The 115,343-nt window shown below is 48.5% G+C and carries 93 protein-coding genes and 4 tRNA genes (1 of these 97 running past the window's edge); 76 read left to right on the plus strand and 21 right to left on the minus strand.

Annotation, left to right across the window (positions count from 1 at the left end):
- Positions 1-176: 176 nt before the first annotated feature.
- The 17 genes from ACO5JD_RS00005 to ACO5JD_RS00085 all read left to right on the plus strand — a co-directional run bounded on the left by ACO5JD_RS00005 (position 177) and on the right by ACO5JD_RS00085 (position 23,488).
- Positions 177-383 carry a FeoB-associated Cys-rich membrane protein gene (locus ACO5JD_RS00005; RefSeq protein ID WP_021625848.1) on the plus strand — a complete coding sequence of 69 codons (207 nt, stop codon included), beginning with the start codon at positions 177-179 and terminating at the stop codon, positions 381-383.
- A gap of 160 nt (positions 384-543) precedes the next feature.
- On the plus strand, positions 544-1,911 hold the full coding sequence (locus tag ACO5JD_RS00010) for a glutamine synthetase family protein (protein WP_021625847.1): 1,368 nt from the start codon (positions 544-546) through the stop codon (positions 1,909-1,911).
- 176 nt (positions 1,912-2,087) lie between these two features.
- Positions 2,088-2,762 carry a winged helix-turn-helix domain-containing protein gene (locus tag ACO5JD_RS00015; RefSeq protein ID WP_021625846.1) on the plus strand — a complete coding sequence of 225 codons (675 nt, stop codon included), beginning with the start codon at positions 2,088-2,090 and terminating at the stop codon, positions 2,760-2,762.
- A gap of 259 nt (positions 2,763-3,021) precedes the next feature.
- Positions 3,022-4,401, plus strand: a complete 1,380-nt coding sequence (locus ACO5JD_RS00020; RefSeq protein ID WP_484986807.1) for a S1C family serine protease — start codon at positions 3,022-3,024, stop codon at positions 4,399-4,401.
- 119 nt (positions 4,402-4,520) lie between these two features.
- On the plus strand, positions 4,521-5,894 hold the full coding sequence (locus tag ACO5JD_RS00025; protein ID WP_484986809.1) for a DUF2130 domain-containing protein: 1,374 nt from the start codon (positions 4,521-4,523) through the stop codon (positions 5,892-5,894).
- 95 nt (positions 5,895-5,989) lie between these two features.
- The gene (locus ACO5JD_RS00030; protein ID WP_484986811.1) at positions 5,990-6,286 is read left to right on the plus strand and encodes a metal-sensing transcriptional repressor; all 297 of its coding nucleotides are present in this window, start codon (positions 5,990-5,992) and stop codon (positions 6,284-6,286) included.
- 51 nt (positions 6,287-6,337) lie between these two features.
- Positions 6,338-8,902: a heavy metal translocating P-type ATPase gene (locus ACO5JD_RS00035; protein ID WP_484986813.1), complete on the plus strand. Its 2,565-nt coding sequence runs from the start codon at positions 6,338-6,340 to the stop codon at positions 8,900-8,902.
- 167 nt (positions 8,903-9,069) lie between these two features.
- On the plus strand, positions 9,070-10,089 hold the full coding sequence (locus ACO5JD_RS00040; RefSeq protein ID WP_484986815.1) for a LacI family DNA-binding transcriptional regulator: 1,020 nt from the start codon (positions 9,070-9,072) through the stop codon (positions 10,087-10,089).
- 103 nt (positions 10,090-10,192) lie between these two features.
- A complete protein-coding gene (locus ACO5JD_RS00045) occupies positions 10,193-11,521 on the plus strand; it encodes an ABC transporter substrate-binding protein (protein ID WP_484986817.1) in 1,329 nt (442 codons plus the stop codon).
- A gap of 124 nt (positions 11,522-11,645) precedes the next feature.
- The gene (locus ACO5JD_RS00050) at positions 11,646-12,548 is read left to right on the plus strand and encodes a carbohydrate ABC transporter permease (protein WP_021625839.1); all 903 of its coding nucleotides are present in this window, start codon (positions 11,646-11,648) and stop codon (positions 12,546-12,548) included.
- Positions 12,548-13,414: a carbohydrate ABC transporter permease gene (locus ACO5JD_RS00055; protein ID WP_021625838.1), complete on the plus strand. Its 867-nt coding sequence runs from the start codon at positions 12,548-12,550 to the stop codon at positions 13,412-13,414. Before ACO5JD_RS00050 ends, ACO5JD_RS00055 begins: the two co-directional genes overlap by 1 nt.
- Positions 13,415-13,416: 2 nt before the next feature.
- Positions 13,417-14,925 carry a 4-alpha-glucanotransferase gene (malQ, locus tag ACO5JD_RS00060; RefSeq protein ID WP_484986819.1) on the plus strand — a complete coding sequence of 503 codons (1,509 nt, stop codon included), beginning with the start codon at positions 13,417-13,419 and terminating at the stop codon, positions 14,923-14,925.
- The gene (locus ACO5JD_RS00065; RefSeq protein ID WP_021625836.1) at positions 14,913-16,118 is read left to right on the plus strand and encodes an ABC transporter ATP-binding protein; all 1,206 of its coding nucleotides are present in this window, start codon (positions 14,913-14,915) and stop codon (positions 16,116-16,118) included. Before malQ ends, ACO5JD_RS00065 begins: the two co-directional genes overlap by 13 nt.
- Positions 16,119-16,885: 767 nt before the next feature.
- Complete coding sequence (locus ACO5JD_RS00070; RefSeq protein ID WP_484986821.1) at positions 16,886-18,361, plus strand: glycogen synthase; 1,476 nt, start codon at positions 16,886-16,888, stop codon at positions 18,359-18,361.
- Positions 18,362-18,480: 119 nt separating this feature from the next.
- A complete protein-coding gene (gene htpG / locus ACO5JD_RS00075; protein ID WP_484986823.1) occupies positions 18,481-20,472 on the plus strand; it encodes a molecular chaperone HtpG in 1,992 nt (663 codons plus the stop codon).
- 157 nt (positions 20,473-20,629) lie between these two features.
- Complete coding sequence (ligA, locus tag ACO5JD_RS00080) at positions 20,630-22,813, plus strand: NAD-dependent DNA ligase LigA (protein ID WP_484986825.1); 2,184 nt, start codon at positions 20,630-20,632, stop codon at positions 22,811-22,813.
- Positions 22,814-22,903: 90 nt separating this feature from the next.
- The gene (locus ACO5JD_RS00085; protein WP_484986827.1) at positions 22,904-23,488 is read left to right on the plus strand and encodes a manganese efflux pump MntP; all 585 of its coding nucleotides are present in this window, start codon (positions 22,904-22,906) and stop codon (positions 23,486-23,488) included.
- 174 nt (positions 23,489-23,662) lie between these two features.
- Here ACO5JD_RS00085 and ACO5JD_RS00090 read toward each other — a convergent pair whose 3' ends face one another.
- The 3 genes from ACO5JD_RS00090 to ACO5JD_RS00100 all read right to left on the minus strand — a co-directional run bounded on the left by ACO5JD_RS00090 (position 23,663) and on the right by ACO5JD_RS00100 (position 29,073).
- Positions 23,663-24,598: a zinc dependent phospholipase C family protein gene (locus ACO5JD_RS00090; protein WP_484986829.1), complete on the minus strand. Its 936-nt coding sequence runs from the start codon at positions 24,596-24,598 to the stop codon at positions 23,663-23,665.
- 91 nt (positions 24,599-24,689) lie between these two features.
- Complete coding sequence (locus ACO5JD_RS00095) at positions 24,690-26,831, minus strand: LTA synthase family protein (RefSeq protein ID WP_484986831.1); 2,142 nt, start codon at positions 26,829-26,831, stop codon at positions 24,690-24,692.
- Between the two features lie 151 nt (positions 26,832-26,982).
- Entirely contained in the window at positions 26,983-29,073 is a 2,091-nt protein-coding gene (locus ACO5JD_RS00100; RefSeq protein ID WP_484986833.1) for a glutamine synthetase III family protein, read from the minus strand.
- 190 nt (positions 29,074-29,263) lie between these two features.
- Between ACO5JD_RS00100 and polA the strand changes: the two genes are divergently transcribed.
- The 9 genes from polA (at position 29,264) to ACO5JD_RS00145 (ending at position 40,153) form a co-directional block, all read left to right on the plus strand.
- Entirely contained in the window at positions 29,264-31,975 is a 2,712-nt protein-coding gene (gene polA, locus ACO5JD_RS00105) for a DNA polymerase I (RefSeq protein ID WP_484986835.1), read from the plus strand.
- Between the two features lie 49 nt (positions 31,976-32,024).
- Positions 32,025-34,340 carry a GAF domain-containing SpoIIE family protein phosphatase gene (locus tag ACO5JD_RS00110; protein WP_484986837.1) on the plus strand — a complete coding sequence of 772 codons (2,316 nt, stop codon included), beginning with the start codon at positions 32,025-32,027 and terminating at the stop codon, positions 34,338-34,340.
- 29 nt (positions 34,341-34,369) lie between these two features.
- Positions 34,370-35,149: an anti-sigma factor antagonist gene (locus ACO5JD_RS00115; RefSeq protein ID WP_484986839.1), complete on the plus strand. Its 780-nt coding sequence runs from the start codon at positions 34,370-34,372 to the stop codon at positions 35,147-35,149.
- A 105-nt stretch (positions 35,150-35,254) separates the two neighbouring features.
- Positions 35,255-35,330, plus strand: a tRNA-Gly gene (locus ACO5JD_RS00120).
- 61 nt (positions 35,331-35,391) lie between these two features.
- A tRNA-Cys gene (locus tag ACO5JD_RS00125) sits at positions 35,392-35,465 on the plus strand.
- 112 nt (positions 35,466-35,577) lie between these two features.
- Positions 35,578-36,822: a cysteine desulfurase family protein gene (locus tag ACO5JD_RS00130; RefSeq protein ID WP_484986841.1), complete on the plus strand. Its 1,245-nt coding sequence runs from the start codon at positions 35,578-35,580 to the stop codon at positions 36,820-36,822.
- Positions 36,819-37,904, plus strand: a complete 1,086-nt coding sequence (gene mnmA, locus ACO5JD_RS00135; protein ID WP_484986843.1) for a tRNA 2-thiouridine(34) synthase MnmA — start codon at positions 36,819-36,821, stop codon at positions 37,902-37,904. Before ACO5JD_RS00130 ends, mnmA begins: the two co-directional genes overlap by 4 nt.
- Positions 37,905-38,075: 171 nt before the next feature.
- Positions 38,076-38,927 (plus strand): hypothetical protein, encoded by an 852-nt coding sequence (locus ACO5JD_RS00140; RefSeq protein ID WP_035438463.1) that lies wholly within the window; start codon positions 38,076-38,078, stop codon positions 38,925-38,927.
- Between the two features lie 113 nt (positions 38,928-39,040).
- Positions 39,041-40,153, plus strand: a complete 1,113-nt coding sequence (locus ACO5JD_RS00145) for a Cna B-type domain-containing protein (protein WP_286127400.1) — start codon at positions 39,041-39,043, stop codon at positions 40,151-40,153.
- Between the two features lie 175 nt (positions 40,154-40,328).
- On the opposite strand, the gene mgtA is transcribed toward ACO5JD_RS00145, so the two are convergent.
- Positions 40,329-43,055: a magnesium-translocating P-type ATPase gene (gene mgtA, locus ACO5JD_RS00150; RefSeq protein ID WP_484986845.1), complete on the minus strand. Its 2,727-nt coding sequence runs from the start codon at positions 43,053-43,055 to the stop codon at positions 40,329-40,331.
- A 309-nt stretch (positions 43,056-43,364) separates the two neighbouring features.
- Positions 43,365-44,300 (minus strand): AraC family transcriptional regulator, encoded by a 936-nt coding sequence (locus tag ACO5JD_RS00155; RefSeq protein ID WP_484986847.1) that lies wholly within the window; start codon positions 44,298-44,300, stop codon positions 43,365-43,367.
- A 183-nt stretch (positions 44,301-44,483) separates the two neighbouring features.
- On the opposite strand from ACO5JD_RS00155, the gene ACO5JD_RS00160 reads away from it, so the two are divergent.
- Positions 44,484-46,739: a glycogen/starch/alpha-glucan phosphorylase gene (locus ACO5JD_RS00160; RefSeq protein ID WP_484986849.1), complete on the plus strand. Its 2,256-nt coding sequence runs from the start codon at positions 44,484-44,486 to the stop codon at positions 46,737-46,739.
- A gap of 84 nt (positions 46,740-46,823) precedes the next feature.
- Here the strand turns inward: ACO5JD_RS00160 and asnA are convergent, their stop codons facing one another.
- Positions 46,824-47,831, minus strand: coding sequence for an aspartate--ammonia ligase (asnA, locus tag ACO5JD_RS00165; RefSeq protein WP_484986851.1), 1,008 nt, complete (start codon positions 47,829-47,831; stop codon positions 46,824-46,826).
- Positions 47,832-48,167: 336 nt separating this feature from the next.
- Here asnA and ACO5JD_RS00170 point away from each other — a divergent pair, with 336 nt between their 5' ends.
- Together ACO5JD_RS00170 and ACO5JD_RS00175 are read left to right on the plus strand one after the other, a co-directional pair.
- Positions 48,168-49,484 (plus strand): ATP-binding protein, encoded by a 1,317-nt coding sequence (locus ACO5JD_RS00170; RefSeq protein ID WP_484986853.1) that lies wholly within the window; start codon positions 48,168-48,170, stop codon positions 49,482-49,484.
- Positions 49,485-50,196: 712 nt separating this feature from the next.
- On the plus strand, positions 50,197-50,757 hold the full coding sequence (locus ACO5JD_RS00175; RefSeq protein ID WP_484987354.1) for a GNAT family N-acetyltransferase: 561 nt from the start codon (positions 50,197-50,199) through the stop codon (positions 50,755-50,757).
- A gap of 23 nt (positions 50,758-50,780) precedes the next feature.
- Here the strand turns inward: ACO5JD_RS00175 and metK are convergent, their stop codons facing one another.
- Together metK and ACO5JD_RS00185 are read right to left on the minus strand one after the other, a co-directional pair.
- A complete protein-coding gene (metK, locus tag ACO5JD_RS00180; protein WP_484986855.1) occupies positions 50,781-52,037 on the minus strand; it encodes a methionine adenosyltransferase in 1,257 nt (418 codons plus the stop codon).
- 56 nt (positions 52,038-52,093) lie between these two features.
- Positions 52,094-53,623: a radical SAM protein gene (locus ACO5JD_RS00185; RefSeq protein WP_484986857.1), complete on the minus strand. Its 1,530-nt coding sequence runs from the start codon at positions 53,621-53,623 to the stop codon at positions 52,094-52,096.
- 254 nt (positions 53,624-53,877) lie between these two features.
- On the opposite strand from ACO5JD_RS00185, the gene ACO5JD_RS00190 reads away from it, so the two are divergent.
- A complete protein-coding gene (locus ACO5JD_RS00190; RefSeq protein WP_484986859.1) occupies positions 53,878-54,366 on the plus strand; it encodes a TetR/AcrR family transcriptional regulator in 489 nt (162 codons plus the stop codon).
- Between the two features lie 21 nt (positions 54,367-54,387).
- Here the strand turns inward: ACO5JD_RS00190 and ACO5JD_RS00195 are convergent, their stop codons facing one another.
- Positions 54,388-54,570 carry a helix-turn-helix domain-containing protein gene (locus tag ACO5JD_RS00195; RefSeq protein ID WP_484986861.1) on the minus strand — a complete coding sequence of 61 codons (183 nt, stop codon included), beginning with the start codon at positions 54,568-54,570 and terminating at the stop codon, positions 54,388-54,390.
- Positions 54,571-54,793: 223 nt separating this feature from the next.
- Between ACO5JD_RS00195 and ACO5JD_RS00200 the strand changes: the two genes are divergently transcribed.
- The 9 genes from ACO5JD_RS00200 to ACO5JD_RS00240 all read left to right on the plus strand — a co-directional run bounded on the left by ACO5JD_RS00200 (position 54,794) and on the right by ACO5JD_RS00240 (position 62,710).
- Positions 54,794-56,845: a BglG family transcription antiterminator gene (locus tag ACO5JD_RS00200; RefSeq protein WP_484986863.1), complete on the plus strand. Its 2,052-nt coding sequence runs from the start codon at positions 54,794-54,796 to the stop codon at positions 56,843-56,845.
- A 2-nt stretch (positions 56,846-56,847) separates the two neighbouring features.
- Positions 56,848-57,285 (plus strand): PTS sugar transporter subunit IIA, encoded by a 438-nt coding sequence (locus tag ACO5JD_RS00205; protein WP_021625938.1) that lies wholly within the window; start codon positions 56,848-56,850, stop codon positions 57,283-57,285.
- Entirely contained in the window at positions 57,282-57,557 is a 276-nt protein-coding gene (locus ACO5JD_RS00210; protein WP_035438466.1) for a PTS sugar transporter subunit IIB, read from the plus strand. Before ACO5JD_RS00205 ends, ACO5JD_RS00210 begins: the two co-directional genes overlap by 4 nt.
- Positions 57,558-57,569: 12 nt before the next feature.
- Positions 57,570-58,874 carry a PTS ascorbate transporter subunit IIC gene (gene ulaA, locus ACO5JD_RS00215; RefSeq protein WP_021625940.1) on the plus strand — a complete coding sequence of 435 codons (1,305 nt, stop codon included), beginning with the start codon at positions 57,570-57,572 and terminating at the stop codon, positions 58,872-58,874.
- Positions 58,875-58,914: 40 nt separating this feature from the next.
- Positions 58,915-59,907, plus strand: a complete 993-nt coding sequence (locus ACO5JD_RS00220) for a phosphotriesterase family protein (protein ID WP_484986865.1) — start codon at positions 58,915-58,917, stop codon at positions 59,905-59,907.
- A 9-nt stretch (positions 59,908-59,916) separates the two neighbouring features.
- On the plus strand, positions 59,917-60,654 hold the full coding sequence (locus tag ACO5JD_RS00225) for a creatininase family protein (RefSeq protein WP_021625942.1): 738 nt from the start codon (positions 59,917-59,919) through the stop codon (positions 60,652-60,654).
- Positions 60,579-61,394 carry an SIS domain-containing protein gene (locus ACO5JD_RS00230; protein WP_156894163.1) on the plus strand — a complete coding sequence of 272 codons (816 nt, stop codon included), beginning with the start codon at positions 60,579-60,581 and terminating at the stop codon, positions 61,392-61,394. The genes ACO5JD_RS00225 and ACO5JD_RS00230 overlap by 76 nt, the downstream gene beginning before the upstream one ends.
- 117 nt (positions 61,395-61,511) lie before the next feature.
- Entirely contained in the window at positions 61,512-62,180 is a 669-nt protein-coding gene (gene eda / locus ACO5JD_RS00235; protein WP_021625944.1) for a bifunctional 4-hydroxy-2-oxoglutarate aldolase/2-dehydro-3-deoxy-phosphogluconate aldolase, read from the plus strand.
- A gap of 98 nt (positions 62,181-62,278) precedes the next feature.
- Positions 62,279-62,710, plus strand: a complete 432-nt coding sequence (locus ACO5JD_RS00240) for a hypothetical protein (protein ID WP_484986867.1) — start codon at positions 62,279-62,281, stop codon at positions 62,708-62,710.
- Positions 62,711-62,841: 131 nt separating this feature from the next.
- On the opposite strand, the gene ACO5JD_RS00245 is transcribed toward ACO5JD_RS00240, so the two are convergent.
- The 4 genes from ACO5JD_RS00245 to ACO5JD_RS00260 all read right to left on the minus strand — a co-directional run bounded on the left by ACO5JD_RS00245 (position 62,842) and on the right by ACO5JD_RS00260 (position 66,303).
- The gene (locus ACO5JD_RS00245) at positions 62,842-63,141 is read right to left on the minus strand and encodes a PTS sugar transporter subunit IIB (protein WP_484986869.1); all 300 of its coding nucleotides are present in this window, start codon (positions 63,139-63,141) and stop codon (positions 62,842-62,844) included.
- Between the two features lie 92 nt (positions 63,142-63,233).
- Complete coding sequence (locus tag ACO5JD_RS00250; protein WP_484986871.1) at positions 63,234-64,547, minus strand: PTS sugar transporter subunit IIC; 1,314 nt, start codon at positions 64,545-64,547, stop codon at positions 63,234-63,236.
- A gap of 2 nt (positions 64,548-64,549) precedes the next feature.
- Positions 64,550-65,950, minus strand: a complete 1,401-nt coding sequence (locus tag ACO5JD_RS00255; RefSeq protein ID WP_484986873.1) for a glycoside hydrolase family 1 protein — start codon at positions 65,948-65,950, stop codon at positions 64,550-64,552.
- Positions 65,947-66,303, minus strand: a complete 357-nt coding sequence (locus tag ACO5JD_RS00260) for a PTS sugar transporter subunit IIA (protein ID WP_484986875.1) — start codon at positions 66,301-66,303, stop codon at positions 65,947-65,949. Before ACO5JD_RS00260 ends, ACO5JD_RS00255 begins: the two co-directional genes overlap by 4 nt.
- Before the next feature lie 261 nt (positions 66,304-66,564).
- On the opposite strand from ACO5JD_RS00260, the gene ACO5JD_RS00265 reads away from it, so the two are divergent.
- Complete coding sequence (locus ACO5JD_RS00265) at positions 66,565-68,463, plus strand: BglG family transcription antiterminator (protein WP_484986877.1); 1,899 nt, start codon at positions 66,565-66,567, stop codon at positions 68,461-68,463.
- Between the two features lie 131 nt (positions 68,464-68,594).
- Here ACO5JD_RS00265 and ACO5JD_RS00270 read toward each other — a convergent pair whose 3' ends face one another.
- From ACO5JD_RS00270 to ACO5JD_RS00285, 4 genes are all read right to left on the minus strand, one after another.
- A complete protein-coding gene (locus ACO5JD_RS00270) occupies positions 68,595-69,983 on the minus strand; it encodes an LTA synthase family protein (protein ID WP_484986879.1) in 1,389 nt (462 codons plus the stop codon).
- A 120-nt stretch (positions 69,984-70,103) separates the two neighbouring features.
- The gene (locus ACO5JD_RS00275) at positions 70,104-70,901 is read right to left on the minus strand and encodes a hypothetical protein (protein ID WP_484986881.1); all 798 of its coding nucleotides are present in this window, start codon (positions 70,899-70,901) and stop codon (positions 70,104-70,106) included.
- Between the two features lie 391 nt (positions 70,902-71,292).
- Complete coding sequence (locus ACO5JD_RS00280) at positions 71,293-72,543, minus strand: ATP-binding protein (protein WP_484986883.1); 1,251 nt, start codon at positions 72,541-72,543, stop codon at positions 71,293-71,295.
- 183 nt (positions 72,544-72,726) lie between these two features.
- Positions 72,727-72,801, minus strand: a tRNA-Val gene (locus tag ACO5JD_RS00285).
- Between the two features lie 160 nt (positions 72,802-72,961).
- On the opposite strand from ACO5JD_RS00285, the gene ACO5JD_RS00290 reads away from it, so the two are divergent.
- The 4 genes from ACO5JD_RS00290 to ACO5JD_RS00305 all read left to right on the plus strand — a co-directional run bounded on the left by ACO5JD_RS00290 (position 72,962) and on the right by ACO5JD_RS00305 (position 77,027).
- Positions 72,962-73,195 (plus strand): hypothetical protein, encoded by a 234-nt coding sequence (locus ACO5JD_RS00290; RefSeq protein WP_484986885.1) that lies wholly within the window; start codon positions 72,962-72,964, stop codon positions 73,193-73,195.
- Positions 73,196-73,207: 12 nt separating this feature from the next.
- Positions 73,208-73,537 carry a putative ABC transporter permease gene (locus tag ACO5JD_RS00295; RefSeq protein WP_484986887.1) on the plus strand — a complete coding sequence of 110 codons (330 nt, stop codon included), beginning with the start codon at positions 73,208-73,210 and terminating at the stop codon, positions 73,535-73,537.
- A gap of 465 nt (positions 73,538-74,002) precedes the next feature.
- Positions 74,003-75,637 (plus strand): ABC transporter ATP-binding protein, encoded by a 1,635-nt coding sequence (locus ACO5JD_RS00300; protein ID WP_484986889.1) that lies wholly within the window; start codon positions 74,003-74,005, stop codon positions 75,635-75,637.
- Positions 75,638-75,863: 226 nt separating this feature from the next.
- Positions 75,864-77,027 (plus strand): iron-containing alcohol dehydrogenase, encoded by a 1,164-nt coding sequence (locus ACO5JD_RS00305; RefSeq protein ID WP_484986891.1) that lies wholly within the window; start codon positions 75,864-75,866, stop codon positions 77,025-77,027.
- Between the two features lie 810 nt (positions 77,028-77,837).
- On the opposite strand, the gene ACO5JD_RS00310 is transcribed toward ACO5JD_RS00305, so the two are convergent.
- Positions 77,838-77,928, minus strand: a tRNA-Leu gene (locus tag ACO5JD_RS00310).
- A 191-nt stretch (positions 77,929-78,119) separates the two neighbouring features.
- On the opposite strand from ACO5JD_RS00310, the gene ACO5JD_RS00315 reads away from it, so the two are divergent.
- From ACO5JD_RS00315 to ACO5JD_RS00335, 5 genes are all read left to right on the plus strand, one after another.
- A complete protein-coding gene (locus ACO5JD_RS00315; RefSeq protein WP_484986893.1) occupies positions 78,120-79,664 on the plus strand; it encodes a flippase-like domain-containing protein in 1,545 nt (514 codons plus the stop codon).
- Positions 79,665-79,730: 66 nt separating this feature from the next.
- Positions 79,731-79,994: a hypothetical protein gene (locus ACO5JD_RS00320; protein WP_021625960.1), complete on the plus strand. Its 264-nt coding sequence runs from the start codon at positions 79,731-79,733 to the stop codon at positions 79,992-79,994.
- 19 nt (positions 79,995-80,013) lie between these two features.
- Positions 80,014-80,715, plus strand: a complete 702-nt coding sequence (locus tag ACO5JD_RS00325; RefSeq protein ID WP_484986895.1) for an ABC transporter ATP-binding protein — start codon at positions 80,014-80,016, stop codon at positions 80,713-80,715.
- A gap of 15 nt (positions 80,716-80,730) precedes the next feature.
- Entirely contained in the window at positions 80,731-84,270 is a 3,540-nt protein-coding gene (locus ACO5JD_RS00330; protein ID WP_484986897.1) for an ABC transporter permease, read from the plus strand.
- Positions 84,271-84,318: 48 nt separating this feature from the next.
- A complete protein-coding gene (locus ACO5JD_RS00335) occupies positions 84,319-85,161 on the plus strand; it encodes an HAD hydrolase family protein (protein WP_484986899.1) in 843 nt (280 codons plus the stop codon).
- Here ACO5JD_RS00335 and ACO5JD_RS00340 read toward each other — a convergent pair.
- The 3 genes from ACO5JD_RS00340 to ACO5JD_RS00350 all read right to left on the minus strand — a co-directional run bounded on the left by ACO5JD_RS00340 (position 85,148) and on the right by ACO5JD_RS00350 (position 89,514).
- Entirely contained in the window at positions 85,148-86,686 is a 1,539-nt protein-coding gene (locus tag ACO5JD_RS00340) for an ATP-binding protein (RefSeq protein ID WP_484986901.1), read from the minus strand. The two genes, ACO5JD_RS00335 and ACO5JD_RS00340, sit on opposite strands and share 14 nt — an antisense overlap.
- The gene (locus tag ACO5JD_RS00345; RefSeq protein WP_484986903.1) at positions 86,683-88,293 is read right to left on the minus strand and encodes a vWA domain-containing protein; all 1,611 of its coding nucleotides are present in this window, start codon (positions 88,291-88,293) and stop codon (positions 86,683-86,685) included. Before ACO5JD_RS00345 ends, ACO5JD_RS00340 begins: the two co-directional genes overlap by 4 nt.
- Positions 88,294-88,383: 90 nt before the next feature.
- On the minus strand, positions 88,384-89,514 hold the full coding sequence (locus ACO5JD_RS00350; RefSeq protein WP_484986905.1) for a hypothetical protein: 1,131 nt from the start codon (positions 89,512-89,514) through the stop codon (positions 88,384-88,386).
- Between the two features lie 185 nt (positions 89,515-89,699).
- Here ACO5JD_RS00350 and ACO5JD_RS00355 point away from each other — a divergent pair, with 185 nt between their 5' ends.
- The 27 genes from ACO5JD_RS00355 to ACO5JD_RS00485 form a co-directional block, all read left to right on the plus strand.
- Positions 89,700-90,716, plus strand: coding sequence for a hypothetical protein (locus tag ACO5JD_RS00355; protein ID WP_484986907.1), 1,017 nt, complete (start codon positions 89,700-89,702; stop codon positions 90,714-90,716).
- A gap of 3 nt (positions 90,717-90,719) precedes the next feature.
- On the plus strand, positions 90,720-92,492 hold the full coding sequence (locus ACO5JD_RS00360) for a 1-deoxy-D-xylulose-5-phosphate synthase (RefSeq protein WP_484986909.1): 1,773 nt from the start codon (positions 90,720-90,722) through the stop codon (positions 92,490-92,492).
- An 11-nt stretch (positions 92,493-92,503) separates the two neighbouring features.
- A complete protein-coding gene (locus ACO5JD_RS00365) occupies positions 92,504-93,325 on the plus strand; it encodes a metallophosphoesterase family protein (protein ID WP_484986911.1) in 822 nt (273 codons plus the stop codon).
- Complete coding sequence (locus ACO5JD_RS00370; protein ID WP_484986913.1) at positions 93,326-93,841, plus strand: DNA-deoxyinosine glycosylase; 516 nt, start codon at positions 93,326-93,328, stop codon at positions 93,839-93,841.
- Positions 93,841-95,037: an SGNH/GDSL hydrolase family protein gene (locus ACO5JD_RS00375; RefSeq protein WP_484986915.1), complete on the plus strand. Its 1,197-nt coding sequence runs from the start codon at positions 93,841-93,843 to the stop codon at positions 95,035-95,037. The genes ACO5JD_RS00370 and ACO5JD_RS00375 overlap by 1 nt, the downstream gene beginning before the upstream one ends.
- 138 nt (positions 95,038-95,175) lie before the next feature.
- The gene (locus ACO5JD_RS00380; protein ID WP_484987356.1) at positions 95,176-96,360 is read left to right on the plus strand and encodes a deoxyguanosinetriphosphate triphosphohydrolase family protein; all 1,185 of its coding nucleotides are present in this window, start codon (positions 95,176-95,178) and stop codon (positions 96,358-96,360) included.
- A 24-nt stretch (positions 96,361-96,384) separates the two neighbouring features.
- Positions 96,385-97,707, plus strand: a complete 1,323-nt coding sequence (locus tag ACO5JD_RS00385) for a replication-associated recombination protein A (RefSeq protein ID WP_484986917.1) — start codon at positions 96,385-96,387, stop codon at positions 97,705-97,707.
- 58 nt (positions 97,708-97,765) lie between these two features.
- Positions 97,766-98,365 (plus strand): DUF948 domain-containing protein, encoded by a 600-nt coding sequence (locus ACO5JD_RS00390; RefSeq protein WP_021625974.1) that lies wholly within the window; start codon positions 97,766-97,768, stop codon positions 98,363-98,365.
- The gene (locus tag ACO5JD_RS00395; protein WP_484986919.1) at positions 98,365-98,757 is read left to right on the plus strand and encodes an ATP-binding protein; all 393 of its coding nucleotides are present in this window, start codon (positions 98,365-98,367) and stop codon (positions 98,755-98,757) included. The genes ACO5JD_RS00390 and ACO5JD_RS00395 overlap by 1 nt, the downstream gene beginning before the upstream one ends.
- Positions 98,747-99,691 (plus strand): SigB/SigF/SigG family RNA polymerase sigma factor, encoded by a 945-nt coding sequence (locus tag ACO5JD_RS00400; protein WP_484986921.1) that lies wholly within the window; start codon positions 98,747-98,749, stop codon positions 99,689-99,691. Before ACO5JD_RS00395 ends, ACO5JD_RS00400 begins: the two co-directional genes overlap by 11 nt.
- Positions 99,692-99,807: 116 nt before the next feature.
- Positions 99,808-102,447, plus strand: a complete 2,640-nt coding sequence (gene alaS, locus ACO5JD_RS00405; protein WP_484986923.1) for an alanine--tRNA ligase — start codon at positions 99,808-99,810, stop codon at positions 102,445-102,447.
- 61 nt (positions 102,448-102,508) lie between these two features.
- Complete coding sequence (ruvX, locus tag ACO5JD_RS00410) at positions 102,509-102,922, plus strand: Holliday junction resolvase RuvX (RefSeq protein WP_484986925.1); 414 nt, start codon at positions 102,509-102,511, stop codon at positions 102,920-102,922.
- Between the two features lie 12 nt (positions 102,923-102,934).
- The gene (mltG, locus tag ACO5JD_RS00415; protein ID WP_484986927.1) at positions 102,935-104,248 is read left to right on the plus strand and encodes an endolytic transglycosylase MltG; all 1,314 of its coding nucleotides are present in this window, start codon (positions 102,935-102,937) and stop codon (positions 104,246-104,248) included.
- A 13-nt stretch (positions 104,249-104,261) separates the two neighbouring features.
- On the plus strand, positions 104,262-104,774 hold the full coding sequence (locus ACO5JD_RS00420; RefSeq protein WP_484986929.1) for a YqeG family HAD IIIA-type phosphatase: 513 nt from the start codon (positions 104,262-104,264) through the stop codon (positions 104,772-104,774).
- Positions 104,771-105,325 carry a shikimate kinase gene (locus tag ACO5JD_RS00425; RefSeq protein WP_484986931.1) on the plus strand — a complete coding sequence of 185 codons (555 nt, stop codon included), beginning with the start codon at positions 104,771-104,773 and terminating at the stop codon, positions 105,323-105,325. Before ACO5JD_RS00420 ends, ACO5JD_RS00425 begins: the two co-directional genes overlap by 4 nt.
- Positions 105,322-106,539 (plus strand): dehydroquinate synthase/iron-containing alcohol dehydrogenase family protein, encoded by a 1,218-nt coding sequence (locus ACO5JD_RS00430; protein ID WP_484986933.1) that lies wholly within the window; start codon positions 105,322-105,324, stop codon positions 106,537-106,539. Before ACO5JD_RS00425 ends, ACO5JD_RS00430 begins: the two co-directional genes overlap by 4 nt.
- A 2-nt stretch (positions 106,540-106,541) precedes the next feature.
- Entirely contained in the window at positions 106,542-107,660 is a 1,119-nt protein-coding gene (locus ACO5JD_RS00435; RefSeq protein WP_484986935.1) for a M24 family metallopeptidase, read from the plus strand.
- Between the two features lie 606 nt (positions 107,661-108,266).
- Positions 108,267-109,256 (plus strand): PTS sugar transporter subunit IIB, encoded by a 990-nt coding sequence (locus ACO5JD_RS00440; protein ID WP_484986937.1) that lies wholly within the window; start codon positions 108,267-108,269, stop codon positions 109,254-109,256.
- A gap of 12 nt (positions 109,257-109,268) precedes the next feature.
- A complete protein-coding gene (locus tag ACO5JD_RS00445; protein ID WP_484986939.1) occupies positions 109,269-110,078 on the plus strand; it encodes a PTS mannose/fructose/sorbose transporter subunit IIC in 810 nt (269 codons plus the stop codon).
- A gap of 20 nt (positions 110,079-110,098) precedes the next feature.
- The gene (locus tag ACO5JD_RS00450; protein ID WP_021625986.1) at positions 110,099-111,076 is read left to right on the plus strand and encodes a PTS system mannose/fructose/sorbose family transporter subunit IID; all 978 of its coding nucleotides are present in this window, start codon (positions 110,099-110,101) and stop codon (positions 111,074-111,076) included.
- Between the two features lie 178 nt (positions 111,077-111,254).
- On the plus strand, positions 111,255-111,680 hold the full coding sequence (locus ACO5JD_RS00455) for a DUF956 family protein (protein WP_484986941.1): 426 nt from the start codon (positions 111,255-111,257) through the stop codon (positions 111,678-111,680).
- Positions 111,681-111,682: 2 nt separating this feature from the next.
- Positions 111,683-112,549: a hypothetical protein gene (locus ACO5JD_RS00460; protein ID WP_021625988.1), complete on the plus strand. Its 867-nt coding sequence runs from the start codon at positions 111,683-111,685 to the stop codon at positions 112,547-112,549.
- A 701-nt stretch (positions 112,550-113,250) separates the two neighbouring features.
- Positions 113,251-113,823, plus strand: a complete 573-nt coding sequence (efp, locus tag ACO5JD_RS00465) for an elongation factor P (RefSeq protein WP_035438479.1) — start codon at positions 113,251-113,253, stop codon at positions 113,821-113,823.
- A gap of 127 nt (positions 113,824-113,950) precedes the next feature.
- A complete protein-coding gene (locus ACO5JD_RS00470; protein ID WP_021625990.1) occupies positions 113,951-114,319 on the plus strand; it encodes an Asp23/Gls24 family envelope stress response protein in 369 nt (122 codons plus the stop codon).
- Positions 114,320-114,325: 6 nt separating this feature from the next.
- Positions 114,326-114,934: a transcription antitermination factor NusB gene (gene nusB, locus ACO5JD_RS00475; RefSeq protein WP_484986943.1), complete on the plus strand. Its 609-nt coding sequence runs from the start codon at positions 114,326-114,328 to the stop codon at positions 114,932-114,934.
- Positions 114,934-115,218: an exodeoxyribonuclease VII small subunit gene (locus ACO5JD_RS00480; protein ID WP_484986945.1), complete on the plus strand. Its 285-nt coding sequence runs from the start codon at positions 114,934-114,936 to the stop codon at positions 115,216-115,218. Before nusB ends, ACO5JD_RS00480 begins: the two co-directional genes overlap by 1 nt.
- 5 nt (positions 115,219-115,223) lie before the next feature.
- A protein-coding gene (locus tag ACO5JD_RS00485; RefSeq protein ID WP_484986947.1) for a TlyA family RNA methyltransferase crosses the window boundary here: on the plus strand, positions 115,224-115,343 show its 5' portion. The gene runs 615 nt beyond the window's last position; 120 of the gene's 735 nt are visible here — the first part of the coding sequence; its start codon is at positions 115,224-115,226; its stop codon lies off the right edge, out of view.

A 115,343-nucleotide genomic window follows, 5' to 3' on the forward strand; every position in this document is an offset into this window, starting at 1 on the left:
GACCATCTACACAGGTAGATGACCCTATTTGCTAAAATTTGCTTCGGAATTCAGGTTCTTATTGTAAGCGAGAGCGGGGTCTGTGTGTTCCTCACGTAGCAATCAACGTATCACTGCCGCAGGGCAGAGTTTGTTGGGTATAGTTATACTTGTCTAACAAAGACGAGGGGGTTCCCATGGTTGATGTGATTGTCCTAGCGCTCATTGGGCTGGGTGTATTTTTGGCGTTTCGTTCTTTCAGAAAAGACGGAGGAGAGTGTGCTAGTTGTGGCAGCGCTGGCACCTGTGAGGCGCGAGCTACGGGTTCAGGTCACTGTTCCGCTGCAGCCGATATGCTCCAGCGCGCAAATTCTGCTCTTGAAAAGGACGTACAAGGTCGCTAGTCTACCTTCTGCGGAGTTCAGCCAAAACAGGTAACAGAGACGAAATTTATATATGGAATACTTCCATGTTCGACTATGGATATGCGCAGTTTTGCTGGACTGCTCAGTGCAATAGCTGTTCAGAGTTGGTCTGGCACGATATGCCTGAGGGAGGCATTGAATGAGCGACGACAGAAACATCGATTTCGTTCTGCGTACAGTGGAAAAACGCAACATTCGCTTTATACGACTGTGGTTTACCGATGTGCTTGGTACATTAAAATCTTTTGCCATTTCAGCCGAAGATTTGGAAGAAGCTTTTGAAGAGGGTATTGGCTTTGATGGTTCCTCCGTTGATGGTTTTGTACCGCTTGAGGAATCTGACATGCTGGCTTTCCCTGATGCCTCGACTTTTCAGATTTTGCCGGGCAATTCCTCCGAAGGTCCTTCTGCGCGCATTATTTGCAACATCGCTACACCTCGTCGTGAGCCTTTTGAGGGTGATCCTCGTACCTGCCTCAAAACATTCTTCGGAAATCTTGATGAAAAAGGCTATGTAGCAAACATTGGCCCTCGCATTGAGTATTTTTATTTTGCTTCAGATGGTTCTGCTCGCCCCAATCAGGCGCGTCCTTTGGACTATGCAGGCTACTTTGATTTGACTTCTTTTGATTCAAGTTCTGATTTGCGTCGCGATACCACCATGATGCTCGAGCGCATGTCTGTACCCGTGGAGTACAATTTCCACTCTAGTGCGCCCTCGCAAAATGCTGTTGAGCTACGTTTTACCGAGGCTCTCACTGCTGCCGATAACATCATTACTGCGCGTTATGTCATCCGCTCGATGGCCCAGGCAAACGGAGTGTTGGCATCCTTTATGCCCAAACCGATGAGTGCGTACACAGGCTCTGGAATGTTTTTGTATCAGTCGCTCTTTGACCTAGATGGCAATAACGTTTTTTGGGGTCCGCGCGATGGTGACTCCGATGCACCGCATGCACACTTCTCTGAGGTTGGTTGCCAGTACATGGCGGGTCTTCTCAAATATGCACCCGAATACACCCTAATTTGCAACCCAACAATTAATTCTTATAAGCGCCTGGTGCCTTCGGGAGATGCGCCTGCATATGCTACCTGGGGATTCAAGAATCGTAACGCTTTAGTGCGCGTGCCTATGCACAAACCAGGCAAGCACCAGTCTGCCCGCTGCGAACTACGTAGCCCCGATCCTTCTGCCAATCCTTACCTTGCTATCGCAGCTACTCTTGCTGCAGGTATTCGCGGTATTGAAGAAAAGCTTGTACTCCCCAGTGAAGTCAATGCCGAGACTTTGGCAAAAGGTCCTGCCGAGCTTGCACGTCTAGGTGTGGCTGCATTGCCGCGCACCTTGGGTGAGGCTTTAGACGTCTTTGAGAAGAGTGAGCTTATGCGCGAAGTGCTGGGTGACCACATTGTTTCTTATATGCTTGAGGCAAAGCATAAGGAGTGGGATGAGTACTGTAGCGCCGTTACTGACTGGGAACGTGACAGGTATTACGCAGGTATTTAAAACCTTAAGACTCCAGCTAGTTAAGATATGTTTGCAAGGAACGAGTCTCTGGTAACAACTAGAGACTCGATGTGGGTTTTCATATTCGCGTCTAATCTTATATCAATATGCTATTCTTTTTGAAATGTGCAGGGCCTTTGGCACTGTCTTAGCAAAAGAGTACGGGGAGCAAGCACATGCATCACAAGAATATCTTGCTCATTGCGAAGTCTGATCGCTATCATGCAAGAATGAGCGAGCTTACGCATAAGCTTGACGTTTCGGTTGCACTAGCCACGCCTGCTACGTTTTCGCAGGCAATTTCTTCGGGTCATGAGTTTTCTCTGGTAATTATTGATCCCGAAGATATGGAAAACGAAACGCTCACCAGCGTTGATAGCTACGTGGCCGACAACGGCCTCATTCCTCGTCTTTTTATTATGGACGAGCACAAGCTCAGCAAGTTCCATTTGCCCGTTCAGGGTCACAATGACTTTATTTGCTCTACTGCCAGTGATGCTGAGTTTGAGGTGCGTTGTTCTCTGCTGCTGTGGCCTGGTGAGGAAAACGCTCCAGATGACATCATTTCTGTTGACAATATGACGATTAACTTGGCTACGTATCAGGTCTATATTAATGAGAAGAGCGTTGACTTAACACTAATGGAGTACTCGCTGTTGTCCTTCTTGGCTACACACCCGTCACGTGCTTATTCGCGCGAAGCTCTGCTTCACCGCGTGTGGGGCTTTGAGTATTGCGGTGGCACTCGTACGGTTGATGTTCATATCCGACGCGTTCGTTCCAAGGTAGGTCCTCAGATTGCAGCTCATATTGTGACCGTACGTGGCGTCGGCTATCTTTTCAAGATTTAAGCTGTAGATCCAAAAATTTATACCTAAAGTCTTTGTAGCTAGGTTGATGCCTAGCTACAACTTTATGTGCGCCGAAAAAGCACGATGCGACATGTATTTAATAAAGTAGCAGAATTTAATTTGAGAATTATCGTGCCGCACTGTTTTTTTGGCTAAATGTACTCTTAGTGCTTATTGGGTATGAGAACTTTCATTAAGGGTAAATTTTTCTTATATTTAAGGCTTGGCATACAAGCAATGCCGAAGCAAAGGAGCGACGATGAGTGAATTTGATGAGCAGCCCATCTTTGATAAGCAGAATCCTACCCCTGAGCAGCCGACGGTAAGTAATCCTGCCTCTGAACAGCCGACGCGTGTAAACCCCGTGGCGCAGCCTACGGCAGTACAGCCACAGCCCACACAAAACTATGGTGGCGCAAATGGTCCTGTGGGTGATCAGCCTACGCCTGCGCCCACAGTGCAAAATGCCAATAAGAAAAAACACAATGGAGCTAAGCATTTTCTGCAGGGCGTACTTGGTGGTGTAGTAGGTGCTGGTGCATTAACGGCGATACTTCTTGGTACAGGAGTTCTTGGCTCAAAAGTTGTTACTACAACTGCTGGTTCAAGCAACAAAATAACTATCAATGCCAACAGTGAGAATGCTTCGATTGCGGAGGCAGTAGCTACCAAGTGTTTGCCTTCCGTTGTGTCCATCAGTGTCAAAACTACAGGTGGGGAAGCTCTGGGCTCTGGCGTTATTTTGGACAAAAAAGGCAATATCATCACCAATTATCATGTAGTTGAAAATGCTCAGTCGCTTACCGTTGATATTGAGGGCAAAACTTACAATGCCGAGGTTGTAGGCTCAGATAGTTCCTCTGACATTGCTGTGATCAAAGTTGATCTCAAGGGTGCTAGCGTCACTCCAATCGATATTGCCGACTCCGATAAGTTGGTTGTTGGCGACTGGGTTATGACTATTGGTAGTCCTTTTGGTCTCAATCAGTCTGTTTCGACGGGCATTGTCTCGGCTTTGTACCGTTCAACCTTATTGCCTTCTTCTTCGGGTACCGCGGTTTACGCCAACCTTATTCAGATTGATGCTGCCATCAATCAAGGAAATTCCGGTGGTGCTTTGGTTAATGATAAGGGGGAGCTTGTAGGTATCAATACACTGGTAGAGTCCTCAAGTGGTGACTTCTCGGGTATTGGTTTTTCGATTCCAGGAAACTATGCCGTAAATATTGCCAAGAAAATTATTGCTGGCGAAAAGGTCACTCATGCCTATATCGGCGTGTCGATGCTGACAGTTAACTCTCAAAATTCCAGTGGTCTTTCTGTTGATGAGGGTGCTTATGTGGCACAGGTTGACAAGGATGGCCCGGCCGCAAAGGCTGGTATCAAGAAGGGTGACATCATTACTGCAATTGATGATGACAAGATTAGCTCCGCTGATGGAGTGATTTTGAATATTCGTAGCCATGCTGAGGGCGATAAAGTCAAGGTTACTGTCAATCGTGATGGCACAGAAAAAAGCTTTACGGTGACACTGGGCAACGATGAGGAGCTACAGACCCAACAGCAGCTCATGAAAAACAACCAGCAGAACAATCAAAATTCTCAAGGTTACAATCCTTTTGAAGGCTTTGGCGAGTAGACCTATTCATTTTGTTTGTGTAAAGAAGTACCCAAAGGCTGTCACATGTTGGCAGTCTTTTTGCTGTCCGGTGCTTGTGAGAAGATAAGCGTTAAGCAAAGCTAGCGGAAGGAAAGCTCATGAGCGATATCGTTTGTCCCAACTGTGGCACGCATTTCACTGTTGATGAAAGTGGTTACGCTCAAATTGTGGCACAAGTGCGAGACAAGGAATTCAAACGCGAGCTTGAGGCACGCGAGGATTTGCTGCGATCTGATAGTCAAAAGTCTCAGCAGCTCGAGCTAGCAAAACTTCGTGATCAGCTCTTGGCTGATGCAGTCAAAGACAAGCAAATCGCTGCTCATGAGATTGCTCAGCGTGATTCCCAGCTAGTAGAACTCAAAGCTCAAATCAAAGCTGCTCAAGATACTCGCGATCAAGCAGTACGTCTTGCTGAGACCCAAACTATCCAGCAGGTACAAACTCAGCTAGCCGAGCGCGATGCTCGTATTGCTCAACTGACAGCTCAGCTTGCCTCCCAAAAAGATACGCTTCAGGCACAAAACGAACTCGCACTTGCCAAGATGCACGCTCAAGCCCAAAAAGAGCGAGATGAGCTGACCTCTCAACTTGCGCTGGCAAAAAGTGAAGCAGAACGTAGTGTTAATACCTTGCAGATGCAGATGTCTGAGCAGCTTGCTGGTCGCGATGCCCTCATCAAACTTCGCGAAGAAGAGATTTCACAGCTTAAAGATATGAAATCTAAGCTTTCGGTCAAGCTAGTAGGAGAGTCTTTAGAGCAGCATTGTCAAAACGAGTTCAACAAGATTCGTATGACAGCGTTTCCTCATGCATATTTCGAGAAAGATAACGATGCTTCCGAGGGTACAAAAGGGGATTTCATCTTTCGTGAAGAGGCTGATGATGGGGTTGAATTGCTCTCCATCATGTTTGAGATGAAAAATGAGTCTGCAAACTCGGAAACGCGCAATCAAAAGACTAACGAGCACTTTTTTGCCAAGTTAGATGCCGATCGGCATCGTAAGGGCTGTGAGTATGCTGTGCTTGTCAGTCTGCTTGAGCCTGAAAGTGAACTTTACAATCAGGGCATTGTAGATGTGTCCTATCGTTATCCCAAGATGTATGTCATCCGTCCACAGTTTTTTATTCCGTTAATTTCATTTTTGCGTAATGCTGCTTTATCGGCAGCTGATGCTCGCCGTGAATTGGCTGAGATTCGCCAGCAAAATGTCGATGTGACACACTTCGAAGAAAAGATGCAGAATTTCCAGGATGGTTTTTCCAAAAATTTTGCTGCAGCGTCAAAGCGTTTTGATGTGGCTATCGAGGAAATTGACAAGACAATCTCACATCTGCAAAAGGTTAAAGAAAATCTTTTAACCTCCGAAAATCAATTACGACTTGCTAATGACAAAGCGCAAGGTCTTACTATCCGCAAGCTCACTTGGGGTAATCCCACTATGCAGGAGAAATTCCGTCAACTTGAGGAGTAGAGGGTTTTTCTCCGCACTAAGCGGAGTTTCTGATTTAGATATACCCCCTATGGGTATACTGCCTTCAACTGCAACATATAGGAGGAGGGATTCGGATGGCAGAGCATTGTGCATATAAGCAGACGCCTCGCTCGGATGAACTCATAGTTGATGTTACTCGTCGTATCAATCGCGCGATTGGTCAGCTCAATGGTGTAAAAACCATGATTGATAACAATCGCTACTGCGGTGATGTGCTAACTCAGCTTGCTGCTGTGGAGAGTGCAGTCAAAGCAGTGAGTCGCATAGTACTCAAAGAGCATCTAGAAACCTGCGTAGTTGAGCAGGTCCAGGCAGGTAATACTGAAGTGCTTGATGAGGTTATGGCCCTACTCAAAAAATTTGGTGCTTAAAGACTGTTGATACGCCAGCCAAGGATGTGAGGCTGGATTTTGGGGAAAGACATGAAAGAAACTCTTGATATTGTTGGCATGACTTGCGCTGCTTGCTCTGCTCGTGTGGGCAAAGCTGCATCTGCTGTGCCAGGTGTTGCCGCCGCAGATGTTAACCTACTTAAAAATTCAATGACTTTAGATTACGATGGCTCGCCTGCAACAGTCCAGGCGGTTGTGGCAGCCGTAGAAAAAGCAGGTTATGGTGCTCTACGTAGGCAGCGCTCAGATATAAGTAAAAAGGATGCTGCTGTTTCCGCGCCTGGAGAGATTGCACGCAAGACTCAAGAACAAAAGCTTCGACAGCTCATTATCTCCGTAATATTTGAATTGCCGCTTTTCTATATTGCAATGGGTCCCATGTTTGGATGGCCTCAATTGTTATTTTTTGTGGGTCAACAAGGAATAATGGTAAGGGCGCTTGTTGAGCTGCTTTTGTTGGTGCCTATCCTTTTGGTTAATCGTAATTATTTTGTGGTTGGTTTCCGCACCTTAGGGCATCTATCGCCCAACATGGATAGTTTGATTGCTATTGGCTCTGCCTCGTCAGTAATTTACGCGCTTGCCGCGACTCTGCGTATGGCTTGGTCGCTTGGTGGTGGCGATTTTACCCAGGCAATGGTAGCTTCGCATGATTTGTATTTTGACTCTGCAGGTATGATTTTGACCTTGATTACCTTGGGTAAGTACTTTGAAGCCCGGGCAAAAGGTCACACTACTGATGCGATCACTTCGCTGATGAATCTTGCCCCCAAGACGGCAAATGTTATGCGTGACGGAGAAGAGCAGCAGGTTCCTGCCGAGGAAGTGCGCCTAGGTGAGCGAGTTATCGTGCGCGCTGGCGAGTCTTTGCCGGTAGATGGTGTGGTGCTTGAAGGTTCTGCTTTGGTAGATGAATCTGCAATCACGGGCGAGCCTATTCCTGCAGAAAAAACGGTGGGTTCAAAGGTGAGCGCTGCCACGACGAGTACCTCGGGTTGGATGACAGTTGAGGCTCGGGCAGTCGGAGATGATACGACACTTTCTGCCATTATTCGCTTGGTCGATGAAGCTACCAGCTCTAAAGCTCCTATTGAGCGCATGGCGGACAAGATTGCTGGTGTATTTGTACCTGTAGTTATTGGTATTGCTTTGATAGTACTGATTGTTTGGTTGCTTTTGGGTGCGGGGCTTTCAGTAGCGCTTACTCATGCGGTATCGGTACTGGTGATTTCTTGTCCCTGTGCTTTAGGTCTTGCCACTCCAACTGCTGTTATGGTGGGCACTGGTAGGGGAGCAGCACATGGCATCCTTATCAAGAGTGCTGAGGCCCTTGAGGGTGCTTGCAATGTAGATATGGTTGTGATGGACAAGACGGGTACTATCACGGCAGGAGCACCTGAGGTTACCGACGTTGTAGTGGCAGCTAACATCAGTGAAGATGAACTTGCAAAGCTTGCTCATGCGCTTGAACAAAAAAGCGAACATCCTTTGGCACGCGCTGTCATGAGCTGGGCAGAAGCCCATCATGTTCAAGACAGACAATCTGCTGTTGTGCAGAAATTTCAGCAAATTGATGGTGGCGGACTGACAGGAATTTTGGAAGGTCAGCAGGTGTTTGTGGGAAATCGTCGTCTGATGGAGGCAAAGGGCGTCGAGTTGGGAGCTCTACTTGGTCCTGCTGAGGCTGCTGCAGCTCAGGCTAAAACTCCGATCTTTTTTGCGGAGGGTATGCGAGTTTTTGGTATGCTTGCTGTTGCTGATCCCATCAAGCCCAGCAGCGCCGAGGCGATAAGTCGTCTGCATGGCATGGGTATCAAAACCTTGCTGCTTACTGGTGACCAGTTGACCACTGCAACAGCAGTAGCTGGGGCGGTTGGTGTTGATGAGGTTGTTGCAGGGGTGCTTCCGCAGGAAAAAGAGCAAAAAGTTCGTGAACTACAAAAAGCGGGTAGCACGGTTGCTATGGTAGGTGATGGTATTAACGATGCGCCTGCACTTGCTCGCGCAGATATTGGCATTGCTATTGGTGCTGGTACCGATGTTGCCATTGAGTCAGCAGACATTGTATTGATGCACTCCGATCCCAATGATGTGGCAACTTCTATCGAGTTGTCACAGGCAACGCTCAAAAAAATTAAGCTAGGACTCTTTTGGGCGCTCTTTTATAATGCACTTTGCATTCCTATTGCAGCGGGTGTGCTTGTACCTTGGGGTATCCAAATTAATCCGATGATTGGTGCTGCAGCCATGGGATTTTCCAGCGTTTTTGTGGTAAGCAATGCTTTGCTTTTGCGCCTGTGGAAGCCGAAGAGACCTAAATTTAGCAGTCATAATACCGTTGTTGTTCAAGAGAGTCAGTCTGTACTGGCAGAAAGCGAGGAAGAAATGTCTCACAAACAGCTTAAGGTTGAGGGTATGATGTGCCAGCATTGCGTTGCTCACGTTACTCAAGCACTTGAGGATGTTAAGAGTGTCAAAAACGTTACCGTTAATTTGGAGCAGGGTACTGCCGATCTTGATGCAGGCCTGCTTGTTCGTGATGACACACTTGTCAAGGCAGTTGAAGAGGCGGGATATAAAGCAAGCATTGTATAAGAAACGTTTGCCGACCAAAACTAACCGCTCGCCTAGAATCCGGGGTACTCTAGTGCCCCTTTTTTATGTCTACAAGATAGTATAAAGACAGATGTAAACGTTACCAGAAACGTTTCCAGAAACAAGACAAACCAAGTCTTGTACAGATGAGCCGAAAGGGGGAGACCTTGGCTACTATCAAAGACGTTGCAGCATTGAGTGGCGTTGCAGTGAGCACAGTCTCCCGGACAATCAACGGTCATCCCGATGTGAGTGCAGAAACTCGAGCCAAGGTTATGGATGCTGTGTGCGAGCTTCACTATGTACCCAATATCAGCGCTCGTGATCTTGTACAAACCCAAGCAAAACACCTCGGTCTAGTGATTCGTGGTGCAGAAAATACTTTTTATGCTCCCATCGTACGCACCATTGGGCAGTGTATTGATCGCGCTGGGTACACCATGGTCATTGATCAAATTGAGTTTGACTCTGATGAGGTTGCGGCAGCGGCAGCGCTTGCTCAGTCTAAGCGTCTGCGCGGTGTTATTTTGCTTGGCGGTCGTTTTGACTATAACCCCAAAGACATTGCTTCTATTGGTGTTCCAGTCATTTGTTGTACTCATGCCAATCAATTTGGCAGCCTTGATGAAAGTTGCTATTCCTCGGTTGCTATTGACGACGAAGCAACTGCTTTTCAGGCAACAAATAAACTTATTGAACTGGGTCACAAGCATATAGCAGTGCTTCTCTCGGCTACAGATGATCACTCCATTTCCGAGCTTCGCTATCGCGGATATTGTCGAGCTCTGCGCGAAGCAGGACTGACGATAGATGAAAATCTTGTTGTTTGTGCTTTGGATTTTTCTCTTGAGGCAGCCTATTCGGGAACTCGTACACTCATTCAAAATCATCCTGAAATAACAGCTCTTTTTGCGGTAGCCGATTCACTGGGAATTGCTGCGCTTAAAGGTCTTCATGATGAAGGCTTGATAGTCCCTCGGGATTTTTCGCTTATTGCAATCGACGGAATTGAGCTGTCGTACTTTGCAATTCCTACATTAACCACCTTGGTACAACCCCAGATAGAGCTGGGAGAGCTTGCAGTCGATACGCTGCTCTCGATGCTCAATAAGGAGGATTCTACGCGGCACATCCGCGTGGAGACACATCTGCGGAAGGGAGGCACCATCGCTCCAGTTGCTTCGTAGATGCAACAAAGTAGGTACGGCTCGTTATGTAGGGCACAAACTTATGTAGGGCACGAACGCATCGCAAGATGCGGGAAATATAAACAGAGGGAAAGGATTTGGTATGAGCAAGGGAATGACACGTAAGACTTTCTTGGGTACTGCAGGTCTTGTTGCAGCAACGACTCTCGCCGCTTGCGGCGGCAAGGGTGGCAAGGGTGGTGCTGGTTCCTCCGCAGACGAGGGTGGCGCTACCGTTTATTGGCTCAACTTCAAGCCCGAGATTGATGAGCTTCTCCAGAAACTCGCAAAGAAGTATAGCGATGAGAAGGGCGTATCTGTCAAAGTCAAGACTGCAGCAGCAGGCACCTATGAGCAGACCCTGACCGCTGATATGGACAAGGCAGAGAAGGCTCCCACCCTCTTTGTTATTGGCAACTCTGCGGGTGTTAAATCTTGGGGCGGCTATGCTATCGACCTCAAGGGCACCGACATCCAGAAAGAAGAGATCGACGATACCTACGATCTCTTTGACGCTGACGGCAAGATGGTCTCTCAGGGCTACTGCTACGAGTGCTATGGCATCATCGCCAACAAGGACCTCGTGGAGAAGGCTGGCCACAGCATGGACGAGATCACCAACTTTGAGGGTCTCAAGAAGGTCGTCGAGGACATTCACAAGCGCAAGGATGAGCTGGGATTTGACGCTTTCACTGCGTGCGATATGACCGATGACAGTTCTTGGCGCTTCACCGGCCATATGGCAAACCTCGAGTACTTTTACGAGGAGAAGAAGGCTGGCAAGAAGTGGGATGAGTGCCCCAAGACCATCACCGGTGAGTTCCTGCCCAACTACAAGATGCTCTTTGACCTGTGCATCAACAACTGCACCGTTGATCCCAAGACCCTGTCTACCGATACTTCTTACTCCAATGGTCAGGAGTTCATCGATGGCAAGGCGGCCTTCGATGTTCAGGGCAGCTGGCAGTATGCCACCTATGCAGAGGCTCAGAAGAACACCACGATGATTCCGTATTATTGCGGCGTTGAGGGCGAGGAGAAGGCTGGTCTCAACTGCGGCACCGAGAACCGCTGGGCAATCAACACCAACTCCTCCGAAGAGCAGCAGAAGGCAACCCAGGACTTCATGGTCTGGCTGGTTACCGATGCTGATGCTTCTGCTCAGCTCGTCGAGCAGCTCGGCATTATGCCGTTCCAGAACGCTGCAAAGTCTACCAACGGCTATCTCAACGCTGCTGCTGCTTACACCGAGAAGGGCAACTATGTCATGGACTGGGTTACCAGCTATCAGCCCAACGTTGATGACTACCGTAAAGCTCTTGTTTCGGCTATGAACGCTTACTGCGCCGATCAGACCGATGCAAACTGGGATGCAGTCAAGACTGCGTTTGTCGATGGCTGGGCAACCCAGTACGCAAAGGCAAATGCCTAAGCTTTAGCAACTCGTACTAGCGATTTAGTGTGGAGCCAGGATGGGATGAAATTACCCCGTCTCGGCTCTTTACCCAAATTCCAGTATTTATTGAATTCATTTCGAGAAGCAGAAAGGAGAGAGAATGGCTGCTAAGCTCAAGACTGGAAATTCAATTCGCAGGTCTACACGCCATTGGGCATGGCTTTTTATTTTGCCAGTGTTTGCTGCATTTTGCATCGGCTTCATTGGGCCCTTTATCCAAGGCATGTATTTGTCGCTGTGTAGCTTTAGGCTTGTTTCCAATGCTCAGTTTGTTGGCTTTTCAAACTTTGCAACGGCTTTGGCTGATGAAAGCTTCCAGCACTCTTTCTGGTACACAGCTCTTACCGCAGTGGTAAGTCTCGTGCTTATCAATGTGTTGGCCTTTACAGTTGCCTATGTACTCACCCAAAACATCAAGGGATCCAATCTTTTCCGTACGGTTTTCTTTATGCCCAACCTCATTGGTGGCATTGTTTTGGGTTATATCTGGTCGATGATTTTTGATGGCATATTGCGCGCCTACAACACATCAATCTTGCTTAATACTACCTACGGTTTTTGGGGTCTTATCATCTTGATGTGCTGGCAGCAGGTTGGCTATATGATGATTATTTATATTGCTGGCTTGCAGGCTGTGCCCGAGGATATGCTTGAGGCCGCCAAGATTGACGGCGCAACCAAGTTGCAGACTCTCTTTAAGGTGACAATTCCCAATGTCATGCCCTCGATTACCATCTGCATGTTCTTGTCGCTTACCAACGGCTTTAAGCTCTTTGACCAGAACCTTGCTCTTACGGGTGGTTTGCCCTACATCATCCAGCCTGATGGCAACACCATCAATACGACTGAGATGCTGGCACTTAACATCTTCAATACCTTCTATGGCTCTGCAACCGCTGCTCGCGGTGTTGCACAGGCCAAGGCTGTCATCTTCTTTGTGCTGGTTGCAGCACTTGGATTGGCTCAGCTTTATTACACCCGTAGAAGGGAGGTGCAGCAGTAATGGCAAAGACAAAAGAACAGACTCTCGCTGCCGAGCGTCGTACCAAGACTACCTTGTCGGTGACACTTGCAATCATCTGCATTGCTTGGGTACTGCCTATGGTTGCCGTGATTATCAACTCATTCAAGAAGAATACCTTCGTTAAGACCGAGACCTTTGCTTTGCCTACAGCAGAAAGCTTTGCTGGTTGGGATAACTTCATCAAAGGTATGACCTTTGGTAACTATCCCTTTGCAAGCTCTGCTCTCTATTCGGTCATCATTACCGTTTTGTCGGTAGCGCTTATTTTGGTGTTCTGCTCGATGGCCGCTTGGTATATTCAGCGCGTGAACTCGCTGTTTTGCAAGATCGTCTACTATCTGTGTGTCTTCTCGATGGTAGTGCCCTTCCAGATGGTGATGTTTACCCTGTCGCGTACTGCCTATGTGTTACACATGGACAATCCCTTTACTATTCCCATCATCTACCTGGGTTTTGGTGCAGGCCTTGCTATCTTTATGTTCTCGGGCTTTGTTAAAGCAATTCCTCTTGAGATTGAAGAAGCTGCTGCAATTGATGGTTGCGGACCTGTTCGTACCTTCTTCCTCGTAGTGTTGCCCATGCTCAAACCTACCCTTATTTCCGTAGGTATCCTTGAGATTATGTGGGTTTGGAATGACTACCTCCTGCCATATTTGGTACTTGATACCAATGAGTACCGCACGATTCCTATTCATATTCAGTATCTCAAGGGTAGTTATGGCACAGTTGATCTAGGTGCAACGATGGCTTTGATTTTGCTTGCCATTATTCCTGTTGTTGCCTTCTATCTTGCCTGCCAGAAGCACATCATCAAGGGCGTCGCAGCTGGCGCTGTGAAGGGTTAGTCATGGAGAGGTCGAGTGGCATCATAGCTCCACTGTTCTCACTGCCATCACCTTATGGCATTGGTAGCTTGGGCGCTGCTGCGCGCGAGTGGATTGATTTTCTTGCTGCAGCAAAGCAGAGCTGGTGGCAATTGCTGCCGGTAGGTCCTACGAGCTATGGAGATTCGCCTTACCAAAGTCCTTCGACTTTTGCAGGTAATCACTACTTGATCGACCTTGACTTGCTTGTCCAAGATGGACTTCTAGAGGCAAAAGAGCTTATGGCAGTCGAGTGGGGAAATGACCCCGCACGTGTTGACTACCAGGCGCTCTATGAGCATCGCCTATCGCTTTTAGCCTTGGCTTGCGAGCGTGGCTGGCAGCGTGATGCTGCAAAAATTGCTAGCTTTGCTCGGGAAAATGCTACTTGGCTTGATGATTATGCGCTGTTTATGGCTGTAAAACGCCACTTTGGTATGGTTGCTTGGACCGATTGGCCTGATGAGGCTATTCGTCTGCATGAAAGCAAAGCTTGCGAAGCATATCGCACAAAGCTTGCTAGTGATGTGCGCCTCTTTGTGTATACGCAGTATCTCTTCTTCCAGCAGTGGGAGGAATTGCGTCGTTACGCGCACAAACGGGGTGTGGGCATCATTGGCGATATGCCAATTTATGTGGCAATGGATTCTGCTGATGTCTGGGCTGAGCCTGCAAACTTCCAGTTGGATGAGCTTAATGTTCCCACGTTTGTTGCAGGTGTACCACCTGATAATTTTTCAGCAACAGGTCAGCTTTGGGGTAACCCTTTGTACGATTATGAAGCAATGGAAGCTGATGGTTTTGACTGGTGGCGTCGCCGTGCTGCTGGTGCTGCTCGTCTGTTTGACGTAATTCGCATCGATCACTTCCGCGGTATCGAGAGTTATTGGGCGGTACCCTATGGTGCGACGACCACCAAAGATGGTCACTGGGTCAAAGGGCCTGGTATCCGTCTTGTCAATGCCATTAAATCTGCCATTGGGGATTGTGGCTTGATTGCTGAGGATTTGGGCTACCTTACAGTTGAGGTACGTGAATTGCTTGTTCAATCTGCCCTTCCAGGGATGAAGATTATGCAATTTGCCTTTGACTCACGCGATCAGGATAGTGCAGGCATCATGCCGGCAGACTATCCCCAAAACTGTGTGTGCTATGTAGGTTCTCATGACAACGCGCCTATTGCTGCATGGGCACAAGAGGTGCAAGCGAGTGATTTGGCAGCGGCGTCTAAATATCTCAAGGTAAAGGATGAGTCCGATCTTCCTTGGGCTTTTGTACGCGCAGGTATGGCAAGCAAGGCACAGCTTTTTATGGCACAGATTCAGGATTATCTGGGTCTCGGTGCAGATTCTCGTATCAATTCGCCGGGAATTCTCGGCGGCAACTGGCAGTGGCGACTTGTGCCTGGCCAGCTGAGCAGTAGTCTGGCGGCACAAATTGCCGACCTTACCACCCAGTACGAAAGGAGTGTGAAGCACTCATGGCAACAGTAAGCCTACGTCATATCGAAAAGGTGTATCCCAACACCGAGGCAAAGAAGGGCTTGTTTGGCAAAAAGGCTCAAGCCCCCAAGAAGAAGCACAATCTCAAGGTAACCGATGAGGGTGTTTTGGCAGTAGAGGACTTCAACCTCGAAATTGCTGACCGCGAGTTTGTTGTTCTTGTTGGCCCTTCGGGCTGCGGCAAGTCTACTACCTTGCGTATGGTTGCAGGCCTAGAGGAGATTACCCGTGGCGAGCTGTTGATTGACGGCAAGCTTATGAATGATGTGGCGCCCAAGGATCGCGACATCGCAATGGTTTTCCAGAGCTATGCTCTTTATCCTCATATGACCGTTTATGACAATCTCGCTTTTCCCCTTAAACTTCGCAAGGTTGAGAAAAGCGAGATTGACCGCAAGGTTCGTGAAGCTGCAGAGATTTTAGGCATCACTGAGTACCTCGAGCGTAAACCCAAGGCGCTGTCTGGTGGCCAACGTCAGCGTGTTGCTATCGGTCGCGCTATTGTTCGTGAGCCCAAGGTTCTGCTTATGGACGAACCGCTCTCCAACCTTGATGCAAAGCTGCGCAACCAGATGCGCGCAGAGATTATCAAGTTGCGCCAGCGCATTGATACCACCTTTATCTATGTCACACACGATCAAACCGAAGCTATGACTTTGGGTGACAGCATTGTCATCATGAAAGATGGTGTGGTGCAGCAGGTTGGCACTCCTCAGGAAGTCTTTGATCATCCCGCAAATCTCTTTGTTGCAGGCTTCATTGGCGTGCCTCAGATGAACTACTTTGATGCCGAGCTCGTACGCAAGGGAGATAGCTACTCGGTGGTTATCGGTGATGTTGTAGTTGAGCCAAGCGCGGACAAGCAGGAGCGTCTGCTTGCCCACGATGTTCAGAGCCAGGCTATTACCTTGGGCGTGCGTCCCGAGCACTTGGTACTTGATACCAGCGAGCCTCCCGCAGCCAATACGCTCAATGGTAGCGTTGAGGTCTCCGAGATGATGGGCTCATCGATTCACCTGCATCTGAATGCCAAAGGTCAAGACGTTATCGTTATCGTTCAGACTACCGAGCTAGCAAAGTCAGGTTTAACGGCATTTGCTCCCGAGACAACGATTTCTTTCTCTTTCCCAGGCAATGCGGTGCATCTCTTCTCCAAGGAAGACGAGCACAACCTCGAGTTTTAAGCTCTAGGTTTTACGTGCCTTCCCTCTGTCGGCAGCTCGCTTTTGGCGGGCTGCCGTTTTTTGCGACGGGTCATCAATCTGGTGTCGTGTGTTGTGTCAAAAGCCACGAACTGTTTCATGCAGCATGGCCCTGCTTGCCAAACGCCACGTATTCTTTCCCCTAGTGAGGCTCTGCTTGCCAAAAGCCACGTTCTACTTCACTTTTTTAGCCAAAAGCCACACTTTGTTTCACGCGAAAAAAATCTACCTGCGCAAACGTGAAGGCCCTTGAAGAGATTTGTGGCTTTTGACATTTTTTCTGAAATAGAACGTGGCTTTTGGCAAGCAGAGCCGCGATTGCTGAAACAGAGTGTGGCGTTTGGCACTCGGCATGAAATGAAGTGTGGCTTTTGGCGTCTGGCATGAAGCAGAACGTGGCGTTTGGCACCCAGAGTGAAGCAGAACGTGGCTTTTGACAAGTCATGAGGAAATGTGCAGCGGATGATGCCTAGGATAAAGAGCTCTGTGGCATTTGCAGCCGTGGGAAGCAAAACGTGGCTTTCCGTGATTACAGGTCATCAATCCGTCCCGCGCAGATTAGTTGTGATTGGAGATTGCCAGGGACGCGAGGCCAAAAGCAGTTTGTACTTGCGTTCTGAGACACTACTTAGCGCCGCTCACGGGTTGAATGGCAGTGCTGCTGCGAGATTGAGTCAGTTTCGCTAAACTAAAAGAGTGACGACGACGCCCGGACGTAAGAGCCGGTGCGAACGGGAGGAAGGCAAGCTATGGCTGCACCTAAGGTTCTGTTCGTTGGCTCCGAGTGCTATCCCTTTATCAAAACGGGTGGACTCGCTGATGTTATGGGCGCGCTGCCCAAGGCTTTGGTAGCCGATGGCGTGGACGTGCGCGTAATTATTCCCAAATACAATGTCCTGCCTCAAGAGTATAAAGACCGCATGACGCATGTCTGCGACTTTTGGATGGATATGGGAGGTATTGGCAACCATTTTGTGGGCGTTGAGACCTTCGACCAAGATGGTGTTACCTACTACTTCCTTGATAACGAGGATTTCTTTGGTTGGGGCGCGCCCTATACCAATATGTATGATGACATCGAAAAGTTCATTTTCTTTGACAAAGCGGTACTAGCGGCATTGCCAGTTATTGGCTGGACTCCTGATATCATCCACTGCCACGATTGGCAAGCAGGACTTGTGCCAGTGTTTTTGCGTACGCTCTTTTATGACACCGATCTTTCGCGCAATACTAAGTGTGCAATCACCATTCACAACCTGCGCTTCCAAGGTATTTGTGAACGCGAGCGTATGCAGCGCGTCTCAGGTATTCCTGATGAGGCATTTGCACTGGACAAATGTGGTTATTCGAGTGCAGCCAATGCCTATCGCAATGATGCCAACATGCTCAAGGGTGGCATTGTCTACGCTGACCGTGTAACTACGGTATCCGAGACGTATGCAGGCGAGATTCAGACTAGTGAGTATGGTGAAGATCTTGATGGCATTATGCGCTACCATGCCTCCAAGATGGTGGGCATTGTTAACGGTATTGACTATGAGGTCAACAACCCCAAGACAGACAAGCATCTAACGTATAACTATTCCTCGCGCAATGTCATTAAAGGTAAAGCCGAAAACAAGCTGGCACTTCAGCGTGAGCTTGGCCTTGCTGAGGATCCAAGCAAGATGGTCATTGGCTTGATCTCGCGTCTTACCAACCAAAAGGGTCTCGACTTGGTGGGCACCATTGCTGAGGATATGGTTGTTGACGGTAATACGCAGTTTGTTTTGCTTGGCACAGGCGATAGTGATCTTGAAAATATGTTCCGCGATCTTGAGTGGCGTCACCACGGTACCGTCTCTAGTTCCATCATGTACTCAGGCGAACGTTCGTCCAAGATTTATGCAGCAGCCGATGCCATGCTGGTACCCAGTCGTTTTGAGCCCTGTGGTCTCACACAGCTTATTGCTATGCGTTATGGTGCACTACCTATCGTGCGTGAGACTGGTGGCCTGCGTGACACGGTTGAGCCGTACAACGAATATGAAGAGACAGGCGTGGGCTTCTCGTTTAACCGCTACGATTCATGGCTGTTGCTCAATGCAATTAACTACGCCAAGACGGTTTACTTTACGCGGAGGCACAGTTGGGATGTGATGGTACGTCGCGCAATGACTCGTGACTTTAGCTGGAACGTCTCTGCCAAACGCTACGAAGAGCTTTACTGCAGTATGCTGGGCTAGGCGGCTAGCAAGACGCAGAAAGAAAAAGTAGAAATCTTAGTGTGTAGCGCTTAGATTTCCTTCTTTTGGGTACCATATGCTTTGTTGACTCTGTATCCAATCGAAAGGGGCATTGCGCTATGCGCCAGTTCAAGACTGAGTCCAAAAAGCTCTTGGACCTCATGATTAACTCTATCTACACCAATCGCGAGATTTTCTTGCGTGAACTTGTCTCTAATGCGTCTGATGCGGTTGACAAGCTGCATTTTGCAAGTTTGACTGACCCTGCTTGTAAGCTGGGTGATGATGAGCTGCAGATTCGCCTGAGTGTGGATAAAGATGCGCATACGTTGACGATTTCTGACAATGGTATTGGCATGAGTGCAGAGGATCTTGACCGTAATCTGGGTACCATTGCACACTCTGGATCAGAGGAATTCAAGGCAGCCAATACACAGGCAACAGATGAGAAAAACGAAGAAAATTCCCAGAGTGCAGCCAAGATTATTGGTCAGTTTGGTGTGGGCTTTTATTCTGCCTTTATGGTGGCAAAGCGTGTGCGCGTGGTAAGCCGTGCCTTTGGCTCTGACGAGGCTCATGTGTGGGAGTCCAACGGTCTTGATGGCTACAGTGTTAAGCCTATCGATGCGGATGCCCTGCTCGAGGGTCGTAGCAACGGTACCGATGTTATTCTGACGTTGCGCGATGATACCGACGACGAAAAATACAGTGACTATTTGGAAGAGTGGCAGCTGCGCGATCTGATTAAACGCTATTCCAACTATGTACGTTATCCCGTGCGTATGTTGGTGACTAAGAGTCGCCAAAAGCCTGCTCCTGAGCCCAAGCCCGAGGATTATACGCCCGAGTGGGAAGAGTATACCGAGCTCGAGACGCTGAATTCCATGACACCTATCTGGCGTCGTCGTCCTTCTGAGGTGACTCAGGATGAATATGATGAGTTCTATGAGCAGAGCTTTCATGATTATTCGAAGCCCTTGCGCACCTTCTCCCTACATGCCGAAGGTACGATTGAATATAATGCGCTGTTCTTTGTGCCCAGCGAGCCGCCCTTTGACCTCTATAGTCGTGACTATGAGAAAGGCCTGCAACTCTATAGTCGTGGTGTGTTAATCCAGGATAAGTGCGCAGATTTGCTTCCTGACTATTACAACTTTGTTCATGGCGTGGTTGACAGTCCCGACATCGCACTCAATATCTCGCGTGAAACCCTGCAACAGACGCGTCAGCTTCAGGCAATTGCTCGGCGTGTAGAGCGCAAGATTTCCAGTGAACTGCAGACCATGCGTGACGATGCACGCGCAGATTATGAGAAGTTCTTTGAGCACTTTGGTCGTGGCCTAAAGTACGGTATTTATGCTAGTTATGGTGCCAAGAAAGATCCGCTGGCAGACTTGTTGCTGTATTGGTCAGCAAAGCAGGGGCGTCTGGTGACTTTGGCAGAGTATGTGGCTGCTATGCCTGAGGGACAGGATGTTATTTACTATGCTGCGGGTGAGGATCGCGAGCGTCTAGAAAAGATGCCCGTGGTGCATTCAGTGCTTGACCATGACTTTGACGTGCTGTTGATGACAGAGGATGTCGACGAGTTCTGCTTGCAAATGATGCGCGACTACAGCTGGACCCCTGAGGCCAAAGAAGGCGAGGAAGCCAAGGAGCGCAAGTGCGAATTCAAAAACATTAGCTCGGGCGACCTTGATCTGGCAACGGATGAGGAAAAGAAGCAGGCCGAGGAAACAGCGGATGAAAACAAGGAACTGCTTGAAGCTATGAAGTCAGCTTTAGGCGATGCAATCTCAAAGGTTGCCGTATCGCCGCTTGCTACAGATGCACCTGCAGTTATTGCTTCTGAGGGACCCATTTCTCTGGAGATGGAGCGTGTAATCTCCGAAGGCCCCGAAGGTATGCCCCAAATTGGTGCTCAGCGTGTGTTGCAGCTTAATGCAACACATCCTGTGTTTGAAAAATTGCGTGCTGCCCAGCAGGCAGGAGACACAGACAAGCTCAATCTGATGAGCTCGTTGCTGTTAGACCAAGCACTGCTTATGGCGGGACTTCCTGTGAAAGATCCTGTAAACTTTGCCCAAAATGTGTGCAAGTTGATGGCATAAACCCAGCTAGACAGCCTAACTAGCACAAATATTAACGAGACGGCTCTGCCTTAAGTGACAGAACCGTCTCGTGGTATCTAAGGAGTTGGATAGGCAGATATTTCGTGTCGTCTGCATGCGTTAGGATAGATAACTAAAGCAAATACAAGGGGGCAACGTGGCAGATCAAAACAATGATGGGGTATGGCAGACTTCGCTTTTTGGTGAAGACGAGCAGCTGGATACAGCTCCTCAATCTCCAGCGCAAACGCCTGCCGAACGAGTACTTGAACTTCGCGCCATCCTTGACCGCGCTGCATATCAATACTATGTACAAGATAACCCCGAGTTGACTGATGCACAGTTTGATCGCTATTTGCTTGAGCTGCAGAATATCGAAGCAGAGCATCCCGAGCTATTGACGCCCGATTCTTATACTCAGCGTATTGGTGGTTTTGTTGACCGTGCGTTTACGCCAGTGACGCATGCACGACGTATGTATTCCATCGATGATGCTATGGATCTTGACGAGCTGGATGAGTGGCTTGAGCGTACGGTAGAGTCGTTGGGTGCAGGAGATGTTGCCTTTACCTGTGAGCTAAAGATTGATGGCTTAGGAGTTGCTCTGACCTACCGCGATGGAAGATTAGTACGTGCAGCTACGCGTGGCGATGGCACGACGGGCGAGGATGTTACTGCAAACGTGCTGACGATTTCTGATGTGCCTCGTACTTTGGCACGAGCAGGACTTGCGCATGTGGTAGATGGTGGGTTAGGACAATCCATTGAGGTTCGTGGTGAAGTCTACATGCCCAAGCACAGCTTTGTACGCCTCAATGAGGATGCCGATGCTGCAGGTCTTCAGCCCTTTGCTAATCCGCGCAATGCTGCAGCAGGTAGTTTGCGCCAAAAGGACTCCAAGGTGACGGCTGTGCGTGACCTAGCAACCTTTATTTATGCGGTGGCTGACGAGGAACCACTCGCAGTTAACACGCAAGCTGAATTTTTGGATTGGTTGCGCGACTGTGGTTTTCATGTCAACCCGTATGCGCGTCGCTGTGCCTCTGCGGCTGAGGTACATGCCTACTGTGAGACTGCGCTTGCTCACAGAGAAGAGCTTGACTATGACATTGATGGCGTTGTTGTAAAAGTTGACTCGCTTGCAGGTCAAGCCACGCTTGGTGCTACCGCTCGTGCACCACGCTGGAGCATTGCTTTCAAATTTCCGCCTGAGGAGAAGACCACAGTTCTGCGTGAAATTCGTATCCAGGTAGGTCGTACAGGCGTATTGACTCCAGTGGCGGAATTTGATCCCGTGGTAGTTTCGGGTTCAACGATTGCGCGTGCTACCTTGCATAATCTTGATGAGATTCGTCGCAAAGATGTGCGTGTGGGCGATACCGTGATTGTTCATAAAGCAGGCGACGTTATTCCCGAGATAGTAGGACCTGTGCGCGAGTTACGTCCCTCTACTGCTGTTGAGTTTGAGATGCCTACGCATTGTCCCAGCTGTGGGTCTCTTGTTGTGCGCGAAGAAGGCGAGGTAGCTTTCCGGTGCGTATCTATTGACTGCCCTTCTCAGGCGACAGAACGTTTGCTGCATTGGGTAAGTCGCGGCGCGATGGATATAGATGGTCTAGGAGATCAAATCGTTGAGCGTATGGTTGCCCAAGGCCTGCTTAGCGATGTGGCAGACTTTTACTATCTAACAGCAACGCAGCTAGCCGCCGTTGAAACTGGTCGTAGTTATGAGACTACCAGCAAAGACCATGAGGCTGGACAGGCGATTCTTGTAGGAAAAACCATTGCTACAAAAGTGATGAGCGAGATTGAAGAGTCCAAGAGTCGTGGTTTGGCTCGTGTACTTTTTGGTCTGGGTATTCGCATGGTGGGCGCTAATGTTGCTCGCTTGCTCGCTCAGCATTTTGGCAGTCTTGAGGCTCTACAGCTTGCAAGCGAAGAAGATATTGCACAGGTTGAGGGCATTGGACCCAAGATTGCTGCATCTGTTGTGTCCTTCTTTAGGGTCGCCGATAACCTTGCGGTAATTGAGCGCTTGCGTCAGGCAGGAGTCATGCTCGAAGAAGAGCAACAGGATGACACTATTCCCCAGACTTTAACTGGTTTGACTTTTGTCCTAACGGGCACGCTTCCTCATCATGGGCGTAGCGAAGTTAAAAATGCTTTGCTTGTTCTAGGTGCCAAAGTATCTGGTTCGGTTTCAAAAAAGACGAGTTTTGTGATTGCAGGGGAGGCTGCAGGATCCAAGCTCACCAAGGCAGAGCAGTTAGGTGTGCCAATTTTGAATGAAGAAGCACTTGAACATATTTTGGCAACAGGCGAGAGGCCAATGTCAGAGTAAAATGCTCGCCACAGATAATTTGTATACAGACAAGCAGCCGAGGGAGAGGAAACGGCTGCTTGTTTGATTCTTGCAAGAAGGGGAGGGTCGATGACCCTAGTAGAGATTTTGCTGTTAGGACTTGCGCTCTCGGCAGATGCGTTCTCGGTGACAGTTTCCAATACCTTTATTTATAGCGAAGAACCTAAAAGGCGTCTGATGTTGATGCCGCTTTTCTTTGGTGCGTTCCAGGCTTTGATGCCGCTATTGGGCTATTTCTTGGGCAGTGTTGCTGCTTCGCTTATCGAAAGCTATGCAGGCTTGGTGACCCTAGTGATTTTGGGCATTATTGGAGGCAATATGATTCGCGAGGGCGGTGGCGCTCTGCTTGCCGCGCGCCGCGGTGAAAGCGCTGAGGGCGATGTTTGCGCCGTTCGCCGTCGTATGACCTTGACTACACTGCTTTTTCAGGCAGTGGCTACTGCTATTGATGCCTTTGCGGTGGGTGTTAGTCTGCGTGCCCAGTCGGTAAACCTTGCATTTTCGGTTACTACGATTGGCCTGACTACTGCACTTTGTTGCGTCATTGCGATTGTGTTGGGCAAAAAACTTGATACATTGCTGGGCGACCGAGCCGAAGTTGTTGGTGGCATCGTTCTTGTGGGAATTGGTCTCAAAGCCTTCTTTGGCATATAGATCCAGCACTCATGCAAACGGTTCAATAGCGTCGCGCGGAGGCTGTAAATCCCCAGGTAAAATTTTTGTCAAGGGCGCTTTTTGAACCGTCTGCGATTACGTGTTGCAATTGAGTGCTGCAGTGAACCGTCTGCGATTGAGTGTTGCAATTGAGCGCTCGTAAAGCTGCAGACACTAACCCATATCGGGCTTACCATCGAAGTTAAGACCATTGACGATTTGAGCAAAGCCTTCACGGTCACCCGAGGACAAGCAGTGCGATAGTAATTCCCAGCGCTCAAGACCCAAATGATAGAGGTCGGGGAAACTTTCATTTCTGGGTTTACCATCGGCAGGATTAATCCATCTGCGCTGCTCAAGGTTTGCTGCTGCACAGGTATCGCTATCACTGGCCACATGCGCCATTGCCAAAATTCGCGAATAGTGAGTTTGACGTATCAGACGCTCAAGCTTTGCTGCTAGACGCATTCGCGTAGCACCTGCAGGCTCAATAAAACGATAAACCAATTCGTAGTCGGTAACCGCTCCGCCATAGGCAGCGACACCTATTGGCAGACCGTAGACCTGTAGCCCAATTTGGGCCATCAGCGCACCTGCTACTTGTGAAATGCGTTCGGTACGTGCTAGATAAGAATAAGTTGGCACATCTGTGACATTTATGCCGCGTAGTTGGCGTAGCATCCAAACATCAATCTCGCTTTCGAGCAGAGCGTGGATTTCTCCGTCAGCACCTTCAAGACCATATTCCGCTGTTGCTAGTTCATCCTGTTGAGCATAAATCAGCGGATGAGCAGCGCTGTCGAGTGCATAGTGGCCTAAGTAGCCCAACGACCAAGCGAGGCCGATGCGTTCGTCTTCGCGGCGCAGATGACTTACTGCATCGCGTAGCACCCAAAATGCATCAACAATCTTGCGTTCGTGGAGCTCCCACCCTAGTTTGTGGCAGAGTTTGGCATGTTCAGGAAAGGTAGTTGCGCAGGCAAAGAGGGGGTCGGGACCCTGATTGCCCAACAAAAAGGCAAGCAGCTCCTCTTCGTCACTCACGATACCTTCAGGTAGGAGTTTTACGGCATCTTCACCAAAGAGGTGATGAGTAATAATAGCTGGCATTTATATTCTCCTTATAACAACAGCCGCACGAGGCGGCTGTTGGAAGTTACAAATACATCCTATCCCAAGGCGAGCTATTTTGTCTTGTGGTTTAGCCACCAATACGTCCCCAGACAGTTCCTTCGTGTCCAGCACCCGTGCGGAATTTGACACCGTCGCCAAAGAGCTGCTTATATTGCAGGGTTTGCAGATCAAGACGTAGTTGAGCAGCAGGTGTACCTGCAGCCTGAGCAGCTTTAGTGCTGATATCGTTCCACTTACCCGACTTATCTTGGTAGCCCAAGAGATTGAGAACAGGCATGTCGCTATGGCGCATAACCAACTCAGCTTTGTTGAGGTCGGTGAGCGGACCACCAATTAGCTGCAGCATATCGGCTGCTAAGAAATTGGTACTGGTATCGATCTGCTGATTTTTCTTTGCACCAGCAACATCGTAGTTAGCCCAAATCATGTATTCAGTTGTGCGTTCACGCTCCTGATGTACCAAATCGGATGGATCATCGGTGATGAGCTTGTTGTACTCATTTGCAATGGAAGGCTGATGGTCGCCAAAGAAGACCACCACAACTTTGCGATCAAGCTTGGAGAGTTGCTTTAAGAACTTATCCATTGCGCGGTCCGACTCGTCGATAAGAGCCAGATACTCATCCAAAGCAGGGTTATCAATACCGTTTACGTGGTATTGCTTGACCATATCTGCTGGTAGAGCGCCCGTCTCATAACCGCCGTGATTTTGCATAGTGACATTGAGGAAGAACTGCGGGTTTTTGTTGGTCTTGAGACTCTCATAAATCTTGTCGTATGTTGCCTCATCGGTAACCATGTTGCGCAGACGCGCAGCGCCTGTAAAGTCGTTGATATCAAGGAAACGATCAAAGCCAAAGGTGGGGTAGACCACATCGCGTCCCCAGTTAGTGGCAAGATTCGGATGCATTGCGATGGTGTCATATCCCAGTTGTTTGAAGCTCGCGGCCATGTTGGGTACACCCTTCATGTCATAGACCATATAGGGATAGACGCCAGAACCCATAAATGCCATCGAGCAGCTTGTCATCAGTTCCCACTCAGAGTTGCAGGTACCTCCACCGTAAGGTGCAACGTAGAGAGTGCCTTTGGCGAGTGCACCTTGATAGTTTTTGAACCATTCAGGGCCGTTGTATGCGCCACCCAGATTCGCATAGCGGGATAGATCAGAGTAAGACTCATTCATGATGCAGATAACAGAGGGCTTCTCCTCATTAAACTGCTTGACCGCGGCCTTGTGCTCGGTGGTAGCGCCCAGAGTAGAGTCATACTTGGCAACATAATCAGCAAAGAGCTTTTCGGCAGACTTGTTGGAGTAGTCTTTGGGCTTTTCGGGATTGAAGGATTGGAGCTGAGTGAGGAAGGAGCTTACAAAGCCCTCACGCCAGTAGCTCTCTAGAGGAATCCAGGCGTTATAGACGATATTGAAAGTTTTAGCAAAGCTAATTTGTGTGCAACCCAGACCAAGTACGAGGCAGGTGGCAGCGGTAACCAGGAGGTTTGCGCCGACAGCCGCAATCTTTTTTGTGTGCTTGGGTTTAGGAGTTAGCGACAGCATCAAGATTACTAATGCAAGCAAAGCCACAGAAAGCAAAACCTTGCCATTGATAGCGTAAGTGTAACCACCACCGACGGCTGCAGCTGTACCCAATGCCAGAATATCACCTGCCATGATGGGAGTGTTTTTGAAGGTAACAACAAAGAATTCAGCAATGCCTGTTAGCTCAAAAATAATAGCGGCGATTGAGGCACCAACACCAGAACGCTGAGTCAAGAAATGTAGCGCTACCATCACAAGCAAAATGATAGCAATCTCGAGAATCATGCCTTCAATCCAGAAACTGTCAATACGTGGGTTTGAAGGCAGCTCAATGCAAACAAAGGTAAGGTAAGCGCCTAACAGCAATATAAGTGCTTCGAGAATCTGAGGCGCGGGTTTATGAAGCTCAGAGAGTTTATTGCGGATGTTGTTGTGCCAAAACGACACAATCGAGCCAGTTGCCAATGCAGCAGAGAGAGCAATGCGCTCCAGCAGACCCGCATTCACAAGACCCATTACGTCATAGATGCCAATGCCTATAAGAAAGAGAGTAAAAACAATGCTCCAGCCCCAATCGGCGGGTCTTATATCGTCTTTCTTGAATTTGCGCGGCACAAGTACATAAGCTGCTATCACAAGACAGAGAAAAACAAACTCAATAGCAAACATGACAACACTTTCGACGAGCTTTACGAGTCTATTCAAACATGTACAAGTTTCCCACGGTGTACATGAATATAATCTTAAGACATTCGAAAATTATGAAAAAAATAGAGAAAAGAGCAGGTAGACTGCAAAATACAATCTACCTGCTCTTGGATTAAACCCAGAAAAGCAGCGAGTTGTAACTAGGTACAGGCCACCAATCCGCACCGCAAATTTCTTCCATAGCATCGACCTTTTGACGTAGGTCTGCCATTGCGGGTAAAACATTGTCGCGATAGGCATTGTCCTGCTCGGCAGGATCTGCGAGTGCTTGGACAGCGGTGTTGCGCTCCTCTAAGTTATGGGTAGCAGCAGCAATTGCGGAGATACCCTCGGTGACAATGCGGACAGTCTCTTTTTCGGCGGGGCTATCGATGCCGATGGTTTCTTTGGCTGCTACTGCAGCGGCAATTTCGGAAGAGAAGCTGGTCAGTGCTGGTAAGTAGAGCTTGCGTGCCATCATTACCATTGTGTTGGCTTCGATATTGAGGAGCTTTGCATACTGCTCTGCTGCCGAAATGTAACGAGCACGGAGTTCAGACTCGCTGAGTACACCATAGCGACCAAAAAGCGCGATGGCTTGTGGGGTAATCATTGCGGGTAGGGCATCGGGAGTCGTCTTGAGGTTATGCAATCCGCGACGCGCAGCCTCGGCCTCCCAGTCCTCAGAGTAGCCATTGCCCTCAAAGATAATGCGGCGGTGCTCACGGAAGGTGCGTTTGACCCATGCCAGAGCATGTTCGACAAATTTGTCGGCGGGGACACGCTCGAGATCATTGGCAAAGCGGTCGCACTGCTCGGCTACTGCAGTATTAAGCACTACATTGGGGCCAGAAAGATTTTGCTGGCTACCACACATGCGGAACTCAAACTTGTTGCCTGTAAAGGCAAAAGGAGAAGTGCGATTGCGATCACTATTGTCGCGGAAGAAGTTTGGCAGCTGAGGAACTCCCAAATCAACCTCGGTGCGACTATGAGAATGTACAGAACGATCGTTGACCAGCGCATCTACAACAGGTGCAAGTTCGTCTCCAAGGAAGACGGACACAACAGCGGGCGGTGCCTCGTTGGCGCCTAGGCGATGGTCATTACCAGCCGATGCAATGCTTGCACGCAATAGGTCTGCATGTTCATTGACTGCTGCGACCAAGAAGGACAAAAACACCAAGAACTGCAGGTTTTCCTCGGGTTCATCTCCAGGCTCTAGTAGGTTTTGTCCATCTGCAGAAAGTGACCAGTTGTCATGCTTGCCCGAGCCATTGACATACTCAAAAGGCCGCTCATGTTGCAGGCAAGCAAGTCCATGGTGGGTTGCTAGCAGCTTGAGTTTTTCCATGGTAAGGAGGTTGTCATCAATAGCAACTGAGCCCTGCTCAAAAATGGGAGCAAGTTCGTGCTGCGAGGGCGCAACCTCGTTGTGCTTGGTGCGAACAGGCACGCCGAGCTTCCAGAGTTCATCGTCGACTTCCTTCATAAAGGCGTTGACGGTAGGGCGAATGGCGCCGAAGTAATGTTCTTCGAGTTCTTGTCCCTTGGCGGGTGGGCAACCAAAAAGCGTGCGACCAGTTAGTACAAGATCGGGACGAGCGGCAAAGTCCTGCTCACGAATAAGGAAATACTCCTGCTCGGGACCGCAGGTGGTGACCACGCGGCGGGGTTCTCGACCAAAAAGAGCAAGGACACGCTTTGCTTGCCGCTCGATAACAACCTGTGAGCGCAAGAGCGGAGTTTTTTTGTCCAGAGCTTCTCCGGTGTAGCTGATAAAGGCAGTTGGGATGCAAAGCACTTCATCTTTGATAAAGACGGGGCTCATTGGATCCCAGACGGTATACCCGCGCGCCTCAAAGGTTGCACGCAAACCACCCGAAGGAAAAGATGATGCATCTGGCTCACCTTGGATGAGCTCCTTACCCGAAAACGCCATCAATACGGTGCCGTCATCGCGAGGTGTGATGAAGCTGTCGTGTTTTTCGGAAGTGATGCCTGTAAGAGGCTGGAACCAGTGGGTGAAGTGGGTAGCACCATGCTCAAGTGCCCAGCTCTTCATTGCGTGGGCGACCTCATTTGCAATATCGAGATCAAGAGGCTCACCATCTTGAGTGACCTGCAGGAGCTTTTTGTACGTTGGCTTTGGCAGACGTTCCTGCATGTCAGCGTCGGTAAATAGCAGACTTCCGTACTCTTGCGAGACCTTGTCTTTACCCATATCAAATCCTCTCGGGACTCATGTGCGGTCATGCGGCTCAAGTTTACGCCGAAATGCTGCAATTTCGCTGTCATTAGCCTATACGCACAAATGTTACGTGTGCGCTGGCGCGCGACGTCGACGTTAGCTGTCACAGGGGGCGGGTAGAATAGATAGAACAGCTGTCAAAAAGAGCTTCAGAGGAGCTTTTATGTCTGAGAATACTTTTAGCGCCCATCGCACGATTGCCGTTATTGATGGTAATTCGCTTATGCACCGTGCCTTTCATGCGATTCCACCTACTATGACTGCGCCTGACGGTAGTGCAACCAATGCGATTTTTGGTTTTGTCAGCATGTTTATCAAGATGGTCGAGACTTTCCATCCCGATGGCATTATTTGCGCCTTTGATAAGGGCAAGCCTGCTGTGCGTGTGGAGATGTTGCCTGAGTACAAGGCTCAGCGTCCGCCGATGGATCCTTCGTTGCATCAGCAGTTTTCCAAGGTAAAAGAGTTGCTTCATGCGATGGATGTGCCAGTGTGCGAGCTAAATGGATGGGAAGGCGACGATATCCTAGGTACTCTTGCGCGCCGTGGTGAAGAAGCTGGTTACAATATGTATCTCATCACGGGTGACCGTGATATGTACCAGCTTTCGACAGATCATGTGCACATTGTCTCAACGCGCAAAGGCATGTCTGACGTTGCAATTATGACACCCGAGTCAGTTGAGAATCTCTACCACGGCATTACGCCCGAACTAGTTCCCGACTTCTACGGTCTTAAGGGTGATAGTTCAGACAATATTCCTGGTGTTCCAGGTATTGGTCCCAAAAAAGCTAGTGCGCTTATCGTGCAGTATGGCAATCTTGATGCTGTTGTTGCTCATGCTGATGAGGTCAAGGGTAAGGTGGGCGAAAGTCTACGCGAGCATATTCAGGACGCTCTGCTTTCGCGTGAGGTGGCACGGATTCGCACAGATGCACCGCTTGATATGGATTTTGCTGATGCTAAATGGCCAACTTTTGATCCAGCAACTCTGCGTGCTGCTTTTACTGCATTGGGCTTTACAAGCCTGACCAAGCGCATGCTTGCTCTTGCCTCGGCTGCAGCGACAACTGAGGGTGATAAGCAAAACGTTGCGTCTGAGCCTTCCTTTGAAATTACTAAGCCGCTTAGCGGAGAAGAAGCTCAGGACGCTCTCGATAGTGCCCTTGAGGAAGGGGAGTGGCTGGGTGTTGCCTTGGGGCTCGTTGATGGCAAACCTGAACAGCTGACCTTGGATTTGGGAGAGGACAACCAGCCGCAACAGACACTCTGGCTTGCAACTAGTACAAATATATTGAGTTTTGAGGACGAAACAGCTCTTTCTACGCTTGAGCAAATAGTTCGCAAGGGCAAGCTAGTTGCCGCTGATATCAAGGCATTGATACATGCAATTTGCCCATATGACTCTGCGTTGCCCGCGCATGTGGAGCCTCGTGAATTAAGTTCTACTCGTCTTTTTGACTGTGGTATCGCTGCATATCTACTGGATTCTGCACGCAGCGGTTTGGATATTGCGTCGTTGATGGTGGCTTTCCTTCCTGATGTTGCCTTGCCTGAGCCGAGCGACAAACTCCCACAGGCAGCACTTGATGCTTTGGGAGCACGCTTGTTGCAACCCAAGCTTGCTGCTCTGCTTGCTGAGGATGGCTCTGAGGAGATTTTTAATAACATCGAGATGCCTTTGCTGCCAGTGCTTTTGCAGATGGAGCGCACGGGCCTTAATGCTGACCCAGCGATTTTGGCTGCTCAATCGGCCGAGCTTGCCCGTGAAGTCAGTCAAATGGTTGCGCATATTCACGAAGTTGCAGGCGAGGAGTTTAATGTTGATAGTCCTATGCAGCTCTCACATGTGCTTTTTGAGGTATTGGGCTTGCCTACCTATGGTCTCAAAAAGACTAAGCGTGGCTACTATTCCACCAATGCCAAAGTGCTTGAGGATCTTGCCCAAGAAGAGCCCATTGTTGCCGAAGTGCTTGATTATCGTGAGCGCGCAAAGATAAAGTCTACCTACTTAGATGCTTTACCTGCACTTATTCGTAGTGATGGACGTATTCACACCACACTCAATCAGACGGTAACAGCAACGGGGCGCCTGTCGAGTTCCGAGCCTAATCTGCAAAATATTCCTACTCGCTCTGAGTTGGGTCATCGCGTACGTCGTGCTTTTACTGTGCCTGAAGGTTCGGTCTTCTTGGCCTGCGACTACAGCCAAATTGAGCTTCGCTTGCTGGCACATCTGTCAGGCGATGAGCATCTCATCCGTGCGTTTTGCGAGGGTGAGGACTTTCATGCCGAAACCGCTGCTCGTGTCTTTGGTGTGCCGGTGTCTGAAGTAACGCCTGCGTTGCGTAGTCGTGCCAAGGCGGTCAACTTTGGCATTGTCTATGGTCAACAAGCTTATGGTTTGGCCACTTCGCTCAAGATTCCGCGCACCGAGGCGCAAGAGATGATTGACCGCTACTACGCAGCCTATCCCGATGTTCGCACCTTCCTCAATGCACAGGTTGCGCTTGCGCACAAGCAGGGATGGGTTGCCACGATGTATGGTCGCAAACGTCATATCGCAGAGATTTCTGCACACAATCGTCAACTTGTCGCCTTTGGCGAGCGCACAGCAATGAATCATCCGATGCAGGGTACCGCCGCCGATATCATCAAATTGGCGATGATTCGTGTGCAGAATCGTCTTGACAAAGAAGGACTTAAATCCAAGCTTGTTCTGCAGATTCATGACGAATTGGATTTCGAGGTACCCAAAGACGAGCTTGAAACCATCGCTGCGCTCGTTAAGGAAATAATGGAAGGTATTGTTACGCTCAAGGTGCCGCTGGTAGCCGATGTAAGCTACGGTACGACTTGGGCCGATGCAAAGTAAAGTTTTGCTTGGTGGCAATTCTTACGAAGAAGTACGGAAAGAGAAAGTAGTGGCAGAAAAGATGCCCTATACGAGCATAGAACGCAGGGAACGCGTGGTATTGCAAGCTTCGACAGAGGCAGATCGGGCGACATCGGGCTTGCTTGCGCGTCTGTTGGCTATGACCAGCGATGCTGCCTTGGCCTTTGATGGATCAGGACACGTTCTGCTTGCCAATGAGGAAGCCGAGGAATTGCTGGGTCAGGCGGTAAAAAATCGTATTTCGGTATCAAGTATTCAAGACCTTGATGTGCGTATGCTTTTTCCACCTGCGCTAGGACATGCTCCAAAGACGGATTTTCAGCTCTCTGACCTGCCTTTTCCTGTGGATGGAAGTACACGACGTCTACTCTGTGCAAGTGCGGACGGTCGCGCACGCGAGTTGAATGTGCGTGCTGATCGCGTGCAAGCTCCCAAAGATACCTATTTATTGGTGGCTTCAATTGTTCATGATGAGGAAGCTGCAAGTCGTGAACGCGAGCGCTTGCTTGAGGAACTTTCACGGGCTAATAGACGGCTTTCGGGTACGCTCAAAATTGTGCTTGGTACGATTGATGCAACCGATGTGGCAACTCTCTTTACTGATGTGCTCCAGGAAATTTCTTCTACGCTTGAAGCAACAGGGGCGTTGCTTTATCTTGCAGAAAGTGATGGTTTTCGCTTGTATGGTGCAAGCGAAGGTAGTAATACCTCGCAGGTCAAGCACTTCTTTGCACCTGGCAAAGCTTTTGAGCACAAGTTGCGCGAGGTGGGCGGTGGCCTGCGTTTGCGCGTGCTTGACCCTAGTCGAGAAGAGCTGCGTCGTGGCGAGCTAAAAGTTCGTGAACTGATTGATGAAGAAACACGCGAAACTTTTCGTGTGCGCAAGTCGATATTGCCGCCCTACAAAAGCTTTTTGTTGGCGCCTGTGTGGTTTGGGGGCCATATTATTGCGGCAATTATTGTAGGTTGGGAATTTGCCAAGCAAATTCGTCGCGATGATGCGCAACTTCTTGATGCGGTGGCAAGTTATCTATCTGTGCAGCTGGCGGGCGCCGTTGCAACTCTACGTCAGCAGCGTGAACGCGAATTAACGGAGCTAGGCAACAATCTTCGTGGACTCATCTTGGATGCAGGGAATGCGCTGGAAAAAGATGAGTTGTCCGAGAGTATGGATGCTTCTGCTCAGGAACGGCAAGATATTAGTGACAACGTTCGCACTTTAATGAGCGAAACTCTGCTGTGTTCGGTGGTTCCTCTGCGTCCTAATCCGCTTTCGGAAAATGGTGATTGCCTTGTTGATTTGCCGATGCATGGTCGTCGCGTGCTTCCGTCAGAACTGCTTAACTGTCATGAAGAAAAGAGCGAGACGAGCGTAGTTGCCATTAGTCCCACAGATGATCTGGGCGTTTGGCTTGCCGCGGCGGGAGAGCCTTGCCAGGGTGCGCTTATCGATCTGGGCATTATTGGGGGTGCTCGTCGTGCAATGTTATTGCTGCGTGATGTGGAAGCCGAACCCTTCGATGAACTTGAGATGAGTTTTCTTCGTAGGCTCGCCGAGGATACACGCGGCGCTGCTCAGGTCGAAGAGGCTCATGAACGTGATCGACATATTTCTCAGGCTCTGCAGACTGGAATGCGTAATGAATTGCAAAAAGTTCCTGGTGTGACTGCCGCAGGTTTTTATACGTCGGCAACACAGTCCGCTTTTGTTGGTGGCGATTTCTATGACCTTATTCGCCTACCCAAGGATCGTGCCTGTGTCATTATGGGCGATGTTTCGGGCAAAGGTGTTGAAGCAGCCTCAGTGTCAGCTGCTGTCAAGACAGCGCTTGGTGCTTATTCTTGGGAGGGGCTAAGTCCTGCTCGCATGGTGCGCTTGCTCAACGAGTTTTTGATTGGTTTTACTCGCCTAGAGACATTTGCAACACTTTTTGTGGGCATCATTGATCTTAATCGAGCAGAGCTAAGTTATTGTTCTGCTGGCCATCCCCCTGCGATACTTGCTCGTGCTCAGACGGGTGATTTGAGCACACTGGATGTGCAGTCAGGTGTGGTGGGAGCCTTTCGCGAGATGGAATATCGCAATGGCAGAGCCAAGCTATTTCCAGGTGATGTTTTGCTTCTTTATACGGATGGTACAACTGAGGCCCGTGCGTTAGATGGGGCATTTTTTGGCGAAGCAGGACTGCGTGAGGCTGTGATGGCGGAGCTTCCCGTGGGCTTTGATGGTCTGCTTGACCGCTTGCTAGCACGGCTCGATGAGTTTACTGATCGTCACTTAGAAGATGACGTTGCCCTAGTTTCTTTGCGCTTTGACAAAATTGGGCGTACAACATCGGATTAAGTTACGTTACTGCGGGGAAGACTTCCCGTATGAGACCTGATACCAACATAGCCGTAGTACCTCTCAAGGCTGATCTTGATGTGATTACCGTACCTGCTGTGCGGCATAGCATCGACAGTCTTATTAGCTCGGGCTGCCGGCGCGTAATTTTGAATATGGCCGATGTGAGTTTTATTGATTCGGCGGGGATGGGACTTATCATTCGCGAGATTGCACGTATGCGCGCGGCTGGTGGTCTCATGTCTCTTATCAATGTTTCGCCAGTGGTACTGAGAGCGCTTGCCCTCAGACGCGTGGTGGACTTTATTCCCGTCTCAACAGCGGGCGAACAAGATGATGTGCCCGAGCTTGAGCCTGGCACGCTGCCGCTTTGGAGGCGTGTACTACGTATTAATCCGTTAGATCCTGCAGCAACGCGTTCTAAGGTAAGTGAGTTGCTAGAGCTGCTTCCCTTGAGTAGTGATGAGCGCTTTGATGCCAATCTTGCGGTAGGGGAGGCTGTGGGTAATGCAGTTGACCACACAGATGGTCAGGGTGCACTTGTAGAGATTGTGGGCTATCGCGATCGTGTAGTGGTAGAAGTGAGTGACTGTGGTTGTGGCTGTGCTGATAGTTGGCGGGCGGCGTTGGCTGATGGCAGCTTGGATATTTCGCGTATTACTGATGATGCAACGGTAAATGACTGTTGGCGAGCTCGTGGTCGTGGTCTCAAGCTGATGCGACTGCTTGCCGATTCGGTCACCATTGTTCCCAAAACCGTTGGATCGGGCACAGTAGTAAGAATTGTGAAGCTTGCACGCGGTCTCTGAGCTGCTGTTTTACTTGATGTGCGAAAAATTTTCCTTAAATGGCAAATTTTTCTAAATTTATACTTGCATCAAAGAGCTGAGTCCCGTATAGTACTTTCTTGCGTCGCGGGCTTAGCGCAGTTGGTAGCGCGCCACCTTGCCAAGGTGGAGGTCGCGGGTTCGACCCCCGTAGCCCGCTCCATGATTTACCCGGGCCGATTCGTTCGGCCTTTTCTTTATCTGACGCTTGCGCGTCAGTGTACGGCGAAGTAGCCAAGTGGTAAGGCACGGGCCTGCAAAGCCCTGATCCCCGGTTCGAATCCGGGCTTCGCCTCCAGGAGCGTAGAGGGCATTCGTGCAAGCGGGTGCCCTTTTTTGTATGCTTTGCTCGCATAGGTCTTTTGGCGGAGAATTGCCTTTAAGGGACAAACGAGCGGTGGGGAGCGGTTTTGAGTAAGACAGATGTAACGGCTCGCGAAGTCTATTTGGATTTTGCTGCAGCAACTCCCATGGCAGATGAAGTTACTCGCGCTATGCTTCCTTACTTCTCAGAATGCTTTTACAATCCTTCAGCTCCTTATGTACCAGCACGCAATGCTCGTGCAGCTTATGAGGATGCACGTACTCGTATCGCACATCTTATTGGTGCACGTCCTGGCTGTGTAACTGTGACAGCAGGAGCTACCGAGGCCAATAATCTTGCGTTTGTCGTGGTTGCTGACCCCAAAGCTCGCGTTGTTGTAGATGCGATTGAGCATGAGAGCGTGCTGAGTTGTGCTGCCACTCATCCTTGTGATGTAGTTGGTGTATGCAGCGATGGTCGCGTTGATATGGATGCGTTGGCCGCAGCGATTTGTTCGGAGACTGAACTTGTCTCAATTGAGCTTGCAAATGGTGAGATTGGCAGTATTCAGCCAATTCGCGAGGTGGCACGTGTTGTTGCTGCTGAGCGCGAGCGACGTCTTGCTGCAGGTGAATTGCGTCCTCTCTGGTTGCATACAGATGCTTCTCAGGCCGCAGGCTATCTTTCTACAAATGTATCCTCATTGGGTTGTGACTTGATGACGATGTCTGCAGCTAAAGTCTATGGTCCCAAGCAGGTCGGCCTGCTCTGGGCAGCTGAAGGCGTACCTTTGCGACCCCTGGTTTTGGGTGGTGGACAAGAATCGGGTGTGCGTTCTGGTACCGAAAATGTTGCCGGAGCGGTAGGCTTTGCCACGGCATTAGAGCTTGCCGTTGCTTGTCGAGCTGATGAGGCGCAGCGCCTGCAGCATTTGCGAGACCGTTTGCAGCGCAGACTGGTGAGTGAATTTCCTTGGACTCGGATGTCGGGTCCTCGCAATGCCAAGAAGCGTTTGCCCAGTTTGTTGCATATATCTTTTCCGCTATTGGATGCTCGCCGTCTTGTGATAGCGCTTGAGCGTCGCGGCGTTTATGTGGGTACAGGTAGTGCCTGCGCTGCAAGCAAGATGCGTCAGTCGCATGTACTACAGGCAATTGGCGTACCCGCGGCAGTAGCACAGGGCAGTTTGCGTCTAACGTTGGGGCGTACCAGTAGCGAGGCAGATATTGATTATGCAGCTGAGCAAATTATTGAGGTTGTGCATTCCGAGCTTGCTCGGCTTGGTCTTACTGAGATAGAACTTGCGGCAGCGAATGATTCTGCTTTTGTCTCAATGGGAGGCGTTCGATGAGCAAGGCAAAGGTATATGTTGGCCTCTCTGGTGGAGTTGATTCTGCGTTGGCGACAGCTCTGCTTGTCGAGCAAGGCTATGATGTTAAGGCCATCTACATGCGCAATTGGTCGCGTGATTTGCCAGGTTTTCGTTGTCCTTGGGCAGACGAGCTGGCAGATGCCGAGCGTATTGCGGTAACACTTGGTGTTGACCTTGAGGTCTGGGATTTTGAGGCTGAGTACAAGCGTACGGTTGTCGATTATTTGGTGGAGAGTTACCGTCAGGGTCTTACGCCTAATCCTGACGTGATGTGCAATCAGACAGTCAAATTTGGTAGTTTTGCCAAACGTGCATTTGCTGAAGGTGCTGACTTTGTTGCTACAGGCCATTATGCGCGTGTGCGCAAGCAGGATGGGCATACTCAGCTGCTCCGCGCTTGTGATGAACACAAAGATCAGACCTACTTCCTCTGGCGTGTCGGCGAAGAGGTGCTGGCACAGAGCTTGTTTCCTATAGGTGATTTTGCGAGTAAAGCTGAAGTGCGCGCTGCCTGCGCCGAGCGTGGTCTCGGTGTCGAAAACAAGCCAGATTCCGATGGAATTTGCTTTGTAGGACCGGTAGGAATTCGTACATTTTTGCTGGATGAGCTCGATCGATGCGCGGGCGACATCATCGAGTGGGAGACGGGTCGCGTGCTTGGGCACCATGATGGAGCGTTTTTGTACACTGTGGGGCAGAGGCGCGGTCTTGACCTTGGTGGAGGGCCTGCTCGCTATGTCGTGTTGACTGACGTGCAAAAAAACGTTGTTTATGTGACAGCTGATCGTATGTGCCCAGGACTTTGGACTCGCGAGATCGAGCTTAATGATGTCTGCTGGATCAGCGGAGAGATACCAGCAGCGGGGGAGTATTTGCTGCGCACGCGTCATACGGGCACTTTGGTGTCTGCGCAGATAGATATCAGTGATAGGACGGTTTGTGCACACTATACCGAAACCCAAAAACGCGTTGCACCTGGTCAGAGCGCTGCAATCTATGCGGGTGAGCGGTGTCTTGGCGGTGGTATTATCATGGGCCCCATTCCTTATCCAGAATTTTAGATTTCTATAGACCATATTCGATAGTGTCTCATCGGTACCCAGAAAGTACCGTTAACCCTTTTTGCAATGCTTGTTAGCTGCGTTTTCTTTTCTTTTGTGTACATTATGAATAACGTGATGAGACGCGCGGGAGGCAATAGTCTGACTGCAGCAAGAGAGAGGGTGAGGGCAATGAAACAAAAATCCATGAGACTTTCTGCGATAGCTTGTGCAGTAACGCTCATATGGTCACTTGCAGCATGTGGAGGTACGCAAACACCTGCTGGATCGAATGCAGGATCAGGTGGCACTACCCAAACCCAAGCAACAAAAAAACCCGCAAAGAAAGTGATCAACGAAGATACCTTTGTCGGCGAATGGAATCTTGTAGCTGCCGATATGGGGGGAGCGCATCTAGCTGGCGATATTTCTGCCATGGATTTGCATTCTACCGTTACCTTTACCAAAGACGGTAAATTTACCATGACGATGGAAAATAAATCAACATCAGGTAAGTGGAAACTTGACGGAGAAGCTGCGGTTGTAATGCCTGAAAAGTCTGCCATCACAACAGATGATGATGGAGGAGAAAAGCAAAATTTTAGCTTTAAAGTAAATAAGGACGACACTATTACCGTTGCTATAGATGAACTTGACATGGGAATGACTTATGGCAAAGGAAAAAACGCCAAGATAGCACCTGAATTTAATCCGAAAGATGGGAAGGCTATTACTGACATTTCCCAACTTGCTGGTACGTGGAAGCTGGCGGGTATGTACAAAGACGGCGCAAGCATTAGCGGGGATTTGTCCATGCTTAGCATGACAGAGACCACTATGAAGATCAATAAAGATGGTACCGGTGAATTTATATTCGGGGGAGATTCCTCTCCCCTTACTGTCACTATTGATAGCGATGGTGCAAAGCTTACGGAGTCTAGTGTGACAGTAACACTGACCTTGGGCGAAGGTAGGTTGATATGTGATTCAAGCAAGATAATGGATGGAACGTTTGAAGGGTACCTCTTCTTCGAGAAAAAGTAGCGTTCAAAAATCGCATGCGACAACATACTGACCGTACAAGCCACAAAACACCTTCGGTTCTCCGGAGGTGTTTTGTATGGTGCTGAGAAGAGAGATCTTTGGACATGTAAAAAATAGGTGTCCGATCTTGCTTCTTATATAACCCCGTCACCAAGACTTGGATTGGCCCCAAAGGTGACTCTGTCACCGTTAAGCTTTTAGCTGACGGCAACGACAGTGGCAAGACTCTCACCCTATCTGAGGACAATGGTTGGTCTGGTTCCTTTGATGGTCTTCCCAAGTACAACGCTGATGGCTCTAAGATTGCCTACAAGGTGACAGAAGCTGAAGTTTCTGGTGTTGATGCGGATAAGTACACCACAGCTGTTACCGGCTGTGCTGTCAAGGGCTTTACCATCACCAATACCAACAAAGAGACCGTCAACATTGCTGGCTCTAAGACTTGGGATGATGATAATAACCGTGATGGTATGCGCCCCAAAAAGATTATCGTTCGCTTGCTTGCTGATAACACTGAAAAGACTCACATGGAAGTAAGTCCTGAAGGGCAATGGAAATGGGAGTTTAAAAACCTTCCCAAGTATGACCCCGTCACAGGTAAGGAAATCACCTACAGCATCAGCGAAGATGCAGTAGATGGCTATGCCACTGAGATTTCTGGTGCCAATATCACCAACACTCACGAAATTGAAAAGACCTCTATCTCTGTCGAGAAGAAGTGGGTTGGAGATCCTGCTCATAAGGTAACAATTCGCCTGTGTGCTAACGGAGAAGTTACCAATCAAAAGCTCGAGTTATCCCAAGATAATGCTTGGAAAGGCGAGTTCAGCGACTTACCAAAGTATGAGGATGGTGAGTTGATTGTCTACACTGTCGTAGAAGATGAGCTTGATGATTATGCTACAGCCATTACTGGTGATGCTGAGCATGGCTTTACGGTAATTAATACCAAGAAACCGGATGAGCCTAAGCCCGATACACCAGATAATCCTCAGTCTGATATACCAGAAAAGCCAAAACCCAACACACCTGAGATTCCCAAGGCTCCTGAACCTAAAAAGCCTTCGCAACCCAAGGCAGAAAAATCTACGAAGAAAATCGTCAAGCGTGTGGTCAAGAAGCTTCCACAGACAGGGGATGAGGCTGGAGCTACAGCCGCATTATTTGCTGCAGGTTTGCTAGCGATTGTTGCGTCAGAGTTGCATCGCAAGCGTGAACAAATGTAGTAAATATAGTTAGTTAGGTTGGTCAGAACACCTTGGTGCTTTCGCGCTAGGGTGTTTTGCTTTAACGGATTGCATAGATTGCAGTGAATATGTCTGAGCCTCCATCACTTAATAGTGGCGGAGGCTCAGCCTGCAAATATGTATGTGCTGGTGCTCAAGACGGCTAAATCTGCCGCTATAACAGGCGGCCAAACTTGCGGATATAAAGCTTTTTTGCTAAAGCAACCAACACGAGATAGCCGACAATTACACCTAAGAGCAAAGGTAGCGTGCTTGCAGGTAGTGGTATTAAACCCAAGGCCTTGGCAACTGTCGGAATGTAGGGCATTACTGTTACAAGCAACACGCCCAAAGCTGTTAGCAGTGAGAGAGACCAAGAAGCACGGCTCTCTATGAAAGGTAGCTTTTCAGTGCGAAGGGCATGCATGACCAGCGTCTGACTCCACATCGACTCAACAAACCAACCAGTCTGGAATGCTGCAACAAACATTCCCGTAGCTGCTATATTCCAAGTGCTACCTGCAACAGCGGGACACACCACCCAGAACAACAATGCGTAGGTCAGCAAATCAAACACTGAGCTTGTAGGCCCAATCCACACCATAAATTTGGTAATTGACCCCGCATCCCAACGCTGTGGAGCTTGCAGTAGCTCTTCGTCTACACGATCCCAAGGCAGCGCTGCCGCCGCGAGCGTATAAGCCAAACCCAGCAGCAACAACTGAAGTGATGTCATTGGCAAGAAAGGTAAAGCCACGCTTGCTACCATTACGGATAGCACGTTTCCAAAGTTCGATGCGGCAGTCATCTTTACGTATTTGATGGTATTGACGTAGGTGCGGCGCCCCTCCTCAATTCCACGGTCGAGTACCATGAGATCTTTCTTGAGCAAAATGATATTTGCTGTCTCTTTTGCTACATCCACAGCGGTATCAACAGAAATACCTACATCGCTTGCACGCATTGCCGCCGCGTCATTGATGCCGTCACCCAAAAAACCGACGGTGTGACCCTGCTCGCGCAACACTCGTACCACACGGGCTTTCTGGAGAGGAGAGAGTTTGGCAAAAAGTCTGCAGTTCTCGGTGCGTGCAGCTAGCTTCTCATCACTTAGTTCATCAACATCAGCGCCCGTTAGTGTGTCTTGCACATCAATGCCGACTTTTTTACATACAGCAGCAGCCACACGCTCGGCGTCGCCAGTAAGTACTTTGACTGCTACGCCACTCGCCTCTAGACGTGCGATTGCCTCAGCCGCTCCAGCCTTGGGCGGATCCAAAAAAGCTAGGTAGCCAACAAGAGTCATTTTGCTTTCATCCGCTACCGAAAACGCACCCATTGGCAATTGATGAGAGCGTCGTGCTACAGCAATCACACGCAACCCCTCGTCGCCTAGACGCGTTGCCTCGGCTTCTACTTTGCGTACTAGATCCCCGCTGAGTGGTAGCTCCTCGCCGTGATAACGCACAAAGCTGCAGATAGACAGTACTTCTTCAACAGCGCCTTTTGTCACAATATCGGTTAGCCCCGTTGCCTTTTCGCGTACCACTACGCTCATGCGACGACGTTCAAAATCAAAAGGAATCTCATCAATTTTTTCGTAGCGACTATCCAGTACTGATAGGCGAGGATCGGCTGCCTCAAGCTCGCGTGTAGCGTCAATTACTGCTTGGTCGATGAGATTAACAAGTCCTGTTTGTAGCGAACTATTGAGATATGCAAACCGCAGAACGTCGTTGTCATCACGTCCAGTTACATCTAAGTGGCGCTCGAGAATGACACGGTTTTCGGTGAGTGTTCCCGTTTTATCGCAGCACAGTACATCTGCTGCACCAAGATTTTGGATAGAACCTAGACCCTTGACGATGACATCGCGGCGACTCATTTCGGTGGCACCACGTGCCAGACAGGTGGTAACAATGACGGGCAACATCTGCGGTGTAATGCCCACTGCAATTGACAGCGCAAATAACAGTGCAGCTGGCCAATCGCCCTTGGTTAGCCCGTTGACAAGCAAAACAAAGGGGCACATAACTGCCATGAACCTGACGAGCACGCGTGAGACATCCTCAATACCTTGGTCAAAGGCTGTTTTTGCAGGAGTTTCAGCGAGAGTCTCGGCCATGCGACCAAGGTAGGTGTTGTCTCCTGTTGCAACAACTACTGCTGTAGCACTGCCGCTTTGCACCGTGGTACCCGCAAACAAAATGTTGCTGCAGTCAGCAATAGTCAGCGGACGGCGGCGACCCGAGCGCATGCGCGGTGTGTGGACTGCGTCAGGCGTCTTTTCCACAGGTTCGGACTCGCCAGTGAGTGCAGCCTGCGCTACAAAAAGATCTTTGGCGCTCACAACACGTGCATCACCTGGGATGATATCGCCTGCGGCAAGATTTACTACATCACCCACAGCAACCTGTGCAATAGGGATTTCGCTGGTTTGTGGTTCATCTGTCTCAGGATCGCGGCGTGTGACTGAGCATGTTGAAGTGACCATCGTGCGCAGACCTGCTGCTGCACGGTCACTCTTTGCTTCTTGGACATAGCCCAAAACACCTGAAATCAGCACCATCATGCCGATGATGATTACAGTGGAAGGGTCGCGTGATTCGGGCGCCGCAGCAATGACCTCGGTGTAGAGAGAAATCGCAGCCAACGCTAGCAAAATCAACGTAAATGGACTTACAAAGGCATCAAAGAGTCTTCGTGCAGGCGATGCCACATGTGCAGGCGTGAGTTCATTGGTACCCAGCAGATCAAGTTTTGCTTGGGCAATATCTGCTGCGAGTCCATTGCGTGTGGACATTAGTCGTGTGAGCGTGCGCCCCGCATCGTGACGCGCGGCAAAAGCAACCTCGCGGCCTAGTTCAGAACGAAAGTTTTTCTTGGTAGTGATAGCAGACATAACTGCCTCCTTCGCGTGTCGAGGAAAAGCGGTACAGGAATATCTGCACCTCCGACGTACGAAGGCCAGCTAGCCGCGCGGCGAGATCCCAAAGAATCACGTCGCGTACTGTCTTGTGTACAGGAAAGCCCCATCAAATCGTCCAGCTGGGACATATTTGATGTTTAAGCAAACTCAGTGCGAGGACTTTGCCATGTGCACAACGGCGGTAACGCGGCATTGTGGTCCTCGCATAATGGGACATATTCCATGGTTCGCCTCCTTGCAGGTCGCAGTCTCCCGACTGCAGCTTTGTATATGCTCACGGTATCACGCTCGTGAGTCGGGGGCAAGTTGAGATGATAGCTTGCTTGTTGCTCCCTCCGCGTCACTTCGTTGTTTGCGATAAGAGCCAGGAGAGGTTCCATACCGTGCCTTGAATTTGCGTATAAAGTAAGAAAGGCTCTCAAAACCGCAACTGGCTGCAATAGTAGTGACGGGTTCCTGGGTACGTCGCAGAAGGTGGCTAGCGGCTGTTAGTCGGTAGTCAGTGAGATACGACACAAAACTTTGTCCCGTTTCCTGTTTGAAACTGCGCATGAGATGCGCTTTGCTGTAGCCCGCTATATTGGCAGCATCTTCAATGCTGAGCGGTTCGTCATAATGTTCCCTCAAATAGATGAGTACATTTTTGATATGCGCGGATGATGCTTTTTTATTTGCAGGGCGCTGGATATCCCCATAGATAAAAAGCGCATGAAGCATCAAGATAAGATTGCTTCTCACGATTAGAGAATACCCTGACAAACGCTTTTCGCAGGCTCGGTCAGATGCATCAAGAGCCGCTTTGACCTCGGCATACATCTTTCCTTCCGTAGGCAGGGGATAAGGCAAGCTGATGGAATTTGTTCGGAGTGGCTCTAGGATATTGTGTTTAAACCAAACATCTTCGTTGCTGCCGCCCAAGATGGAGAGAGAAAAAATTATATTTTCGTATTCCATACGCGTGCTGCCGTCGCCTTCTATGGCGTGAATCTCGCCTGGCGGCACTATCACAATAGAGCCAGCGCATACAGGATGTCGCTCAAAGCCAAGCGAGACAAAACCCTGTCCCTTTTTGACATAAATAATTTCCATTTGGTCATGCCAATGCGGCGCCACACTATCAAAATCTAGGGGAATTGTGCAGAGATAGGTGTTGTAAGGAAATCCTGGCTGTTCGTGTACTTGGGTTTCTCGATATTGCGCATACTCATCAAACTTCATGCCAGCCCAATCTTTCCGCAAAATACAGGATATGCTCGTATCGTACAAGTATTTGCTGTATTGGTGCAAGAATAAAGCATATCAATGCTCATATAGTTCAGTTAGCAAAAAGTAAGTTTGGCATACGACAGCCATAGAAGTTTTGTCTCAAAAACTTTTGAGCTTCTTGAGAAGGGATTTTTTGTGTCTACGTATTCACTTGCAGCTTATTTAGATAAGCCTCTTAACGTTTGCACTAATCTCGAGCTATTTAATGCATTGCTCAAGCTTACCAAGGATGCCTGCGCCGAACGCGGCTACAACGAGGGCAAAAAGAAGCTCTACTATATCTCGGCAGAATTTCTTATCGGAAAGCTTTTAAGCAACAATCTCATCAATCTTGGCTTGTATAAGGATATTAAAAACGAGCTCGCTGCTGCAGGAAAGTGCATTGGTGAGTTGGAAGAGTTTGAGCATGAGCCATCACTGGGTAATGGAGGTCTTGGCCGACTTGCTGCTTGCTTTATGGATTCTTGCGCAACTTTGGGTCTTCCCGCAGATGGTGTGGGTCTTGCTTATCATTGTGGTCTTTTCAAGCAAAGCTTCTCGGCAAACAAACAATACGAAACTCCCGATACTTGGCTTACCTGGGGTCAAGAGAGCTGGATGAGCCGGTCTGCGCGCCACTATACGGTGCAATTTGGCAATTTTTCTGTGACCTCTACGCTCTACGATATGGACGTGACTGGCTATGACTCCAAGTGCGGTCGCCTTCGTCTTTTTGATATCGATAGTGTAGATGAGCGTCAGATAAAAAATCGTATCGTTTTTGATAAGAGACAGGTAGAGAAAAACCTCACACTTTTCCTTTATCCTGACGACTCTGACGAAGCGGGACGTATATTGCGGGTATACCAAGAGTATTTTATGGTGAGCAATGCCGCGCAGCTCATGCTTGACGAGTGTATTGAGCGTGGTAGCAACCTGCATGATCTTGCAGATTACGCTGCGGTTCAGATTAACGATACTCATCCCACCATGGTGATACCTGAGCTTATTCGTTTGCTCCAAGACCACGGTATTGCTATGAATGAAGCTATTAGTATCGTGCAAGATGTGTGCGCGTATACCAACCATACCATCCTTGCTGAAGCACTGGAGACTTGGCCTCTGCACTATCTAGAGGAAGTTGTGCCCCAGCTTGTACCCATTATCAAAGAGCTTGATGCACAGGCTGCCAAACGTTCTGATGGTCCCTTTGTTCGGATTATCGACGGGTGGCACAACGTGCATATGGCAAACCTCGATATCCATTTTTCACACTCGGTCAATGGAGTTGCCGCACCTCATACCAAGATTCTCAAAGAGTCTGAGCTTGCGCCCTTCCATAAGCTTTATCCCAAGAAATTTAACAACAAAACAAATGGTATTACCTTCCGTCGTTGGATGGTCTCATGCAATCCCAGTCTTGCCGCATTAGTGTCATCAAGGCTAGGAGAGGGATGGAAGAAGGATGCGGCCCAGTTGGAGGATCTGCTTGCCTATGCACATGATGAAGTATTCCTTGAGCAGCTCATTGATATCAAAAAAGAAAATAAGCAGCGATTTGCTACATGGATGCGTGCGCACCAAGGAACCGAAATTGATCCTGACTCGATTTTTGATGTGCAGTCAAAGCGTTTGCACGAGTACAAGCGCCAGCAGCTCAATTTGTTGTGGGGTATTAGGCAGTACCAGCGCATCTGTGCAGGTGAGTTGCCTGACCACAAGGTGACAATGATTTTTGGTGCCAAGGCGGCACCTGCCTATGTGATTGCCAAAGACATCATTCATGCCATTTTGAGTTTTGGTGAGGTGGTAGCAAATGATCCTGTTGCCAATAAGTATCTACAGGTAGTGATGATTGAAAACTACAACGTTACTGCTGCCGAAAAACTCATCCCTGCAGCCGATATTTCCGAGCAGATAAGCCTTGCTTCAAAGGAGGCCTCAGGCACGGGCAATATGAAATTTATGCTCAATGGCGCGCTTACTCTGGGCACTATGGATGGCGCTAATGTTGAGATTGCTGAGCTCGTGGGTAAGGAGAACATCTATTGCTTTGGTGAGAGTTCAGATGAGGTAATTGCTCGTTATGCTCGTGGCGACTATAACCCTCGGACCTATTACGAAAGCAATGAGGATATTAAGGCTGCTGTCGACTTCCTTGTGGGTCCAGAGATGCTTGAGAAGGGCGACGAGAACAATTTGCAACGCCTGCGCAATGAGCTTATTGGCAAGGACTGGTTTATGACTTTCCCTGACTTTGAGAGCTATTGCCAAGTTAAAGATCGTGTATTGAAAGATGCACAAAATCAACGTGCGTGGGCACAAAAAGCACTAGTGAATATTGGTAAAGCAGGTTATTTCTCCTCAGACCGTACCATTGCGCAGTACCAAGAAGATATTTGGAATCTGTAAATCATTTATGTGTGAGATATCACGGCTGTAGACCAAGACAAAGATAAGCAAAGCGTTTTGCTTACGATCTACAGCCGTGCATACTTACAACAAATGCACGTTGTGTGCTTCGCAGGCGGCCACCATATCGTCAGGCCAAATGCTTGCCTGCACTTCGCCTACATGCACACGGCCCAGCAACAACATGCACAAACGTGACTGTCCTATGCCGCCGCCGATGGTGTAGGGCAGTTCATTATTAAGTACCATGCGGTGATAGGGGAGTTCTGCTCTCTCAGGGCAGCCTGCTTTTTCCAATTGGGAGCGCAGAGATGCCGCATCAACACGGATGCCCATGCTCGAAATCTCGAGTGCACGCTTTAAAGGCTCATACCAAAAGAGAATGTCGCCATTGAGTTGCCAATCATCGTAGTCAGGTGCGCGGCCATCATGGGGCTCGCCTGAGGAGAGCTTCTCGCCGATGCGCATCAAAAACACGCAGCCATACTGGCGACAAATGATCTCCTCGCGCTCACGAGGAGATAGGTCGGGGTAGCGCTGTAGCAGTTCTTCGCTGTCGACAAAGTGCATCTCAGATGGCAAGTGATAGAACGCTTCGGGGTACTTGTACCACACCTCGTGTTGCATGTGTTTGATAATGTGAAAAACCTCAGATGCCGTTGCACACAAGGTCTCTGCGGTGCGCTCCTCATGCGTGATAACACGCTCCCAGTCCCACTGGTCAACATAGCAGGAATGGAGATTATCTAGCTCTTCGTCGCGGCGAATAGCGTTCATATTGGTATAGATACCTTCATGAGGCTGGTAACCATATTTGCCCAGTGCCATACGCTTCCATTTTGCGAGAGAGTGCACAACTTCGATGGCTTCGCCTGCTTTCCAAGGCAAATCAAAGGCAACGGGTCGCTCGGTGCCGTTAAGGTTGTCATTGAGGCCCGAGCTCTGCTCGACAAAAAGTGGCGCCGAGACACGCGACAGATGCATCTCACGGTCCATCTCGCGCTGAAAAGTATCGCGGATATATTTGATTGCGTCTTCGGTTTCGCGAACGCTCATATGTGGGTCGTAATGTTCAGGCAGGTACAAGGCCATATGTATATTTCCTTTCTTGGCGTTAAGGCACAGCCATCTCTAGCTGAGCTCAACCATCGAAGAACTCTACAACTACAACGTTCTATTCTTATAGATACCTATACGAGTGTTTTCAGGATGTATACATACCACTGTAGGTGCTAGAAATTCATCTGGATGAATTATTTTCTCCTTGGTATATACCTTTTATACCCTAGTTTTAGTTGGCATAGCTTATTTTTTAATATCTATTAAGTGCATAAAAATAGTTATGCGAACAAATAATTGCATTTAAGTGCAAAAACTTTTATTTATTACAAGTTTATGCTATTCTCGAATAGCAAGGAGGGGCGCAGAATGATTGATACTCATGAGCTCAAAAAAAGGAATCTCTATTTAAATAAGCTAATAGCTTTTCAAGATACGGAACCAGTAAAAGTGGTTACTGGTATTCGTCGATGTGGTAAGTCCACACTTCTTAAATTAATGGCCAATTATCTGCGGAAAAAAGGTATCAATGAAGATCAAATTCTTGAAATGAATTTTGAGTCGTATACGTTTAGAAACATGTGTAGTGACGACCTATATGACTATGTTAAAAACCGCATTGTAAAAGATAAAAGAATGTACCTTTTCTTTGATGAGCCTCAGCACGTTTCAAAGTGGGAAGATGCGATCAACTCCTTTCGTGTTGATTTTAACTGCGATATCTATATTACTGGCTCAAATGCATATATGCTCTCTTCGGAATACGCCACCTATTTATCAGGCAGGTATGTGGAAGTAAAAGTATTGCCGCTTTCTTTTTCTGAATTTCTGTATTTTCATGACTTTGAAGTCACTGAAAGCAAAAGTGCATTAGGAGGTATTCGAAAACGGGTATATGACAAAAGCGGGGAGCGGTATGAACTTCGCGAAGTTTTTGATACGTATATGAGGCTTGGTGGTATGCCAGGAATTGCCGATGTTGGTTTAGATCAGGAAAAAGCGTTGGTATTGCTAGAGGGTATCTACTCAACCGTAGTTATGAGAGATATTCTTGAGAGAGAAAATCGCAGGGGACAAAAACATATTACGGATCCTATTCTGTTGAGAAAAATTGTTATGTTCCTAGCTGATAACATCGGCAGCAATATATCTGTTTCTAAGATCGGCAATGTTTTGGTAAATGAAGGATTGCTTAAAGATAGTAGACAAAAAGGAAAGCCGAGCGTACATACGGTTCAAAACTATGTGAATGCCTTACTTGAGTCTTATTTCTTTTACGATATCAAGCGATTTGATATCAAAGGAAAAGAATACCTGCGAACGCTTGGTAAGTACTATATCGCGGATATCGGGTTGAGGAACTATTTGCTTGGTTTTAGGGATCGGGATAATGGGCACGCACTAGAAAACGTCGTGTACTTTGAGTTGCTCCGCCGTGGCTATGATGTGTCGATTGGTAAGATAGCTAACGCAGAAGTTGATTTCATTGCAACAAAGGCAGATGACAAAATATATATCCAGGTAACGGAGTCGATGATCAGCGAAGATACTCGTTATCGAGAGCTTGCTCCCCTACAAAAAATCGGGGATAACTACGAAAAAATCGTTTTATCAATGAATACGGGTATGGATTCCTCTTACGAAGGAATAAAGTCCATCAGTTTGGTTGACTGGTTGCTTTCATAATGAAGGCTTCTAAGGGATAACAATATTCCCACGTAAATGTGTCGGGTAAGAAAATGCATCTGTCTATAACAGGCGGATGCATTTTTATACGTCGTATCTACGCCTCAATCTGTTGCAACCTCAGGTTGCAACAGATTGTTCTGTAAGCCTTCTAGCTGCATATATACGTAAAACCTGCAGGTAGAAAGCCTGCCGTTGCAACCTAAGGTTGCAACGTTTTGGAGCAAACTGGATGGCAGAAGCCACACTTTATTTCACGCAAGCCGCCAAACGCTATGTTCCATTTCATGCTGGGTACCAAAAGCCACACTACGTTTCATACCAAATGCCAAACGCCACGTTCTACTTCACTTTTTTAGCCAAAAGCCACATATCTCTTCATGCCTAAAAAATTTACCTGTACAAACGTCAGGTCCTTTGAAATAGAATGTGGCTTTTGACATTTTTTCTGAAATAGAACGTGGCGTTTGGCAAGCAGGGCTGAGCCATTTGAAATGATATGTGGCGTTTGGTGTTGATCTGTGAGTAATTGAATTATAGGACGATGACAAATATGGATACTACGCTTCCATGTATTGATGCGGAGGAAATACATCTTATGTGTGATGCAAAAAACAGAGAATCTTGTGGGAACTTTTTTATACGCTAACTATAATGAACTGCTAATTTGGAGAAGAAAATAAATGTCAATTGATGAAGGTTGGTGTTTGTGATGCAGCATAAAGGAACACAAATAATTACAACCGACCGCTTGGTACTGAGACCGTTCAGCTTAGAAGATGCTGAGCCTATGTACAGGAATTGGGCATCTGATTCTGAGGTGACAAAGTTTTTGACGTGGCCTGCTCATAGTAGTGTAGAAGTGACAAGGGCAGTTATTGCCAACTGGGTAAGTCAATTGAACGATCCAGCAAATTATCAGTGGGCGATCGAGCTGAAAGATATCCATGAACCTATTGGTAGCATCAGCGTTGTCAGGATAAATGAAAAAACCGAATCATTTGATATCGGCTATTGCATAGGTAGGAAATGGTGGAGACAGGGTATTACCTCTGAAGCCCTTACCGCTGTAATAGGCTTTTTGTTCAACATAGTTCACGCTACCAGTGTCAGAGCCTGTCATGATTCGCATAATCCAAACTCGGGAAGAGTTATGAAAAAATGCGGAATGAGTTATGAGGGCACATGGCGAAAGGCGGGCGTGAACAACCAGGGAATCTGTGATGAGGTTTGGTATTCAATTCTTAGAACAGAGTATGAGAGCGAGCGTTGATGCGTGGCGCTACTTTTGTATGCCTAGGCGCTGGCGCTGGTCGTATGCAGCGCATCACGTAGGGCATCGATGCGGTCAGTGCGCTCCCAAGTGAAATCGGGGTCTTCTCGACCAAAATGTCCATAAGCGGCGGTCTTCTCGTAAATAGGGCGGTGCAGATCGAGATCTCGAATGATAGCTCCAGGGCGCAAGTCAAAGACTTTCTTGATTGCAGCAACAATTTGCTGGTCAGATATGGCCCCCGTGCCAAAAGTGTTTACCGTAATCGAGACAGGCTCGGGCATACCAATGGCATAAGCGAGCTCTACTTCGCATCTGTGTGCTAGATGCGCAGCCACTACGTTTTTTGCTACCCAGCGTGCTGCATACGCTGCAGAACGGTCTACTTTTGTGCAATCTTTGCCAGAAAATGCTCCACCGCCATGTCGCCCCATACCGCCATAGCTATCAACAATAACCTTACGGCCTGTGAGACCTGTATCGCCCGTGGGACCACCTATAACAAAACGGCCCGTCGGGTTGATATAAGTTTTGAGATTATCCCAGATAAGACCAGAGGTTTCTAGCACAGGTACAATAACATACGCATAAATATCTTTACGAATTTGCTCGAGCGATACGCTCTCAGCATGTTGGGCTGATACCACCACCGCTGTTACCTCTTTGGGGATATCGTCCTCATAGCGTATGGTGACCTGTGTTTTTCCATCGGGTCTCAGATAGGGAAGAGTTCCATCTTTCCGCACCCTGGCAAGGCGTTCTGCCATGCGATTTACAAGATGAGCAGGCATAGGCATGAGAACGTCTGTCTCATCGGTGGCATAGCCAAACATCATGCCCTGGTCTCCGGCGCCAATGCGGGAAATTTCGTCTTCTTCCGAACGAGCAAAACTACCGTCTACTCCTTGTGCGATATCAGGGCTTTGCTCATGAATAATGTTCATGACACCGCAGGTATCGCAATCAAAACCATACTCTGCATGGTCGTATCCTATGCGACGAATTGTCTCGCGAGCTATCTGTTGAACATCTACATACGAAGCCGTACGAACTTCGCCAGCAATAATAACAGTGCCAGTAGTGAGAAGTGTTTCGACAGCACAACGTACGTTGGCAACACGAGCCTGAACACCGGTAGGGGAAATGTAGCCTTGGGACTCAAGCTTGGACTCCTTGGTGATGAGTGCATCAAGGACAGCATCAGAAATCTGATCTGCTATTTTGTCAGGATGTCCTTCGGTGACAGATTCAGATGTGAACAGATAGCTCGAGCGAGACATATAAGGATCCTTTCTGCGCTGAGATGCCTTGTAAATCTAGGCGCTAAGCAAAAAGCTTACTTCTCAGCGGTCATAAGCTGGTCATACTTCTCTGCACGCCATTCCGTGAGAGACTCGTAACTGTCATCAGCAGTATCGAGATCTACCTCTTGCGGATCGGTCGCTGTACGGCCTGGGCGTCCCAAGCGTTCAAACTTGTCGGCATCACTCTTGGCCATACCTTGATTGATTTTAATACGTTTCTCATGCATGTTGCTTTGCTCATCTGTCCATAGACGATGGGCAACGGGAGCCCATTGTTCTGCTGCAGGGGCGCACTTAGCGCAGAGTTCATCGGCGCTTTCCTGTGCGGTGTAATCGGTGGATTTTGCACCAACGGCTTTGACAAGCTGGGCAAGTGCACCAGCGTTATCGAGCATGGGGCAAGGCCTAAGAAGGTCATCGTTAAAGGGCTGAGCATCACGATAACCAGCAAAAAGAGGCTTCTTGAGAGCATCAAGCAGCTTTGTATCATGAATATTGGAGTCTGAATAGTGTGCAAATGCACAGGGCTCAATATCACCAGCTGCATTGATGTGAAGATAGCGACGACCGCCCGCAATGCAGCCACCAACATATTCACCATCATTCCAGAAGTCCATCAAAAAAATTGGCTTCTTGGCGCGGACTTCACGCACAAAGTGGTACATATCCTCGCGCTGCTTGGCGGTTGCCATAAGGTCTACAGGGGCGGATTTACCGATAGGCATATAGGTAAAAATCCATTCAAAGAGACATCCTTGCTCGGCAAGCCAGTCGACATATGCTTCGCTTCCTATTGTCTCGGCATTTTGGGACGTGTAGCAACATGAAGCACCAAATGGGAGCTTGTATTGACGCAGCAGCTCAAGTGCGTTTGAGATCTTTGAGAAAGTGCCTTGTCCACGGCGGGCATCGGTTGTTTGCTCATTACCCTCAATTGAGATTGCGGGTACAAAATTGGCCACTCGTACCATGTCTTGGCAGAACCGCTCATCAATGAGGGTGCCGTTTGTAAAGGCAGAGAAGAGCGAATCTGGATGTGCCTCGCAGAGTTTGATGATGTCATGCTTGCGAACAAGTGGCTCTCCGCCGGTAAAGAGGAAGAAGTGAGTGCCCAGCTCGTTTGCTTGGCAGACGATAGAGTCAAGATCTTCGTAGGACAAATTGAGTTGGTTTCCGTAATCTGCTGCCCAGCAACCTACGCAATGGAGATTGCAAGCGCTTGTCGGATCCATAAGGATTGCCCAGGGAATATTGCAATTTTCACTTACGCGCATTTCTTCTTGTTTTTGCCAAGCGAGCAGAGTTGCATCAACAACGGCAGTATGGACAAGACGATCGCGCATATCAGGATTGAGATTCATTACTTGCTTGATAATGCCGTGACCAGCAGTTCCCTCACTAAGCTGCGTACGAATGAAATCTCGCTGAGAACCCATGACACTTCTAGGCAAAATCTTATCAATAGCATCGAGAAGTTTTGTTGCATTGTGCTCAGGATCTTCAAGAAGATAGTCGACAGCTTTGTTGAGCGCTGCTCGTTTGACCTGATCTGTTGCCTTCATAGGTACCCCTCTCCTTTATTACCCACTGTGGTCTAACGGATATTTGTAGGGTATAATTGCCGTGACAGAAGAGCAATTGCCAATTGGTTCATAAATGGTGATAAAGTCACACTTTTTTGCAATTTGAGTAAGAAGATAAGAGTAAGAAGGTCGATAGGATGTCTCCATACGAGCAGGTGTCAGACCATAGCGATCGTAGGTATAGGAAGACGGACCGTGCTATACGGGATGCTTTCTATAAGCTGGCAAGTGAGATGGAAGTGGAAAAGATTCGTGTTACTGCCATAGCAAAGGAAGCAGATATTGATAGAAAAACGTTCTATGTGCATTATGAATCTGTTGAAGCATTGATAGATCAGATTGCACGAGAGAGTGCTTCACGAATTGTTTCGATACTGCGCAGCTCTGATATTTTTAATAAAAAGACAACGCTCATACAAGAGCTGAGCGCGCAGATTGGTCTTGATGACAATGTGCTCACGGGAATTGCTCAGCATATTTCTATACAACGTGTGATTGAGCTTATAGAAAAGCCGCTGATTGATGCCATGCTCGAAGACGATACCTATGGGTTTGGCAAAGAAAAACCATTTGAGATTTGTCTTGTGACATTTGTTGTATCTGGACTTTTGGGCATGTATAAAGCTTGGATTGGACAGGATTCTGAAGTTCCCCTTGACGAGCTTGTTCGTGCGGAGAATTTTGCTGTTCAGTCCTTGATAACTGCGTTTGAGAGGGAGTAGGTAGGCTTCGCTCTGCTCAACTCATATGAAGGAAATACGCAACTTCTTTCCAAGACCTGCAGCGAGCTGCTCTAGTGTTTTTAGCGTTGGGCTTGTGGTGCCGCATTCAAGGCGGGAGATGTTGGATTGTTTGAGTCCGCACGCAGCGGCTAGCTCCTTTTGCGTCATGCCTTTTTCGCTTCGTGCATTTGCGATGAGCCGCATAACCTCGTATTCTGCCTCGGTTTTTTTTCATGGTCTCAGCGAAAGATGGGTTCTCCTGTGATCGCTTTGCGACGTATCTTTCCAGATCATCCATTTGAGTTTCTCCTAGCATAGAGTTGCGCCTTAACCCTTTTCTTTCATAAAAGTCGAAGCAAATAGTCTTTTGTATGATTCATTCATCTGTATAGCATTATTTACAAGATACTATATAGGAGGTGGATGAATGTTTAGTCGTCTCAGAACACTATACGAGACCCTTCTTGTTCATACGCAACCTATTTCTATTGAGGATTTGGCTTCTAGCCAAATGGTTAGCAAGAGGACAATTTACTCTGATATTAATCGGCTTAATTATTTATTAAGGCAGCATAGTAATGCTCAAGTCGTTGTAAAAAAAGCTTGTATAAGCCTTCAAGGTTCTTGCCCTGTCAGCTTTGATGCATTGATACAGGATACAGATATCCGTTTTCAATATAGCGACTCTAGAAGAACTCTTTTGGCTCAATGGATGCTATGTCAGCCTGGGTTTTTTAGTATTGCCACACTAATGAATGAATTTGCCCAGTCGCGCAATACAATAAAGGGAGACTTGTCTTTCTTGCGGGAGGATTTCCTTTCTAATGGATTTACTCTTGAATCGGAGCCTTTTAAAGGTAATTGTGTCGTTGGTGATGAGCGGAAAATTCGAGAGTACCTTGCGAAGAAGCTTACTGAAAATCAATGCTATTCGGTACAAGCTGACGTGTTGAAAGATCTAGACTCTCTGAGAAATTACGTCCTTCTTTTAGAAGATACTGCAAACATAGAATATACAGATGACGCTGTTGATCGGTTAGTTTTTTTGATGCTAGCTTCTGTATTGCGCTTTACATCAGGTCATACGGTTACGTCGCTTGGGGATAATGACTTTTGTAAATACAATGTTTCCTCGATAAATCAAGCAATTCGGGGAAGTAGTTTATTACTTTCAAGAATTTTTCAAACTAACGAATTACCTAATGAAGAAATTCAATATCTGAGTGAGCTTTTTTCAGAAGCGCGTGTCCTGCATATAGATGAAATCGACAGAGACGATAGCTGGCTATTATGTAACATTTATACTCGAGATTTCATTTTTGCAGTTGCAAAAAATTATCCAAATTATCAACTTGAGATAGATGATGATCTCTTTGTAGGCTTGCTTAACCACATTAGGCTGACATATATATTGTCTCTTAAGAAGAAATATACTCCCAATCCGTTAAGAGATTCTATTCAGGACGAGTATGGAGAGATATATTCGCATGTATTGAACGCGATGCCTGTTTTAGAGAATGGCTTAAATACCAAGTTTGGTATGGATGAGGCTTCGTTTTTAACACTTTTTTTTGCAGCTGCGCTTGAACGTAGGCGTCAGCAAGTTCCTAATGTCTATAGAGTGATAATAGTTTGCTCTTCTGGAATATCGACCTCATTATTAGTAAAAGCTAAAATCGAGACTCTTTTTAATCTTAAAATAATCGGGATATTTTCGAGTGCTGGGGCGATGTCTCGAATTAATGAAGGTGATATCGATTTAGTGATATCTACCGTTCCATTTACAAGCTCGCTTTGTAGGGTTGTCGTAGTTTCTCCTCTGCTAACTAATGACGACATTGCAAACATTTCTGCATTGCTATCCGAACATTCAGGCGGTGTCAAAATTGATAATTCAGTGAATCATGTTGCAAAAAAGAAGTACTTCGAAGATACGGTAAGTGAGCAATTACATAAAGACTCTTCTATTTATTATGGGTTCGATTCTATTAATAACGGTTCCTCTATTACTAATAATCAACATCTTGAACTTATTATCGACAGAAAAGCTGTAGAGATAGATTTTTGTGCGCATAATTGGCAAGATGCAGTTAAAGAGTCGGGAAGACTGCTCGTTAAAATAGGCAAAGCCACCCAATCGTATACTTCCGCTATGGTTTCGAATATTGAAGCTAATGGTCCGTATGTGGTGATCGCACCTGGAATAGCAATGCCTCATGCTGATCCAAAAAAAGGAGCTCTTGGAAGTGCGATAAGTATTCTAAAGCTCTCAAAACCTGTTTCGTTTGGGCATTTGCATAATGACCCAGTATGGTTGGTAATTGGAATCGTTTCAAAGGATCATCATTCTCATATAGGCGCTTTGAAAGCCCTTTATTCAGTTTTAAAGAATGAAGGAAAACGTAAAAAGATTTTCAGCGCTTCGACCTCAGAAGAACTCATTCACTTAATTAATGATGCGAATATTTTGGAGTGCTAAAAATGAATTTTCTTACAGCAGATTTACTTCATTTTCATTTTTTTGCAGAAAGTCCACAAGCGGCAATTAAGGAATCCGGCAGGTTGCTGGTAAATGCGGGGATGGCAGAACCTAGTTATGTTAGCGCCATGCTTGCTTCGTTCCGTGATAATGGGCCATATTTTGTTATAGCTCCTGGAATTGCGATTGCTCATGCGAGACCTGAGGACGGATCCCTGGGTTCTGCCGTCTCACTTGTTACGTTAAAAAAACCAGTTGTGTTTGGGTGTGTCGCAAATGATCCAGTTAGCGTGGTATTTGGTTTGAGTTCATATTCTGGCGAAGAACATATTCAGGCATTGAAGAAGATTGTCGTTTTTGTCAATTCAACAAGTGTGGAGGACATTCTCAAAATTGAGAATGTAAAGGAATTAGCAATTTTGAAAGGGGAATTGTCTTGAAAATTCTAGCAGTATGTGGACTCGGTCAAGGCACAAGTTTAATTCTGCGTATGACCATTGAGTCTGTTTTGAAAGAGTTAGGTGTTGAAGCAGAGGTAGAACATATGGATGTGTCCTCTGCTAAAGGTATGCATCCAGATTTTATTGTTACAAGCAAAGAGTTAGCTGACACGATGGAAGAAAGTGGGGGCGCGCCTGCTCCCGTCGTAATAGTAAATAACTATTTTGATGAAAAAGAAGTTTTTGCTGCAGTGAAGTCAATGCTCGGATAAGGGGAGGATCTTATGGGCGTGTTTAGTTGGATAGCAAATAATATCTTTGGTACTCCCGCTATTATGCTTGGAGCAATAGTTTGTGTAGGACTTTTGCTACAAGGAAAGAATGTAAGTCAAGTTATTATTGGGACGAGTAAAGCGATTATTGGATTCCTTATTATTAATGCTGGCTCAAGTGTAATCACTGGTGCTCTAGGTATTTTTAGTCCAATTTATCAGCAAGTATTTGGAATTGGTTCCACAGCCATTAGTAATTTTATGGGTCAGGACACATTTACCAATCAGTTTGGTAGCGCAGTTGCTATTGCTATGACATTCGGTTTTGTTATAAATATTTTGCTTGCACGTTTTACTCCATTTAAGTATGTATATCTGACGGGTCACATGATGTACTGGGTAACTGTAATTTTCGCTGGTATTGCGGTGCAGGCAACTGGTGGACACGTTGACTTTTGGCCTCTTACAATTTTCCTTTCTTTAATTGTTGGTCTTTATTGGACTTTTCAGCCAGCAATTATTCAACCTCTCGTTCAAAAAGTAACTGGTATGGAAGCGGTTGCGTTGGGGCACACCTCATGCAGTGCTGGTATTCTTGGATATTTTGGTGGAAAGCTTTTCGGTGCAAAAAAGAAAGATGCAGAAGATTTGCAAATTCCCAAGCAATTGGCGTTCCTTCGTGATTCTAATGTCATTACCGCATTGACTATGGGTGTCCTTTTTCTTATTGGTGCAATATTAGTTTTAAATAAGCATACTTCTGAAGCTGATGCTTTAGTTGCAAGCTCAGGAACGCAGAATTTTATTGTATATGTTCTTATCCAATCATTTACCTTTGCAGCGGGTATCGCGGTTGTATTGACTGGTGTCCGTATGTTTATTGGTGAAGTTGTCCCTGCGTTTAAAGGGATTGCCCAGAAAGTTGTTCCTGGTGCAAAGCCAGCGCTCGATGCTCCTTTCCTCTACACTTTTGCTCCCAATTCGGTTGTTTTTGGTTTTCTTGGAGCATTTGTAGGAGCACTTATTTGGATGGCTATATTGGGTAGTTCAGTTAGCTATGTGTTTGTGCCTCCTATGATTGCCCTTTTCTTCCATGGTGCAGTCGCGGGTATTTTTGGAAACAAAACAGGTGGTATATGGGGGGCTTTACTTGGCGGTTTTCTCTGTGCCACTCTCCTTGCTTGGGGCCAATACGTAATGGTGACCTTCTTCATTGGAACAACAATTCCTGATACCGCACTTTGGGCAGCTGATTGTGACATGTTTATTCTGGGTCCGATAGTTGGTTTACTGTCTAAACTTTTACTCCTTTTTTAAATATCTGGATTCCAGGCTCTTCTGTTATTGAGGTGATCACATGTCATTTGTTCGTACATTATTCGAGGATATAGCTCCTGAGCAAATGGGATTTACATATTCTCATGAGCACATCGTATGTATTCCTGCTCACTGGCAAGAGCGTTCTGCTTATGACCTTTTACTAGATTGCCCTGAAAAATCTTGTGAAGATGTTCAAGATTTTGTCAATTTAGGTGGTAAGACTATTGTTGATGCGACAGCTATCGACTACGGCAGATGTATTGAAGATGTTGCTGAAATTAGTCGCAAAACTGGTGTTCAAATTATTGGAACGGGCGGTTTCAATAAAGGATTTCTTTGGGATGCACAGCTTTCTCCTCGTTTAAGAAATATCCTCGGTAGCTACGAGACATATGCAGAATGGATTGAAGATAGAAGCATTAATGAACTTGCTGACTATGTCATTCATGAAGTGGAAGAGGGAATTGAAGATTCTTCTTATAGGGCTGGACAAGTAAAATTTGGTACTGGATATAACAGCATCTCTCCATTGGAAGAAAAAACGATACGTGCTGTTGCTCGCGCACATTTAGAAACAAAAGCTCCTATTCATGCGCATACAGAAAATGGAACAATGGCTTTGGAACAGATAGAGATCCTTAGGTGTGAAGGTATTTCTCCTGAGTTCGTAAGCTTTGGGCATATGGATAGGAATCTTGATCCTTATTACCATAAACAAATTGCGATGACTGGTGCTTTTGTGTCTTTTGATGGTATTAATAAGATTAAATATGGTCCTGAAAGTGCGCGAATTGCTGAAATTCTTTATTTAGTTAAAGAAGGCTTTGAAGACCAAATCCTGATAAGCGGAGATACTGCACGTCGATCCTATTACAAACACTATGATTTTGGGCCTGGTTTAAGTTATATCAAAGAAAAGTGGGTCCCTCGTTTTATTGATGAAGCTTACTTCGCCGGCTTTGATGGCAATGCGCTGATTCAAAAATTCTTTGTTTCAAATCCTATGCGTTGCTTTGCTTTTAAGGATTAGTGAGAAATAATGAACTATGCGAGTCTGACAACACAAACAATTGGCCTTGAATTACATGCAGATACCCCCATTATTTTCCCTTTTGGGGCGATTGAAGCTCATGGACCACATTTACCTCTCGATACGGATATTAGGCTGGCAAATGCTTATAGCCAATTACTTGCAGAAAGAATAGGTGGTCTTGTTCTTCCTACCATGCCATTTGGTCAAGTATTTAGTCTTCGGGACTTTCCTGGAAGCATTTCCGTTTCGAACGATACCCTTTCACGACTAATTGTTAGCGTAGGAGAATCACTATTTAATAATGGCTCGCGTTTGCTAATTTTATTTAGCTCTCATCTTGGGAATATGACAGCACTAAAAGATGGGGCACGTGCCTTGTATGATCTTCATAAAGATATGAGGGTTGTGCACATGTTTTATCCAGACTTGCAAATACTTGCAAATGAAGTGCGTCAAGGTCCTTCAGCGCATCATACATATATTCATGCATGCGAAATAGAGACATCATTAATGTTGTATCTTGATCCAGATGCTGTCGATATGACACTTGCAATTAATGATGAGCCTGTTTTACCAATTGATGCAGACTATACGCCGACACCGTGGAGTACTTTCTCTCAAACAGCAGTATTGGGTGATGCAAAGTTTGCTACTAAAGAAAAAGGTGAATGGTTGGTAAACCATACCTTAGAGAAAGCAGTTCAAATTATTCAATTCGAACAGGTTATTATAAATGGGAAGTGAAGATAATGCTTCACGAACAATATTTCGACAAAGTTATCAGCATTTTAAATCAAATTTGTGATTCTAATGGTGCGTCATTCTCTAGCGCTGCGTCGGCAATAGCGCAGTCAATACGTTGCGGAGGACTTGTCTATATATTTGGCTGTGGACATTCTCATATTCTTGCAGAGGAGGCGTTTTTTAGAGCTGGTGGGTTGGCTAATATTTCGCCGATTTTGGTAGAATCGCTTATGCTTCATGAAGGTGCCGTACGATCTTCTCATCTAGAAAAGCGTATTGGCTATGCAAATTCCTTTATTAACGACGTTAATATTACCTCACAGGATACTTTAATTGTAGTTTCCACCTCTGGTAGAAATCCTGTCCCCATAGATGTTGCCCTTAGAGGAAAAAAAGTTGGATCAACTGTAATAGGCATCACCTCTTCAAAGTATTTTTCTATTAAATCTAGGCATCCTTCTGGCAAATTGTTAAATCAAGTTGTAGATGTTTTCATAGATAATTTTATAGAAAGAGGAGATACCACTTTAGAAATTGAAGCACAAAATTTGCGATTTGCACCAGCTTCTACTATTGCAGGGTGTTTCATTTTAAATTCAGTATTTGCGGATGCCATTGAGCTTTTAGCAGGACAAGATATTGAGGTTCCCATATTTTTAAGTGGTAACATAGATAATACCGAGGCAAATAATATGAGACTCATTGAACGTTACTCTAAGCAAATTCCATTACTGAGTTGAGTATGGGTTTATAAGGTTTAAGTCCATACCGTCATGGTTGTTTTGAGGTATGGACTTTTTCACTGTGATCTAATTATTTATTTAAATATATAAATTTAATTACTAAAAGAGGATAAAATGTTTGAAATTTTTTATGAAAAACTTCAAACTCTTGGAGTGATACCAACAGTCATTCTCAATGATATTAATGATACGCTACCGTTAGCCGACGCATTGATTCATGCAGGAATGCCGTCTGCGGAAATTACTTTTAGGACATCTATTGCGGCGGATGTTATCAGTAATATGATAAAAAATTTTCCTAATATGGAGGTGGGAGCTGGAACAATTTTGAATATTGGCCAAGCTAAACAAGCTATTGATGCTGGAGCCAAATATATAGTAAGTCCTGGTTACAACTCGGGGATCATTGCGTATTGTACCAGTCACAACATACCCATTATACCAGGTGCACTTACTGCTAGTGAGATTATGAATGCTGAAGATATGGGTATTTTCGTTACCAAATTCTTCCCAGCAAAGCAGTTTGGAGGGTTATCAACAATCCAGTCTCTTCGTGGACCTTTTTCATTGCATCGATTTTTGCCAACAGGAGGAATTAATTTAAATAATTTAGCCGAGTATCTTTCAGATGAAGCTGTGATTGCTTGTGGCGGTACATGGATGGTTAAACCTAGCGCTTTTTGTGACGGCGATTTTTCAGAAGTATATGAATTAGCTTCAAAAACAATGAAGGTTGTCCGCAGCACAATAAATGTTCCACAGGGGCAATCCCAGCCTATTTAGCGGAAAGGAAACGATCTTTACTACCGGAGAGAAAAGTTTTGGTTTGAGACATATCTTGCGAGAGTATAACTTGGTGTTATGTTTAAACTAAATATGGATTGTCGCTTATTCGCTTTAACCCAGAGGCTGCAGTAAGTTCTGCTTCTATAAAAGAAGTTGAGGATGCAGGTTATGCGACCGATCAGCATGTCGATGAGCTAAGCATCGTAGGTTTTTCTAGCTCGGATGACGGTTATGACGTGAGTACTGCGCGCTTCAAAATCCAAAACAACACGGATACACCAGTGACATTTAAGTCTATTGATGTATATGAGCTGGATGCTGATGGGAATATCGTTACGTATGAGCAGTCTTGGAATGCAGAAAATGACCCTGAGATAGCGCCTGGGCAGAGCTGTACGGTTAAAGTCTTGTACACCACAAGTGACAAGATTGCATCGTTTGAAAGCAAGAAATACAGCTTTAAGGATGCTGAGGGCAAGCTGGTGACGGGCGTCTTCTCAAAGACCTTTACGGCAAAAGTTGAGTAGGAAAAAAGGGCTTCAGATGCGCTCTGAAGCCCTGCTTTTTACGAATTATCAACTCAGTCCCGCGCGTTTTGCGCAGGACAAGAAAACCACCTGCTGTTGAACTGTGAGTGAAAGCTCTTTAGAGAGAGACTTTAGCCCAGAAGTGCTAGAGCCTCATCAAGGACCTTTGTGGCTTTCATTTGACCGAAGTCCTGAGGCTTGATAACCATGACAGCAGCCTTATTACCATAGGAATTCTGGATGTCCTTAAAGGCAAAACGAATTTGAGGGCCCAGAAGGATAATGTCTGCTCCCTTAGCGTTGTCATCGAGTGTGGACATAGGAACGGCGTTAACGGTAGCATTCAGACCGCGCTTTTCTGCCTCCTCTTCGAGCTTGATTCTCATGATGCCTGTGCTCATACCAGCGTTGCAGACAAGTAGGATTTTCATGGTATATCTCCTTGGTGCGCAAATCTTTTTGCGCAAACGTAAAAAGCTGGGGGATGATTCAGCTTACCTGACCATCCCCCTTATTTATACCCTTACTCAGCAAGCGAAGGGTCGGCTTCTTCCTCAAGTTTCTTCTTCTCATAAGCCTTAAAGAAGGGGAAATAGAGCAGACCGTCAAGGGCGATCAGGGCAATCATAAAGAAGAGAGCCTTGATGTCCATGGTGGCAAGGAAGGCGCCGATGGGTGCAGGAAGATTCCAACCTGGATAAGCAACGCAATGTGAAATCAAACCGAAAGTCATGGCTAAGTATGTTACCAGGGCATTGATAGGCATCACGCAGACAAAGGGGATGAGCATTGTGGGATTGTACATCAGGGGTAGACCAAAGATGATTGGTTCGTTGATGTTAAAGAAGGCAGGGATGATGGCAAGCTCTCCCACAGTTTTAATCTGCTTGGATTTAGAGAAGAAGCAAAGAATGGCAAGAGCGAGAGTGGCGCCAGAGCCGCCGATTGTTAGGAAAATCCACCAGAAGGACTCATCCACGATAAAAGGTAGAGCGTACTGCGAGGTACCAGAGGCGAAGGCAGCCATGTTGGCTCCAAGGTTGGCATAGAGGATGACATCCAGTGGGCTGGTGATGACAGAGTCATGAATGCCAAACCACCATAGGAGTGCAACAACGAAAGCTAAGACGATGATGCCCACAGGACTAGAGGCCAGGGCTACCAGAGGACTCATGACTAGAGTCATGAGAGCGGGCAGTGGGGAGCCAGTGAGAGCACGCAGTGCATAGGAGATTATGGAGTTGATTACTAGAACAATGCCCACAGGAATCAGACCAGCAAAAGAGTCGGATAGCGCAGGGGGAACGCCAGCTCCAGTCAACTCAATGTGACCGACTTTGCGCTGCTCAAGGTTGCGATAGAACTCAACAGTGAAGAAAGAGGAGATAATGGCGGCAAATAGACCCGTAGAGCCGAAGTAGGTGGTATCGATGGTCCAGTCTCCTGGGTTGGCGGAGTAAATCAAGAAGGACGCACCTGAGAGGGCAGCAGGCAAAAGGGTTTCATAGCCGTAGGACTTGCCCAGGTAGTAGCCGATTCCAATCGAAACCCAAAGGGCTAGGCAGCCGACGGTTAGGTTATGTACGCCACTTCCCAGGAAGGGATCAAGTGCGCCAGCTACAGCAGTCCAGCCCTCCATGAAGGTGCGCATTAGACCAGGATCCATGGTGGTGGGATCAGTGGTGGGCGAGACGATGATGAGCGCGAAGCATCCAATTGTAATGAAGGGAATTAGGGTGAGGAACGCGTTTTGAATTGCCTGGATATAGCGGTTGCGGCTCATCTTGTTGGCAACCGGGGCGAGGTGTGTCTCAACCCATTCAGTGAACTTCTCCATGCTTACCTTCCTTCCTTTTGGTTCCAAGCTGCGATTGTGTCCTTGTACCAGTAGTAGCTATCCTTTGGGATACGGCGGCAGTTATCGTTGTAATCTACGTAGACCAAGCCATAGCGCTTTGCGTAGCCATTAATCCAACTGTAGAGATCCATGGTGGACCATACGAAGTAGCTGCGAACGTCACAGCCTTCCTCTCGTGCTTTGAGTGTCCAGTTTACGAAGCCTTTAAGGAAATCAACGCGATAAGTGTCGTGTATCTGTCCATCAACCAGTTGGTCACGATAACCCATGCCATTCTCAGTGATCATGAACACGAGATTTGGATAGTGATCATTGAGTTGATGCAGCAGGGTGTAGATTGACTTGGGATAGAGCTCCATTCCCCAAGCATTTTTCTGAGTAGTAGGATCCTCATCGACTGAGAACCAGCCTGCAATATTGGTTTCGTTGCTAGAATCAGCGGTGCCAGTGTTGTTGGTTGAAAGCGAGGTCTGACTGGTAGTGCAAGGTTTGACCAGCATGCGGTCATAGGCATTGATACCTAGCATATCCACCTTGCCAGCAGCTAAAATTTCTTGATCGCCGGGGAGCAGGTAGTCCAAGATCTGGCCTTCGGAGTGCAACTTGTCAATAAGCTCTGTCGGCAACTGACCCAGCACTGCGGCATCATTGACACTACGGTTGTAGAAGAGGTCGGCTAAGCGTTTTGCTTCTTGATAGTCGGGAGTATCGCTGTGTGCTTCAATAGCATAGGAGTCACTTACCAGTCCGATCATGCCTTGGTAAGCTCCTTCGTGGAAGGCTGCAACTGCCTTGGCGCTAGCAAGAAGCATGTGGTACATTGCTCGCCACCGACGAGAGAGATCCTTGACGTTGGGCGGGTAGTTACCGATGCCATAGCAACAGAGAGTGTCATAGTTGGGCTCGTTGACGGTAAACCAAGTGCGCACACGGTCGCCAAAGGCGTTGAAGCAGACCTTGGCATAGGCACAAAATGCGTCTGAGGTTTGGCGATTCTCCCAGCCACCTGCGATAAAGAGGGACTCGGGTAGGTCGTAGTGGTACAGAGTCACCACAGGCTCGATGTCACGGGCGAGACAGGCATCAATTACGGCGTTGTAGTGCGCGATGCCCTCTGGATTTACTACTCCAGTACCATTCGGGATAATCCTAGTCCAAGCAATTGAGAACCGGTAAGCATTCTGGCCACCCGCAGCCATCAGATCCAGATCTTCCTCAAAACGGTGATAGTGGTCGGAAGCGATGTCGCCGGTTGTCGGATTGATGTTGTTCTTCTCACTGTGACAGAAGACGTCCCAATTGGACTGTCCCTTACTGTCTTCGTTCCAAGCACCCTCACATTGGTAGGCGGCGGTGGCACTACCCCAGAGGAAGGCACTCATGATGCCACCTCCTCGCTTACAACCTGCTTTTTTGCAGTTTGGATCTTCTCGCGGTAGAGCATGATAAATTCCTTTGCCACACACTCGAAGAGAATCGCAGACATCAGATGATCCTGACTGTGGGCGACGATAATTCCTACGGGTACATCTTTGCCCTGAGCCTCTTCGGTGAGCATCCTGGTTTGGGCATTGTGCGCCTTGTTGAGCGCCTTCTTGCCCTCCTCGATTAGTCGATTTGCCTCATCGAAGCTGCCTTCGCGGGCGCTGTTTACAGCTTGGTAAAAGTTGCTGAAGGCATCACCTGCATTAGCGATGATCTCCAACGAGATTGCTTGCGCTTCATCCTGGGTCATGGCACCTCCCTCGTCGGTATGCCGCTAACAGTGGCTGGTGGTATGCATGGCCGTGAATATAAGTTGTGTATCTCAGAGTTTCCACTCGCGACTTGCGGGGTATCCCGCAGATGCTGATGACCGTATGGCAGGTCTGTGGACGACATAGCGTGTAAATTGCGCGACTATATGTTTGTCCACAGATAGTTTTTGTACTGCTTGGCCTGTGAGAAACGGGGTATGGCAGATGCATCTAGGAAGCGGGTGAGGTGGGGAGGCGACATGGTGAACCTAAGCGAGCGTCAGCAAGCTATTCTGCGAATGGTCCTTGCAGGTGACGGTCCTGTTACGGGTTCTGAGTTAGCCCGTCGACTAGGTGTGTCGCTGCGTACGGTACAGACCGATATAGCTCGCATCAATGGTGATGAACAGGTTTTAATTAGTACGAACCAAGGTTATTTGCCTACGCTTGCTGCCAGTACCATGATTCGCGAGTATGCCCGCGATGCTACTTGTCCTGCACCAGACCACCAGATAATGGTGCATCTTCTTGCAGGGGAAGAGCTGACTGTTGATGATTTAGCACTTGTACTTTACGAGAGTACAAGCTCCGTCGAGCGTCAGCTCAAGGAGGTCAAGGATATCTTAGATAAGCATGGCCTCACCTTATGCTGCACCAAAGGGCACCTGCGGGTGGAGGGCAACGAGTGTTCACGGCGCAGGCTTATGGGACAGCTGGTTATGGATGAAGTTGGCCCTGCCTTCTCACTAACCGAAGCCTTCGCTCGCGACCTTAAAGGTATAAGAATTGATGAGGTATCAGACATTTTGCAGCAGGCAGCATTAGCTTGTAATCTCACGATTCCCGAGGGATATGGTCAAGATCTAGCAGTTGGTGTGACTATTGCACTTTTCTTTATAAAACCTGGGATTGCGTCAGTCGGGGACAGTATGGTTATCACCTCAACCACTGATGCTGCATCTGTTGCAAGTGAGTCATGCGAGTGGAGAATGGCACGCGAAATCTGCCGTCTCTATGGCGAGTTGCATCCGCTGAGCCCTAGTGAGGAAGATCTCGACTACCTTGCCTCACTCCTGGCGGGAAGAGTCCGCGCTACCAATGTGGCGGACGAGCTTGCCGTTGGGGGTATGCCGAGGGAGTTTGAGATCAAGGTAACTGCCATAGCTACCTCGGTATTTGCTGACTATTTGATTCCGGCGCCCAACCATTTACAGCTGCACAATTTTGCTCTTCATGTGTATGCCATGGTCAAGCGGGCAAAGTCCAATCCGCTTGAAGATCTGACCATCGCCGAGAGTATCCGTACTAACAGTCCTTTTATTTATGAGGTATCACTTGCAGTAGCAGATCGTCTTGGCGAAGAGCTTGGCGCGAAGGTGGTTCAAGGCGAGCTGGGATTTATCTGCGTTCACGTCGGCCTAATCATCCTTGAGGGTATGGGTGAGCAACGCGTGACCATAGCCGTGGCCGGTGAGGATTACCAGGGGATTCGCCGCCGTATTATCGCCAATCTCTCCACGAGGTTGGCCGCATACGTGGACGTGACTGCCTTTGATCCTATCTCTGATGTGGATTCGGATATTTTGGTAACTACTGGTGAGATTCCTGTAACAACAGGCGCAGTAGTACAGATTTCTCCTCTCTTTACAGAACGTGACTTTCAAGCGGTTGAGGTTGCCGTGACCTCGTTCGTGGAGCATCGCGATGCTCTGAAAGCCGCTAAAGCTACCCGATTCTTCCGTCCCGAAGTTTTCTTCCGAGAACAGGGTCTGCATACACGTGAGGAGACGATCTGCTTTTTGGCAAAGAGGCTTCAGGATTATGGTGTGGTGGGGGAGGACTTTGCCCAATCGGTCCTTAGACGTGAGTCCATGGGGTCAACAGGCTTCTTTGGACTCTTTGCCATCCCTCATGCTATGGAGATGGACGCCTCGCGCACCACCATTGCCACGTTGGTGAGCGAGAAGGGTATCGAATGGGATGGTGGCAGGGTTAACGTGGTGTTGATGATTGCCCTTAATGCGCAGGATAGGGGAATTTTCATGGACATTTATGATGGTATTATTCGCCAACTCTGTGATGCACGTCGTATTTCTAGGCTGGCACGTACCAAAACTCTAGAGGACTTCCTGCATTGCATGCTGTATTCATTAACCTAAAACGACAGAGGAGGTACAGCGAAAGATACTATCTCCAAACGACTGACTAAGTTGGAGCTGTTCTCGACGTATGCATGTACTAAAGAACGCACGTTTCCGTGCTGTTCCAAAAGGACATCTGCTTAAGCAGTCTATTGCAGACGACCCGTAATTGTCCCCGTCTTTCCGCTACCTACCTGGTAATGAACTCCATCGCCGAAGAACTCTAGGTATTGCAGAGTTTGCAAGTCTTGGCAGAGCTGAGCAGTATCGCCTTTCTTGTTGTTTTTGATATCGTGCCAACCGCCCGTACTGTCTTGGAAGCCCAGCATATTTATTGCATGCATGCCTTGATACTGCATGACTAACTGGGCTTTTTGGAAATCACTCAGGGGCATTCCGATGAGTTGTGCAAGATTGGCAATGAGGAAGTTTGTACTGGTATCGAGTATGGTGCCTGTCTTGGCGCCTGCAACGTCGTAGTTGGCATACATGAGATAGCTGGTGGTATGAGCACGCTGTTGGTGGACAAGCTCACTGGAGTCATCGGTTACCAGCGCATCATTGTAAGGCGCTGCAAGAGCTGGTTGATGGTCTCCAAAGAGCACCAGTACCACAGGACGCTTGAGCTTAGAAAGCTTATCAATAAACTCCTGCAAGGCTTTGTCAGAGATATCCATCAGTGCGAGATACTCGTCGAGGTCTGGGTGATCGACGCCTTTGATTGTGCGCTGCTTGACGAGATTTGCAGGTAGTGCGTTGGTCTTGTATCCACCATGATTTTGCATGGTGATATCTAGAATGGTTTGCGGGGCCTCGTCAGCGGCAAGTAGCTCGAGAATTTTATCGTAAGTGGCGGTATCGCTAATGAGATTACGGTAGCGTTCTGCGACGCCAAAATCAGGTTCAGAGAGGAATTGGTCATAGCCAAAGGCAGGATAGACGATATGACGATTCCAATTGGTTGCTAGGTTGGGATGCATGGCACTTGTTTTATACCCAATGGATTTGAGCTGGCGGGCGAGGTTGTTGACGCGAGACATGTCATAGACCATATACGGATAGACGCCTGATCCCATAAATGCCATCGAGCAGCCCGTGAGCATTTCCCACTCGCTGTTGCAAGTGCCGCCACCATAAGGGGAGACGTAGAGCTTTCCCTTTGCAAGACCGCCTTCGAATGAATTAAACCATTCGGGGCCCTTGTAGGTCCCATCTAACTCGTTGAACAATGACAGGTCGGAGAAGGACTCATTCATTACGACGACCACGCTGGGTTTGAGCTCGTTGAACTGCTTTTCTGCGGCTTTTCTTGCCTTCGTGTTGCCAAAAATATGGGCGTACTGCTCGGCATATGAAGCTGAGGAATCGGGTGAACTTGCTACGGCTTTTTTGGTGTTGGTATATTTTGCTGTGGCAGCGCCAGCAGATTTTTTGATTCCACCTGCGCCACATGCGCTGAGGGTAGCTAACATACCAGCAGCTCCGACCGCTGAAATAAAAGAACGACGAGAAACGTTGGTGTTGATAAATTCTTTCATGAAAATGCCCCTTGAGATTTAGCTGGCAATTGAAAACTTGCGAGAAATTACGGAAGTGTGGAGGCGCAAAAGCGTAGGACGGTAAATCACACGGCAGGTTATTCGACCTTGAGTAGAGAGTTAGGAGTTAGCGCTGCTTGAGGAGGAAGAGTCTGCATGGGAGAGATTTTCTTCATACTTGTTTGCGTAGCCTGAAAGAAGTTTTTCGGCCTCTTCTTTGGAATAACCATCGGGCTGAACGGGGCGGAAAGATTGAATCTGCGTGACAAACGATGAAATAAAGCCTTCGCGATGGTAGCTGTCGAGCGGAATCCAAGCGTTGTATTTGATGCCAGGAAATTCCGAAAAACTTACTGTTGTTGCAATAAGGACAGCAATGCCAGCAATGATGAGTCCGCTAAACGCGTTGATTACAAACGCAACAACAGGCCTTTTTGTACGCTGTGGCTTTGGCGTTAGGGAAAGTACAACTATAGCTAGTGCCAATACTGCAAATGAAATAAGTACCCGTTCATTGAGAATATAGGTATAGCTACCACTTACTGTAGCTGCAGTGCCGAGTGCAAGCACGTCGCTCGCAATGATGGGTACGCCTTTAAACGACACGACAAAATATTCTGCAAGGCCGGCGCATTCAAAAAGAAATGCTGCAATAACAGCTCCTGCACCAGTGCGTTGAAAGAGAAGATGAAATATCAGAAATATAAAAAGAATGATGACATTTTCGAGAATAAGACCCTCTATCCAAAATCCAGTGATAGCTGGATTAGAAGGCAATTCGATAGCTATGAAAGTCAAAAACGTTCCAACAAGCAGTAGGCCAATTTCTAACAGCAAACGTTGGTAACCTAAAAGGGTGCTGAATGCTGTGCGGATTTGCTTGTTGTAGAGCGAAACGATGGCTGCTATCGCAAGCACGCTAGTGCATAGGATGGCTGGCAGCCAGTGGGTTTGAATGAGTCCAAAAGCTGCATATACACTCAAAAAAAGAAGCAATGCAAAGAAAACTCCAACCCAACCCCACGAAATTCGATTGGGTTGGGGTAAAAAGTGAAAGAGCTTTTGTGGTGCAAACTTAGCGAGAGCTATTACCAACCCAACAGCCAATAAGCCAGCGAAAAATATCAAGAACATACTTTTAAGCCTCCAACGGTGTTACCCAGCGTTCATGGGAATCCACGTTAGGATAGCCTTGCCTAACTTATTCTGCTATATAAATCCTGCAATTTAAGAGTACGTAAAGGGAGATAAAAGAAACCCTGCATATTACCTACCAAATTGCATGATTTGAAATGTTCGCGAAGCAGACTCAGTGCAAGGCGCTTTCATCAAGCATGAAGTCATAGACGCTAAGAAGTAGGATGCCTTCATCTGTGTAGTGTCTTTCAATCGGCTTGCCTACGACAATGACCTTACGAAAGGAATCTCCTGTCTTGAGAAGCGACCTCTGTTCTTGGGCGAGCTTCTCTGAATCGGGAAGATCGTATGCTGATTGGATGTATATCCGTTCGCTGCCGTTATTGCATACGAAGTCGACCTCTAACTGCTTGCGTACGGATTTGCCATCTTTATTCCGCTCGCTGACCGTCACGTTGCCAATGTCGACCGAGTAGCCACGTGCGCGCAACTCATTGTAGATGGCATTTTCCATGAGGTGTGTCTCCTCAAACTGGCGAAAGCCTAATCGAGCGTTGCGAAGTCCGAGATCTGAGAAATAGTACTTGTAAGGTGCACCAATATAGCGTCTGCCCTTGATATCGTAGCGCTGTGCGCGTTCGAGGAGGAAGGCATCGTCGAAGTAGTCGATGTATGAAGATACCGTTTCAGGGTCGATGGTTGATCGAGTAACACTTTGGAATGTGTCAGAGAGCTTGTTAGGATTGGTCAGTGATCCTATCGTCGAGGCCATGACGTTCAACAACTCGTCCAATGCGCGGTTATTGCGGACGCTGTTCCTTTCAATGATGTCGTTGATATAAATTTCAGAGAAAAGACGCTGAAGATAATCGATCTTTTCTTCTCGTGTTTCCTTACATGCGACAGCAGGAAGGCCGCCGTACATGAGATAGCTCTGCCATCCCATCGCGACATCGTTATCATATGTGGTCATGAATTCGGCGAAGGAAAGCGGAGCCATTCTTACCTCGTCCCCGCGTCCACGGAACTCGGTGACGATGTCCTTTGAGAGGAGCTTTGCATTGCTTCCCGTGACGTAAACATCCACGTTTTCGCGGGCAATGAGGTCGATGAGGACCTCTTCGAAGTGTTCAAGGAGTTGTACCTCGTCGAGAAGCACGTAGTGCATACCTGGAGCCTCAATCTGGCTTATCACGTATGGGTAGAACACATTGGAGTCGCGGTAGCGTCTGTTTCCGTAGCGGTCGAAAGCCATCTCAAAGATCTGAGTCTCCGATACCCCGCGTTTCAGCAGGTAATCCTTGAAGATCTCGAAGACAAGATAGGACTTTCCGCAACGACGGACGCCTGTCACCACTTTCGCCTGATCAGTGTGCATTCTGCTGATGAGGTTGTCGAGGTATTTTGGGCGCTCAATTCTCATACGCACTCCAATCGGTAATAGTGCATCACGGTGCATTTTTTCCGATTAGTATTATACATCTCATTTGGAGCAGATTTGGGATAGCGATGTACCGAGGAGGAAAAGAAGCAAACACGAGCCGCGTAATGTGATGTTCAAAAGAAAAACAGGTAGGTGGTTCAAACTACCTACCTGTGACTTTTGTGGTGGGCGTTACAAGATTTGAACTTGTGACCTCTTCCGTGTCAGGGAAGCGCTCTCCCCCTGAGCTAAACGCCCGAATATATAACTGCAAAGTTGCAAGCGGGGGTGCTCACATGCAGCAGAGAGTATCTTACGCGAATGTCTCTCTGTATGCAAGAAGATTTTTTCAAATTAGGAACTTGCTTAAATATCACCTAAGATTTGATTGTTGATGGCAGAGGATGGGGGAGGGCGATTGGAAAAGACAGTGCCTGGCAAAATCATGTCAGTTTTGACTCGCGTTGCCTTTATGTTCTGTATAGGTGGCCTTGTAGGATGGCTTTATGAAGTCTTCATCTGTGCACCGCTCAATCAAATGCCTATTGATCTTACCCACGGAGGTCTCGGTATTCCTTTTTTGATGATTTATGGTGCAGGCTCTGCACTGATTGAGCTGGTATTGGGACTGGAGCGTAAACAAAGTGACTGATGGATGCAGCTATTGGCAGTCATTGTGCTAACCACCACGGTTGAATATGTGACTGGTTTGATAATGCTACGTATCGTTGGTGTGCAAACCTGGGATTATCGTCTGCCTGGCTGGGACTTTCTTGTAAGTCCTGATGGGTTGGTGTGTTTACGTGCTTCTTTGACGTTTGGATTGATGGGTCTATTGCAGTTACGTGGGTTGAGCAGGCTGTATGAATGGATGTTTGTTACGAATGCACGAGTGTCAAGAGTTGTAATTTGGCTGTGCTTTGCTCTTGTTGTGCTGGCGTTGTTGAATGGTTCATTCCTACATATCGTTGATACGGGTGGCATGTGGCATTAGTGGTAAGTGATCGTTCATATTGATAGGGTTCGCTGGACCCCTATTCGCTCTAAAGTGCGATGTGCGCCATTACCCCATTTTTTTGTTATGCTATTTGCGCTGGTAGATGGCTTGTTTTTAGAGGCAGCTGTTTTCCCGGGTTTTGCCGTGACTTTGTGATTTGTCATTGCTGCAGGTAGAAAGCTTGCGGCGAGACCATATATATCAAGAATTAACCTAATTAAGCACTGAAATGGCGCACATCGAGCATCAGAGCGAATAGGGGTATAGTGCGGACCCCTATTTTTGGATGCGCTGACATTTTTACGTACCTCTACACGTTCAAATTGATTTCATGACGCTAGAATTATGTCATGACTTCTGAGCAAAATTTTAAGTGCTTAAACTTCTCGCATATATGGAAGAGATCTTTAAAAAGCAGATTAGCAGTTTTGGCAGTTTTGATTGCAGAGGTGAATAACTGGCATGTTTGAGCTTCTTTCCTTTTGTTGGAAGTCTATCAACAACAAAGGTCGCTACATCGCTTTCATGACTCTCTCGCTCGTCAAGGAGTTGCTGAAGGTCGCCCTGCCGCTTGTGACCGGCTGGATAATCAACCTTCTGGTGTCGGGAGGTGACTTTTCTGCCGTCATTTTCTGGTGCGTGATGGTTGGCTTGCTGAGTGTGCTGTCTGCCTTCCTTGGGTATGTGGTGACCTTGCTTTATACGAAGACGCAGTTCGACTCCGCCTTTGCCCTACAGTCCAATGCAATAATGCGTGTACAGCATTTTTGGCAGGGATACTACGGAAAGGACTTTGATCCCGGTTACCTCTCCAAACGTGTCAATAACGACTCTGAGGTCATTTCCATGTTCTTCTTGATGTCTGGGTCACAGGTACTGTCACATGCTCTTACCACAGTGGTTGTCATTGCACTCGTTGCCATCATTAACCTTCCTCTAGCGTTTGTTTGCTTGCTACTCACGTTTGCGGTGGGTTTGGCGTATGTGCTCTCCCGCAGAGAGGTCTTTGAGCGAGGGATGGAATACAAGGAGAAAGTGGCGAACTTTTTCTCAGTCATACTGCATGAGTTTAGTGATGTCGAGTTCATTAGGCGACACGTTCTCTTTGACAGGTTCGCAACGCTGCTCTCTGACTCCTATAGCGCGGTGCGCGATGCGGTCTATCGCGTGAACAGAGTGGGCGCGATCGTGGGTATGCAGACGGAGATTGCTAAAGACGTGCTGCAGATAGCAGTAATATTTGTTGGCGCCTACCAGATCATGATGGGAGCCATGCGGGTTGGCTACCTTGCAACAGTGGCAAGTTACTTTGCCATGCTCTCGGCATCGGCGGAGTACTTCACTCAATTTGGCAGCGAGTATCAAGACTGCCGGTCAAGTTTTGAAAGGCTGCGTCAGCTTTCTGACACACCACTTGAGCAGAATGGTGACATAGAAATCAGTGATAAGGTTTATGTCATATCCTGCAATGATCTCAGCTTTACCTACCCTGGCAACGACATACCCACCATCAGCGGCGCAAACATCCGCTTCGAGGGCTGCGGTCTCTACGGTCTTCTGGGAAGGAACGGTTGCGGCAAGTCCACGCTGCTCAAGCTTATTGCTGGTGAATGGTGCGGTCACTATGAGGGCACAATCTGCTTTGATGACCAGGAGCTTGGGACGCTCGACCACTACGGCCTGAGGCGTACATCTGTGGGTTTCACCGAGCAGGAACCCACGGTCATAGAGGACAGTCTGTGGAATAATCTTACCCTGCTATGCGAGGAACAGCCAGAGCGTGAAGAGGTGCTCTCGCTATGCGACCAGTTGAGGCTGACCGCTCTCATTGGTAAGGCACCGCAGGGGCTGGACACCATCGTCGACGGTACGAACGTAAGCCTTTCTGGTGGTGAGAAGCAGAAGGTCGCCATCATCCGAATGCTGCTCAAGAACCCTCCAGTTATGCTGATGGATGAGCCGAGCTCCGCCCTTGATGCAGATAGCGTCAACTCTCTTGTTGAACTCTTGGGACAGCTTAAGCGCGATCATCTTATCATCATGGTCTCCCATGACGAGAGATTAATAAATGCCTGCGATGAGCTGGTCAGATTGTAACGAGTGACGGGTGGGTTACCTATCCACATTTGCTTGCCGCGAATGCGCGTATGTCGAAAATTGCGATTGGCTGGTCTGCATGGAGTCACCATATGAATGCCTCTACAGCAGAATTTCTCACGTGCGGACATTCTTCTTTACCCCCGTTCATCCAAATCTAAACAGCTGATGTTCTTTGCAGACGTATAGTGATAGCTATAAGTAATGAGCAACAAAAGGGGGAGATATGCTCAATTTTACTTACTACGCACCAACGAGGATTAACTTTGGCAAAGGTCAAATTTCTCATCTTGTGGAGTTGACCGAGAGCGGTTCGCGTGTGCTGCTGTGCTATGGTGGCGGCTCCATCAAACGTAATGGCATTTATGCTGATGCTCTACGCATTATGGGCGAAGCAGGACTTACGGTCTTTGAGTTGCCTGGCATCGAGCCCAATCCTCGTATTGAGACGGTGCGTAAAGGTGTTCAGCTGTGCCATGACGAGCATATCGATATGGTGCTTGCTATTGGTGGTGGCAGCTCGATTGACTGTGCAAAAGTAGTTGCAGCTGGTGCTTGCTATGACGGAGACGCTTGGGATTTGGTGCTGCATCCCGAGCTCATCAAAGCGGCGCTGCCTGTGTATTCCGTGCTTACTCTTGCTGCTACGGGTTCCGAGATGGATGCGTTTGCGGTTATCACGGATCTCAGCAAAAACGAGAAGTGGGGTACTGGTTCGCCTCTTGTTATCCCCAAGATGTCTGTGCTAGATCCGACTTATACTTTCTCGGTGCCAAAGCGCCAAACTGCAGCTGGCACTGCAGATATGATGAGCCACACCTTTGAGAACTATTTTCACTTTGAGCAGGGCTGTGAGTTGCAGGAATCCTTCGCTGAGAGCATTCTTAAAACTTGCATCAAATACGGTCCTATCGCGCTTGAGCAGCCCGACAATTACGAAGCGCGTGCCAATCTGATGTGGGCATCAAGCCATGCTATTAATGGTCTGATTTCTGCGGGTTGCTCGCCTGCTTGGTGCGTCCATCCCATTGAGCATGAGCTCTCTGCTTTTTATGACATTACGCATGGTGAGGGTTTGGCGATTATGACGCCAGCTTGGATGGAACACATCCTTGACGACAAAACTGCGCCCGTCTTTGCACGTTATGCGCGTAATGCGTGGGGGGTTGAGGAAGCGGATGACATGGCTGCAGCAAGGGAGGCCATCGCTTTGACGCGCAAATTCTTCTTTGAGACGATGGGTATGCCTGCCACGCTCAAGGCGGTAGGCATTAAGGATGATACCCACTTTGTCGAGATGGCAGAAAAGGCTGCCAAAGGTAGTCGTGGCTCATTTGTTCTTCTGTCCGCTCAGGATATTGTCGAAATTTACCAGTCTGCACTTGGCTAAGCATGGAATGTGGGCATGCCGTGGGTGAATCATTGCTCACGGCATGCTTTTTTTGTGTGGGGTTTTGTGATAGTTTTTCTTTTAGCTCCGTTGTTATTTAGATTTGGGCGCCTCCTCGTCCTTACGGGCGATATGCACCATTACTCGATTTTCTATGCCGAATGCGTACTGATGTGACTTCAAAGTGCGATCAATGTGGTGGTATGTAGCTCTGCTTGCTTACACTGCCAGCCAAAAGCCACAGACTGTTTCAACTGTCGCACCCCTGCTTGCTAAACGTCACGCATCGTTTCAATCAACACGGCTCTGCTTGCCAAACGCCACATACTCTTTCAATCAACACAGCTTTGCCTGTCAAAGCCACAGATTCTTTCAAGCAGAGTAGTTCTGCTTGCCAAAAGCCACAGATTCTTTCAGAAAAAATGTCAAAAGCCACAGATCTCTTCAGTAGGCTTCACGTTTGCGCAGGTAGATTTTTCGTGCGTGAAACAGAGTGTGGCTTTTGGCTGAAAAAGTGAAGTAGAACGTGGCGTTTGACATCTGGCATGAAACAGAGTGTGGCGTTTGGCACTTGATATGAAAGAGAGCGTGGCTTTTGACATTCGGTATGAAACAGGATGTGGCTTTTGTTGCCTGGCATGAAGTAGAACGTGGCTTTTGGCATCTGGTGTGAAATGGAATGTGGCTTTTGCCGCCTGATGCGAAACGAAGTGTGGCGTTTGACAACCGATGTGAAACAAAACGTGGCGGCTGATTCGAATAAAGAGGAGCTCTGAAAGAAAAAAGGTCCCCGAAGGGACCTGAAATTTCTGGTGTCGGAGGCGGGACTTGAACCCGCACGACCTTTTAGTCAGTCACTAGCACCTCAAGCTAGCGCGTCTGCCAATTCCGCCACTCCGACGTGGTTTCGAGCGAGGAATATAGTATCACGCCCACAGTATTTGGCAAGCCTAAATTTTGATTGGTTGTGGATTTTTTTCGACCGCGCTGGCCTCTCTTGTGAAGGAGCAGTTGAACGGCGTGTTTTTTTCGGCGTCTCGGGTACAGTAATTCTCTAGATGCAATAAAAACGTAGCCGAGAGGGGAGGGTACATGGAGATTCGTTTCAAGAAGAAGTCTTCGCTGAACTTTGTACCCATGCCCCAGCAAGTCGCCAAACAGGGTAGCGATACATTACAAACGATTGCCACCAAACAAAACGATACAAAGCAGCAAACGGCTACTGTCAAGCAAAACGATGCGAAGCTTCAGCCATCACCAGTAAAGCAGAGCGGCCCAAAGCCGCAGATGTCTGCTGCCAAGCAAAAAGATCCAAAGCCGCAGATGCTTGCTGCCAAACAGCACGATACAAAGCCGCAGACCCCTGCCACCAAGCAGGTTACCGCTCCACTACCTGTTTCCACAAAGCGCAGCAAAAAGCCTCGTCTCAAGGTGTCTGGTGCCAGCACCATGAGCAAAGCCCAGCGCGAAACTCGCGATCAGAGCATGGGCCAAGCGCGCAAAGGTCTTATCTTCATCGGTATGGCTACGATTACCTACGCTCTCTATCTAGTGTTTTCTGGACAGATGGGCGAATTTTTGACGGCGATGGCAGGCGTACGTCGTCGCTGGGTAGTTGCCGCTATGCTTGCTTACGTGGTGTATTTCTTCTGGGGCGTATTGGCATATCTGCTTGCTGTTATCAGTGACCGCAGAAGTACGGTTGGTATCCGCGATCTGATGAGTGTTGAAGCCTCGGGTATCTTTTTTTCCAACCTTACGCCAAACGGTGCTGGTGGTGCGCCGGCACAGATTTACCGCCTAACCCGCGCAGGACTTTCTGCAGGTGGAGCAGGTGCAGTGCAGTATACCCGCTTCATTATGTACGAAGCGGGCGAAGGTATTTTTGCCGCGCTGATGCTGCTTTTTCGTTGGGAATGGCTGACAACCACCTATGGCAATGTCACATTTATTGGCATGATTCTTTTTGGTTTCAAAGTCGTTGAGGTCGGTGGCCTTTTGTTGGTATGCCTCCGCCCTGGTTTTGTGCGTCGTGCAGGTAGTTGGATTATTCGCTTTGCTTCTCGTCGTGGTTGGATGAAACGCACCGACCATTGGATTGATGTGGTGACGGTACAGGTGGGGGAGTTCTCCTCGGGCTTTCGCCAGGCAGCAGGCAATTTGCGCAATATGTTGATGACCCTTGTAGTTACGCTGTTGCAGCTTGCCTGTCTGTATTCACTGCCGTGGTTTGTTGCTCGTGCCTTTGGTCACCAAGCAGATCTAATTACCTGCATGGCTTGTGGTTCGATGCTTGAACTTTTGACCTCGGCTGTGCCACTGCCAGGTGGTGTTGGTGGCGCTGAGGGTGGTTTTGCCGTGCTCTTTGCACCTATTTTTGGTGCGCGCGTAGCTGCGGCTTTTGTAGTTTGGCGTATGGTGGAATATCTTTTGCCCATCTTGGCGGCAGCGCCTCTACTTGGATTGCAGTCCAGCCATATTGCAAGTCTTGCCGCGCGTTGGGATCGTCTGCGTTACCGCCTCGCACAAGACTATTCTCAGCTCAGAGCAGGAAAAGGTTTCAGTCGCCAAGAGCATGTCAAAGTCGATCTTCGCAAGGCCAACTCCCGCGCCAAGCAGCGCAAACGTATATCATAGAGACAGATTAATTCGAGCCTGTCAGCTGTGTGGTAGATAGCTCGTTTTTATAGGAAGCAGGACATTTTGGCTAAAAAGAACTACTCACATATACGGGCTACACGCGGAGCGAGTGTACCTGCGGTTCTCGAAGCTCTGCTTGGCATCGTGTTGATTTGTTTGGCTGCATGGCAGCTTGGTGCCGACCAGTCGCTTGCACCAGGCTTTATGGCAACGGTGTGCTACGTTGCGTTGCTCTTGGTAGGTGTTGCTTTGACTTATTTGGGCGTGGAGCGTCAGCGCGATGCAAAGCATTCGGCTGGCGATAACGAAAGGGAAGTACGCCACTAGACCTAAAGGAATGACAGCAATGGCCTTCGTCGAATTTCGTGACGTGCGCAAAATATATCAGATGGGTTCGGTCGAGGTTCATGCCGTCGATGGTATGAATTTTGAAATTGAAGAAGGCGAACTCTGCGTTATTGTGGGCCCATCGGGTGCGGGCAAGACAACCGTGCTCAATATGCTAGGCGGCATGGATTCTTGCACGTCAGGCACAATTTTGCTTGATGGTAGTGAAGTTTCGGCAATGAACGAGCGTCAGCTCACTCAGTATCGTCGTCATGATATTGGCTTTGTTTTTCAGTTTTATAATCTCGTACAAAATTTGACAGCGCTCGAAAATGTTGAGCTTGCAAGTCAGATTTGCCGCAATCCCTTGCCCGCCGCGCAGGTGCTTGCTGAAGTGGGACTCGCAGACCGCCAAGATAACTTCCCAGCACAACTATCGGGTGGTGAGCAGCAGCGTGTGGCAATTGCGCGCGCCTTGGCCAAAAATCCCAAGCTGCTGCTTTGCGATGAGCCAACGGGTGCCTTGGATTATCAGACAGGTCACCAAGTACTTAAGCTTCTGCAGGATAGTTGCCGCAAGAGTGGACGTACAGTTGCTATCGTGACGCACAACTCTGCCTTTACACAGATTGCCGATCGCATTATCAGTGTTCGTGAGGGTCGTGCAAAAAGCGTTGAACTCAATGCCACGCCTGTCGACGCAATGTCGCTCGAATGGTAAGTGTGGGCAGCAATTATGGCCAAACGTCCTCACAACAGCCACAGTTTTAGGCGAGAAGTGATTCGCTCAATTCGCGGATCACTGGGACGTTTTTTGGCGATTATGGGTATCGTTGCGCTGGGTTGCGGCTTTTTTGCGGGTCTGCAGATGACTGGTCCAGACATGCGTGATGCGGCTGACCGCTGGTATGACGGAACGCGCCTTTGGGATTTGCGCGTTGTTTCTACACTGGGCTTTTCAAGCGAGGATGTAGCGCGCATTGATGCAACCCCTGGCGTTGAAGTCTCGATGCCTGCCAAATCTTGCGATGTCATGATGAGCCTAGGAGACGAGCAAATTGCAGCACGCATTACCTCAATTGATGTGAATGCGGCTGTTGCATCAAAGGTTACAGGTCGTTATACCGTAGCTTCCAAGGATGCGCGGTATCTTAATCGTCCAATGCTTCGCGAAGGTACGTGGCCCAAAGCTGCGGATGAATGCGTGATTTCTGCAGATGCAGTAGGGCATTTCAAGCTGGGAGATACAGTTGAAGTGCTCTACGGTACCGATAATTTGAATGACACGCTCGCGGTGCAGCGTTTCAAGGTAGTGGGCACGGTGAGTTCCTCTGACTATCCGTATACGGCGAGCTTTGGCTCAACGACTTTGGGTACAGGACAAATTGACGAGTATCTATACGTTCGTGAAGCTGCCTTCACCCAAGACCTGCCTTATACGCAGGTCTATGTGCGGGTGCGAGGTGCTGAAGCGCAGCTGAGCGAGTCTTCTGCCTATGAAAAGGTGGTTGAAAAGGTCTCCAGGCGCCTGGAGGACCGTGAAGGAGAGCTTGCTCGTTCGCGCCAGGATGATCTTAAACTTGAGGCACAGGCCAAACTTGATGACAAGCGCGCAGATTTTGATGCTCAGCGTGCAGATGCAGAAGCAAAGCTCGATGATGCGCGGCAGCAGCTTGCTGATTCTTATAGCAAGCTTGAGGATGGCGAGGCAGAGTATGCCTCGGGCAAGAAGAAGCGTGATGATGGTGCTGCAGAACTCAGCCGTAAACGCGACGACGCTCGCAAGCAGTTTGCTGAAGCAGAAAAGAAACTCAATGATGGTAAAAAGCAGCTCGACGAAAAAGAAAAAGAGCTGCTAGCGAGTCTATCCGAACTAGATCCTGCCCCAAAAGATCTGTCTTCTGCAAAAGAGATAGTTGCAAGCAAGCTAGGGCAGCTAAATTCTGGTATAAGTCAGCTAGATCAAGGAATCGATCAGTTGAAGCAAGGCATCGATGGCCTTGCCCAACTAAAAGACGGTCTTGCTCAGGCACAGGATGCTGTCTCTCAGCTGGAGCAAGCCAAGCTACAACTTGGTCCTGCTTGGACGGAAGAGCAAGAACAACAACTGCTTGCCGCAAAAGCTCAGCTTGAGAGTTTGCAAACGCAGGTAGAGGCGCTCACAACTCAACTGGGAGACAATCCCGAAGCAAAGCTTTCCCAGCTTGAGACTCAGCGCCAGCAGTTGGATGCTTCCCGCAGGCAGTTTACTGCTGCTGGGGAGGGCATTGATCAGCTACAGACTGCCAAAACAAAACTTCAGTCTGGTCGTGATGAACTTGCAACACAAAAGGCCGAGGCTAATAAAAAACTTGATGCTGCACAGGCAAAAATTGATGATGCAAGCACGCAGTTAAGTAACTCTCGTACAAAGTTAGATGATGCTTGGACAAAGTATTATGACGGCAAAGCAAGCTACGAGCAAAATCGCACCGACGCGGATAAAAAGTTTGCTGATGCCGAAAATGATTTTGCTGAAGCCCAGCGCAAAATCGATGAAATAGAGCTGCCCGATCTTTACGTACTTGATCGTACAAAAAGTGAGGGTGCGGTAACCTATCATGCAGATGCGCAGCGCATGGATCATATCGCGCGCGTATTTCCTCTAATGTTTTTCTTGGTAGCTGCTCTTGTATCGCTGACTACGATGACACGTATGGTTGAGGACGACCGTATACAGATTGGCACCTACAAGGCGCTGGGCTTTAGTACCGCAACAATCGCGAGTAAGTATTTAGTCTATGCGGCTGCAGCCAGCATTACAGGTGCAATCATTGGCACATTGGTTTTGACCCAAGTATTGCCTTCAGTTATCACGAGCTCCTATTCGATTATTTATGCTGTGCCCGAGCTCAAAGTTCCCCTGCCTATCGACCCTGTAATTGCGCTTTTCTCAGGGGGGTTGGGTGTTGGCGTAACCCTACTTGCAACGTGGGGCGCTGTGGTCTCTAGTTTGCGCTCTACGCCCGCAGAGCTCATGTTGCCACGTGCACCCAAGGCGGGAAAGCGCATTCTTTTAGAGCGCATAGGCCCCATTTGGCATCACCTGTCCTTCTCATGGAAGGTTACTTTCCGCAATCTCTTTCGTTACAAGCGTCGTTTCCTGATGACAACGATCGGCATTGCGGGTTGTACGGCTTTGTTGCTGGTGGGCTTTGGTCTCCATGATTCGATTTGGGATATTATTGACCGACAGTTTGGGCCTGTGGTGCACTATGACACGACAGTCGGTCTTAATGACAGCTCGACTACGGCCAACGTAGATGCAGTGGCAAACTACCTTACAAGCTCAACGGATGCGAGTCACCTAGTGCGTGCTCGCCAAGAAAACCTGCAGGCAAGTTCTGCTTTTTATGGAAACAAACACCTGCGCATGCAAGTCATAATTCCGCAGGATTCCAAGGGATTTGACGAAGCGATTAGCTTCCAAGAACGCTTGTCGGGGCGTCATCTAGACTTTAGCGATGATTCAGTTTTTGTTACCGAAAAAGCAGCGAGTTTGTTAGGCGTTTCGGTAGGAGATGAGATTGAGCTATACAAGCAGGACGCTATCGGTAGCGCAGTAGGCGAGCCTCAGCGTCTGCGTGTCACGGGTATTGCAGAAAACTACGTAGGTAATCTGGTATATGTGGGTCGTGCTAGATGGTCAAAAATTGGCAGCGCGCTGACAGATGGCAAGAATGCTGCCAATCCTGTCTTTTCTACGATTTTCTTTTCTCGTGGTGCTGCTACCAACAAAGAAAAACTTTCCGCTGGGCTGCATGATTTGACTGGCGTGTCGACCGTTGAATATGTGGACGAGACCATCAAGACTTATCGCTCGATGCTTTCGGTTGTTGATAAGGTTGTTGTCGTGCTGATTGTTTCAGCGGCGGCGCTGGCATTTATTGTGCTTTACAACCTGACCAACATTAATATTGAGGAGCGAAAACGCGAGATTGCTTCACTCAAGGTGTTAGGTTTTACTCGCCGCGAGGTCTATGCCTATATCTTCCGTGAGATTGGCATGCTTGCGATTATTGGTGATATTGCAGGCCTCATATTGGGTACCTTCCTTGAGCGATTTGTAGTAACTGCAGCCGAGGTTGACTATGTGATGTTTGGCCGTCTCATACATCTGACTAGCTACGGTTTTGCGTTTGGTCTGACACTGCTCTTTGCGGCTGCGGTTCTTGTGATGATGCGCCGTAAGCTGGATCGTGTGGATATGGTTGAAAGTCTCAAGAGCGTAGACTAAGCACGCATCAGCGCATGCCGTAGCGTACTAATTTTGCAGGGGGATTGCATGATTAAGCTCGTATTGACCGATATGGATGGCACCGTTGTGCCTTTTGGCAAGATGAGCGTTTCTGATCGCACGATTGCTGCAGCTCACAAGCTGCTTGATGCAGGCATTGCCTTTGGGCCTGCGACAGGACGCTTATCTTTTGATCTTGCCTCGTATTTTCGCAATGATGCCGATTGTTATCAGACGGGCGTCTTTGCCAATGGCAAGATGGCACGTTATCAGGGCGAGACAATCTATTCTCAGCCAATGGATCCCAATCTGATGAATCGTTTGATCGAAGCTCTGCGAGACGTAGATGATTGCTTTGGCTTTGTCTGTACCCCCGATGAGAGGGGAGGCAGTACGTTTTCTGCGGTGGGGACCTCTCGCGCAAAAATTTTGAGCATGGTAGATGACACTCTGGTACCTCCCGATATTGCAATCATTGATGAGCTTCCTGATCAACCCATTTATACGATGAGCCTTCTTTTTGGGGACTCATTAGGTAGCGTTGAGGAAGCAGTGCAAAAAATGCAAGATATTGTTCCTGAGTTTGACTACGTTTGTCCGTCCCCACATGTTTTGGATGTACTGCCTCGGGGACTTTCCAAGGCTGATGGAGCTGTAGCGTTGATTGACTATCTAGGGTTAAGCCTAGATGAGGTTGTCTTTTTTGGTGATGCAGACAATGACATCACAACGCTTGAGCGTCTAACGCAAACCTTTGTGGTGTCAAACTGCTCGGACGCTGCGCGCAAGTTGGGACGCTGGCATATTGGAGATGCGGCTGATGACGCCCCAGCCCAAATCATGGAAGAGATTGCTGCTAGTGGGGGTCAGCTTCCTGTTATTGCTCGCTAGGGATTGTTGTTTTTAGTGCGGCATCCACCTCATCAAGCAGCTCTAGTCCACGCTCTTCTAGCATGAGTGACCTTGCATGTGTAGCAAAACTTATAGGCCCATGTGCCGACACAAAGTGCATGGCCGTGGTATCGCATGCAAGGTGTGAGCAAAAGACAATCATCTCCTGACCGTCGCCAAAAGCTTTCTCAAGAAAAACGAGGGCACGATCCATACGAAGTGCCGTTTCGTTGCACTTATCTGCTGTTGTATGTACTGCTTTGTTAAAGCAGAATTTTGCGCTCTCAAAACAGCTTTGCTTATTGGCGCCTGCCATAGTCTTACGAGCAACTTGCTCGCGTAGCTGTTCTAGCAACTCAAGATGGTGTATGGAGACAAGTTGACGCTGGCCCTGCTTGCCTCGAGAGCGCCCGTCTTCGCAGCGGTGACGAAGCTTGCCCAGGATTTCGTCAAGCAGTGCGAGTGGACGAGCATCGGACGGTTCGTTGCAGCTGGTTTGCCAGCTTACAAAGTCATCGCGTACGGCATGGAGAGCAAGCTCGGTGGCATCTATTTCGTGTAGCTCTGTGATGATGGCTGCTAGTAGTAGATTGACCACAGCAACACGCTCGTCAAAGGCTGCATTATGCGCACGAGTGTAGATTTTTTCATCAAGATTGCCTGACAAAATATCAGCAACTTTGTAGTCATCCTCGTATTTGGCAAAAAGCTCAAAATAAAGATTGAAGTCTTCTGCCACCTCGCGATCTTGCAAGTACTGCGAGATGAGCTCACCGTCAACCTGTAGACCCTCGTGGGAATAAGCTTGCATCATGCGTGAGAGATCTTCCCAGCCGCGTGCAGTCACGATACGAGCATCGGTGCCCGAGGGACGTACGCGGTAGAAGTTGCCTGGCTTGCCCTCAAGGTAGCTTGTAATGGCTGGGTGAATACCATGGACACGGGCATAATCCAGCCAGACATCAAGGTCGGGTTCTACATCAATTTTTTTGAGACGGTCCATCATTGCGGGATCAAAGGGACGTGCAGCGCGATTGTATTCGGGTGGGTTGCCTGCGCATACAATGGCCCAACCGTCAGGCAAGCGATGTTGTCCAAAGGTTTTGTACTGCAAAAACTGCAGCATAGCAGGGGCTAAGGTTTCGCTTGCACAGTTAATCTCATCAAGGAAGAGAATGCCTTGGGACTCACCAGTGTCCTCAATTGCGTCGAAAACCGCTGCAATAATCTCACTCATCGTGTAGCGAGAAACACGAAACTCTTTGCCTCCAAAGTCAGAGCTTGCGATATAGGGAAGGCCAAGCGCACTCTGGCGTGTGTGGTGGGTGATGGAATAGCTTACAAAGTTGATATCCAGACGGTCTGCAATCTGCGCGACGATGGCGGTTTTGCCGATGCCTGGAGGACCCATCAGGATGATGGGGCGCTGCATCTGAGGCGGAATACGCCACATGCCATGCTCGTCTTGGCTGAGATAGGCACGTACTGCCCCTTCGATTTGCTTGCTTGCCTCGAGTATGTTCATCGCGTTCCTCCTTGAGCGGCATGTGAGACTTGCGTGTTTCTGTGCTTGCCATAGACAGATAAAGATTCGAATTCACCTGGATGGAGTACAAGTTGTTCTGCCCAAGCAGGGACAATTTCTGGTCGATGGTCTTCATCATAAAAGACAAATGCACATTTGAATGGCGGCGCTTGACGAGGATAAATGCCCCAGCCGTCAGTGAAATAAACCAAGCCTCGTAGGTTTGAAAACTCACCTTCCTGCCAAAGTTGTTGCACATAGCGGATGGCAGGACGAAAGTCGGTACCACCTAGTCCGCGCAGTTCTATATGATTGCGCCAACGCGCAAGGTCAGCTGCATTGTTGATGCGCACGTCAGATTGAACGCGGGTATCTGCCTGAATAATATGGATGCAAGCCTGCTTAAAAAAGCCGCCTTTGGTAGTGAGCACATCGTATGTGGCGTCAATGAAATCTTGCACGACTTTTTTGGTAACTGAACTGGAAGTGTCAATGACAATAGCAAAGTCACGAACACGATGTTCTTGACGATATTCCAGAGGCTCTATCAGAGGCATGTCGCCGTAGAGTTCAAGTCCATAGGTATAAAAAACGTAATCAAACTCATCTTCAGAGAGACGCAAATCTTCACTTTCAACGGCAAATTGACGTAGAAATTCACGGTAGTCGCGCTGTTTATGGTGAGAAACTTCAAGAGACCCAATGAGAGTTTGCAAAGAAATGCCTTGATTGCGGGAAAGCGTTTCGAGATCAACCCGCATCTGCTGGGCGATGTGTTCCCATGTTTTTTCAGCATCAGAGGGGATGTCGCTAAGCATCTCGCTTGATTGGAACTGGCTTGGGATATGCCCGTCGCCCGCGTCATGGGAGCTGCTATCAGGGGCGCTTGTATTTTGTTCGGTCTGTTGGGCAAGCTGTGACGATGCGCCAGTGTCTCCTGTGGACTTGCCGTTGCCCTGCTTACTGTCTTGAGACTGTGAAGAGGTTTTTTCTGACGAACGCCATGCTTGATGACTATCTACCAGGAAAAGTTGAGACCAACGTGCAATTTTTTCTTTGTGTTGTCCATGAGCAAGAAGATGATAGATTCGCTCTGTTGTGAGCGGACCGGTAAGCTCAGACGCTACAAGTCGGAGGATTTCAAGGCGTTCGCTTTCAGATGGGTCGCGCTCAATTTGACTATAACTGGTGGCAAGTCCAGTGGTTGTTTTGGGCGTGATGTGCATCTTGTTAAAAATTTCTTCGCAAAGTGCCCAACAGACCATATCTGCAGCTAAATCCCAGAGCGTGTGCTCGATTTCGCCCACAAAAGGATGGAGCAAAATGCAATGCAGCAAGCTGTGTGCATATTCGTGTGTGGGCAGCTTGCGTGTTCGAGCAAAATTGCTCAACAGAATTTCAGGGTTTGCCCATAGCGTAGTGCCGTCAGTTGCTATCGCGCAGGGAAGTTGCTGTATCTGTGGTCGCAATATCCCTGTTGTCGAAGCCAAAAAAGGGGCTGTGGCGATGATTTGACTACGGGTAAGTTCTAGTACTTTGTGTGCAAGGGCTCTATGCTCTGCATTTTGTTTGTCATCTATAGCTTGAGGTATCAAGATGCTACTCATCGCTCACCTCCGGTAAGTACATAGAATTTTTTATGTGCCCATCGTCTCATAGTGAGCAGCAGAATCAATAGTCTTTCACGCTTAAATCGACTACAGGAGAAGGTCGGTAAGAGAGGAGCTCGGAGCAGCTGTAGTATCCGCTAAGGCAATGGTGCCCAGCAGCCAGGCAACAAGTTCTGTTTTGCCAGCTTGTGAGGCTGCATCGAGCGCACGACGGAGTTCTTCTATGCCGACTTGAGTTAAAGCAGACCAGCGTTTGACCTGATCAACATCGCCTGCTGATGCGAGCACTTCAAGCAAACAGGCAATTTGCTTTTTGCTCACATCTTTTGCAGCAGAAAGATTGATTGTTTGAGCCAGCTGCTGTACAAGCTCAAAATCTTTGCGTAGCCAACTGAGCTCCTCGAGTGCAGCAAAAAACGCAGCAGGTTCTTCTACACAGATAAATTTCATTACACGTATGCTGCCGCGGGGGACAAACATCTTGCGCATCAGCTCAAGGAGACGTTCATCTCCAAAATGTGGGTCATTGGGATGTATGCGATGCAACTCAAGTAGTTGATGGCAGAGCTCCAAACACTCCTGTGCAATCTCTTCATCTTGTTTGTCATGACGCAGCGCCTGCCAAGCGCGAACCAATGACGCACGGAACAAATCGCAAAATACCGTTGTCGAAAACCTCGCTTCTTGGGCAAGTGTAAGTACGGTTGCGCAGCAACGCGCAATATCAAAATTTGTTTCGTAGGGAGCGCCGCACAGTTGTTCATGGTCATGTGAGGGACGAAAAACTTCGGTAGCAACAGTAGGATCCATAGGATTAAGCAAAAAAGTGACACTACGCCGTGTGAGAGCAAAACGCGTCAGTACCTCATCGGAGTGCAACAAAACCCCGGCCCAGCGGGGATGGCGGGGAGAGGCAAGCAAATCTACTTCACGTGTAAGTAACTCACGTGCCGCTCCGATTTGCGCATAGCGCAGTGCCAATACAAGTGCCCAACTCTCATAAATAAAGGGATGTGTATCAGCTGTAATTTTGCCTAACGCGCTATATAGATTTGAAATGCGTGCAACATCGCCTGCCGCAGCCGCACGTTCTAACAGATCAACACATGCGATGGGTGAAAGCTTGCGCAGCTCTTCTAAGTCGATGTTTGAAGCATCTTCTATAGCTGGCTTCTTTATAGCTGACTGTTGATTTTGCTGAAACTGAGTGTTGCTCACATGCCACCCCTCTTATGGTTGTTCGCTGAATTGAGATTAGGCGTTTCTCCTACTTTTGTGCAAGAGTCCAGCTTGAGACGTCGGTCAAGCGCGCGTCTACCGTGTGCATCGCCCGTCTGGCATCCTTTTGATTGTGCGCTTGGTATAAATTGCGCTAACCTCACACTGATGGAGGGAGAATATCCATGCCTGCTATTCTTACGCATGATTTTTTTGGACAAGATTCGCTTGGAGCAGTTTCATCGGTTCTCGGCTTTGAAAGCTTCGATGAGCACGATGCTTTTTTGCTGGGTAATCAAGGCCCAGATCCTTTGTTTTATCTGCTTGCTGATCCGCTTATTGACGCAAGTACGCATGATGTAGGTGAGCTCATGCATCATTTACGCCCAGCGCGTCTTCTTTTAGCATTGCACGATTCACTCACTACTTTGCCTTTTGCCGAGCGTCATGTCGGAGAGGCCTATGCAGCTGGCTTTTTGTGCCATTACCTGCTAGATTCCACAGTTCATCCGTTGGTATTTGCCGAGCAGTACAGTATCTGTGATGCAGGTATTCCAGAACTCGATCGCAGTGACGGTGGTCGTGTCCATGCTGAGATTGAGCGTGACCTTGATGAAGCAGTGCTTTTCTCACACAAGGGCGTCACCGTTAAGGACCATATTCCTTGGAAGGAATGCCTGCGTGCAAGTGACGCTACGCTCGCTACAATCGACAAGATGTATTCCTACGCTATTCGCTGGACGTATGGACGTAGCTTGCCAAGTAATACTTTTACGCATGCGGTAAAGTCTTTCCGTTTGGTGCAGCATCTCTTTTGGGCACCATGTGTCTGTAAGCGTGAGTTACTTGGCAAACTAGAGCAGAAGTTTTCGCATCAGCGCTATTCGCTCTATCGTGCGATGGCGCATCGTCTGCGTGCTGAGGCTACATCGGATTTTGACAATCGTGAGCGCTCGACGTGGACCGACCCCTTTACGGGGAAATTACGTTGTGAGGGTTTTTGGGATTTGTATCGAGCGGCGCAGGAGCGCGTTCAGAGTGCAACGCAGGTCTTTTTTGCAGCTGATTTTGATGAGAGGGCGGCCAATATCTTGACTGGTGGTCTTAATTTCAGCGGTGAGGTAGTCGCAGACGATTTGCCTGAAACGCACACGCAGGCTCAGACTGCAGCAACGTTTATTGACGATGGAGGGGAGAGCTGAGGAATGCCATCCTTGCTCGAGGGGATCGAAGGGCCGGAGGACTTTAAATCCTTTACGGTTGACGAACTCCGGAGCCTGGCAGCAGAGATTCGTGAGACCCTAATCTCGGCCGTAACCGAGACAGGTGGTCATATGGGTTCGAATCTGGCTGTTGTCGAGGCAACGGTGGCCCTACATTATGTGTTTGATTCGCCACGTGACAAAATCGTGTTTGATACGTCTCATCAAAGCTATACGCACAAGATGTTGACGGGTCGTGCATATGCCTATACCGATCCTGCGCGCTATGGTTCGGTCTCTGGTTTTACCAATCCTGCCGAAAGCGAGCATGATCTTTTCCGCTGTGGTCACACTTCAACGTCAATCAGTCTTGCTTGTGGTTTGGCAAAAGCTCGTGATCTTATAGGTGGTCACAATCGCGTGGTGGCCCTTATTGGTGATGGCGCCTTGTCGGGTGGCGAGGCTTTTGAGGGTTTAGATAATGCCGCGGAGTTGGACAGCGGCCTTATCATTATTTTTAACGATAATGAGATGTCTATCAAGGAAGACACGGGCGGTATGTATGCGGGACTTGCTGAGCTCCGTACAAGCAATGGTACCTCTACGCGCAATATCTTCCGCGACTTTGGTCTGGACTATCGTTATGTTGAGCAGGGCAATGATGTAGCTGAGCTTGTGCGCGTCTTTAATGAAGTCAAAGATATCGATCATCCCATCGTAGTTCACATCCATACAACCAAGTCTAAAGGCTGGACTTGGGGTGAGAAGCACCGCGAGGCTTCGCATTCGGTACCTGCAGCAGGCGCACATCCTCTGCCTCCCGAGCGTGATTACCGTGCAATTACCCGTGCTTATATGGCACATAAGCTCAAAAGCGATCCGTCAGTTGTTATCGTTAATGCGGCAGCACCTGGTGGCTGTGGCTTACCTGTGGAATTTCGCGAGGCGGCGGGCAAGCAGTACGTAGATGTGGGCATCTGTGAGCAACATGCTGTGAGTTTTTGTGCAGGCATTGCCCGCGGCGGAGCAAAACCAGTCTTTTTTGTACATTCGACCTTCTTGCAGAGGGCCTATGACCAGCTGATTTCTGATCTGGCACTCAACGATACGCCAGTGGTTATCCTAGTTTTTGAAGGCGGCTTCTCATCGCTGGATTCCACACATATTGGTGTTTTTGATATTGGTTTTGCGGGCAATATTCCAGGGTTGACTTGTTTGTCTCCAGCAAGTCGCGAGCAATACGTGGCAATGCTGGACTGGGCAATTGATCAAAATGATCGACCTGTGGTTATTCGTGTGCCCGATCATGTACTTACTGATGCCGACATGGGTATCGAAACCCCAAAGGCATTTACCACGGCTGATGTGGCTCGTTATGATGTGCTCAAACGCGGTAGCAAAGTAGCGCTTTTGGGTCTTGGACCTGCGGTTGATTTGCTTGGCGAAGTGGCACACGAACTGCAGTATGCCAGCAATATAGATCCCACGATTATTTCGGCCACGGCCTATTCAGCATTGGATTGGCGTTTACTAGATGATATTTCTCGCGATCACGATCTGGTTGTAACCTTTGAAAATGGCGTCCTTTTTGGTGGTTTTGGCGAAAAAGTGGCACGATATCTAGGCCACACTAAGGTACGAACTATCTGCTTTGGTGGCACCAAAGAATTCATTGATCGTATGCCTGCGGCAGTTATGCGTCAGCGTTATCATTTGGAGCCAGCAGCAGTGGCTGCAGATATTGTCTCTCAATTGGAGAAGATGCAAAGCGAGTAGGGGAGGTAGCGATGGCGACCTATGTTTTTTCGGACGTGCATGGTCATGCAAGGACGCTTGAGCGCCTACTTGATCGTATCTCGCCTGCTACCGAAGATCGTATCTTTATGTTGGGTGACATGATTGACAGAGGACCTGATCCCCTGGCTGTCCTGCGTATTTGTCGTGAGCTTGCCGATGGGGGAGCCACCGTGCTGATGGGCAATCACGAAGATTTAATGCTTGCTTATTACGATGACCCTGGCGATCCGGCGAACTTTGCCAATTGGGCAATAAATGGCGGCGGTACCACCAAAGAGCAACTCGAGACTCTACCCAAAGAAGAGTTCCTTGACATGCTTGATTGGGTGCGCGCCTTGCCGCTTTCTGCTTATACACGTGTCTCGGGACAGCTCTATCTCTTTGCTCATGCGGGCATTCAGCCAATAACGCCTGTGCCTGCAACGGCGATTGATGCGACCGCTAGTGATGAAGACCGTATTCATGCCATTGTGGACAAGCAGAACCCCGAAGAATTGATGTGGGTGCGTCAGGAGTTTTGGGGACGCCCTACTGGCCTTGTGGATAAAGAAGGCAAAGGCATCATTGTTGTTGCAGGTCATACGCCTACTCCCTATTTAGACAGTATGGCTGACCGTCCTGATCGTAGCGGCGCTGATGAGGATGGTTTGGGTCGCATGGTCCGTGTGGGTGCCTGTGCAGAGACGGGTCATGTGGCCGATCGTTGGGATATCGACTCGGGCTGTGCAGGTGGCTATGGCTTTGGCAAACTGCTTTTCCTGCGTCTTGATGATGGGTCGGAATTTTACGAGCCAGTAGGCAAGGACGAATAAATGCAAGTCTCCCAGTTGGTGACTCATCCGTTGTCACCAATTTTTGATAAGCAAAGCCGTGTGCTCTTGCTAGGTACGATGCCCAGTCCGCTATCGCGTGAGCTGGGGTTTCACTATGCCAATCCACGTAATCGCTTTTGGCCGGTCATCTCAGCTCTTTGGCAGGAAGAAAAACCCACAACTAATGCTGAGCGCCACGATTTTTGCCATAGGCATCGTCTTGCTATTGATGATGTGCTGGCAAGTTGTCATATCTCGGGTGCCGCAGACTCAACCATCACAGATGCAGTGCCTAATGATTTGCATCGCATTTGTGACTATGCATCCATTCAGAAGGTATTTTGCACGGGGTCTACAGCAACGCGCTTTTACCGCAAGCTGATTGAACCAAACTTAGGTCTACCCTGTATCCAGTTGCCATCGACAAGTCCTGCTAATGCGCGTATGCGTCTTGCGGATTTAGTCGTGGCATGGGAACCAGTGCGCATTGCCGCCGATGAGGCGGGTGAGTTGTAGTGAGTCTGATACAAATGATTGAGGATGCAGAATATCACTCGCTGCTAATTGAAGCGTCAGCCGCAGACTTTTTGCATGGCGCACTCGAGCTGTCTGAAGGCGATTTTGGCTGGAAACAGCCCATGCGTTTCTTGTCTGTACAGCAACGTGCTCTAGGTAGTTGTCAAGCATGGCATCCAGGGCTTTATCGTCACATGGGGCGTACGAGTGCAGGAATTTGTCTTGAGTTTGAGACGGATTCTACTGAAGTTGCTCTTGAGCTGCGTGCCCAGCCACTTTGGGGCGGAATAAAGACACTGGTGGCATCTGCTGTTATGGGCAATGAAAACTATGACGGTGTTTCTTGTGAGGTTGACGGCAGATGGCTTGCGCCCTCATGGGGCCAACCGCGTATGCCAACTGCCGAGGATGTAGCCCCCATAGAAGATTTTGCTGACGAGAAACCGAAAGAAAGACAGCTCCGCCGTGATCCTGGTCGTCTGGTGAGTTTTGTGCTCAGTGATTCTGCGACAGCTGCATCAGCTGGTTTAATGGCACTTCCCGGGTTAGGGAAAACACATCATGTACGTTTGTGGTTACCCTGCCTCTATGCAGTAGAAATTCGCCGACTTTTTGGTGATGGTACCTTTCTAAAAGCCGTAGACATGCGCCCAGTTTTGCTGGTTATGGGTGATGCGGCTACTCAAGGACTTGCAGCGGGAGATCCCGCACGCACTTGGGCAGCGCGACTTGCGCGTATAAATGATTGGGATTTGCTTAATCAAGGTATCGTGGGCCAGGTATTCCAGCCTGGTATGGCAGCAAGTCTTTATGAAGCAAAACTTTCACTTGCAGGCATTGTGGTGTCTTTTGGCGAGAGTTTGCGTCATGAGCAGTGTCAAGAGCGAGAAGTTGCCCGCAACGTCAGAGCTTTTCTAGCTGAAATTGCTCGCATGTGGCCGCACACTCCTTGTTGGGTATTGACACCGTTTTGGCATGATGAGGAAAATTCGCCAACTCACACTCACAGTTGCTTTGAGAGTTTGCTGCCTATGCTTGAAGCCAATGTTGCTGCTCATGATGAGATGCGTCTTGTAGATGGATGTGAGCTTATGGAATGTCGCTCACGTGCTCTTGGGGGTAACAGCGGTTTGCCAGGGGATGCAGCGCACAAGTCCATTGCCCACCGTTTGGAAGCTATATTCCAAGAGTATTGATTCTGCTGTCCGGGTGAGCGTCTATACTTTTCCTCAGACAAACAATGATGCCCCTGAGGAGGAGCTGTGGATATCGAAAAAGAAGCTCGGGTCAATCGTCTTGCACCCGATTTGCCCATCAAAATCTCTGCTGAAACTATGGCCCGTGTTGCTGATTTGCGCGCGTCAGGTCAGATGTCGCCTTTTGCGTGCAAAAATACTTCAGCAATTCGTCGTGACCTTTCTGATCGTGATCGCGACACGGCTCTGCGTCCTGCTTTTTTGCGTGATATCGAAAAAATTATGCACATGGGCGCTTACAATCGTCTTGCAGGCAAGACGCAGGTCTTTTCTTTTCGCGCAGATGACGATTTGGCTCGCCGTGGTCTGCATGTGCAGCTAGTAGGTCGTGTTGCTCGTGATATTGGCCGAGGCTTAGGCCTTAATGAAGACCTCATTGAGGCTATTGCATTGGGTCACGATATTGGACATACCCCTTTTGGGCATGTCGGGGAACGCTACCTTGATACGATTTTCCATGAGCGTACGGGTCGCTATTTTCGCCATAACGTACAGAGTGTGCGGGTGCTTGATGTACTGGGTGGGCGCAATCTTACCTTGCAGACTCTTGATGGCGTGATTTGTCACAATGGCGAGTTTGAACAGCAAGTTTTTGAGACGAGTGGTCTTACTAGCTTTGACACCTTTGATCGTGTTGTAGATTCTTGTTGGGAGCGCGGTGATGAAGTTATCTCTCATATGCGTCCGATGACGCTTGAGGGTTGTGTTGTGCGCGTGTCCGATATGATTGCTTATGTAGGCAAAGATCGCCAAGACGCTATCCGTGCAGGTCTTGCAAGTGAAGAAACCTTTGATGATGGCTTGGGAGGCGCTTACAATTCTTGGGCGCTTTCTGCCTTTATTGCTGATGTTGTTGAGAATAGTTTTGGCAAGGATCGCATTGAGATGAGTGAGCAGGGCTTTGCTGAACTGCGTCGGGCTAAGCGTGAAAATGCGACAAAGATTTATACCTCCAGTGAGGTCAATGGTGATTTTGCAGGACCGATTGAGGATTTCTTCTCACGTCTGTATATGCACGAGCTGGAGGCGCTCAAATCGGGCGATACCAGTTCTGCCATTTTTGTTCAGCATATCGAGCCTATACGTCGTCATTTGGCACCCTATGGCAATACTTATCGTTGGAAAGATGATCTCGATCTAACGGTGATGGATTTTATATCTTCAATGACAGATGAGTATTTTATGGCCAGCTGTGAGGCGCTTTTTCCAGAAGCCGCTGAAATCTTCCCACGTCGTACTTATTTTGAGGGCATCTTGCCCTAGGCATAGTGCGCTACTATCAAGGATATGGATACACTTTTTTCTGACATAGAACGTTACAAGCGCAATCTCAATGCACCGCTTGCTGTTCGTATGCGTCCACAAACTCTTGCTGAGTATGTGGGACAAACAGAAGCGGTAGGCGAGGGGAGTTGGCTACGCCGTGCCATTGAGCGCGATGCTCTATCTTCGGTGCTTTTTTATGGTCCTGCAGGTACTGGCAAAACGACCTTGGCACACATCATTGCTAATACCACTCATGCTGAATTTGTTGAGGTCTCAGCTATCACGGGTACTGTCAAGGATCTACGCCGCGAGATTGAGCTTGCAAGTAGTCGCCTGTTAAGTTCTGGGTGCCGCACGATTTTGTTTGTTGATGAGATCCATCGCTTTAATCGTTCACAGCAAGATGCCCTGCTTCACGCCGTGGAAGACAGGACGGTAGTGCTCATTGGTGCTACTACCGAAAATCCTTTCTTTGAAGTAAATTCTGCTTTGATTAGTCGTTCAAGGGTTATTGAGTTGCATCCTTTGAGTGACGAAGATATTCGTGAGCTTGTAACTCGTGCACTAACGAGCCAAAACGGTCTCGCGGGAATGTATGCTCTGGCGCCTGAGGCGCTCACGGAGATTGTTACTCTTGCGGGTGGTGATGCCCGTGCTGCGCTGACAAGCCTGGAGCTTGCAAGTCAGATGAGCGATCCGGGTACTCCTGAAGCGCCCTCAACTATTACCCTTGAGCATGTGCGTGATGCCAATCCTCGCCGAGGTTTGACCTATGACAAATCTGGCGACATGCACTATGACATTATTTCGGCTTTTATCAAGTCGATGCGTGGGTCGGATCCTGATGCCGCACTTTACTGGTTGGCTCGGATGATTGATGGGGGAGAAGATCCCAAATTTATTGCCCGTCGCATCATGATTGCTGCATCCGAAGATATCGGCAATGCTGATCCGCAAGCTCTGCTTGTGGCAGAAGCTGCATTTAAGGCAGCAGAAGTGATTGGCTATCCTGAATGTCGTATTAATCTTGCACAAGCAGCCATCTATAACGCTTTGGCTCCCAAATCCAATGCTGCCGAAGCGGGTATTGATGCAGCTTTAGCCGAAGTACGGCAGGGTCCTCGCCGCGAAGTGCCCAGCCATTTGCGTGACCGTCATCGCCCTGGCTCCGATGAATATGGTAGCTATCTCTATCCACATGACTACCCTGCGGGTTGGGTCGAACAGCAATATCTGCCTGACGGTTTGAAAAAAGGTGATTTCTATACTCCGAGCGCGTGCGGTTGGGAGGCATGGCGTATAGAGGCGACAGGACGTGACCGTATAGAACAGTCAGGCAAGTAGTGCTGTCAAGTTGGGTAGAATGTGCTCAACATTGCAGTTAATGTATCTGGAGGCTTGAATGGAACCGCTACAGATTGCGCTCATCGTCTTGGTTGTCGCAGGCATTTGGGCCATTGTTGAACTTGCTCTTACGCTGCGCAAGACTCGCAGCGCTGTTGAGGAAGTTACGCACTCCGCACATGAGGCTATCGAGCAAGTCCAGCCTATTATCGCTAAGGCCGATGGTATGGTTGATGATTTACAGCCTTCCATGAAGCGCGTCGATCCTATGTTGCTCAAGGCAATTACATCGGTAGATTTACTTAATGCCAATTTGGCAGAGCTTGATGGTATCTTGAGTGATGTGTCCAATGTCTCGGGTGCTGCTTCTAATGCAACAGTTGCTGCTGGTGAGGTTGTTGATCATGCTGCTTCTGCTGCTGCAGGATTAGTCAACAAGATTACTGGCAAAAAGAACAAGATTGCTCCAGATGCTCTGCATGCTGCCCACGAACCCGCACGCTTGACTGATGCCAGTGAATCTGAACCATCTGCTGCTGATTCAAACGAGACTGCTCCTGAGTCTGCGCCAACACAGGCGGCTAGTGGGTATGTGACCTATGACACAGCAGCTGAATCTAACACAGCAGCTGAATCTACTACTGAGGAGCAGGAATAATGCAGGATCTAGTAAGTTTGAATGTCCCCGCAGAGCCTAACTATGCGCGTTCTGTTCGTATGTTGGCGGCCACTCTGGCAGTTTCTTGCGGCATGTCGGTAGACGATGTCGAAGATGTGCGTATGGCTGCCGAGGAAGGTTTTGTGTATGCTTGCTCGACTGCGCCCAAGAGTTGTGGCATTAGTTTTGAGCTGGCACCCAATGAGGTCACCATCGACTTTAGCCTTGGTCTTAATGAAGCGGATCCTGACCAAGACAACGAGGCTGAACTCGCGGGCGACCTTGATTTGGTAGCTCTTCTTCTTGAGGCGGTGTGCGATGAGTTTTCGCTGATGGACAGCGATGAAGGCTCATATCTACACCTCGTGAAGAGGACGGCACATGTCGAGTAACGAAACTTTTCCCACTACTAGTAGCGAGCCAAAATTGGCTTTGGGCGCTGTTGCAGATAAGCCTAACAGTTCTAATTTGCCCTTGTCGGAGCTTAGCCAGACAGATGAGGCACGCTCTGCTCGTCGTCGTGCTCGCGCCCGTGCTCGTGTGAGTGGACGTCCCGTTTGGGATCGCGACCGTACAAGTGAGCTTTTTGCTCAGTATCGTGCAGGTGATGAAGACGCTCGTCAGCAGCTTATCGTCAATCACCTCAACTTGGTGCGTTTTTTGGCTTCCAAATTTAAGAACCGCGGAGAACCGCTGGAAGACCTCATTCAGGTGGGCACTATCGGTCTTATCAAGGCGATTGACCGTTTTGAGCCCGATCGTGGTCTTGAGTTTACTACCTATGCCACACCTACCATCATGGGCGAGATTAAGCGTCACTTCCGTGATAAGGGTTGGTCGGTGAGGGTGCCTCGCCGTCTACAAGAGCTCTCCCAAAAGGTTTCTGTAGCTACCGAGATCCTAACTCGCGAACTACAGCATTCACCTTCGGTGGAAGAACTTGCCGAGCACGTGGGTGCTACGGTGGATGAAGTGCTGGAAGCTATGGAGTCTTCGAGTGCCTATAGCTCAGTGTCGCTGGAGTCGGGTAAGAGCGAAGATGATGAGTCGGCAGCTGTTATTGATCGCTATGTCACGATTGACCAAGACCTTGAGGGTTCCGATGACCGTATGTTGCTTGAGCAAGCGATGACGGACTTCTCACCTCGCGAGCGTGATATTGTGCGCATGCGTTTTGTTGAAGGCCTCACACAAGTAGAGATTGCCGAAAAGCTAGGCATCTCTCAGGTGCAGGTTTCTCGTTTGCTGCGCCGTACTTTGAGCAAAATGCAAGAGCGCATTGAAGCCAAGCCCAAGGACAAGTCAGAGGATAAGACCAAAAAATAGCAAATTGCGGGCTTTTGTGACCCTTGTAGGTTTAGCACTCTTCTTTGCGGAAGCGCTGATACAGCATATACTGTGAGGGTTGCACAGGCATCCGATTGATGAATGGAAGACAATCCATGAGCACGTCTGATCGAAAGTACATGACCACTGCAGAAATCCGAGAGGACTTCTTGCGCTTTTTTGAAGGCAAGGGCTGCAAACTTTATCCCTCGTCTTCCCTTGTTCCCGAGGATCCTTCGTTGCTTCTTGCCAATGCGGGCATGAATCAGTTCAAGGAGTACTACCAAGGCATAAAGACTATGCATGAGATTGGTGCGACATCTTGCCAAAAGTGTCTGCGTACCAATGATATCGATAATATCGGCGACTCTCGCCACTTGTCCTTCTTTGAAATGTTGGGCAATTTTTCTTTTGGTGGCTATTCCAAGGCAGATGCTATTGCTTGGGCTTGGGAGTTTATTACCTCGCCTGAACATCTGGGTCTTCCCGCCGATCGTCTCTATATGACAGTTTTTGAGAACGATGATGAGGCTATCGAGCTGTGGCACAAACAGGGTGTGGCATATGACCATATCTCGCGCTTGAGTGAGGAAGACAATTTCTGGGCAGCGGGTCCTACGGGTCCCTGTGGTCCTTGTTCTGAGATTTATTTTGACCAAGGTTCTGAATTTGAGGGTGAGGCGCCTGGGGACGATGGAGACCGTTTCCTTGAGTTTTGGAATCTTGTGTTTACCCAATACGACCGTCAAGAGGACGGTTCGATGCCCGACCTACCTCACCGCAATATCGATACAGGTATGGGTCTAGAGCGTATTGCTGCCATCATGCAGCATCAACACACCAACTATGAAGGTGATGTTTTGCGCACGCTCATTGGCGTAGGCGAGCAGCTTTCGAGTAAGAGTTACGGCGAGGATGAGTCGGTTGATCGCAGTCTGCGCATTGTGGCTGACCATAGTCGTGCGGTGACTTTTATGATTGGTGACGGTATCCTGCCGGGCAACGATGGCCGTGGTTATGTTCTGCGTCGCTTGCTGCGTCGTGCTGTCTACCATGGTCGCCTGTTGGGTATCAACGGCTCCTTTTTGACTTCCTATACCCACGAGGTGGCTCGTCTTTTGGGTGATGTGTATACCTCATTGACCGAGCAGCAAGCACTTATTGATGGCATTGTTGGTGCCGAAGAAGAGCATTTCTCGGCTACGTTGGATGCTGGTGAAGCAATTCTTGCAGCTGAGCTTGACAAGCTTGCTGCTGACGAGGTTTTACCTGGCTCTGTAGCTTTCCGTCTGCATGATACCTACGGTTTCCCCATTGATTTAACACGTGAGATTTGCGAGTCTCAGGGCCGCAGCATCGATATGGATGGTTTTGATGCGTGTATGGCCAATCAGCGTGAACGCGCACGTGCTGCAGCCAATCGCGATGCTTGGTCTACCGCTGGTAGTATCTGGGTAAGTCTTTCGGATCGTTTGCCCGAAACTGAGTTTGTGGGGTATGACCACGAATATCTTGAGGGTGCCAAGGTGATTGCTCTGATTGCTGAGAACGCTGAGATTGAGCAAGCTGTTGCTGGTAGTGAAGTTGAGGTTGTACTTGACTCTACGCCTTTCTACGGTGAGATGGGTGGCGAAGTCGGGGATACTGGCTATCTTGAGACCGCTGATGGGGCTGTTTTGCGTGTCAATGACACCAAGCATCATGAGGGCGGCATTGTTGCTCATGTCTGCACGGTTGAGGAAGGCACGCTCACTTTAGGCTCTGCCGTAACTGCCACTGTTGATCACGGTCGTCGTGAGCTTATTCGTCGCAACCATACCGCAACTCACCTATTGGATTCTGCTTTGCGTGAGGTATTGGGCGAGCATGTGAGCCAAGCTGGTTCGCTGGTAGCTCCCGATAAATTGCGCTTTGACTTTACTCACTTTGAGGCTTTGACTGCAGACCAGCTTGCCCGCGTTGAAGGCATTATCAATGCCGAGATTTTTGCGGCAAAGCCTGTTGTTACGCAGCTTATGAACATTACTGAGGCAAAGGCAGCAGGTGCTATCGCATTGTTTGGTGAGAAGTACGCCGATGTTGTCCGTGTGGTATCTGTCGGAGAAGAAGATCACCCCTTCAGCCGTGAACTTTGCGGTGGTATTCATGCTCATAACTCTGCCGATCTAGGCTTCTTCAAAATTATTTCTGAGAGTTCTTCGGGTGCAAATATCCGCCGTATCGAAGCTGTGACCTCTGCTGGTGCAATTTCTTATGTTGATGAGCGCTTGCAAGTACTTGATGAGGTAGCTGCGGCGCTGAAGTGCAAGGCGAGTGATGTTCCTGCTCGAATTGCAGCACTTACCGCCGAGCTGGCTGATACTCGCAAGAAGGCACGTGAGGCAAAGGCTACCGTATCTGCTGCTGATCGTACAACAGTTGAATTTGAGGGTTATAGTTGCGTTTTTGCCAAGCTTAATGGTATGGGTGGTCGTGATTTGAGGTCCGTTTGGGATAACATTCGTGACAGCGCTCACAAGCCCGAAATTGCCTGTGTGCTTGTCTCGGCTACTCCTGATGGCAAAGTTGCGCTTCTTGCTGCGGCAAGTGATTCTGCTGTGGATGCTGGTTTTGATTCTGGCAAGCTTATCTGTGAGATTGCAGGTCTTGTTGGCGGTCGTGGCGGTGGCAAAGCTGGCATGGCTCAAGCTGGTGGTGCAGATGTTGCTGGTATTGATGCAGCACTTGCTAAGGCCCAGCAGTTACTGAGGTCATAAATGCACTTGATTACAAGCTTGGCAGCATCGTGCTGTTAGGCTTGCCTGAAAGGTCGACGGAATGAGAGCTTTGGCACTGGATATCGGAGAGGTGCGTGTAGGTATTGCAGCAAGCGATGCGAGCGGTACACTCGCCTTTCCTGTCAAAGTTCTGCCAGCGCAAGAAGTGCTGGGTCATGCAAAGACGTTTCGTTGCGTGTTGGAAGATTATGAGCCCGAGGTGTTGGTCTGTGGTAGACCTCTTACCTTGGCAGGTGAGGATGGTGCGCAAGCTGCTCGTCTGACTGCTCAAGCAGAGCGTATTGCTAAAAGCTGCGGTCTTCCCCTGGAATTTGCTGATGAAAGGCTCTCCTCTAAGGAAGCAAAGCGTATCCTCCGTGAGGAGGGGAGAAGTGAGAAAGAGATGCGTGGAATGGTTGATATGGTTGCCGCATCGGTATTTCTCCAAACCTGGCTTGATGCCAGGAAGGACTGAAAGGGCGAGTCGATGGCAGATCGTAGCTCCGAGGCCCGGCACAGGGGCTCTCATTTCGCAACAAAGCAAAACCCCAAGGTGTCGTCAAAACTTCCTACCCTAGATGATTCTGACGCCAAGATAATGGGTACAGGTACCATTTCGTCGCGTAGTGTCGCAGCTACACGTCATGTTGCAAAAGGTAGCAAGCGTAGGCATCATGGGACGCGTACACGTGCTGCTCAGGCGCAACTGGGCAATGGTACTCATGGCAGACAGCAGCCAAACAAAGCTCATTGGCCGCGCGTACTTATTAGTCTTGTGTTGGTTGCGCTTATTCTTGGTGCTGCTTATATCTTTGTGTTGCCCATGGTAAAAAACCTAACTGAACCCGAGACTCCCAAGGTTGAGGCGGGCAAACAGGTCACCATTACCATTCCAGAAGGTTCTGGTGCTGCTTCGATTATTCAGCAACTCCTTGATGCAGGTGTTATCAGCGATCAGGCGAGTTTTGCCAATGCTCTAAAGCAACAGGGTGCTGATTCCAAGCTCAAGCCTGGCACTTATAACTTCATTACAGGCAGCAAAGACCAAAATGTCATTGATCTGTTGATTGCGGGGCCTAATGCTTCTGCTAATACCGTGACCATTCCAGAAGGCTCGACTGTGGCTCAGACTGCCGCCTATGTTGAAGCCGCGCTTAAGATTCCTGCAAAGGATTTTATGGCTCAGGCAAAAGCTTCCAAATATGTAGCTGATTATGCCTTCCTTAAGGAGGCTGCTACAACTGAGCAGGACTCGCTTGAAGGCTATCTCTATCCCAAGACTTATAACTTTGATGGCAAGGATGCATCTGCAGATACTGTTATCCGCACTATGCTCGACCAATATGTAACCGAATTTTCCAAGCAGGACTTTGGTGCTGCCGAAAAGAAACTTAAGAGCAGCTACAACGTCGAATTATCTGATTATCAGATTTTGAAACTTGCTTCCATTATTGAGAAGGAAGCCATTAAGGACGACCAACGCGCCAATATTTCTTCGGTTTTTTATAATCGTCTAAAGGCTGGTATGGCGCTGCAAAGCGATACAACGATGGCGTATGCGTTGGGTCATGAGATAAAGCTGCCCGAGGAAAACCACCAAGATAGTCCCTACAACTCCTATGATCACCAAGGGGTTTCTATTGCGACACCTATCTGCTCACCTTCACTTGCTTCGATTCAAGCAGCATTAGAACCTGCGTCAACGGATTATCTGTACTTCTGGATTACTCAGAAGGGCGAGCACTTCTCCAAGACCGAGTCTGAACATACCAAAACCTACAACGAGCATCTGAGCTCCTAGGACGGGAACTAAGATGGCAGTAATTCATCCGTATCGTTATGTTGCGCGCATAGAGTACATTGACCTTGATGAACTCTATAGCCAAGGTATTCGTTGCATTTTGTTTGATCGAGATAATACCGTGGTGCCGCGCGATTCCAAGGTGGCGCCTCCCGAAGTCATGGCGTGGTTTGACCGCGCGCGTGACCTTGGTATGCGTGTCTGCATGGTGTCAAACAACATTCACAGTGCCGCTGTTGAAGCTTCTGCAGCAAGGCTCAAAAGCGATGTCATTCATCATGCTATGAAGCCTGCGCCCTTCTCTATTAAGGCGGCCCTTCGTAAGGAGGGCGTGGAGGCGCAGCAAGCGGTAATGATTGGTGACCAAGTAATGACCGATGTGATTGCAGGCAATCTTGCGGGCGTGCGTACCATTCTTGTGCGCCCTCAGTGCCGTACCGACCTTTGGTACACTCACATTCTTCGTCTCATTGAGGCGCCGATTTTGTGCGGTAAAGACTTTGAGGGTGAGGCCGAGGAGCTGTGAGTTGCTCACCGCAAGCCGCAGGCTATATTGTCCATGAGGGCTGTGATCATATCTTTTTTATCGGTTTTCTCGGCGCGGGAAAGTCGACCATTGCTCGCAATCTAGGGCATATGTTTCACCGTCCCTATGTTGATACCGACCGTTTGGTTGAGCGAAAACTCTGCAAATCGGTTTGCGAAATCTTTGAACAAGATGGTGAAGCAAGCTTTCGCCGTGCTGAGGAAGCTGTGCTAAAAAATCTAAAGCAAAGAAAGTCTTTGTTGGTAAGTTGTGGTGGTGGCATTATCGAGAGACCACACTGTTGTCAGTTGATGAAAGAAATGGGCTCAATCGTTTTTCTGGATGGCGATTTTGATGATTCATTGCGTCAGATTCAGCATCCCGAGAAACGGCCTGATTTTAGGACAGCTGAAGAAGCAGAGACTTTGTACTGGCAGCGCCGACCGCTCTACGAAGCGATTGCCGATTATGTAGTGGATATTCGGGGTAAGTCTTTTGATGCTGTTGCGAGTGAGGCGGCAAGTCTTTTGTGGGAAGAGGGACTATTGTGAGCGAGATAAGCAAAGAAACTTCTGAATTGAAGACTGCGGTTAAGCAGGATGCCGCAGTCGAGGAGATGTCTGAGCTTGACGGGTCTGCTACGTCAGAAGACTCTTTTCCTTCTAAGGCTGAGGTCATTCGTCAGTGGATTTCTCTGGTCAAAGGTTCCTGCGATGTACGTGTAGGCTCAGGTGCCATCGTCTCGATGGGTGAGGTTATGCGTGGCTCAGTTACCAGTGCGCGCAGGAGCCTTTTGCTTGTAGAAGAGGGGAGTCCTGCCGAACTTGTTGAAGAAACGCGTCGTGAGCTTACCGATGCTGGTTTTGTTGTTGCGCGCTACGATTTACCCGCTAACACAAACCGTTCTCCGGCATCAGCAAATCTACTGGCAGAAGCCCTTGCCCAGGCATGCATTACTTCTGATGATCTGATTTGTGCGGTAGGCACTTCCACGTTGATGAGTCTTGCTGCCTATGTGAGCACAAACTGGTGCGGTGCAACTGAGCTGTGTTGTGTACCTTGTGATCTCTTCGCTGCCATAAGTGGTCTTATTACACCTCTCGGTCTAGATGTTGCTGGCAAAGAGGAGCTTATTCGTTTTCCTGGCAAGGCCAAACATGCCTTTATTGACTTTGACTTTCTTACGGCAGATCTGAGCTGTGAGTCTGCGATGCATACCCGTGCCTTGATGGTGCAGTCAGCACTTGCTGACTCCGAGCGAAGCTTTTCGACGCTTTGGGATCGGGCTGACGACATCGTTGCAGGTGATTTGCCAACGCTTTCACTGCAGATTGTTGATACGCTCAAGTCGCGTGGCAATCTCGTGTCTGCTACCTCGGCTGCAGTACGCCAGTCCATTGATCACGGCAGTACTTTTGTCCGTGCCCTCAAGACTTTGTTGCCTACAAATATCCCTGAGTCTACGCTGCTGGCTGAATCCATGCGCTTTGCTTCACGCCTAGCTGCAGCGCAATCAGACTTTGCCATTGATGATGTGCTTGCCGTTGATGAGCTGCTTGAAAAATTTGAGCTTCCCATGCTGCAGGCGACAGTTGATCCCGATCAGATGATTGCCGCGCTCAAGGCGGTCTCATTTGAGCGTAGCTCGCGTTTCCTGTTAGGTCTACCGCGTTCTTTGGGTCGTGTACGTCTAGCAAATGTTGATGAGGATCTTTTAAAAGAGCATGCGAATGTATGGTGTGCTGTTCATAGAATTGAGGAGTAAAGATGGAATACAGGTATGCAAATAGGGTTGCCGCCCTGCGGGAGTGGATGCGTAAATCAAGTTTTGATGCTTTGGTATTACGTAACAATCCAGATCTACGTTGGTTGACGGGTGCCGAACGTGTTTTTGATGACGAAATTGCTCATGTAGCTTTTGTTACTCCTGAAGGATTGTGGCTACATACAGATTCGCGTTACTTTGGTACCTTTGTAAATCGTTTGGGCACAGATGGTCCTTGGCAGCTTGATCAGGAGATCATAAGTCCTGCAGAGTGGGTGGTTCGCCATATTATTGAGTCAGGCGTTCATGCTGCAGCCATTGAAGATTCAATCTCCTTAGGTTTTTTTGATGAGCTCCAAGAGGAGCTGAAGCATAGCGGCGCTGATTGTACGCTGCCTCGTATGCACGAGGACATTGCCGCCAAATTGCGTGTTGTCAAAGATGATGAGGAGCTGGCACTGCTTCGTGAGGCCCAGCGTATTACCGATGATGCTTTTGAGCATATTTGCACATATATCCATGCGGGTATGACCGAGCTTGAGGTACGAGCAGAGCTTGAGGGATACATGCTTACTCATGGTGCTGAGGCACTGTCTTTTGCGAGTATTGTTGCTGCAGGTCCTAATGGTGCCAATCCTCATGCACAGCCTTCTGATTATGTGCTCAAGGATGGCGACATGGTTGTGCTGGATTACGGTGCGGGTTACCACGATTATCATGCCGATATGACCCGTACGGTTTGTGTAGGCAAGCCCAGCGATGAGGCTCGCAAGGTTTACGATATCGTACGCCAGGCAAACGAAAGTTGTGCTCGTGCTATCCATGCAGGCGTTATAGGTCGCGATATTCATGAGCTAGCAGTCAAGCTAATTAGTGACGCTGGTTATGGCGAGTATTTTGGTCACGGCTTGGGCCATGGTGTTGGTATTCAGATTCATGAGAAGCCCAATTTCAATCGACGCAGCCTTGATGTGATTGGCGCTGGTTCGGTTATCACTGATGAGCCAGGTATCTACTTGCCTGGTAAGTTTGGTGTACGAATTGAGGATTGTGGTCTGGTAGATGAGCAGGGCTACCATCCCTTTAGTCGTATCAGTCATGATTTGGTCTGCGTTGGCTAGTTTTACCGCGCCGCAATCATAATGAATTTAAAGCTGCGCGTTGCTGTGCAGCTTTTTATGAGATGTTACGTGTATTGCCTTCCCTTTTTAGACATGAGAGAGGGGAGGCAATACAAAGTAACAAAGTAAAATGCATATATATGTTGATATCAAAAATCAAAAGGTTTGTTTGCTGTGTATTTTTGAAAAATTTTGTTCACTAATGTTTAAAAGAATCAAGTATTTTTAACTGTAATTTTTTATCTTCTTTAGAAATAGAACAAAAGTTAGCCAAATATAAAATAAAAGAATTAGAACATCAACAACGTAGTATTACTCTATAAAAGAACAGTAAAACAGCTATTTCTATAGTTAAAAATATAAACTAAGTATCTCTATATTCTCAAAAAATTTGCCTAACTGGTCTTTAAAAATGGAAGCCCTCACTTGTGTAGACTATTTGTATGAAGTATGATTACTTGATGTACAAGTACGCAGAAACACCTAGATAGCACCGAGCACGTGCAAAAGGAACTTGTACATGTACGGGAAAGGGGGAATGCGTATGCCGCTTTCTGCACCTGTAAACATTGGCAGCGATGCCCACGTCCTGAAGGAAGGAGAACGATGATCGGCATTATTGTCGCCTCTCACGGCCAGTTGGCCGAAGGGATTCTCGACACGCTTGGCATGTTTATGCCTGGCGAGAAGAATCTTGAGGCCTGCGTCCTGACACCCGATATGGGTCCGGATGACTACCGCGACAAGCTTGTTGCGGCGTCCAAAAAAATGGACGATCCAGAACAGCTCGTAATTCTGGCTGACCTGTGGGGAGGCACGCCTTTCAACCAGGCTTCTTTGCTCCTCAATGATCACCCCACTTGGGCTCTGATTACTGGTTTGAACCTGCCCCTGCTTATGGAGGCTGTCTCTGACCGTGAGGATTGCGAGACTGCCCTCGAGCTCGCAGGCAAGCTCATTGAGGTTGGCCGCGAGGGCATCAACGGCAAACCCGATTCCATTGTGCCTGCTGAGAAAGCAGCTGCCGCTGCTCCTGTTACCACTCAGGGTGCTATTCCTCCGGGAACCGTACTTGGTGATGGCCACATCAAGCTTGCCCACGTGCGCGTGGACACCCGTCTGCTTCATGGCCAGGTTGCAACTGCATGGACCAAGACCATTCAGCCCGATCGCATCATCGTCGTGTCTGACAGCGTCTCTAAGGATGAGCTGCGCAAGACCATGATCGTTCAGGCTGCACCTCCTGGAGTTCACGTCCATGTTGTTCCTATGAGCAAGCTGATTGAGGTTTCCAAGGACGTCCGCTTTGGCAATACCAAGGCTTTCCTCCTCTTCGAGACTCCTCAAGAGGTGCTCGAGGCCATCAACAATGGTGTTGACATCAAGAAGGTCAACCTTGGTTCCATGGCTCACTCTGTGGGTAAGGTTGTTTGCAGCAACGCTATTGCTATGGGTCCCGAGGATGTTGAGTGCCTCGAGGAGCTCAAGGCAAAGGGCGTTGAGTTTGACGTTCGCAAGGTCCCGACTGATGCAGCCGAGAACTTCGAAGCCATGCTCAAGAAGGCAAAGTCCGAGCTCGCTGCTCAGGGCAAGTAAAGGAGGTCGAAAGTGAGCTTTATTAGCATCGTGCTCGTCATTATCGTGGCGTTCTTCGCTGGTATGGAGGGCATTCTCGACGAGTGGCAGTTCCACCAGCCCCTGGTGGCTTGTACTCTCGTTGGCTTGGTAACTGGTCACCCCGCAGAGGGCATCATGCTGGGCGGCTCGCTCCAGCTCATCGCTCTTGGTTGGGCAAACATCGGCGCAGCTGTCGCTCCTGATGCGGCTCTGGCCTCCATCGCCTCGGCCATCATTATGGTCAAGGGTCTGACTGGCGCTGCCAATGTCACCAGCGTTATCAGCACCTCCATCGCAGCAGCAGTTCCTCTGTCTGTTGCAGGCCTCTTCCTTACCATGGTCGTCCGTACAATTGCTATCCCTGTCGTTCACGCCATGGATGCAGCTGCTGATCGCGGCGACTTCGCAGCAATCGATCGTTGGCAAATGGCAGCTATCGCAATGCAGGGTATCCGTATTGCTATCCCCGCAGCCGCTCTGTGCTTTGTTCCTGCTGAGGCAGTTCAGGCTGCTCTGTCTGCAATGCCCGCATGGCTTGCTGACGGCATGGCAATCGGCGGCGGCATGATTGCTGCAGTTGGTTACGCAATGGTTCTCAACATGATTGCTACCCCCGAAGTCTGGCCCTTCTTCGCTCTTGGCTTCGTCGTTGCAGCTATCTCTCAGCTCACCCTTATCGCCCTTGGTGTCATCGGTGTTTGCATCGCTCTGCTGTATGTCGGTCTCAAGGAGGCTGCTGCTAACGGTGGTGGCGGTGGTGGATCCACTGATCCCCTCGGCGACATTCTGGACAACTACTGATTTTAAGAGAGGAGACGAAAATGGCTGAAAAGATTACTCTTAGCAAGAAGGACCGCCTCGACGTCATGTGGCGTCATCAGTTCCTGCAGGGCTCTTGGAACTACGAGCGTATGCAGAACGGCGGCTGGTGCTATTCCATGGTTCCCGCAATCAAGCGCCTGTACTCCTCTAAGGAGGATCGGTCTGCTGCTCTGAAGCGTCACATGGAGTTCTATAACACTCACCCCTACGTATCCGCACCTGTTATCGGTGTTACGCTCGCTCTTGAGCAGGACCGTGCAAACGGCGCACCGATTGATGATGCAACCATTCAGGGTGTCAAGGTCGGTATGATGGGTCCCCTGGCCGGTGTTGGCGACCCTGTATTCTGGTTCACCGTACGCCCCATCCTTGGTGCCCTTGGCGCCTCGATGGCCGTTTCTGGTAACCCCGTTGGTCCTCTGCTTTTCTTTGTGCTGTGGAATGCAATTCGTCTTGCCTTCCTGTGGTACACCCAGGAGCTGGGTTATAACCTTGGTACCGAGATTACTAAGGACCTTTCTGGTGGCGTGCTGGGTAGGATCACCAACATCGCTTCCATTCTGGGTATGTTTGTTATCGGTGCCCTCGTCGAGCGTTGGGTTTCCATTACCTTTACCCCGACGGTCTCCACGCTTGAGAAGGTTGCTCCCGACAAGTTCGATGCTTCCTATCCCAACCTGATGGCTCTTTCTCAGGGCATTGCTGGTGGCCAGGTAACCCCCGATCAGCTTGCCGCTGGTGTTGCTGATGCAAACTCCGCTCTGAGTGTTGGTAGCGTCCAGGCTGTCGACGGTGGCTATCGTGTCGTTGCTACCGCAACCCTGCAGGATCAGCTCAACTCCCTGATTCCTGGTCTTGTCGCAGTACTTCTTACCTTGGGCTGCGCTAAGCTCCTCAAGAAGGGTGTCTCGCCCATCGTGATCATCCTTGCCCTCTTTGTGGTCGGCATCGTGTTCCATGTGATTGGCCTGATGTAAGTTTTCTGACGATTAGCTTCGTCACTTTGTGTTAGACGGGGTCGTACCCTGCCAGACTCACGACGCGCCTTTTGGCACAAGGAGTCGAGGGTACGACCCTTTTTTGTTAGGTTTGTTTGAGTGTTTTGGCTAAGATATACGCTACTCAGGAAGCATTCTAGATATCAGTCTAGAATCTATGCAGTTCGATAGGATTGGCATGGCACAGTCACTTAATAGCAGTGTTGATTTGACAATAAAAGCTACCTCGCTGCGAGCTATCAGCACCTATGGCAACGTTATGGTGGGCGACCGCGCGTTTGAGTATTACAACGAAAAAAACGTCGAAGACTATGTCCAAATTCCTTGGATCGAAATTGACCATATTGAAGCCGAGGTTCTTGGTAAGAAGAAAATCTCGCGCTTTTTGATATATACAAAAAAAGACGGTAAATTTGCCTTTTCTACTCGTGACAACATTGCAACACTGCGCGCGATGCGCAAGTATTTGCCTGAAGATGCAATGCGGAGCGGCCTAGGATTTTTTAAGGTTTTAAAGCTGGGAGCTACTAAGATTGGCCGTGATATTAAAGGTTTTTTTAGCGGCAACAAGGATAGGGGCTAGATATGGCTCGCAATGTGTATTACAAGCCTGTACGCCTCATTTTGGGCTTTATTGTAGGTGCTGTTATTGCCTATATTGTTGCAGCACGATTTGGTCTTGCCAACGCAAAGACAATCTCTATTGCCATGATTGCCGTAGCGTTGGTGCTGATGATTTTGGTACCACGTGTGTCTCCGCGTCGTATGACTTATGACCTTAATACACCAACTACCTCATCTATTATTGGTAACTTGGTAACACGTATGTGCACCACCTATTTTTCGATTGAGTTGTTGGTGGGCGCATTCTTTATTCACTATGGCTTTGATCGCGTATTCCTTTGCTTTTTTATACAGTTGGCACTGCTTATCGTTTTTGCATCGACCATTTCTTATGCAATGGCCCGTGATTCTCGCAAGGCTGGAGAAGAGGATCCCTTGTCTGCTCGTTTAGGGGCCGCTATGGGCACCGATAGAGTGGAGCAGCTTAAGCGCCAAGCCCGTTTGGCTAAAGCTGAGATGGCTGGTCTTGGCGATGAGGCTCGTGGCTATATTGTTGATTTGGTTGCTGCACTGGAGAAAGCTACCAAGCAGTCCTACGAGGGGACACTTAAGGTTGAGTCGCAGATTGGATCTTTGCTTGACCGCTTGGGTATGGCGGCACGCGACAATGACTCTGTTGAAGCTGCTGAATGTGCGCGACTTGCTGGCCTTTTAGTAGGGGAGCGCGAGAGCTACTTTAGCGGTGCGTTTGAGAGTATTGAGGCCGAGAAGGCTGAAGAGCGCAAACAAGAGTTTGACCGTCGTCGTGGTGAAGCGTTTATTAAGGCTTCGCGTGAGGCTCGCGCCAAAGAAAAGGCAGATAAAGCTGCGAGACGCAAGAATCATTAGGTTTCTTTACTAGAGCTAGACCTGTTTGGCATTCTGCTTATGCGAATAATTCAAACCGTGATTTTTTGAAAAACGTAAGTTGTTTCGTGTGCCGTATCAAAAGCCACACATCGTTTCAAGCGGTCCAGTCCCCGTTTGCCAAAGGCCACAGACTATTTCAATCAGCATCGCCCTGCTTGCCAAACGCCACACATTCTTTCAGGCAGCACGGCCCTGCTTGCCAAACGCCACGTTCTGTTTCAGAAAAAATGTCAAAAGCCACATTCTATTTCAAAGGACCTGACGTTTCCGCAGGTAAATTTTTTGGGTGTGAAGAGATGCGTGGCTTTTGGCTAAAAAAGTGAAGTAGAACGTGGCGTTTGACAATTGGCATGAAACGGAGTGTGGCGTTTGGCACTTGGCATGAAACGGAACGTGGCTTTTGACAGGTAGGACTGCGACAGTTGAAACGATATGTGGCGTTTGGCATCTGGCGTGAAATGAAGCGTGGCGTTTGGCAACAGGCGGGACAATGCGCAGCGGATAGTGCCTCGGATGAAGAGATGTGCTGATTTGCCTACGTCACCTCGGGCTGGCAAACTAGTCAAGATGTGTAAAAGCGCGACTCAGGCTTTTTGCACTGCGTTTCTTGGCGTATAGTTAGCACGTATGCGAGTTGCCTGTCGCAGGTAGGCAGGCTGTAACAAAGAAGGGCAGCACCAGTGGCTACAACAACTATTAGCACCGCAGATTTTCGCAATGGCATGGGTATTTATCTCAACAATCACTACTACACTCTTGTTGAGTTTCAGCATGTCAAGCCTGGTAAGGGCGGTGCTTTTGTGCGCTACACCCTCAAGGATTTGCAGTCTGGCAAGACTCTAAACAACCAGACCTGCAATGCAGGCAGCAAGTTTGAGAGTGTCCAGCTTATTACCCATGAGATGCAGTATCTCTACAATGATGGCATCAACTATGTTTTTATGGACAACGAGACCTACGATCAGGTAACCGTTGATCCCAGCTACATTGGCGATAATGCTCAGTGGCTCAAGGAAAACGACACTTGTCAGCTGCTCTACGCTGATACCGAGCTTCTTGGTGTCCAGCCTCCCATGTTTATTGAGGCTGAGATTACTCAGACTGATCCTGGTTTTAAGGGCGACACTGTTCAGGGTGGTACTAAGCCTGCTACCATCGAGACAGGTGCCACTATTCAGGTGCCTATGTATATCAACCAAGGCGAGCGTGTTAAGGTTGATACGCGTACGGGCAAGTTTGTCCAGCGCGTTTAGTTTTTGCGTTTGATTGTGCGCTGACGTTTATAGTTGATGTGACGTTGGTATAGGCGTTGGTGCACATTTGAATTGTTTGTTCACAGCCGTAGGCGGCTTGTCCGCGGCGCGTCCGAAAGGATCTCACATGTCTAGCTCAGAGCTGAACATCGAAGGTATCGGCATCTCGCGTACGGTCGTGTCATCCATTGTGGCAGCTGCGGCCGAGAAGGTCGAAGGCGTTGCTTCTGTGGGCCAGAAGGCCACTGCTTCCAATTTGGTGTCGTCCTTCTTTGCCACGGGTTCTGCTACGCCTGAAAATGACCCAGTGGATGCTGAGGTTGTTGATGGTAAGCTGCACGCCACTGTGCATCTAACTGTTTTGTATGGCTATCCATTCACCCAGCTAGCTGCCTCTGTACGTGAGGCTGTTGAGCTGGCAGTCCAAGAGCAGATGGGCGTTCAGGTTGACGCTGTGGATGTGTGCATCGATAGCATTGTCTTTCCCAAGGAGTAGCCTCTCGTGCTAAAAGATGGATCTTTTGTCGGACGTAGCCTCGCCCGCTCTCAAGCGCTGCAGTTGCTTTTTCAAGCTGAGTTGCGTGATCGTAGTGTTGAGGACGTCCTAACTCAGGGACCTTGTCTTGAGAAGGGTCCCTTGGATGATTTTGGTCGTGAGTTGGCCTTGGGCGTTGAGAATTCTCTGCGTGAGCTCGATACCATTATTTCGGCGCGTTCTGCAGCTTGGCCTGTGGAGCGTATGCCGCTGGTTGACCGTAACTTGTTGCGCATTGCTATCTACGAAATGCTCTACGTTAAGGAAGTTGATATTGCTGTTGCCATTGATGAATGCGTCGAGTTGGCAAAAGCATATGGCACCGATGAGACTCCGCGTTTTGTGAATGGTATTTTAGGTCGTGTTGCCGATCAGCTTGAAGCAGGAGAAGATCCTGTTGAGTTGTCACGCGCAGAGCTCACATTGCGTAAGGCGTCGTCTGCATCGGGCTTTGGTTGGGAGAGCGAAGCTGCAGGTAACGAAGCTGGGGATGCAGATGCTCTTGATAGACAGACCGCAGTCGAGGTCTTTGAGGGTGCCGATGGGGATGTAGTCACCAGCGGAGGAGAGCTCTAATGGCAAAGCCCGATATTTCACAGTATCGTAGTTTCGACCAGATTTGTGACCGTTTAGACGGAATTATCGGATCTGTGCGCGATAAGGATACTTCCCTCGAGCGTTCACTTGACTTATTTGATGAGGCAATTGCTTTGGGTTCGGCAGCAGTCGAGATGGTCGATGTGACTGAGCTGTCTCCTACAGAAGAAGCGCGTCTTCAGGAAGAGACGGCCAAGGCTACAGAGGACGTTTCTTCTAATGTTGATGCTTCAGTTGAGCAGAGTTCTTCTTCGCAGGATTAGTTGTAATGGCACGTAGGCGTCTCGATCTTGAACTGGTAGAACAGGGATTTTTTTCAAGTCAAACCGAGGCTGCTGCAGCGGTACTTGAGGGACGTGTCTCTACTTCTAATAAACGGCTAGAGCAC

The organism is Olegusella sp., from assembly GCF_057238325.1.

What these genes read in the sequence shown, in the direction of transcription:
- ACO5JD_RS00005 (WP_021625848.1), top strand. Translation starts at nt 177, where the DNA reads ATGGTTGATGTGATTGTCCTAGCGCTCATTGGGCTGGGTGTATTTTTG.
- ACO5JD_RS00010 (WP_021625847.1), top strand. Translation starts at nt 544, where the DNA reads ATGAGCGACGACAGAAACATCGATTTCGTTCTGCGTACAGTGGAAAAA.
- ACO5JD_RS00015 (WP_021625846.1), top strand. Translation starts at nt 2,088, where the DNA reads ATGCATCACAAGAATATCTTGCTCATTGCGAAGTCTGATCGCTATCAT.
- ACO5JD_RS00020 (WP_484986807.1), top strand. Translation starts at nt 3,022, where the DNA reads ATGAGTGAATTTGATGAGCAGCCCATCTTTGATAAGCAGAATCCTACC.
- ACO5JD_RS00025 (WP_484986809.1), top strand. Translation starts at nt 4,521, where the DNA reads ATGAGCGATATCGTTTGTCCCAACTGTGGCACGCATTTCACTGTTGAT.
- ACO5JD_RS00030 (WP_484986811.1), top strand. Translation starts at nt 5,990, where the DNA reads ATGGCAGAGCATTGTGCATATAAGCAGACGCCTCGCTCGGATGAACTC.
- ACO5JD_RS00035 (WP_484986813.1), top strand. Translation starts at nt 6,338, where the DNA reads ATGAAAGAAACTCTTGATATTGTTGGCATGACTTGCGCTGCTTGCTCT.
- ACO5JD_RS00045 (WP_484986817.1), top strand. Translation starts at nt 10,193, where the DNA reads ATGAGCAAGGGAATGACACGTAAGACTTTCTTGGGTACTGCAGGTCTT.
- ACO5JD_RS00050 (WP_021625839.1), top strand. Translation starts at nt 11,646, where the DNA reads ATGGCTGCTAAGCTCAAGACTGGAAATTCAATTCGCAGGTCTACACGC.
- ACO5JD_RS00055 (WP_021625838.1), top strand. Translation starts at nt 12,548, where the DNA reads ATGGCAAAGACAAAAGAACAGACTCTCGCTGCCGAGCGTCGTACCAAG.
- malQ (WP_484986819.1), top strand. Translation starts at nt 13,417, where the DNA reads ATGGAGAGGTCGAGTGGCATCATAGCTCCACTGTTCTCACTGCCATCA.
- ACO5JD_RS00065 (WP_021625836.1), top strand. Translation starts at nt 14,913, where the DNA reads ATGGCAACAGTAAGCCTACGTCATATCGAAAAGGTGTATCCCAACACC.
- ACO5JD_RS00070 (WP_484986821.1), top strand. Translation starts at nt 16,886, where the DNA reads ATGGCTGCACCTAAGGTTCTGTTCGTTGGCTCCGAGTGCTATCCCTTT.
- htpG (WP_484986823.1), top strand. Translation starts at nt 18,481, where the DNA reads ATGCGCCAGTTCAAGACTGAGTCCAAAAAGCTCTTGGACCTCATGATT.
- ACO5JD_RS00085 (WP_484986827.1), top strand. Translation starts at nt 22,904, where the DNA reads ATGACCCTAGTAGAGATTTTGCTGTTAGGACTTGCGCTCTCGGCAGAT.
- ACO5JD_RS00090 (WP_484986829.1), bottom strand. Translation starts at nt 24,598, where the DNA reads ATGCCAGCTATTATTACTCATCACCTCTTTGGTGAAGATGCCGTAAAA.
- ACO5JD_RS00095 (WP_484986831.1), bottom strand. Translation starts at nt 26,831, where the DNA reads ATGTTTGCTATTGAGTTTGTTTTTCTCTGTCTTGTGATAGCAGCTTAT.
- ACO5JD_RS00100 (WP_484986833.1), bottom strand. Translation starts at nt 29,073, where the DNA reads ATGGGTAAAGACAAGGTCTCGCAAGAGTACGGAAGTCTGCTATTTACC.
- polA (WP_484986835.1), top strand. Translation starts at nt 29,264, where the DNA reads ATGTCTGAGAATACTTTTAGCGCCCATCGCACGATTGCCGTTATTGAT.
- ACO5JD_RS00115 (WP_484986839.1), top strand. Translation starts at nt 34,370, where the DNA reads ATGAGACCTGATACCAACATAGCCGTAGTACCTCTCAAGGCTGATCTT.
- mnmA (WP_484986843.1), top strand. Translation starts at nt 36,819, where the DNA reads ATGAGCAAGGCAAAGGTATATGTTGGCCTCTCTGGTGGAGTTGATTCT.
- ACO5JD_RS00140 (WP_035438463.1), top strand. Translation starts at nt 38,076, where the DNA reads ATGAAACAAAAATCCATGAGACTTTCTGCGATAGCTTGTGCAGTAACG.
- mgtA (WP_484986845.1), bottom strand. Translation starts at nt 43,055, where the DNA reads ATGTCTGCTATCACTACCAAGAAAAACTTTCGTTCTGAACTAGGCCGC.
- ACO5JD_RS00155 (WP_484986847.1), bottom strand. Translation starts at nt 44,300, where the DNA reads ATGAAGTTTGATGAGTATGCGCAATATCGAGAAACCCAAGTACACGAA.
- asnA (WP_484986851.1), bottom strand. Translation starts at nt 47,831, where the DNA reads ATGGCCTTGTACCTGCCTGAACATTACGACCCACATATGAGCGTTCGC.
- ACO5JD_RS00170 (WP_484986853.1), top strand. Translation starts at nt 48,168, where the DNA reads ATGATTGATACTCATGAGCTCAAAAAAAGGAATCTCTATTTAAATAAG.
- ACO5JD_RS00175 (WP_484987354.1), top strand. Translation starts at nt 50,197, where the DNA reads ATGCAGCATAAAGGAACACAAATAATTACAACCGACCGCTTGGTACTG.
- metK (WP_484986855.1), bottom strand. Translation starts at nt 52,037, where the DNA reads ATGTCTCGCTCGAGCTATCTGTTCACATCTGAATCTGTCACCGAAGGA.
- ACO5JD_RS00185 (WP_484986857.1), bottom strand. Translation starts at nt 53,623, where the DNA reads ATGAAGGCAACAGATCAGGTCAAACGAGCAGCGCTCAACAAAGCTGTC.
- ACO5JD_RS00190 (WP_484986859.1), top strand. Translation starts at nt 53,878, where the DNA reads ATGGAAGTGGAAAAGATTCGTGTTACTGCCATAGCAAAGGAAGCAGAT.
- ACO5JD_RS00195 (WP_484986861.1), bottom strand. Translation starts at nt 54,570, where the DNA reads ATGCGGCTCATCGCAAATGCACGAAGCGAAAAAGGCATGACGCAAAAG.
- ACO5JD_RS00200 (WP_484986863.1), top strand. Translation starts at nt 54,794, where the DNA reads ATGTTTAGTCGTCTCAGAACACTATACGAGACCCTTCTTGTTCATACG.
- ACO5JD_RS00205 (WP_021625938.1), top strand. Translation starts at nt 56,848, where the DNA reads ATGAATTTTCTTACAGCAGATTTACTTCATTTTCATTTTTTTGCAGAA.
- ulaA (WP_021625940.1), top strand. Translation starts at nt 57,570, where the DNA reads ATGGGCGTGTTTAGTTGGATAGCAAATAATATCTTTGGTACTCCCGCT.
- ACO5JD_RS00220 (WP_484986865.1), top strand. Translation starts at nt 58,915, where the DNA reads ATGTCATTTGTTCGTACATTATTCGAGGATATAGCTCCTGAGCAAATG.
- ACO5JD_RS00225 (WP_021625942.1), top strand. Translation starts at nt 59,917, where the DNA reads ATGAACTATGCGAGTCTGACAACACAAACAATTGGCCTTGAATTACAT.
- ACO5JD_RS00230 (WP_156894163.1), top strand. Translation starts at nt 60,579, where the DNA reads ATGGTTGGTAAACCATACCTTAGAGAAAGCAGTTCAAATTATTCAATT.
- eda (WP_021625944.1), top strand. Translation starts at nt 61,512, where the DNA reads ATGTTTGAAATTTTTTATGAAAAACTTCAAACTCTTGGAGTGATACCA.
- ACO5JD_RS00245 (WP_484986869.1), bottom strand. Translation starts at nt 63,141, where the DNA reads ATGAAAATCCTACTTGTCTGCAACGCTGGTATGAGCACAGGCATCATG.
- ACO5JD_RS00250 (WP_484986871.1), bottom strand. Translation starts at nt 64,547, where the DNA reads ATGGAGAAGTTCACTGAATGGGTTGAGACACACCTCGCCCCGGTTGCC.
- ACO5JD_RS00255 (WP_484986873.1), bottom strand. Translation starts at nt 65,950, where the DNA reads ATGAGTGCCTTCCTCTGGGGTAGTGCCACCGCCGCCTACCAATGTGAG.
- ACO5JD_RS00260 (WP_484986875.1), bottom strand. Translation starts at nt 66,303, where the DNA reads ATGACCCAGGATGAAGCGCAAGCAATCTCGTTGGAGATCATCGCTAAT.
- ACO5JD_RS00265 (WP_484986877.1), top strand. Translation starts at nt 66,565, where the DNA reads ATGGTGAACCTAAGCGAGCGTCAGCAAGCTATTCTGCGAATGGTCCTT.
- ACO5JD_RS00270 (WP_484986879.1), bottom strand. Translation starts at nt 69,983, where the DNA reads ATGAAAGAATTTATCAACACCAACGTTTCTCGTCGTTCTTTTATTTCA.
- ACO5JD_RS00280 (WP_484986883.1), bottom strand. Translation starts at nt 72,543, where the DNA reads ATGAGAATTGAGCGCCCAAAATACCTCGACAACCTCATCAGCAGAATG.
- ACO5JD_RS00300 (WP_484986889.1), top strand. Translation starts at nt 74,003, where the DNA reads ATGTTTGAGCTTCTTTCCTTTTGTTGGAAGTCTATCAACAACAAAGGT.
- ACO5JD_RS00305 (WP_484986891.1), top strand. Translation starts at nt 75,864, where the DNA reads ATGCTCAATTTTACTTACTACGCACCAACGAGGATTAACTTTGGCAAA.
- ACO5JD_RS00315 (WP_484986893.1), top strand. Translation starts at nt 78,120, where the DNA reads ATGGAGATTCGTTTCAAGAAGAAGTCTTCGCTGAACTTTGTACCCATG.
- ACO5JD_RS00325 (WP_484986895.1), top strand. Translation starts at nt 80,014, where the DNA reads ATGGCCTTCGTCGAATTTCGTGACGTGCGCAAAATATATCAGATGGGT.
- ACO5JD_RS00330 (WP_484986897.1), top strand. Translation starts at nt 80,731, where the DNA reads ATGGCCAAACGTCCTCACAACAGCCACAGTTTTAGGCGAGAAGTGATT.
- ACO5JD_RS00335 (WP_484986899.1), top strand. Translation starts at nt 84,319, where the DNA reads ATGATTAAGCTCGTATTGACCGATATGGATGGCACCGTTGTGCCTTTT.
- ACO5JD_RS00340 (WP_484986901.1), bottom strand. Translation starts at nt 86,686, where the DNA reads ATGAACATACTCGAGGCAAGCAAGCAAATCGAAGGGGCAGTACGTGCC.
- ACO5JD_RS00345 (WP_484986903.1), bottom strand. Translation starts at nt 88,293, where the DNA reads ATGAGTAGCATCTTGATACCTCAAGCTATAGATGACAAACAAAATGCA.
- ACO5JD_RS00355 (WP_484986907.1), top strand. Translation starts at nt 89,700, where the DNA reads ATGCCTGCTATTCTTACGCATGATTTTTTTGGACAAGATTCGCTTGGA.
- ACO5JD_RS00360 (WP_484986909.1), top strand. Translation starts at nt 90,720, where the DNA reads ATGCCATCCTTGCTCGAGGGGATCGAAGGGCCGGAGGACTTTAAATCC.
- ACO5JD_RS00365 (WP_484986911.1), top strand. Translation starts at nt 92,504, where the DNA reads ATGGCGACCTATGTTTTTTCGGACGTGCATGGTCATGCAAGGACGCTT.
- ACO5JD_RS00370 (WP_484986913.1), top strand. Translation starts at nt 93,326, where the DNA reads ATGCAAGTCTCCCAGTTGGTGACTCATCCGTTGTCACCAATTTTTGAT.
- ACO5JD_RS00380 (WP_484987356.1), top strand. Translation starts at nt 95,176, where the DNA reads ATGGCCCGTGTTGCTGATTTGCGCGCGTCAGGTCAGATGTCGCCTTTT.
- ACO5JD_RS00385 (WP_484986917.1), top strand. Translation starts at nt 96,385, where the DNA reads ATGGATACACTTTTTTCTGACATAGAACGTTACAAGCGCAATCTCAAT.
- ACO5JD_RS00390 (WP_021625974.1), top strand. Translation starts at nt 97,766, where the DNA reads ATGGAACCGCTACAGATTGCGCTCATCGTCTTGGTTGTCGCAGGCATT.
- ACO5JD_RS00395 (WP_484986919.1), top strand. Translation starts at nt 98,365, where the DNA reads ATGCAGGATCTAGTAAGTTTGAATGTCCCCGCAGAGCCTAACTATGCG.
- ACO5JD_RS00400 (WP_484986921.1), top strand. Translation starts at nt 98,747, where the DNA reads ATGTCGAGTAACGAAACTTTTCCCACTACTAGTAGCGAGCCAAAATTG.
- alaS (WP_484986923.1), top strand. Translation starts at nt 99,808, where the DNA reads ATGAGCACGTCTGATCGAAAGTACATGACCACTGCAGAAATCCGAGAG.
- ruvX (WP_484986925.1), top strand. Translation starts at nt 102,509, where the DNA reads ATGAGAGCTTTGGCACTGGATATCGGAGAGGTGCGTGTAGGTATTGCA.
- mltG (WP_484986927.1), top strand. Translation starts at nt 102,935, where the DNA reads ATGGCAGATCGTAGCTCCGAGGCCCGGCACAGGGGCTCTCATTTCGCA.
- ACO5JD_RS00420 (WP_484986929.1), top strand. Translation starts at nt 104,262, where the DNA reads ATGGCAGTAATTCATCCGTATCGTTATGTTGCGCGCATAGAGTACATT.
- ACO5JD_RS00435 (WP_484986935.1), top strand. Translation starts at nt 106,542, where the DNA reads ATGGAATACAGGTATGCAAATAGGGTTGCCGCCCTGCGGGAGTGGATG.
- ACO5JD_RS00440 (WP_484986937.1), top strand. Translation starts at nt 108,267, where the DNA reads ATGATCGGCATTATTGTCGCCTCTCACGGCCAGTTGGCCGAAGGGATT.
- ACO5JD_RS00450 (WP_021625986.1), top strand. Translation starts at nt 110,099, where the DNA reads ATGGCTGAAAAGATTACTCTTAGCAAGAAGGACCGCCTCGACGTCATG.
- ACO5JD_RS00455 (WP_484986941.1), top strand. Translation starts at nt 111,255, where the DNA reads ATGCAGTTCGATAGGATTGGCATGGCACAGTCACTTAATAGCAGTGTT.
- ACO5JD_RS00460 (WP_021625988.1), top strand. Translation starts at nt 111,683, where the DNA reads ATGGCTCGCAATGTGTATTACAAGCCTGTACGCCTCATTTTGGGCTTT.
- ACO5JD_RS00470 (WP_021625990.1), top strand. Translation starts at nt 113,951, where the DNA reads ATGTCTAGCTCAGAGCTGAACATCGAAGGTATCGGCATCTCGCGTACG.
- ACO5JD_RS00480 (WP_484986945.1), top strand. Translation starts at nt 114,934, where the DNA reads ATGGCAAAGCCCGATATTTCACAGTATCGTAGTTTCGACCAGATTTGT.